This is a genomic window from Paraburkholderia sp. Tr-20389 (genome assembly GCF_017104565.1).
Lineage (GTDB): Bacteria > Pseudomonadota > Gammaproteobacteria > Burkholderiales > Burkholderiaceae > Paraburkholderia.
This window is the reverse complement of sequence record NZ_JAAGPD010000013.1, coordinates 56,498-171,840: the sequence shown is the minus strand read 5'-3', so window position 1 is coordinate 171,840 and position 115,343 is coordinate 56,498. Positions and strand designations below refer to the sequence as shown.

The window sequence follows — 115,343 nt, the reverse complement described above, 5'->3', positions numbered from 1 at the left end:
TGAAGACGCTCCCATCCTAACCCCATCCGATCCATGACGCCCGGTCGAAAATTCTCCACGATCACGTCCGCACTTTTAAGCAAGGCAATCAAGGTATCCATACCCTCTTGGGAGCGCAGGTCGATCTCGATCGACCGCTTATTCCGATTGAACGAAGCGAAGTACCAACTCAATCCGTCGACCTTCACTCCTTGTTCGCGGACAGGGTCACCGGCAGGCGGTTCCACCTTGACGACATCGGCGCCCATATCCGCGAGGAGCATGGTGCAGAAAGGCCCAGAAATGATCCGAGTAAGGTCGATGACGCGTACACCGTCTAGTTGCATGGATATCTCCCTTGTTCTGATAGCTCGCTTGATCGCAATGATGCGATAGATTGTCACGAAGAAGGCATCTACAATTCTCCGGTACGCATCGCAAATTGCGAGGCCTCGATGTAAACTGCGCCCATCCACCATGTTCACGTCACTCTCTATTCCCCGTCATGCGATTGAGCCTTTACTCCCTTCAGGTCTTCTTGTCGGTTATCGATGAAGGAGCAATTTCGAAAGCGGCCGAGAAAGAGCACATCGCTACGTCTGCGTTGAGCAAGCGTATCTCCGAACTGGAGCAAGCTCTTGGAACCCCGCTTCTCCTCCGACAGGCACGCGGCGTCCAACCGACAGTTGCAGGTAGCGTGCTCGCGAAGGGCGCACGTTTGCTTTTACGCAACGCGAACGATCTTGCCGAAGAGATTGAGCATTTCGCCTCAGGTCTGTCTGGACATGTGCGCATCGCCGCAAACCTCTCGTCCATCACACAGTTTCTCCCTCCCGAGTTGGCTCGATTCTCAGAGGCGAATCCGTATGTACAGGTTGACCTGGAAGAACGGGTCAGCAACGAAGTTGTCCGTCTTGTAGCTGGAAACGCAGCCGACATCGGTGTCTACACAACAGCGGACCAGGATGTCGATCTTGAGACATTCCCCTACCGCAAAGACCGGATGGTCCTGGTGGTACCGATTGAGCACACACTCGCGGATCTCGATGAGGTTGCTTTCGCGGATACGCTCGAATACGCACACGTGGGTATGCATCCTGGAAGTGCAGCAAACTTCATGTTGATGCGGCATGCAAGCGACGTCCAGCGGCAAATAAAGTTGCGGTTCCAGGTTACTTCATACGATGCCATGATCGCCATGATTCGAGCCGGCCTCGGAATAGGTCTCATGCCGAATCAGTCCATCGCTTCGTACAAGGCGGACGGCCTGAAAGTGCTCGATTTAACCGATGAATGGGCTTCGCGGCAACTGAAACTCTGCGTTCGTTCGGTTGACGCATTAACCCCCGCGGCTCGTATGCTCTTGGACCAACTGCGCGCCAGCGTCGTGCAGTAGGCTCGGAGTCCGTTTCGCATTAGTGGCGATGGGTCATGAAGCCATCACTTTTCGCCATACCACAATCGCCAAATTGTGCAGGTCAAAGTCTTCTGAACGATTAATCTAGGTTCACTAGAAAATCCACAGGAGACATCCGTGACCGAAAATTCTCTCAGTAGCTACCCAACGCGTGTCCAACTCACCGATGTTGGACTGCGCGACGGCCTGCAGATGGAGTCGGAGTTTGTATCGACCGGAACCAAAATAGAGCTCGCGAATTCGATGATCCGCGCCGGGGTCACCCATCTCGAAATCACGTCCTTCGTGTCGCCGCGGGCGGTCCCCCAACTTAGCGACGCTGCAGAAGTCATCGCGGGAATTGATCGCACAACAGGCGCTTACCTGTCTGCGCTCGCGCCGAACCAGAAGGGCGTTGAACGAGCCTTGTCAGCGCGTGTCGACTCCATTGTGATGTTCGTTTCTGCTTCGGAGAGCCACAACGGCAAGAATTTGAACAGAAGCATCCACCAATCGCTGCAGGACATCAGGGAGGCCGCCCGGTTGGTAAGGAGCACAAGTACCCATCTGCAAGGCGCGATCGCAGTTGCTTTTGGATGCCCGTTCGAGGGGAACGTCCCCCTAAAGACGCTCCTGTCCATCGTCCAAGACTACCTCGACGCCGGCTTCCACGGCATCACACTCGGCGATACTACCGGGATGGCTACACCGCTGAACGTGAAGCAAACCATCGAAGCACTGCGGGACAAGCTCGGGGACATTCCGCTCACCCTACACTTTCACAATACTCGCGGTCTCGCGCTCGCAAATATGTTACAGGCGCTTCAACTGGGAATCCGCTCATTTGAATCGTCGCTCGGAGGAATCGGCGGCTGCCCGTTTGCTCCCGGCGCCACTGGGAATGTGAGTACGGAGGACGCCGCGCACATGCTTCAGCATCTCGGCGTTGAAACCGGAGTTGACCTGCATGAACTGATTCGCGCCGCGCTGCGACTGGAGCAGATTCTGGGTCGACCACTGCCTGGGCAAGTCATGCGCGCGGGAGACCGCCTTAGACGTTACGAATTAAACGCTCAGTGTGCAGCAGTTGGCTGATCACACGTCGCTGGCCGTCGGCTAAATCCCAATCTTAAAGTTGCACCACAACGAAAACTGACGCCTCCGACGATCGTAGACGGGCCGGCCGCGAGATCACAATCGCCCGGATGCCTTTTTTGTCGGCGCGCATCAATCCCTACCGCATATAGTGGAGGAGACATCCAAATGGAAACTATCGAAACATCCGCGATGCGCAAGGTCACGCGTCGCTTTATGCCGCTCCTTTTCATATCGTTCGTCGCGGCGTTCCTTGACCGGGTAAACGTCGGATTTGCCGCCCTAACGATGAACCAGGAGTTGGGGTTATCCTCCTCGGTGTTCGGGCTGGGCGCAGGACTCTTCTTCCTGACGTACTTCATATTCGAAGTTCCGTCGAACCTCGCTCTCGAACGTTTCGGCGCGCGTCGCTGGATAACGAGAATTATGATGACCTGGGGATTGATCGCCGGCGCAATGGCTTTCATTCAAGGCCCAACTAGCTTCTATGTTCTTCGCCTGCTACTTGGCGCCGCGGAGGCCGGCTTCGGCCCCGGCATTATGTTCTTCCTGACACTGTGGTTCCCGGCTGGCTACCGCGCCAGAGCTCTTGGATATTTCTTCGTCGCCATGCCTTTCGCAAGCGTGATCGGGGCACCGATCTCGGGCTTGCTCGTTAGCATCGATGGCTTTATGGGCTTAAAAGGCTGGCAGCTCATGTTCCTCGTCGAAGCCCTGCCAACCATTATTCTCGGAGCGGTCGTTTGGTATCGCCTTACTGACCGACCAGCAGACGCCGACTGGCTGAGCGAACGTGAAAAGCAATGGCTCATGACGACGCTGGCAACAGAAAAACAACAGCACGGCGCGACGAACCCTCGCCATGGGAGCGCATTAGCCAATCCCTACGCATGGGCTCTAGGACTCATCTTTTTTGGGATAGCCGGGCTGAACTATGGGATGAGCTTCTTCCTACCTCAGATCATCCACGCGTTCAACTTCAGCCTGCGAATGACGGGGTTGATTGGAGCTGTTCCTTTCCTGTTCGCATCCGTGTGCATGATTTGGTGGGGAAAGCGTTCTGATGCGCGGGAGGAACGTCTGATGCATACGCTCCTCCCTCAGATTCTCGCCATCTCAGGCCTCGCGATTTCAACCGTCGTCGCGATTCCATTGATGAAACTCGCGTTGATAACAATCGCTTGCGGCGGGATTTTCAGCGCGATCGTGGTCTTCTGGGCATTCGCGACAGGTCACCTGGCCCCGTCGCAGGCTGCGGCCGGCGTCGCCTTGATCAATTGCGTCGGAAATCTGTCTGGTTTCGTGGACCCGCTCCTTATCGGAAAGATTAAGGATCTGACCGGAAGTTATGACGGAGGGCTACAAACGCTCGCCGGCATCGGTGCCGTGGCGGCGTTTGCCCTCGGCGCATTGGCGTATGGCAGCCGCCGGCGCACGCCGTCGTCTCCGGCATACGACTGAAAGAACAACGGAACCCGTCGCTTGAAAATCAGCCGACCAACAGGACACCACTATATGACGAACTTGCCTTTGATTTCACTCGATTCAATTGAGACCATCGGTTCCGGTCTTACCCGCCCCGAGAGTGTGTACTGGCACAACGATCTTCTGTTTTCGAGCGACGCGAAGGGTGCGATTGCTATAACGGATGGCGGTGGCTCCACACGATTCCTTGCCGCGCCGGGAGCTTTGCCGGAGGGCGTGCGTCCCAACGGCATCGCGCGGCGGAGTGACGGCACCTTTGTATTCGCGAATCTTGGTTTTGAGGGTGGCGTCTGGGAAGTCACAGCCGACGGATTGGTGCGTCCCCTAGTAATGCAGATCGACGGTGTACCCTTGCCAAGTACTAATTTCGTTTATGTCGATGCAAAGGACCGAGTTTGGATATGCGTAAGCAGTACAGACCCAAACTGCCACGACCCTGATTTCCATTTCAAGCGCTCGGCTGCAACCGGATTTGTTGCTGTGGTCGATTCCGATGGCGGGAGCCGGATTGTTGCTGACCGTCTCGGCTGGACCAATGAATGTCGAATCGACGCCACCGGAACCAGCTTCTACGTGAACGAAACCATCGGGCGACGCCTGACGACGTTCACCATCAGTGAAAACGGAGAATTGGTTGGACGCGAAACCGTGACTGAATTCGGCGCTGGCACATGGCCTGATGGATTGGCGCTCGACAGGAAAGGCAACATCTGGATAACCTCCCCCATCTCGAACAGAGTTTTGCAGATCCGGCCGCAAGGCGGGGTGCGCCTCATTGTGGAAGACGCGCATCCAGATAGCTTGGCGGAGGCTGAAGCGGCTTTCCAGAAGGACGACTTTCGTCGTTCACACTTTTATAACGCCAAATCCCGACGGCTCCATCACGTCACCAGCATAGCGTTTTCAGCAAATAACAACTGGGCGTTCCTCGGCTCACTTCGGTCTGAGTCGCTTTACAGATTCCCGATCGCAGGACTGATTGCCTAGATCGATGAAGCAACGGAGGAGTAGCCACACTCCTCCGCTGAAACCTTACGCTTTACCCAGAATGTCGATCAATTCCAGAATCGTTGCCTGTTGCGACCCGACCTTGCTTGCATTTTCGAATGTGGATCGCACGCTTTCCGCTGTTTGATGAGACGCCCCGGACTCGCGTGCCATCGTCGTGTAGTAGATCATGTCTTTCAGCGCGTTGCTCAAATAGAACCGAAAACCCGAACTGTCTCGCGACTCAAGATACGGTCGGAACCGGTTCAGAACAACGCTGTCACCACCACCTTTCCCGATCACGTCCAAGAACACGTGGGAGGGTATATCAGCACGTTCGGCGCAGGCCGCCGCCTCTGCAAGAACAGCAGAGAAACCCAGCGAGACGAAGTTGTGAATAAGCTTGAGCCGATGCCCAGCCCCAACTGGCCCTGCGTAAACGATGTTTTCTGCGTAGCACTGCATGAGCGGCTTCACCGACTCGAACAGTTCTAGATCTCCGCCGACCGTAAGGTTAAGACGTCCTTCAGCAGCTTCTTTGGGAGTGCGCGTCATCGGTGCGTCCAGGAATGCCGCGCCTCGCTTCGCAACTTCAACGGCGATTCGCTCCGATGACGAAGGGATAGCAGTTGAGCAATCGATGACCACGCTACCTTTCTTGATACCTTCGAGCAATCCATCTTTCTTGAAAAGAGCGTCTTCGACTTCCGGAGTTCCTGTCACGCAAAGAATGATCACCTCTACTGCCTCCGCCAGCTCCTTTAGGCTGGGTGTGGAAGTCGCGCCGGATTCCAGTAGCCGGTTCAGCGGCTGATTCCCGGGATGCTCGAAGAGAACCATCGGATACCCATGCTTAACGATATTGCTTGCAATACCGTGCCCCATCAGTCCAATACCAACCATCCCAACCTTCTTCATACCCGTCCTCACTTTGCTCGGTGTTTGTGTAGCGTCATAACTGCTGCATTCCGAAGTCCGATCTATTCACGGTCAAACCATACGGTTTGCGCGTTCATGAATTCAAACACGCCGAAATATGACAACTCCCGGCCGTAACCACTCTTTTTTACGCCACCAATTGGTACACGGGGGTCTGATGCCGAGAACCCGTTGATAAATAGTCCGCCGGTTTCAACTCGGCGAGCCAACTCTTTTGCACGGCCTTTGTCTTCTGTCCAGAGCGCGCCGCTTAAACCGAACTCGCTGTCGTTAGCCATTTCGATCGCGTGGTCGACATCTCGACTTACGATGAGAGAAGCTACCGGACCGAAGGTTTCCTGTTCGAACACAGTCATGCCTGGCGTAACATCCGCAAGGATAGTCGGCGCGTAATAGTTTCCCGGACCGTCGATCTTGTTTCCCCCAAAAAGAACGCGCGCGCCCTGCTCGACGCTTGCCTCCACTTGTCGGGCCAATTCATCTCGAAGATCGAAACGCGCCATTGGCCCGAGATAAGTCGCTTCGTCGAGAGGGTCTCCGAGTTTCAGCTGTGAAACAGCTGTAACGAACCGCTCCGTGAATGCCGCCGCGATTGGCTCTTCGAGAATGATGCGCTTTGCAGCAATACAGATCTGCCCGGTGTTTTGAAACCGGCCGATGGTCGCGGCCTTCACCGCCTTATCGAGATCGGCATCGGCCAAGACAATGAACGGGTCAGAACCGCCGAGCTCGAGAACCGACTTTTTCAGCGCGGCGCCTGCTTGTGAGGCAATTGCTGAACCAGCGCGTACGCTTCCAGTAACTGTCACAGCAGCAATACGCGAATCGACGATTGCCTTCGAAACGAGATCGTTTGTAATGTTGACGACCGTGAATGCTCCCTCCGGCAAGCCGGCCTCTTCGAAAAGATGCGCCAGGAGATAGGCGCACCCCATCACGTTCGGAGCATGTTTAAGGACGTACGCGTTACCGCCAACAAGAATTGGAATCGCACCGCGGATTACTTGCCAGAAGGGAAAGTTCCATGGCATCACGGCCAGAATCGCCCCAATCGGAAGATATGAGACGTAGGCCTGGTCGCCGATCTTCGTCTTTTCGTCGTCGACGATATCTTCTCCGTGCTCCGCATACCAGTCACAGAGAACCGCGCATTTTTCCACTTCCGCACGCGCCTGCTTGATGGGCTTCCCCATCTCGATTGCAGCCATCCGTCCTAACCCGTCAATGTCGCGACGAAGTAGTGCCGCGAGTCTTGCCAAAAGCTGCATACGGTCCTGCTTCCGCGTCGCCGCCCACTTTCGGAATCCGACAACGGCCTGAGACAAAACCTTGTCCAGCTCACCCGAATTTTGATACGGATAGCGCTCCACCATTTCGCCGGACGCGGGGTTGATTGATACTGCCGCGTTCGGCGGCAGGGAGGTCGAGGCTGTTGACGAAGTCATGACGCTATATCCTTGATATTACTTGTTGACGAGACGCGCAGGCAATCCAGCGATGATGAGAATTGCCGCTGTACACATGAAAGCGGCAAGCATGTACATTCCGACATCGGTACTATGAGTCATATCTTTCACAAACCCCACCATGTAGGGGCTCACGAAACCGGCCAGGTTGCCGAGCGAATTGATCAACGCTATCCCGCCAGCGGCCGCTGCTCCATCCAAAAAAGCGGTGGGACAACTCCAGAACAACGGGATGGCCGAAAGAATGCCCATCGTCGCCAGTGTCAGCGATGCGATTGCAAGTACGGGGGAACCTCCAAAAACGACGCTTGCGACCAACCCGACAGCTCCGAACAGCGACGGGATAGCGATGTGCCATCTACGTTCTTTCGTCGCGTCCGCGCTACGTCCAACCAGAATCATCGAGATCGTACCGGCGGCATAAGGTATCGCGTAGATCAGACCGACGGTCACAGGCTCTTTGATACCCATCGATTTGATAATCGATGGCATCCAAAAGCTCACTCCGTACAGTCCCATGATCAGGCAGAAGTAGATAGCAGCAAGAAGCCATACCTGTGCGTTTCGGAACGCATGAAACGCTGATATGTGTTGATTCTTTTCGGCTGAGTCGTTGGCGACCTTTTCTTGGAGAAGCAACTTCTGCTCGCTTGTTAGCCACGACGCGTCTGCAATGCGATCCTTTAGAAGCGCAAGGACCAACACACCCATGACAATGGAGGGCAATCCTTCAAGTACGAACAACCACTGCCACCCTGCCAGGCCGCTCACCCCGGACATCGACTGCAGTATCCATCCCGAAAGAGGACCCCCAACGACACCGGCGATCGGGATACCTGTCATGAAGAGTGCAGTCATGCCGCCTCTCCGCTCAGCGGGAAACCAATAGGTGAGGTACAGGATCATGCCCGGGAAGAATCCAGCCTCTGCCACGCCAAGGAAAAGACGCATGACGTAAAACATAGTCGGGGTCTTGACGAACAGCATTGCTGCGGATACGACGCCCCACGTAATCATGATGCGAGCGATCCACTTGCGAGCACCCACGCGATAAAGAATCAGATTGCTCGGAACTTCAAACAGGAAATATCCGAGGAAAAATATGCCCGCGCCAAGTCCGTACACACTTTCACTGAATGAAAGATCGTTAAGCATCTGCAACTTGGCAAAACCAACGTTCACGCGATCGAGATACGAGACCACGTAACAGACAAACAACAGGGGAATAATCCTCCACGCAACCTTGGCGTAAGTAGCAGCCTCCAATTCCGTGTCGGGCATGGCTGCTGGCGCTGCCCTGCGTGCGGCTTCCATCGTGTCTCTCTCCTGCAAATAGGGTTGCAGTGTTCGCGCATCGACTGCGCGCTCATTGTTGTGAGTGTTTTGCATCTGAACCTGACGCGTATCGTCGCTACCCACGGAGAACGGTCTAGGCTGAGGTATCGTTGCAGGCGCATGCGCCTGTTGTCGGCGCGCGACGTCGTGTAAACCGAAATGCCAGATACGAAGGGAGAGATACCGAAACCACTCGCCTTCGTATGGATAAGTTCGCTGCAGGACCGATCACGCGCAGCGATGATGTGATGCTTAATCGCCTTGTGGCCAGATGAAGCGTTCTTCCGTCACCATCACGCCAGTCAACTTCTCGACGAAGTTTGGAATGTCGGCCAGCAGTTCCACGCCTTCGGGGCTAGAAAATGCTGCGTCGTGGGCGTCCTTGCTGTCGAACCACAATTCCGAAAAACCATCGTAAGGTACGGTCGGATTCGCAACGCGATCGATAATGTTGATGGCGTAGCGCTTCAACCCGGGGATGCGTTGACAAAGCACTGCATGAACGCCGCGCCAGTGAGCGGCAAATTGTTCGGGGGAAAGATCTTCGCGCCTCTGCAGGAAACCGATTCGCTTTGCGAATGTCTTGGACATTGAATCTCCGTGTGTTGTGGTCGTCGACTTACCTATGAAGCCGTCCCGTAATTCTAGGTCTCCCTGCACGCGTGCAGTTTTCTAAGAATTCAACCCACCATCGCGAAAATAGAAAGCTGCTGCCGCCTTATGAAGCAAGACTCTTCCTACGAGCGTGTCGTCCATCGCGTCCAGTTCTACGCGCAGGTCTTCGATCCAGTCTTACGGGACACGCGCGACGATGTCCTGAATGTCGTTCGGATCGACCGGTGATTCCAGCGGCGAGCTCGTCTCGTCGTTGCGACCCATAGCCGCTGACGGCGGGGTATCATTGCGGGAATCTGGCAGGTAACCGCGATGTACCTCGAGAACATTCAAGCTATTTCATTTGATTTGGACGACACGCTCTGGCCGTTTTTTCCTGCGGTAGAGCGCGCCGAGGCGCAGCTTTATTCATGGTTGCTGGAGCATGCGCCCAAGACCACAACCGTACTTCCGGGCGCCGAGGTACTACGCACATTTCGTGAAGAGTTTCAGCAGCTTCGTCCCGACTTGAGTTCCGACTATCGTAGCCTACGTCTCGGCTCAATCCGGCTCGCACTACAGCGGGCCGGGGAAAACATGGAACTCGCGGAAGCAGCCTACGAGGTTTTTCATGCTGGTCGACACAAAGTCGACTTTTTTGAAGATGTAGCTCCCGCATTAACGTGGCTAAAATCGCGCTTCCCATTGGTCGCAGTCACAAACGGCACTGCAGACCTTCGACTCACAGGCGGTGAGGAATTTTTCCAAACGACATTAAGTGCCATGACTTTCGGTGCTGCCAAGCCGGACCCCGCCATCTTCATCGAAGCCGCGAGACTTACTAACGTTCGGCCCGCGCAAATGCTCCATGTCGGGGACGATTTCGAGCTTGACGTCGCGGGAGCGCTAGCCGCTGGTATGCGAGCAGCATGGCTCGTCCGACACCGTAACTTTCAAACGAAGACGGTCGGGCAGACCCTACCCGACCGATGCTTCACAATTTCTAGTCTGACAATGTTGTGCCAAGTCTTGGGCGGGCCGACTAATCGCAAGTCGTAACGCACATCCCACGGCGTTCAGTGCAGCTTGAAGAAGCTCACCGTGGAGTGCAATTCCTGTCCTTGCGAGTTCAACGACTCAGATGCGGCAGCAATTTCCTCCACAAGGGTGGCATTTTGTTGCGTCGACTGATCGAACAGTGCGACGGCCTGATTTACCTCATCGATGGCGCGACTCTGTTCACGTGCCGACACTGAAATCCCGGAAGTAATATCGGCGACGTTGGTGATCGCATCCGTCAGCGTTGCAATGGTGCGGCCAGCCACGTTCACTTCTTCCGACCCTGCTTTGACATTATCGACCGACGACTCGAGAAGCGCCTTGATTTCCCTGGCCGCATTTGTAGACCGTTGCGCGAGGTTGCGCACTTCAGAAGCTACCACTGCAAAGCCACGGCCGCTCTCGCCGGCGCGCGCAGATTCGACCGCCGCGTTCAGGGCAAGAATATTGGTCTGGAAGGCAATTCCCTCGATTATGGCGACTATATTGACAATCCGCCCCGACTGTTCGACCGCAACGGCCATGGTCCGCGCAGCGGCCAGCACAGCTTCGTTACCTCGACGTGCTACTTCCACTGCATTCGACACAACCTCGTTTGCGTTCTTCACCTGGTCTGCGGTTTCCCGGATATTGGAGGTCAATTGTTCCATCGCCGCCGCAGTCTGCTCGATTGAAGCTGCCTGCTGTTCGGTCCGTGACGACAGGTCGCTGTTCCCCGCCGAGACCTCTCTCGCTGCGAGCTCGAACTGCCGACTGCTCGCTACTACCTTCTTTAGTACGCCGCTGACCTTCTCCACGAATGCGTTGAACTGGATCGCAAGCTGTCCGACCTCATCGTCACTGACGTGAGGCAGGCGACGGGTCATATCCCCGTCACCAGATGCGATTTCATACATTGACGCCGTTGCCCTTCTCAGCGGCAAAGTCATCCGCCGAGCCATCGTGATAGTGACGACGAGAGCCAAGCCGAGTACAAGGCAACCGATCTCGATCAAAGTAATCGTCAGATGGTTCGCTGCGGCCATCATCTCGGAAGTCGGAATCAGCGCGTAATATTTCCAGCCGTTTCGGGGGGACGTATAGACATAGCAGCGATATGATGTTCCGTTCAAGTCAATCGAGGTCAGCCCTTCGGGCACCGCCGCGAGTTGCTCATAGCCGCCGCCGAGGCTCCTCATCTCCTTGAAGCTATGCGTCTTATCCCGTGGGTCAACGAGAACCTTGCCGCGATCGTCCGCAACCATGAGGTAGCCCGTCTCTCCGAAATGCATCGCACCGGTCACTTTCGCGAACGCGTCCAGAGTAACGTCCCCGGCTATAACGCCAACCACCTCGCCATGAGCGTTCTTGACGACCCGCGCAAAGGAAATGGAAATGCCGCCTTCTGACGCGGCACTGAGGTAAGGTGCCGGCCTCACTACCTTGTCCGGACTATTCATTGCTAGTTCATACCATGGTCGCGCCCGGGGGTCGTAAGGGTTGGCAAAGCTTTCGATCGGCCATTGGACGAAACCGCCCCATTTGGTACCAACGTACAGATAGCGCATATTCGGATGGCTCTCTCCGAATGGCTTCAACAGTCCGAAAATTGACGTTTCAACCCGACCGTGCCCATCGGCTGTCATCTCACCATGCGTCATATAGTCAGTCAGGCTCTGGTCCACCCCTTTTACCTCCGCGGTGCCAGCTAGATAGGTGAGATTTTGTTCGATATCCTGGAATGTCCCATCAAGCGCTTCGTCTGCCTGACTAATGCTTCTATGGCTCGCGCTTTCAAAGGCTTCAACAGCTTGCCGTCGAACGTTCATTGCGCCAACTGTTGTCAATAGAATGACCGTCGTGGCGAGAGCGACACATGATACGGCGCATATCTTGAATGCAATCGAGGAGGGAAACTTCATTTTGAAGTGTCTAGCATTGGTCTTGTTAAAACACGCTGCATACCACGTGTGTCAGCGCTGAGATTTTGCACATAAAGGTTGAGCTTGTTTTTAGACAAAATCCCAGCCTATAAATCTTTTTTACTAAACCTGATCACAATCGGTCGCGACGCTTGCCGGTGAACGACATCCTCGACCCTGCGCACCCAGTCATCGTCCAGATGCGGTCTTCAGGTCGCTGCTTGAAACCAGCCCCCGTCCAGATCAGCATAGATCCATTCTCCTGGGCGCACACTGGCGCCAGGAAGTGCAACTGTTATGTCGCGCTTCCCCCCGGAATCGCGCGCACATCGCCTAGGGTTCGTACCGATCGCCGCGATTCCAACGTCACACCGCAACATCTCCTCGCGATCGCGTACCCCCCCAAATACCAAGATGCCAGCCCATCCGCGAGTAACCGCGATTTCGCTAAGATTTCCGCCGACAAGAGCACAGCGCAAGCTGCCGCCGCCATCAATAACGAGTACACGTCCTCCGCCCTCCGTGTTCAGCACTTCGCGTATCAGTCCGTTTTCCTCAAATACTTTTACTGTCGCGGCGGGTCCGAAGAATCGCTTCGCTCCGCCGTACTGATGAAACATCGTGGTAAGCACGCGCAAACTGCCGCTCTCCAACATCGCCTCATGCAAATCGCACAAGTCTGCGGTATTCACATCCATTACACCTCCAGCCGTACAATGGCTGACTAGTTAGTTAATCGCTGTCTCCAAAACACAGTGCTGCGCATTCAATAAGCAATGGACGAAAACACCTGCGGGTGCGTGTAAGGCCTGACCGCAGTTTGCGGAAGCCGAGGCGTGGAGGATTGCCAGCATGGCATAGCAACAACGGATTACAGACGCGGCGGAACCCGCCGCATATAAGGCGCGCTTTCCGCTCGGCGACGAATCCGGAGCGAGTGAATCAGAGCGGGACGACAGGAACCTTACCGATCTTCGCCTGCCATTCCTTCGGTCCCGTCTGATGAACCGACGTGCCGTTCGAATCGACGGCGACCGTCACGGGCATGTCCTGCACGTCGAATTCATAGATGGCTTCCATGCCGAGGTCTTCGAACGCGAGCACCTTCGCGCTGCGGATCGCCTTCGACACGAGATACGCCGCGCCGCCCACGGCCATCAAATACGCGGCCTTGTGCTTCTTGATTGCCTCGATCGCGACAGGGCCGCGCTCGGCCTTGCCGATCATCGAGATCAGGCCGGTTTGCGCGAGCATCGTTTCCGTGAACTTGTCCATGCGCGTGGCCGTGGTCGGGCCTGCCGGGCCGACGGCTTCGTCACGCACCGGATCGACCGGTCCGACGTAGTAGATCACGCGGTTGGTGAAGTCGACGGGCAGCTTTTCGCCCTTCGCGAGCATGTCGGCGATGCGCTTGTGCGCAGCGTCGCGGCCCGTCAGCATCTTGCCCGACAGCAGCAGCGTCTGGCCCGGCGCCCACGAAGCGACTTCTTCCGGCGTCAGCGTGTTCAGGTCGACGCGCTTGCTCTTTTCGGTGTCCGGCTCCCACTGCACCTTCGGCCATGCGTCGAGCGGCGGCGGCGTGAGCTTCGCGACGCCCGAGCCGTCGAGCGTGAAGTGCGCATGGCGCGTGGCCGCGCAGTTCGGGATGATCGCGATCGGCTTGGACGCGGCGTGCGTCGGCGCGGCCATGATCTTCACGTCGAGCACGGTAGCCAGGCCGCCCAGGCCCTGTGCGCCGATGCCGAGCGCGTTGACCTTCTCGTGCAGTTCGACGCGCAGTTCTTCGATCCAGTCCTGCGGGCCGCGTGCGATCACGTCCTGAATGTCGATCGGGTCCATCAGCGATTCCTTCGCCATGACCATCGCCTTCTCAGCCGTGCCGCCGATGCCGATGCCGAGCATGCCGGGCGGGCACCAGCCCGCGCCCATCGTCGGCACGGTCTTCAGGATCCAGTCGACGATCGAGTCCGACGGGTTCAGCATCGCAAACTTCGACTTGTTCTCCGAGCCGCCGCCCTTGGCCGCGACCTGCACGTCGACGGTGTTACCCGGCACGATTTCGTAGTGGATCACGGCCGGCGTGTTGTCCTTCGTGTTCTTGCGGCCACCTTCAGGCGGGCTCACGATCGACGCGCGCAGCACGTTGTCCGGATTCAGGTAACCGCGGCGCACGCCTTCGTTGATCATGTCGGTGACGCTCATGGTGGCGCCGTCCCAGCGCACGTCCATGCCGACCTTCACGAACACCGTGACGATGCCCGTGTCCTGGCAGATCGGGCGCTTGCCTTCCGCGCACATGCGGCTGTTCGTCAGGATCTGCGCGATCGCGTCCTTCGCGGCCGGGCTCTCTTCGAGTTCATAGGCACGGCCGAGCGCCTCGATGTAGTCGAGCGGATGGTAGTAGCTGATGTACTGCAGCGAGTCCGCAATACTCTGGATCAGGTCTTCCTGTTTGATGACGGTCATGGCTAGTTGCTCGTGTGGTGGCCTCTGTGGATCCCGCCCCCGCGATAGGACGGGGTCGATACACAAACAAGGCACGGTACTACCGGGCGACGTTCGTAGCCTCGCCTGAATCGCTGATTGGTGAGGTTGAAACGCCCTTAGGGGCTATGCTGCGATCGCCGCCATTGATGGTCTACACGTCGCCGGAGGATAGACGCACCAGGAACCATGGCTATGTCGAAAGAAGACAACAGCGAATGCCCCTGTCGACCCTGCGGCTTCGATCCGTACAACGCGCCAAGGCATATCTCGCGACCGGGCTGGCCGTGTGATTTTCAAGATCTCGTTGGTGCCCACCCACGTGTGCGCAAGCGCGCGCAGAGAGTTAGCGTGAAGCTTCATCGTTTCCTCTATTGCTCATTCCCGCTCCCACCGATCAAACATCGCGCGACGTCAGGCAGATTGCAAGCTAGCCCGGGTTTATCCGATACTTCCTCAAGACCGCTCGCTTCAGTGACGCATGAAACCCTGAAGCAATCCCCGGAGAGCCGTATCAGTTTCTGAAAGGGTCAACACCGGATCTTTCCCCTTGCCAGACGCTATGCGCTCGCCTGAGCACCACATCTCACGATCGTCAGGAACATCCAGATGCCAATATCGACTGATCCCTGCGTCGTTGGCAGCCATCGCATCAACCTCGTTACATATAACCGCGATCGCGCGCCCAGCGGGTACCTCGAGATATAACAGCGCCCTCTCCATCAGAGGAAGTTGTGACAAACCCAAGCCAGGTCGATCACAGGGGACTACTACAGAGAATCTTTTCATGAAGTCTCTGGAAAATGCTCGTTCACACGTCATCACGAGATTATGAGAAACCATTCCACTAACCAGGGCCACCTTGATGCCTCTTCGCGCCGCCCGATGAAGTCCAGCTTCAACAGCGTTCCGTATATCGACTAGTCTGGCGATTTCGGGGTCCGCAACGGAGTCAATCAGGACATCGTCCAAACATAAAATGAAGGCCTCTACTGTTATGATGTCGTCTCCTCTTCTGCTAACGCTCCTGTCGCTTGAGTCCGCGTGGGGGGCTTCAGACCACCTGTTTCAACTCAATCAGCAGTTCCTTTGCATTGACGCGGTCGCCCGATTGAACGTGAATTGCCCCGACTTCATACTCGCCATCGGCTGTGATGTTCGTCTCCATCTTCATCGCTTCCATAGCAATCAACAGGCTTCCAGCGGAGATTTTCTGCCCAGGTCGAACCGCCACGGTTACGATCGAACCGGGCATCGGCGCGGCGACATGCAGTGGATTGATCGGGTCCGCAATCGGTCTGGCGACTCGCGCCGCCACAGATTCTGACCTCATGCGGGGCTCGACTAGCGTGGTCCGCGACTGCCCGTTCAACTCAAACTGGACTTTAACCATGCCATCCTCGACATCGGTGTGCTGTCCCTGCAGCAACACCAGCAGTGTCTTGCCTGCGTCGATGTCGATGGCCACTTCTTCCTGCGGCTGCAGCCCATACAGGAAAGCTGAAGTGGGAAGCACGGACGTGTCGCTGTAGGCACGCAGGTGCGCATGGAAGTCGGCTGTCTGCTTCGGGTACATCAGGTAAGAAGCAAGCTGACGGTCATCGAGCGCCTGCTCGCACGCCGCCTCGCCCTGGGCACGCGCCACTTCCAGGTCGACGGGCGGGATCTGATCGCCAGGCCGGTACGGAACTGGCGGCTCGCGCCGTAAGACCTTGCGGGACAGTTCAGCCGGAAAGCCGTCGGGCGGGAAACCGAGCTCCCCCTTGAACAGTGATATGACTGATTCCGGGAAAGTGATTTCCTTGGCGGGATCGCACACATCAGCCGACTTCACGTCATTGGCCACCATCATCAAGGCCATATCGCCCACCACTTTGGAAGTTGGCGTGACCTTGACGATATCGCCAAACATCCGGTTGACGTCCGCGTATGCTTGCGACACCTCTGTCCATCGGTGCTCGATCCCGAGCGAGCGTGCCTGCTCCCTCAGGTTCGTGTACTGGCCCCCTGGCATTTCGTGACGGTACACGTCCGCCGTGCCTGCGCGAATCTCCGATTCGAACGGTGAGTAGTAGCGGCGCACACCTTCCCAGTACATTGACGCCTCGTGCAGGCGCTGAAGACTGAGCCCGGGATCGCGCGCACTACCGGCGAGCGCAGCGGCAATGCTGGATAGATTCGGCTGCGACGTGAGCCCGCTCATCGCGTCGAGCGCGCCATCGACGGCATCACAGCCGGCATTGATCGCAGCCAGGGCCGACGCGGCCGATATGCCACTAGTGTCGTGCGTGTGAAAGTGAACAGGTAAGCCCGTCTCTTCCTTGAGCGCCTTCACGAGTGCCGCCGCAGCGTGCGGACGGCAGATGCCTGCCATGTCCTTGATGCCGAGAATATGCACGCCGGCCCGTTGAAGTTCACGCGCGATCCCGACGTAGTACTTCAGGTCGTACTTCGGGCGGGAAACGTCGAACAAATCGCCTGTATAGCAGATCGCGCCTTCACAAAGTGCCCCGCTGTCGCGCACGGCATCGATTGCCACACGCATGTTGCTGACCCAGTTCAGCGAATCGAATACACGGAACACATCGACGCCTGCACCCGCCGCCTGCCGGACGAAAAAGCGCACAACATTGTCCGCGTAGTTCGTATAGCCCACGGCATTTGAACCACGCAGTAGCATCTGGAACAGGATGTTAGGTACTCGCTCACGCAGTTGCGCAAGGCGCGCCCACGGGTCTTCCTTAAGGAAGCGTAACGCAACGTCGAAAGTCGCACCGCCCCAGCATTCCATCGAAAAGAGTTGCGGCAATTCGCGTGCGTAAAACGGCGCGATTGGCAGCATGTCGGCAGTGCGCATACGCGTGGCGAACAGCGACTGATGCGCATCTCGCATCGTCGTATCGGTCAGTAGGACCCGCTTTTGGTCCAGCATCCATTGCGCGAATTTTTCGGCGCCCAGTTCGCGCAGACGATCACGCGTGCCTGCTTGGATCGGGGATACGGTTTCGGCTTTGGGCAACAAGGGACGCGATAGTGGCAAAGTCGGCAGCGAGCGGCCTGCCATCTCTGGATGTCCATTCACGCACACGTCGCCGAGATAGCGCAGCAGCTTCGTCCCGCGGTCACGCCGCTTCGTGAACGCAAGCAGTTCAGGCGTCAGATCAATGAACCGCGTCGTGACGTCGCCGCACCCAAAGGAGGGGTGATTGATGACGTTTTCAAGGAACTGCAGATTCGATGCAACACCGCGAATACGGAATTCCCGCAGCGCCCGGTCCATGCGGCGGATCGATTCGCCGGCCGTAGGCGCCCATGTAGTCACCTTGACCAGCAGCGAATCGTAGTACGGGGTGATAACCGCACCGCCGTACGCGGTTCCCGCGTCGAGCCGAACGCCGAAACCCGACGCGCTCCGGTACGCGGTCAGTCGACCGTAGTCGGGCAGAAAACCGTTGTCGGGATCTTCGGTCGTGATCCGACATTGCAACGCGTGCCCGTTAAGCGGGATCTGCGCCTGTGGCGGCACGCCCGACATTCGGTCGATGATGCCACCGTCCTGATTTCGTACGTCTTCCGTCAGGCCGATTTTGCCGCCCTCGGTGACGCGAATCTGCGCCTTGACGATGTCGACCCCTGTGATCATCTCGGTGACGGTGTGCTCTACCTGGATGCGTGGATTGACCTCGATGAAGTAGAACTTGCCGGAATCCGCGTCCATCAGGAACTCGACAGTGCCCGCGTGCGTGTAGCCAACCGCGCGCATCAATCGCAACGCGCAATCACAGAGCACGGCGCGGCCGACGTGATCGAGATAAGGCGCTGGAGCGCGTTCCACGACCTTCTGGTTGCGCCGTTGCACCGTACAGTCGCGTTCGTACAGATGCACTAGATTGCCATGCGCATCGCCAAGCACCTGGACCTCGACGTGGCGCGCGTTGCGCACCAGCTTCTCGACATAGACCTCGTCGTTGCCGAACGCAGCAAGCGCTTCCCGCCGGGCAGCGACAAGCGCCGATTCGAGATCCTGTTCGGTTTCCAGCACCCGCATGCCTCTGCCACCACCGCCCCAGCTTGCCTTGAGCATCAACGGATAACCGACGCCCGCAGCGAGACGCTTGCATTCGTTCAGATCGGTCGGCAACGGGTCTGTAGCGGGCATGACGGGCACGCCGGCCGCGATCGCCGCGTTTCGCGCCGCGACCTTGTTGCCGAGCATTCGCATCACTTGCGGCAAAGGCCCGACCCAGCGAATGCCCGCATCAATGACAGCCTGCGCAAAGTCGGGATTCTCCGAGAGGAACCCGTAACCAGGATGAATCGCGTCGACTCTCGCCTGCCGCGCAATTCGCAAGATGTCGTCGATATCAAGATACGCAGCCAGCGGCTTCTTCCCCTCACCCACCAGGTAGCTCTCGTCAGCCTTGAAGCGGTGGAGCGCGAGCCGGTCCTCCTTCGAGTAGATGGCCACCGTTCGGATGTCCATCTCCGAGGCAGCGCGCATCACACGGATTGCAATCTCAGACCGGTTGGCAATTAGCAGGGATTTGACGGGATTGTAGTTCATAGTAGGCGAGGGCTTGCACTTGCGGCATCTGGCAAAACGTTGCGTGGCAGGTAGACCTTCAATCTCGCGGCCGAACTCATGGCAGCTTGAGGGCGATAAAAAAATTAACGTCGGTATAAGCGCATCTGGTCAAAAAAATGATCATCGAGAGGTACGTCTCCATCCCACGTCCTTACTGAGTGGCAGCGGAGGGGAGCCGTGATTAAATCCGTGTTAGGACGCATGGTATGAAATCAGGACCCGATCCGGGCTCGGAACCGTCCATAGCAATCAGATGCGTCACTAGCGAGCTCTCGATGCCGGTGACGTTTCGAAAACCCTCCCCCAACCACAGACGGAGGAACTGATGTCATTTGTTTCGCGCAGTCCAATCGCCACAACGAGCCAACGCCAATCTGAGTCGCGACGATCAAGTCGAGCTCGTTGCATACCATCGCCATTGCACGATTCGCCTTCACCCTTAGCAATACCAGTGCTTCTTCTATACAAGACCTGGATGACCAGCACTCACAAGACCGATCGCTCGTGAGAACGACGTCGAAGCTGTTGATGAAATCTCTATCAAAAGCTATCTCACACGCCACAGCAACGTTGTAATAGATCATCCTGCTGACCAAGCCAAGTTTGATCCCTTTCTTCATTGCATCTGCCAGGGTCGCTTCGATACCACGTCGCACCGCGTTGATTCTAGGAGATGCTGGCTCCGCGACGGAGTCAACCAACAGATCGTCGATAAATACAATCAGAGCGTCCACTGGCGCTAACACAGTACCCTCCCGTCACGCTGGGCGGTCGACGTCGACAGGCAGAACATGGAAATCCATCCAATCCCAAGGCGAAGAATTATGTGTCCATCCCCAGCTTGTTAAGGGTCCGATTGACCGGGCGCGGCAAGCATCGCGAGACATGGTTCGATCTCCCGCTGGGTCGTTCTCGTGGCAATCGCTCCGTGCGATATGTTCGATAGTCGACATAATTCCTTTTCTCCAAATCAATTGCGTCGGACTTCCGGGCGCCGACCACTGCCGAAACCAAGGACAGCACCCAGACGGACCATGTGAAGCAGGGGCTGCGGTTTGACCGCTGCAAAGCGGTGTCAGCCAAATATCTTTGCGGTGTCTGTTCGTGTCGCCTTCGCTTTGCGCAAGCGATACATCACCGCCAGGCCAATGAACCATGCAGGCATTACGCTCAACGCCTGGGCCGTATCCCGCTCGAGCAGCAGCAGGTAGATCATGAAAGCAAAGAACCCTAACGACGCCCAAGCCATCAGCCGCCCGCCAGGCAGCCTGAAAGTTGACTGAAGATGAAGATGCGGGTCACGACTGCGGTAGCGTAAATAAGCAACCAGGATCATTCCCCACACGAATATGTAGAGAATGGCCGACACCGTCGTCAGGATCGTGAACGCTCCCATTACCTCCGGCATGAAATGAAGGACCGACAGGCCTGCCAGCATGCATGCACATGAGAACAGCAGGCCTCGCACAGGTACCGATGAGCGCGAGAGTTTCATGAAATATTGCGAACCCTGCTCGTTAGCCGCCAGTCCGTAGAGCATGCGGCTGGTAGCGAACACACCACTGTTCGCTGCAGACATGGCGGACGAAATCACCACAAGGTTGATGATCCCTGCTGCCGCCGGAAATCCCGCCAGCAGAAACAGCTGCACGAAAGGGCTTTTGTTAGCCGCGATCTCCGCCCATGACGAGACCGAGATAATGCACGCCAGCGACAGCACGTAGAAGAACAAAACCCGGAGAGGCACAGCATTTATTGCTCGCGGCAGCGTGCGAGTCGGGTCGCGCGTTTCCGCGGCCGTCGTCCCGATCAACTCAATGCCTCCGAAGGAGAAAATTGCGATCTGGAAACCAGCGAAGAAACCGGACAATCCGAAGGGAAAGACAACCCCGGGTTCGACGATATGGGTCAGCGAGGCGCGCACGCCGGTTGGTGCGACGTAACCAGTGACAATCATGAAGACACCTGCGACGACTAACGCCGTGATCGCCAGTACCTTTACCAAAGCGAACCAAAATTCGAGTTCGCCGAATAGACGGACTGCGACCAGGTTAAGAACCATCAGTGTCGCAAGCACGACCAACGCAGGGATCCACAGTGGCAAGTCCGGAAACCAGAAACGCAGATAGCCTCCAATTACCGTACAGTCCGCTATTGCGACTACCACCCACGTCATCCAGTAGGACCATCCTATGAAATACCCTGCCCATGGGCCAATGTAATGGCTGCAGAAGTCCGAGAACGACTTGAATTGCAGGTTAGAAAGGAGTATCTCGCCCATCGCCCGCATAGTGAAAAACAGGAAAAAGCCGATGGTCATGTAGGTGAGAAGAATTGAGGTACCCGATACGCTGATGGTCTTCCCTGCCCCCATGAAAAGTCCTGTTCCAATTGCACCGCCTATCGACATCAATTGAATGTGGCGATTTCCGAGGCCTCGGTGCAGGACACCTTGCTCGTCACTCATACGTTGTCTCCAAAACATTGTTCTATGCGCCTCAAGGGCGCTGTGTCGCCGCGCAACGGTTTTTCGAAAGATGAGATGTCTTCGATCAGTCTCTGCGCGGCCCCGACCCGCCGGATGGCGGGCCGTTGCGGTAAGTCCGCGTTCCCGCCTGTTCAGTCAGCGCCAAACCTCAAAGCATCGCTGTGCTGCGCGACGATCTTCTTCGCGCGAAGCAAAACAGGGATATCAATCATCGCGCCGTCGACCGCTGTTGCCGCTCCAGCACTCGCTTCTGCGGCTTCGATCACCCGTTTAGCCCACGAGACTTCCTCATCCGTCACCATAAAGGCTTCCCTAACCGCGCCGATCTGTTTCGGGTGGATGCACAGCTTCGCGCCGAAGCCGAAGCTGCGAGCGCGCTGCGCGTCAGCCTTAATGCGAGCGGAGTCTTCAATCGATGTGCAGACACCGTCCACAGGTGCACCGATCCCCGCTGCTACTGATGAAAGAACAAGCATCGAACGAGTCCAGTCAAGTGGGTCGCGATCGTCCGAAATGCCAAGGTTTAGCATCAGGTCAACCGATCCGAGAATCAGTTTCGCGACATTTGGCGCTGCTGCAATCGACCTGGCCTCCAGCACACCCAACGCCGTCTCGATGAGCGCGAGTACTCGCGCAGATGGCACCTCCCGGGAGACCACTCCGAGTTCGGCTCCCGACTCAACCTTGGGTACCATCACCAATGTCGGCCTGAGCAGATGACAGAGCGCAAGGTCATCCTTCGCGTGCTTCTCGCGAAGACCGTTTATGCGAATGCAGAGCGAAGTCGAGTGTTCGGTTGCGATTTCAAGCAACGACGGCCATGCCTCGAGAATTGCTCCTCTTGCCTCGGCCTTGTTTGCGGGGGCGACGGCATCTTCCAGGTCGATAATCACGACATCAGCTCCCGAGAGTACGGCCTTTGCAAAACGCTCAGGTCGATCGCCGGGTACAAACAGGTAGGTGACGGCGTTGTCAGCTGATTTCATATAGGTGCTCCTAGATGCCGCCCGTCGCTCGCAGGGAGCCGATGTCGGACGGTGTAAAGCCCAGTTCCGTGAGGATGTCGTCGGTATGCTGACCAACGGCCGGTATCGGATCCATTCGTTGGGCGAAGGCCGTACCGCCGGGGGGCACCAAGGCTGGAATATCGCCGACCGGGGATCCTACGACTCGCCAGCGCTCTCGTGCCTTGAGTTGTGGGTGCTCCCACACGCCTCGCATGTCGTTGACGCGGGCATTCGCAATGTCGGCAGCATCAAGCCGGGCAAGCAGTTGGTCGCTGTCCAGACCGGAGAAAGCATGATCGATGATCGCCCGTAGCGCTGCGCGATTTTTGCTGCGATTCGCATTCGTGGAGAAGCGGTCATCGGATACCAGCTCCGGCGATTCAAGGACGATTTGGCAGAACTTCGCCCATTCCCGTTCGTTTTGCAGCCCAAGAATGACAGTTTTGCCGTCATTCGCGACGAACGGGCCGTACGGGAAGATCGTGGCGTGAGACGCACCGGCGCGCGGCGGCGGCGCAGCGCCTTCGAAGGCGTAATACATGGGAAAGCTCATCCATTCGGCCATTGCCTCGAGCATCGATACGTCTATCCGGCACCCTCGAGACGTCCTTCCACGCTGAATCAGTGCGGCAAGAATATTGGAGTATGCATACATGCCTGCCGCAATATCCGCGATCGAGCATCCGGCTTTGACCATCTCCTCACCTGTGCCGCTAACTGACAGGAAGCCAGCTTCCGCCTGGACCAACAAATCGTAGGCCTTCTTTTGCGTATAAGGTCCGTTGTCACCGTAGCCCGAGATGTCGCAGACAATCAGCCCTGGGTAACGCTCCTTCAGAGTCTCATAGTCCAAACCGATTCGCGCCGTTGCACCGGGCGCCAGGTTCTGTACGAAGACGTCCGCCTTGGCGAGAAGCGAATGGAGAACGCCGCTCGCCTGCTCATGCTTCGTGTTCAGCGTGAGACTTTCCTTCGAGCGGTTGGTCCATGCGAAGTGCGACGACATACCGTTTACACGGTCGTCGTATGCGCGAGCGAAGTCGCCAACTACGGGACGCTCAATCTTGATGACTCGCGCACCCAGATCGGCAAGCTGTCGCGTCGCAAATGGTGCTGCGATAGCCTGTTCCAGTGACACAACAGTGATTCCAGAAAGCGGTCCTGTCATTTCGTAACTTCCTTCTACGTAGTACGAATTAACTAATTTGATGGGATATCGAACGAATGAATTTGATCAGATATTGTGGCGGCTCGGCCTACGCCCCGGTGTCCGGGAGTTCGCGATTGGGGGCGGGGCCGGGATGGTGAAGGTCCAATCCGCATGTCATACCGATCCGGAAATTCTACGTCGCGCTCTTTGATCCCGGAATGAGCACTTCGACAAGCGCGCTTCGCAAAATTCGAAGGCTCACAGAAAACGCGAGGAGCTACTGACCGAAGCAGGATACCCCCGTGGTGGGCGCAACCTGCTGGGCAGTCCACTCGTTAGCGAATCGCCTGGGCGATGCGTAGGACCCGATTCATCTCGTTGAAGACGATGTTGAAGCCTTCATCGAATCCCATACCTGGTTTCGCGAGCATCTGCGTGACACCGGTTGCTACACCAATGTTCGTAGTCGCGCGTGCCGACAGATCGGTTTCTGCGCACGTACCACCGAGCACCGGCCCGACACCATGACGGTGACAGTCGAGGATTGCGTCGACAGAGTTATGGAGGGAGCCGAGATCCGGCGTTTTGATCTGCACCATATCGACAGCACCAGCTGCAGCGAAGAGGTGTACGTCTTCGGCCGTGTTGGCCCATTCGTCGGCAATGATTCCGACGTTGCTGCCTCGATTCTTCAGCGTTCGGCGAAGCGCGCCCAGGGCCTCGATTTGCGCGTCCCGTCCGCCGGCATCAAGCGGGTGTTCAATGCGCAATTGGTGGGGGCCTGCTGCGCGTTCGAGCCGATCGATAATGTCGGCAGTTCCCTCAATCGAGCCGCCTGCCGCAGCGCCGATGAGACCGTAGACGTCGATATGGATAACCGGCTGGTAGTCAGCCGACGTTCGAAGTTGAGCAATGCGGCCTCTCAACCAGTCGATGTAGGCTTCGAGCGCCGCACCATCGGGACCGACCAGATCGCTGGTATTGATCAGGCCATGTGGCATCACTGGCACGCTCTTGAGGATCATCTTGTCGACATTCGTATAACGTTCGTCGCCGCACTGGCCGTACACCGGTACCGCAGCAAGCGGCTTGTCGATCTGCCACTCGTCTCTGATGACCTGGGCCATCAGATGATGGCCGGCAACGTGAGCAGCCGCGTCCAGCAATGCTTGAGACACCCCATAAGCCGCAGCGCGTTTCGCTTCAAAGGATCCATCGATGATCTGCTCGGCGAATTCAGCCGTCTTTCGGAACGAACGAATGCTCAGGCCGCTCAGATGTGGGGCCAACTGCTGCTCGATCTGCGTTGCAAGTTCCTTCGCATGAAATCGCGGCTCCCGGCCGCCAACGCCGGTGTATTGGACGCTCGCGCAGTCGCCCTTTGCGATATAGCCATCGCTCAGGACGAGCATGACCGACACCGATTCGGATGGCTCGCGAACAGCCTTGAATCCGGGAGTTTGCGGTGTACCGGCATACGCTGCGCCGTCGCGCTGCGCTCCAGCCTTGATGGCGGCCTGGTCGTCGAAAAAGAAGGAGCCAACGCCGGGACTCGCGATGACTTTCTGGATAGTGATCAAACTGGACATGGTCAATCTTCTCTAGGTCAATGTTGAAGGAACATTTGCCGGAATCAGCCCGCGGACTGGCTGACCAAGCGCAGGTGCATATAGGCCAGCACGCCTTCCGTCCCGCCTTCATAGCCATAACCGCTGTTGCCAAGGCCGCCAAGCGCGACGTCCGGCAGCGAAGGCGCAGTCTGATTGATGCCGATGTTCGACGCGTTCAAGTGACCGACCAGTTCGTCCCGGACACGGAGCGAATCTGTGAAGATATAAGCCGCAAACGAATAGGGGGAAGCGTTCGCGAGCTCGATCGCTTCGTCCACCGTCTCGATTGACTGGATCGTAGCGACCGGGCCGAAGGGTTCTTCCGTGAGGATTTCGGCATCCCGCGAAACCGACGACAGCACAGTTGGCTCGACAAAGAAGCCTGCGCGCTCGAGTTTCTTTCCGCCCGTCTCAACGACAGCGCCTTTGGAAACCGCGTCGTCTACCAGCTGAAGGAAGGAGGCCACACGACCGCCGTGCGCTACCGGCCCAAGCGTTGCACCCTCCTCTTCGCCGTGTCCGAGGCGGTAAGTCTTTGCCTTCTCGACAAGCGCCTTGACCAGTTTGTCATGCACGGAGTGGTGCACGAGATATCGCGTGGGCGCGACACAAGACTGACCCGCCGATCCGAACTTAGCAGGAGCGGTCACCTGAACGACTTTATCAATATCGGCATCGCTCCACACGATGACGGGGGCATGCCCGCCCAGCTCAAAGATGGGGCGGATGAGATTTTGCGCGGCGAGAGCTGCCAACTGCTTTCCAACGTGGGTCGACCCAGTGAAAGATACGGCTTTGACAACGGGGGACGCGAGGAGCTGCTTACTGATTGCTGCCGGGTCGCCGTAGATCAGATTGACAACGCCATCGGGCAGACCGGCGTCGACGAGAGTCTGTACTATCGCCCGCGCACTGTACGGCGTGAACTCGGAAGCTTTAAGCACAACAGTGCAGCCTGCCGCAAGCGCCGCTCCGAGCTTGCGGCCAACCAGTACAGCCGGAAAATTCCACGGCGTAATCGCGACCACAACGCCCAAAGGAGTCGGCAGGGATAAGCGCGTGCTGCCGGCCACGATGCCCTGATGCACCTTCCCACTGATGCGGCTTGCCTCTTCTCCGTTCCACGCCAGCGTCTCGATCGTGCGCCGGAGTTCGCCGATTGCATCCGCTCGCGTCTTGCCGGACTCGAGCAGAAGTCCAGCGGCGACCTCCTCAATGCGGTCCGCCAGCAGCGCCGACGCCTTCTTCAGGATCGCCCCGCGAGCCTGGCCCGTCATTGCGCTCCATGTGGGAAATGCTCGATATGCAGCGTCCAGTGCAGCCTGCACCTGCTCGCTGTCCGCCAACGTCACGACGCCAACGGTTTCTTCGGTGCCTGGGTCGATGTTCGGTTGGGAACCGGACTTCCCTTCAATCCATTTGCCGTCGATGAAGAGATGAGCGTCAAGATTTTCTGCGGCCATTGCCGTCTCCTACGAATAAGATTGAACTGAAGCGACCTAAGCGCGAATACCGCGGATCAGGTCCGCTCCCTTTTCCGCGATCATCAGCGTCGCAGCGTAGGTGTTGCCCGAGGTGATCGCCGGCATGATTGACGCATCGATGACGCGCAGGTTTTCGAGCCCATGTACGCGCAACGAGTCATCGACAACCGACATCGGATCCGACTTCGGGCCCATGCGGGCGGTCCCCACAAGGTGATAGCCCGTCGAGCCGTGGCTCTTGCAAAAATCCAGCATTTTTTCGTCGGTGCTCACATCCATGCCCGGAACGGTCTCTTCTTCGAGATATTTGGCGAGTGTCGACGAATGGAGCAGACCGCGAATGATTTTCATGCCCGCGACCATGACTTCCTGGTCAAGAGAATGCGAAAGGTAGTTTGGCTGGATGATCGGGTCCTCGAACACATCCCGCGAACGGGCGCGTACATATCCGCGGCTCAGCGGCCGATGCTGCCACCATCCACCGGTCACGCCAGGATAGTCGTCCAGCACATAGTGCTTGCCCTCCTTATAACTCCCCGGGACAAAGACGCATTGGAGGTCAGGAGTGTCTACTTCGGGCGATGACTTGCAGAAAAGGTGAGCCTGCGAAGGCGTCAAGGTCAGTACGCTCGGCTTTTTCGCGAGCCAGCGCATGATTTGCCAACCCAGACGAACGCCGCGCGCCATCTCGTTCAGGGTCGTGGTGCCGCGTCGTGCACGCATTACCATCCGTGCCGAATAGTGATCGCCGAGATTTTCGCCGACACCAGGCAGATCATGGACGACCTTGACACCGAGTTCTGACAACAGCCTCGCCGGACCAACACCGGAAAGTTGCAGGAGTCGCGCGGTGTTTGCGGTGCCTGCCGAAATGATCACCTCACGGCGGGCCTTCACAACAGTCTCCTCGCCACCTTGCCGTCGAACGAATCCAATGCCTATTGCGCGCTTGCCCTCAAACAGAATGCGCTGTGCTCGCACGCCCGAATGCAATGCGACATTGCCACGCTTGAGAGCCGGCGCCAAGAAAGCAACGGCAGCGCTTACACGGTATCCATTCTCGATCGTGCGTTGGAAATAGCCCACGCCCTCTTGATCGCCCGAATTGTAATCAGGGTTGCGCTTGTGTCCGGCCGCAACGGCAGCTTCGATGAACGTCTCGGAAATAGGATGAAACCAGTCCATCGGCGTGACAGGAATAGGCCCCGAATGACCGCGAACGCCGCTTTCTGCGCACGTCCCGGTGTAACGCTCCGACCGGTTGAAATACCGCAGAACGTCCTTGTATCCCCATCCTCGATTTCCGAGCGACTCCCAGCTATCGAAGTCCCCGGGCTGCCCCCGCACAATCATCATGCCATTGATGGAGCTTGAACCGCCGATCACTCGTCCTTGAGTTGTGGAAATTTTGCGTCCACCGCTGCCATCCGACGGCTCAGTCTTGAATTGCCACGTGATCTCGGGTTGGGTTAGCGTCTTGACGAAACCGGAAGGGATGCGGACGTACGGACGCAGATCGCTCCGTCCGGCCTCCAGCACGCAGACCGTAACCTTTGGATCCTCAGACAGCCGGGCCGCCAGGATAGACCCGGCAGACCCGCCGCCGACGATCACGTAGTCGTAGGTTTGGGCGTTGGTATTGATCGCGTTCACAGTCTCTCCTTTCGGTTCCATCTTTTCTCTCGCATTCGGCGCCGCGTCGCGCCGTCAAGCACATACCCTTTTCATTGGACGGTTTTCACCTTCCCGCCACGAAATAGTACGCACGAGGCAACTGTTAAAAAAGAGATTTATATTTACCAATAGATGCAAACTTTGCATCTAAGCGACGGGTAAATAGAAACCCTATGGTCCACGGGGAACCGGCCGCGTGTCACTGCCCCGACGCGCGGTGTAGAGCTTCACAAGGCAGGAGATGGCGCCTGGCGGAAGGCTGTGCCACAATTCAATTTAATCGAACCGTAGATGCAAAAAATTCATCTAAATCGTTATGTCGCTTAATGCCTACGAGGTTTTTGTCGCGATCGTCGAGCGCGGCAGTTTCGCTGCGGCCGCGCATCAACTCAACCTGTCGCCTTCGGCAGTGAGTCACGCGTTGAGTGGATTCGAGCAGGAACTAGGCTTCACACTTTTTACGCGGAATCGAAGCGGTGTCCGACTCACGGCAGGGGGTGAGGCATTGTTGCCAACAGTCCGTGAGGTGCTTCAAAGCAACGAGAAGCTGGGCCAGCAAGCCTCAAAGCTGCTTGGACTGGAGGCGGGCACGGTCCGGATTGGTGCATTCAGCAGCGTCAGCGTTGCCTGGTTGCCAAAGATTATCCGGGGGTTCGCGGAACAATATCCCAAGATCGAGGTGGTCATCGAACAGGGCGGGTACGACGATGTCGCCGAATGGATCATCAAGAGCCAGGTCGATCTGGGTTTTATCACCTTACCCGCCGCGCCGGGGCTTGATGTAACGCCCCTTTACGTCGATCCGTTGGTGTGTATCGCTCCACCTGGCTTCAAGTCCAAGAGCAAGGCATACATGACCGTCGATGAACTGGCAGATCACAATATCGTTCTGCAGGGGACCGGCTATGGCAAGGAAACAGAACAGCTACTGGCGTCCCACCGCATCTCCGTCAAGTCGAGCGCGCGGGCAATAGACGATGCCGCAATAATCGCAATCGTTGAAAGCGGGCTGGGCATCAGCGTCATGCCTCAACTCGCGCTTCTCAACTACAGAAGCGCCGTACAGGTGTTTCCTTTCTATCCGGCGGAGAGTCGGGCTATCGTACTTGCGTCGCTGAGCCAGGAAGGCCTGGCCCCGGCTGCAAAGGCGATGCACGCGCATATCGTCACGTCGGTTGAGAAATGGGCCAAAAGCCGGGACACAAGCATCTAACCTGCGTGGATCAACCCATCTTGGTGGCATTGAACCAGCGCTTCGGGGTCTCACCGGTGATCTGACGGAACACCTTGGTGAAATGGCTCTGGCTTGAAAATCCGCAAGCGGTTGCGATTTCAGAAAGCGGCATTTCGTCTGCCCTGAGCAGTTGAATCGCCCTTTCTGTGCGCTGACCCATCAGCCACCGATGAGGTGTCTCGCCGACCTCCTCACTGAAGGCTCGAGCGAAGTGTCGCACGCTAAGGCCTGCCACTTCTGCCAGTGCGACAATATCGATCTCTTCGTGCAGATTTGATTCGACATACTCGAAGATCCGTTTCAGCCGCCAGTTCGGAAGCGAAACGTATTTCATTGGCCGGTCGCGAGAGCCTGCCAGTTGCAGAAGGTGAGCAACCAGCGTCGTCAACGCTCCATCGACGAGCAGACGGTCGGTAATATGGCCTCTGGCAGTTCCGTCCCATAACCGCATCATGAGATGAGGCAGAAAGGAATCTTCCCATGTTGATTCGGCCAGAGGGAGGAATGCCTCTGTCAGCCTGTCAGGGGCGGCAGGCCCAAGGATGCGGCGAACGGTCGGTGAAGGAATTGTCAGGAGAAGCAGACGGCGCGTTCCCGTGACCTTCCAGCGACTCGTGTTGTCGGCCGGCAAAACGAGCATACGTCCCGGCGCTGCCGCGTCACTATGCCATCCGTTTCCCATATCCCACGCCCACGTGTTGTCTGGCGAAGCCGACAAAGGAAGCGCAACCACCGTTTCGGGAACACTGGGATCGACAAATTCATGATCACCCTGCTCCACAGTGATCATGTGAAAATTCAAACGCCCCGGGGAATCCCGATGCTCTTGCGGAAATATGGAGTACGGCGACTTGCGGTAGAAGTCCGCATATCGCACCCAGTCGTCAACTTGCCTCATCATGCTGTTCCTAAGCGGCACTCGAAATGAAGTACCCCAGTAGATCCCATCACAGTCATCCACGTGTGTCAAGCGTCCGAAGTCATCTAAAGAGAAGCGGATTGGAGCGCCTTCGCTCACTCGCCCAAGTTAAGTAGATCGGTAAAAAGGACTGAAAGGTAGATGCTTTCATTTGCCTTCACCCAACAATTGGGGAAATAAGTGTCTTCCCTAGGCTCATTTTGTTCCTAAAAGGACGTCGATAACACGCATCTGCCACGCCGAAACGCATTTTCAGAAAATGCGTTTTGTCACATTGACGCTATTTGCCGCCATCGACTAAGTTCGATTCCAACGATAGACACGGCAATACAAATTCTAACGCCGTAAGAAAGAACGACCCGACTGCCACACGCAACTCGGCTCGCCAAAGACACGTCGCGACGTGCTGCGCTCAACTTATCAAGTTGGACGGGTTCCTCGACAGGGAGCTTTTGAGGAGCGACCACGTTACACAGTCTCACAGTTCGACAAAATCGGGCTCACACAATCATCTATCAGTATTCCTACTTATTAAACCTTAAAACATCGCCACCGATCGTCATTCGATAGTCACAGTTATGGAGAAAAAAATGGGATTCACCTCTGCCACCGAAATTCTTGCATCGCTCGGGGCCAACCCCTTCTGGACCCTCCATGAAATCCTGAGGCGAGGTAAATGGATAGATTTGAGTCACACCGCTGACGAATCGTCTCCGCTCTGGTCTGGATTCACGAAAATGAGCCGGACGGCCCTGTTCAACCTCGACGAGCACGGCTTCCAGGCGCACGTGTTTACCCATGTCGGGCAATGGGGGACTCACGTTGACCCTCCGTCGCACTTTCACGGCGGACTGCGGACTCTTGACCAGTTGACGGTTGAAGAGCAACTCCTTCCGCTCGTAGTCATCGATGTGCATGAAAAGGTCCTGGCTAACCCCGATTACACAGTCTCGATGGATGACGTCAGGGATTGGGAGCTTCGGAACGGCGCTATTCCTCGTGGCGCATTTGTCGCGCTTCGTACCGACTGGTCGAAACGCTGGCCAGATCACGCCAGCATGCTTAACCGCGATGCCGAAGGTATCTCGCACACGCCCGGCTGGAGCAGCGAGGTCATTGACTACCTGTTCGACGCCCGTGACGCAGCGGCATGCGGTCACGAGACACTCGACACCGATCCGGGCTCCGCAACATCGCGCTCCGACTTCTCGCTCGAAGGTCTGGTGCTTTCCAAAGACCGATACCAGATCGAGTTGCTTGCGAACCTCAGCGAGGTGCCGGAAGCGGGAGCGCTCGCCGTGGTGGCATTCCCTAAGGTCGGAGGCGCCACAGGTTTTCCCGCTCGAGTTTTTGCTATCGCACCGGTCTAAGCGCCGCCTGGACCATTGCTATCTGAATCACCTTCCTTGAAGGAACGCGTCATGTCTACTGATTCTTTCGGCTACAAGCAGGAACTTCAGCGAAGCCTTACCTTCGCGGATCTTGTCATCTACGGGATCGTCTTCATGATCCCGATTGCTCCGTTTGCGATCTATGGCTACGTCTCCGATGCGTCGGGCGGGATGGTCCCGCTTGCATACATCATCGGGATGGTCGCCATGTTCTTCACAGCACTGAGTTACAAGGTCCTTTCTGAGGATTTCCCGATTGCCGGTTCGGCCTACGCCTATGCTCAGCGTGGTATCGGCGAAACAGCTGGTTTTATCGCGGGATGGATGCTCATCCTCGACTACCTCCTGATTCCGGCTCTCACCTATGTCGTCGCGGCAGCTGCCCTTTCGCAGATGTTCGAGATGATTCCCCGATGGGTGTGGATCGTTGTGTTCCTGGGGATTGGCACAATCACGAACTACTTCGGCGTTCAAGCCACCGCCGCAGTCAACAAGTTCTTCATGTATGCGCAGATGATTGTGCTGGTCATCTTCTCCTTCGTCGGCCTCTGGGCACTCTATCACGGCGTCGGAGCTGGACATCTCACGCTTAAGCCGCTGTTTCAGCCCGAGGTGTTCAAAAGCGAACTCGTTTTTTCGGCCGTCTCGGTTTGTGCACTTTCGTTTCTCGGCTTTGACGCAATCTCCACGCTTGCCGAAGAGGTAAAGGGTGACAGCAAAAAAACAGTTGGTAACGCCACTATTGCAGCACTTTTACTGGCCGGCGCGCTTTTCGTATTGCAAACATGGATTGCCGGCGACCTCGCAAACGGCATGAAGTTCAAGTCGGCTGATACGGCGTTCTATGAGATCGCAGAACTGGCTGGCGGAAAGCCGCTCGCGATGCTGACGTCCCTGGCCACCGCCATCACGTTCGGTCTCTCGTGCTCAATCGTCTCCCAAGCTGCAATCGCCCGCCTCCTGTATTCGATGGCTCGTGACCGCAAGATGCCCGCAATCCTCGCGTCCATCCATCCGAAGCATAAGACGCCGAATGTCGCGCTGATCCTGATCGCTGTTATCTCGATGGCAATCTCGCTCGGGTTTCTTGATCACCTCGACACGCTGACGAACTTCGTGAACTTCGGCGCGCTGACTGGCTTCATGATCCTGCACATTACTGTGGTGGTCCACTACGTTGGCCGCAAACACTCCCGCTCCCTCTTCAAACATCTGGTTTCCCCTGTAGTTGGCTTCTGCATCCTCGGCTATGTCCTCTATTCGATGGGCGCAGCCACCTGGGAGCTGGGTGTGAGTTGGTTCGGTGTAGGTGTTGTGTATTACTTCGTTCTTACCCGTGTTCTGCGCCGCGACATCCGTCTCGAAGTGTAGAGCTTCAAGGCGGATCGGTCCGGGCGCGCACACCAATCTTTCTGGCGCGCCCGGTCTAGTAATAAAAACTTCAATAAACAAGATATATTTAAAAGCATCTGGAGATTTGCCAAGTGAAAAAGTTCGTTTTCCAGTCGTCAGCTCTTTGTCTGGCAGCACTCGGTTCCCCCGCGCATGCACAAAACAACGTGACGCTCTACGGCATCATCGACACGGGGATCGCATACGTACATAACTCTGGTGGAAATAGCACGCAGATCACGACGATGTCTGGCAGTCTCGCCGGCTCCCGCTGGGGTCTCAAGGGCAACGAGGATCTCGGGGGCGGCCTGAAAGCGATTTTTCAGCTCGAGAACGGGTTTGATCCGACCAACGGTACTCTCGGTCAGAACAACCGCATGTTCGGGCGTCAGGCCTACGTCGGCCTCACTGACGAGAAGCTTGGTACCTTGACGCTCGGGCGTCAGTACGATCCGATCGTCGACCAGGTTCAACCGTTGACGGGTGACAACTACTTTGGCGCGATCTTCGCGCCTCCCGGCGACTTCGATAACTACGATAACAGCATTCGAATCAACAATTCGGTGAAGTGGGTGAGCCCGTCCTGGGGCGGTGTTACCGTTGAAGCCCTCTACTCTTTCGGCGGTGTCGCGGGATCTGTCGGCTCGGGACAGACTTACAGTGCTTCGGCAGGGTACAACAACGGGACACTGGGCATCGCTGCAGGTTACATGCACATCGACTACGGTAACGCTCGTCTGGTCACGACGCGCCCGGCCAGTTCCGCCGATTCCCTCTTCAACAGCGCCGTCAACAGCGCTTATGCATCTGCACGAAGCGTGAACAGCACGCGGGTTGGCGGCCAGTATGTACTGGGGAGCGTGACGCTCGGTGCGGCCTACAGTTTTACCGAATACAACCCTGACGCTTCGTCGACGTTCACGTCCTCCGAAAAGTACCAGAATGCATCCGCATTTGGCATCTGGCAGGTCGCTCCGAATTTCTCGCTCGGCGCAGGATATAACTACACGAAGACGAGCGGCGATTCGTCTGCCAAGTACCACATGTTCAGCCTCGGTGCAGACTACAACCTGAGCAAGCGCACCGACGTGTACGCGATCGCTGGCTATACGCATGCCTCCGGGCAGAACGGTGCAGGCGAGGCCCAGGCGGTTGTCGGTTCCTATGACATCGACGCCGGAAAATCGTCGCAAGTCATCACTGTCGTAGGGTTGCGCCACAGCTTCTGATTTTCTCTGCGCAGTACCGTTGGATCTCCTACGCCTTAGCTTTAGCATGCCTGCGAGTGGCGTTTCGCACACGTTGCGGTCGACAACGGCCGTACGTGTGCATTTTTTTACCGCGAGAGGAAGAAACCCAACTTCATTCTGTCGCCTTCGTCCCTAAGTTCCTGGCTTTGCGGTATCAATCGTTGTGCAGATCCATTAGGCAGGGTCAGGTTGTTCGAAGTCGTGGTTGGTTAACACAATCGAAGCGTTGGGCAGCAACGGAAGAACGATGCGTTTCAGGTCAACCCATCTATTTTGGCGACGTCGACTTCTCCATTTTCGAAACACCGCACGGCTCGCTGAACTTACAATCCTCCGATGTTCATCTAGTTCGTTAAAACTTCATGGCTTACCTGCAGGGCGATGCGCGCTCCCTTATAACGGTACCTCATCTGGCCGCCATGCGTCGGCGTGGTGAAAGAATCACGATGCTGACGTGCTATGACGCGACATTTGCCTCCCTCCTCGATCGTGCCGGGGTCGACATCGCCTTTATAGGTGACTCACTCGGTAACGTGCTGCAGGGGCATTCAAACACACTGCCCGTAGATATCAATGACATTGCTTATCACACTGCCTGTGTCGCGCGGGGTACTCGCCGCTGCATGATCGTCGCCGATATTCCTTTCGGCTGCCTGGACTCTCCAGAAAAGACCTATGGACACGCGGTTCAGTTGATAAGGTCCGGGGCACATATGGTCAAACTGGAAGGCGGAGCTTTCCTGTCCAGTACCATTCGCTTCCTCGTGGAACGCTCGATTCCAGTCTGCGCCCATATAGGACTTACGCCACAGTCGATTCACGCGCTGGGTGGTTTTACCGTGCAAGGCAAGACGGATGTGGCTGCTGCTTGCCTCATCAAGGACGCACAGGCTGTGGAAGCGGCCGGTGCACAGCTGCTTGTCTTAGAAGCGGTGCCATCTGGTGTCGCCGCGACCATCACTGATCAAATCCAAATTCCCACCATCGGCATCGGCGCCGGTCTAGGATGCTCAGGGCAAGTGCTTGTGCTTCATGACATGCTGGGCATATCACCGGGGAAGACACCGCGTTTCGTCAAGAATTTCATGAATGGTCAACAAAGTATCGAGAGCGCAATTCAATCCTTCGTTCGAGATGTAAGGGAGGGCATTTTCCCGGGCGAAGAACACTGCTATCGATAGACGAAACCACCGTGCAGTTCGGCCCCGGTCTTTGAATTGAGGGGCCGCCAATTTCAGCGGCATGCCCGGATCAAGTCGATGACGCTGCCGTCGCGGTACTCGACTACTCCTACGACTTTCTCTCCTTGCATGCGCGATGCTGGCTCGCCTGCCAGCGCACGGGCAGTGCGACGCATCTCATCAATCTGCATCAGCTCGATCCCCGCGGCTTCGAATCGGTCGATTAGATCCGTTCGTCGCGGGTTAACGGAGATACCAACCTCTGTCACGATCGCGTCGATTGTCTCGCCAGGCGTCGTCAAGCAGTCGACCTTTTCAACAATCTTGGCGCCGGCCCGAGAAGACAGTCGCGTCGTGACGATCGCGAGCTTCGCACCCGCGGCCGTATCGGCATGCCCGCCAGAACCGCCGAGGATCATTCCGGAGGAGCCGGTTGTAACATTCACATTGAAATCAACATCTACCTCTGACGCCCCAAGAATCATGACATCAAGCTGATTCGCAACCGCACCACGGCTATGAGGATTCGCATACATCGACGCTGACATCGCCTGGTGTCTGACATCACATCGGTAAGATTCCACCGCGCGAAGGTCGAAACACTGGACATCAAAAATTGACCGGAATAGCCCCGATTCCAGCATCTCCACTAGCGCGCCTGTCACGCCGCCCGCCGCAAAACTTCCCTGGACCTGGTTGCGTTGCATCAGCCCCTTCACATATTCGGCTACGGCTATCGATACACCACCCGCTCCGGTTTGAAATGAGAACCCGTGTTTGAGTAGTCCCGAAGCTTCGATAAGCCGCGCGGCCGATTGCGCGATCTGAAGTCCGACTGGCTCGGTCGTGGGCTTTGTGGTTCCCGAAAGAATGCCTGCCGGATCGCCAATGGAATCAACCACAACGACAAAATCCACCTGATCCTGGAAAATATCAACCGGACATAACGGATAGGGCTGAAGGTAATCTGTTATCGCGACGACGCGGTCAGCATACTGTGCATCGACCATTGCATATCCCAGTGGACCGCAGGCAGCCGGACCGTCAACACCATTCAGATTGCCATAGGAATCCGCTGCCGGCGCACCGATGAACGCCACGTCAATGTGCAGTTCGCAAGACTCTATAGCCCGAGCTCTGCCACCGTGCGTCTGAAACACCACTGGAACCGACAAAAGCCCGGACGACACGGCGTCCGCGACAGGACCCGACATGTACGCGGTGAAGATCCGCGATACAACCCCGTTGCGAATATGCTCGACCAACGGCGCATGCACACCAAATATCGAACTGGCAGCGATCGTCAGACCTTTGAGTCCTTTACTCGCGGCGACTGCGAGAACCATGTTGAGCACCTGGTCACCGTTTCGCAGATGGTGATGGAAGGAGATGGTGTCACCGCTCTTCAGTTCACAAGCGTCAATTGCGGCCGAAATATCCCCAAGTCGCTTTGATTGGCCGGGCCCTACGGGATGGACCACCCTCGTCCCCCGCGTGGCGAATGTGCGCGTACTGGCTAGGCCCGCATAGGGGCTCGCCGTCCCGTAGCCGGGAATTGAGTCGGGAATCTCTCGTCCGTTAGCTGTCTTCATGATTCTCATGGTTCTGCGGACACGCCACCACGGCGCACCCTGCTCTTTGGCTGCGGACGGATCTGTAGGGTAACTCGCCATGCAGACGCTGGAGAGTGCCAAATGATGATGACCTGCCCATGGATCCATCAGCGCACGAAACATGCAACCTTCGCTTTCGAGATTACCGTGCGACCGACCACGCTGCCCATTCTTCAATTCTATGCGAGCGCCGACCTTCCCGGAATTGGAACGTCGACAACGAAGCTTCGCAAACTTCGAAGGCGAACCGCAGTGCGCAATTGAAAAGGCTCCGGTGTGCCTCGTAGCACCCGCACGTTTTATCTCAGGACGGACACGTATTGTCTAAAACAGCCGTCATTCCGCTCATTCCAGTAGCGAGCGATGTTCGTCGATTTATGGATCGGCAATCATGCAACTCAGCGATGTCGGAGTTGGCGTGACGCTCACGTCTGTCAGGGCATCGCTGTACAAACGCAGGTATCCGGGCAAGCTCTTGAGCAACCGGGTGACAGTTAAACACTGGAGGAGATGTAGGATGAAGGCAAGTATTCTGACCACCACGTCGCTCTCGGTCGCGGCAATTGCAGCCTTTATGCAAGGCGCGTACGCCGACGAGACGGTGACAATCGGACATGTCGCCCCACTGACCGGTGCGATCGCCCATTTGGGTAAAGACAACGAAAACGGCGCCCGTCTCGCTGTGGAAGAAATCAATGCCAAAGGGCTTGTTATTGGCGGCCAGAAGGTGAGTTTGCGACTCGACGCCCAAGACGACGCGGCAGATCCGAAAACCGCCACCCAGGTCGCACAAAAGCTCGTCGACGACAAAGTCGTTGCAGTCGTGGGACATCTGAATTCGGGAACCTCCATCCCAGCTTCCCGAATTTACAGCGAAGCGGGTATCACCCAGATTTCGCCTTCATCTACCAATCCGGTGCTTACGCAGCAGGGCTTCAAGACGACCTTCCGCGTGGTCGCGACTGACGCACAGCAGGGCCCTGCGCTGGCAACTTACGCGGTTAAGCACCTAAACATCAAATCCGTAGCGATCGTCGATGACTCAACCGCATACGGCCAAGGCCTCGCAAACGAGTTCGAGAAAACGATCAAAAGCCTCGGCGTAAATGTTACGTCTCGGAATGCCACCAACGATAAGGCCGTCGATTTCCGCGCGATCCTGACGAAAATCAAGGGTGAGAATCCGGACGCAATCATGTACAGCGGCGAGGATGCGACGGGCGGACCGTTCAGCAAGCAGGCTACGCAACTCGGGCTGCGTGCGAAAATCCTCGCTGGCGATGGCGTTTGCTCGGACAAACTACCTGATCTCGCAGGTGCCGGTGCAGAACGTGTTGTCTGCTCACAGCCGGGAACCGCACCGGAAAAGATGCCAGGCGGGAGCGCCTTCAAGGTGAAGTATCAAAAGCGCTACGGCCAGGGCATGGAAATCTACGCACCCTTTACTTACGACGCAGTGTATATCGTCGTCGATGCTATGCGTCGTGCGAACTCGACCGACGCGTCGAAGATTCTTGCGGCGATGCCCACCACGGACTTTCCTGGCGTAACCGGGGAAACGACCTTCGACTCAAAGGGCGACCTCAAGCACGGCGTGATCTCGATGTACAGCTACAAGAACGGCAAAAAGACTTTTATTGATGAAGTAAAGATGTAACTCCTCACCAGCGACCCGGGAGGTTTTCCTGGGTCGTCTTTTTTCCAGAGGCGACCGCCATAGGTTGCCAGACTTTAAGCTAGCGCTGCGAGCCTCACGATGTCTATCCCCCACCTCCATGTCGAGCCGCTCACTCCTGAATCCTTCGCTCCATATGGATGGGTGTTGGGAAAGCGCTCTTCGACTCCCTGTGAAGAGCCTCATTTCGAGAGCCAAGAGTTGTCAATATGGCGTGAGCATCTTTTTGATGCCGGCATTGTGAACGATACTGAGGTGCTGTGGGTTTCCTTCGGAGACAGCAGCGACGTGGTTAGTGCCCTGGAGGCCCGGCGGCTAACGCAACAGGTAATAGTTCCGTTGACCGGACCGCTAATCTTGATTCTGGCCGCACCCCAGGCAACCAGAGTTCCAGATATGGATTCGCTTAGGGCTTTTGAAATTCCCATCGGCATGGGGACCTGCATCCGCCCATGGTGCTGGCACGCAACCCGAACATTTTCTGGTGAAGCGACTGCTCTCATGCTGTCCAGACGTTCGACTTCGTTTGATCTGATCGTTCACCTACACACCGGTGCACCCTTGAGCGAAAGCACCCGGATACCCATCGGCCCGCACAGACTCGTTGCATCACGTCGAACAAATTCGTTCGCTAACGCCATTGACTTCACCAGCGTAGACGATGAATCGACGCCGCTCCTCAGACGCTCCGGTCCACCTTCCCTTTCGTCCTAAGTTGCACCGTGGGTGTGACACTCGGGCCACAGCTTGTCGCGGGCGCATCGCGGACGTGCAGGTCGAGATGCATTGGTGTACGCGTATGTCTACTCCTGCCTTGCTGGCGCATCCGTTGAGCCGGTCGCATCGGCGAGAAGATGGTCTACAAGACGCTGGACCGCTAGAGAAAGTGGTTCGTCTCTGACGCATAGATACATCTGGCGCACCGCCCACTCGTCCGCAAGAGGGATCAAGTTCAGATCCAGCCCTTGCCCGAAAGTTTGTGCTGCCACCTTTGGGAGGATGCCACTGCCCATGCCCGCCTCTATCATCCTGCAGATCGCCTCAAAGCTTTTCACCTGCACTCGAAGACGTAGGGTCTTCCCCGCAATCGTCGCTGCTTCCTCTAAAAGCTTCAACATGGCAGTGTTGCTTTCCAGCACGACCAGGTCGTCGTCCAAGAGATCGACGAGTCGCAAATGACTCCCCGCTGGCCTATAGGCGCGGGGAAGAACCGCCACAAGTTCGTCTACTTTGTATGGATAACACTTCAATCCATCAACGGCATGTCGCCCCGGAAACGCTATACCAACATCGGTACTTTTGTCGAGCAAATCGCGGATGATTTCAATGCTCAGTCGCTCATGCACTTCGACCTTGATATCGGGGCAAACCTTTGAAAAGGCTGCCAGCCCATATGGAAGATATTGACTGAGCGCTGAGGTATTAGCGTGCAACCTGACAACTCCACGCAGGCCTTTCGCGTAGTCCGACATGTCTGTCTGAAGCCTGTCGACCTCCCGCAACATCAGCCTTGCATGCAACGCAAGAGCCTCCCCCGCTGGCGTGGGCTCTGTTCCTCTCGACGTGCGCAGCAGCAATTTGACGCTGAACTGCTGCTCCAGAAGAGCGATGCGTCGGCTTGCTGCGGACAACGCGATATGTGATTGATCTGCAGCCTTCGATAGGCTTCCGCTTTCAACGGTCCGAAGAAACAAAGATAGCGATACCAGATCCGGTAACATAGATTTTGCATTCCTTACGCCCCGGCCCGGTCGCTCATCGCATTCGGCGCAGCGGGAGATAAAACTCACAGGTATGGCGTTCCGACAGATTTGGGGAACTTCGTCACAAACCACCTTGCGCGTTCATAAGCCGGTGCCGACGCGGTTTCGTGAACTGCTTTCACATGGCACACGAATTGTAGCTTGTCCAGAAATGAAGGGTAGAAATCGACAACTATGCACCCCTCGATTCACACTCGCGAAATGGCGGAGGATTTTTAGCGAAGCGGGCGCGACGCATCAGGACGATTGCGCGCACCGCGCCAATTCCGCGTCCGCTTCGCTAGCAATTCTTCGAGCTAATCCACTCCGCGGGCATCAGCAGCTATGTGCATTGAATCAGGGCGATGACGGCGAGATCCCGGGTTGAGATGATGGGGAATTTGTGGACGATCTCCCGTCACTGCGTCATTTGGTTGCGGGGACGGGTGTGTGACGCTGATGGGCAGCACCTGTGTGATATGACGTTGCCGTGGTGCGACCAGAGCGCGGTCGCCGGCCGGGAGATGGAACGACGACCGGGTGCGGAGCGCGACCGTATACTGGAATCTCAATGCAGTTTTGGCAGTCGCCAGCGCTGAAGGACATGCGTAGCACTTCAATCATGGGCAGTTGCAAGGCGCGGATCTCGTCGGCTCCAAGTTCTGCCGGCGAGCGGTCAAACTGTTTGGCAAAGGCGCTTACCCAGTGGCGATAGGCGCATTGAGTGTTGGCCGAGAGATTGCGAACTCGCACATCCTCGACCATCCGCTGGCGTAGGATTGTCACGGTAGGACGCAATTCGGGATGAACAGACGGTGCACTTGTCTAAGCGAAATCTGTTGGCGTGCAATTGCCAAAACGCAACGGATCGGCGTGCGACGACGTGAACCCATACAGTTCCGGCGAAACAGGGCCCTCTTCCCACGTCGAAGGACCATCGGCCCATACCAGCAAACTCGCGCCGTAGCGGGATGTATAGGTGATATGTGCGTCCGGTTCGAGAACGATGAAGTCCCCCGTCTTTGCAACCGACGTCGCACCGCGCGACCCAAATGACACGTCCCCCGCGAGCACGTATATATCGACGAGCGCACTGAGCAGATGGGCGGGCACGGTAGTTCCCGGCAAGAGCATCAACTGCGTCATGCGCCGGTTGACGAGCGTATGCGCGTAGTCGTACACGAGCCGACGTGTCAGGCCGGCGATCCGCGTCGCGCTGACCTGAACGGTATCGAGCGTGATGCTCAGGTCGGGAAGATGTTCGGGAAACTCGTTGTCGAAGTCCGTGTGCCGGTTTCCCGCGTGCAACGTGTGCGTGACGTCGGCAGCATACGCAACGGGCCCTTCCATACGCCCGACAGTGAGCGTAGCCGAATAGGCAATCGCGTCGTGCGTTGATCCCGCGAAATTGACGCCGAGCTGACCCGCGACAGTCGTGCCCTGAAAGTCGGTCAGCGAGCCGGACAGAAAGTAGCTGAACGCCGTGCCGAGATGCTGATGCACTCCCGTGCGGCTCAATGTATCGAACGACATGTAACCGAACGAATGTCCCGTTCGATCGTCGCGCCGCACGATTTTTTGCGCGAGACCGCCTTTGCCTACGCTTTGCCACGGCGTTTCCGATACGTCGAACACGTACACGCCCGTCTCGCGTAACGCGCAGTTCAAAGAAGGCTGGCCTGGTGCATTCATCGCTGTCTCCGTATCTGCTTCGAGATGTAAGGGCAAAGAAGTAAGGTTGTTTATATTATCATTTGATATCATATTGGACGAATGACGCACGCCAGTCAATCGATATTTCTTTTGTCTTCTCGCCCCCGCATAATCACGCCACGCCGAACCGCTCTTATCGCCATGCAATTCAACAATCTTCCTGCCTATCAGATTCGCCGTGTCGCCGAGTCGATTCTCGACATGGCCGAAGATCTTTTCGCGCGCCACCTGGAAATTCGCGTGCTGGACTGGCGAGTGCTCGTTAAGCTGGCTGACAGGCCCGGCAGCATTCCGACGGAGATCGGACGGGACATGCTGATGACACCCGTGCAGACGGGACGCAGCCTGCTCAAGCTGCGTGAGTTCGGGCTGGTGGCGGCCGTACCCGATCCTGAGGACGGCCGCGCCACGCGCTACACGATGACGCAGGCCGGCCGGACCGCGTATGAAGCCGGCATGAAGATCGTGCTCGCGGTGCAGGACTTCGCGCTACGAGACCTGAGCGCCGTGGAGAGAGTCGCGCTCGACGGCCTGCTCGGCAGGCTGATGCACAACACGAGTTACACGGATGCCGACATCGGGCAATTGTCGGCGAGGCTGTTCGGCGGAAAGCGGAACTCCGCGTAGAAAGCGTGCATGGCCACTCGGCACGCCGTCATGCTTCATTGACGCGCCCGCCGGTATGCCTCGTACGATGAACCGGTAACCAGCGACAGCCCGCCGTCGATATCCAGCGTAGTCCCCGTGATCATTCTCGCCGCGGGACTGCCGAGGAAGAGAATCGCTTGCGCAACGTCGTCGGGATCGAGCCAGTCGCCGAGCGGCACCATCGCGGCGACCGTTTTGCGGTCCTCTTCCGAAGTCGCATTTTTCGTCATCGCCGTCAGCACCGGGCCTGGACATACTGCGTTCACGCGGATTCCGTCACCGGCGAGCTCGAACGCTGCATGGCGCGTCAGCCCCAGAATGCCCGCCTTCGCGGCCGTGTACGCCACACCGCCCGTGTACGACACGCGCTTCGATGCAAGCGATGCCACGTTGACGACCGCGCGCCCGTTACCCACCTTCAGCAAGGGCACCATCTGCTTCAGGCAGTAAAAGCTTCCCGATAAATTCACCGACAACACGCGCTCCCATTCATCGGTGGTGGTCGTCTCGAACAGGCCGCGTGACACGATGCCCGCGCTGTTGACGAGCAGATCGACGGCTGGTGTGATGCGCGCGATCGCTTCCACCGCGGCTCTGACGGATGCTTCGTCGGCGATATCGACGGGCACGCGCTCAAGCGTGACGCCGTCTGCTGTGAATTGTGCGTGCAGGCGCTCGAGCGCGTCGGCATCGCGATCGAGCGCCATGATGCGCGCGCCGCGCCGCGCGGCGGCGATCGCCGTTGCATGGCCGATGCCGCTCGCCGCCCCCGTTACCGCCACCGTCATTCCGTTGAAATCCATGTCGTCTCCTGTGTTTCGCTCCGCACTTTGCGCCGCGGGTTAGGGATAGTCCTGGCGCGATGGGCCAGGACAGCATCAGGTCACGCGTATATATTATCACTTGATAACAAATATCTCACGCGGCAACGCATGACAATGGAGACACCCATGAGCGATGCTCTTCAGACTTCTTCGCGCGCGTCCGTCTCGCACGCGATTGACGCCAAGACGTTTTGGCGCCTGATCCCTATCATCGTGGCGAGCCTGATCGTCAATCAGCTCGACAAGGTGAACGTCGCATTTGCGAAACTGCAGATGGCACCCGATATAGGTCTGTCGAATACGGCCTACGGCCTCGGTGCGGGCGTGTTCTTTATCGGCTACTGCCTGTTCGAGGTGCCGAGCAACATGCTGCTGCACCGGATCGGCGCCCGCACGTGGATCACCCGCATCCTTGTCACGTGGGGCGTGCTGTCCGCGTGCACGATGTTCGTGACGGGGCCGACTTCGTTTTGCGTACTGCGCTTCTTCCTAGGCATCGCTGAAGCGGGATTCGCGCCGGGCATCATGCTGTATGTGAGCCAGTGGTTTCCGGCGCGAACGCGCGGCCGGATCATCGCGATCTTCATGACTGCGCTGCCGATTTCAGGCATGATCGGCAGCCCACTTTCCGCATGGCTGATGACGTCGGCGCCCAACGCGATGGGCCTGCGCGGATGGCAATGGATGTTCGTGTGCGAAGGGCTGCCTGCCGTGCTGTGCGGCGTCGCATTCTGGTTTCTCGTGCCGAACACCATCGACGAAGCAACGTGGCTCACGCACGCCGAGAAAGCGGCACTGAAAGCGGAGGTCGACAGTCACACGCATCACACCGGAAGCTTTGCGAGCGGCCTGAGCGATCTGCGTGTCTGGTTGCTGTGCGTCGTCTATTTTTCGTTCGTCGCCGCGCTGTATGGCGTCAGCTTCTGGCTGCCGACGCTGATCAAGGCGCTAGGCTATTCGGGCATCCGCGAAATCGGCTCGATGACCGCGTTGCCTTATGCGGCGGCCGTGGTGACGATGCTCGTCCTTGCGTGGAGTTCCGACCGCACGGGCGAGCGGCGCAAGCATCTCGCGTTTGCCGCGCTGTTAGGAGCGGCGAGTCTCGTGTTGAGCGTACTGGCGCGCGGCAACGCGACGTGGTCGTTCATCGCGCTGATCGTCGCGATGGCGGGCATCGTTACCACGATCCCGCTGTTCTGGAACCTGCCGACGGCGTTCCTCAAGGGCGCGGGCGCAGCGACGGGCTTCGCGCTGATCACATCGATCGGCAACCTGTCCGGCTTCGTCGCGCCTTTTCTGGTCGGCATGGTGACCGACGCGACGGGCAGCACGGCGCTCGCCATGTATGCGCTCGCCGGCGTGGCCGTGTTCGGCGCCGTGCTCGTCTTTATCGTTCCGGGTGCGCTCGTCGAGCGCAATCGATCCATTCACTTCGAGACCGCAAAATGAATTCGCCGCAGACCCATGTCGCGACGCGCGTCGCGCTGATCACGGGCGGCGCAAACGGAATCGGCGCGGCGATTGCGAGCCGTCTGTCCGAAGAAGGTGTCACCGTCGCGATCGCGGATATCGATCTCGATGCAGCGCAGACGCTGGCGCACGACATAGTGAGCCAAGGCGGCCAGGCGCTCGCGGTGCAGATGGATGTTTCGGACCCGACATCGATAGACCATGCATTCAATACCACCGTGCGCCGCCATGGACGCTGCGACATTCTCGTCAATAACGCGGGCATTGCCAGCGTGGCGTCGTTTATCGATTGTCCGCTTGACGTTTGGGAGCGCGTGCAGAAGGTCAACGTTACGGGCCCTCTGTTGTGCAGCCAGCATGCGGCGAGATTAATGGCGCGGCATCGCTGGGGGCGCATCGTCAACATCGGGTCGATCAGCGGCGTGAGGGCGGGCGTCGGCCGCACGGCGTATGGAACGTCTAAGGCCGCGCTAATCGGTCTGACACGCCAGATGGCGATCGAACTGGCTCATGACGGGATCACTGTCAACTGCGTCGCCCCGGGTCCCATCGATACACCGCTGACGCGCGCGCATCATTCCGCCGGAACGCGCAAATCGTATCGACGAACCGTGCCGATGCAGCGCTATGGACAGCCCTCCGAAATCGCGACCGCCGTGGCGTTCCTCTGCTCACACGGCGCCTCTTACGTGACCGGGCAAACGATCGCCGTTGATGGGGGCTTTCTCGCGGCTGGCCTTCTTGATGCGTAAGCGAAGACATCGATCAGTCGCGATGATCGCGCAATCATCGCGTCCAGAAGCGCGGGATGTGCAATCCGTGGCTGTTGGTATTGGAGGAAGCCGTTAGAAAGGCTGGGAAGCGGCCACGTGAAAGCGTATCGTCTCGCTAACTTCGAGACGAGGAGCCGCCATGCGATGCACGATCGTTCTTGACTTCGATAATGGTGATGGGCGTGTGGTGAAGCGGGTGGAGGTCATGCGGTTTCACAGGGCCGTCGAGGAACAGACACCCGGGGACGTGGGGCTATCACTCGCAGAAGGGAAAGGAATTGACCGACCCTCTCATCATCCATTTTGAATGATGTGTTGCATGCGGGGTGCGTTGGGAGAATCAATGGACTATGCGCCTTGTCCGCTTGCGCAATACACGCACTTGGGGGCACATGATCGCGGTTCTTGTTGTTCCGATCCAGTAACTGGCCGCACACGTAACAGAATGGCAGCCTATTGACGATCTGCAAAGCCTTTTGGCCGATCAAGGATGGCATGTCGTGCTCGCTCCCGGTTCATGATGGCTTTTTCCGTAGGCGCTGTGTCGCTTTGCTTATCGGTTCGGTGCGACAATCCCAGAAAGTCAACGGGGCTTCACGGCCCCGTTGACGTTTACATGCTGACTTCCCGGGCGCAGCACTCGTACTCGCGAACCCGACTTCGCTGCAGGTGCCGTTGCTGGCGTTCTGCGTCGCGCCGTTGCCCCCTATTTAGCGACAGCCGTCGCCGTTCGCCCAAGCCCCACAGGACGGTTGACGTTTCGCCCGTCCGCTTGAATACGGTGATCACGGTTCTAGCAGATCTCCGTTTTTGATGACTTTGAAGTTGCGCGGGTTGACCAAGCGGGCAGCCCGCGCCATAACTCGAACATCGCCATGACACTGCACCAAGTGCTTTTCACCGTGAGCAAGGACAGCTTGCTGATAATCGGTCTTGTCGAGTTCGACTGATACGTTTTTCGGCTGTCCATTAACCGTAGCCGCGATTGTGATCGTTCCAGTTTCGTCCGCCAAGGGACGGTCGAGTTTTTCAACGGATCCGGTGATTGTCCTGTCGTACAGCGTGTAATCTTCACGTTTGTAGTAAACCGCGGCCTCCGCAACGCGCTCCACCTTGTCGCGATCGAACACGAACTTGACCGGGGGGCTAGGTTCCTGGCCACTGCTCGCTGGCGTGATTGTCACCTCGAAGCCACGCTTTTGATCGATGCCGCTCAAACCGACAAGCGCATCGCACAAGTTGGCACTTGCTCCGTTGTTCACGGCTTCGTCGAGCATGGTTTGGCTGCCGCCGATCGCGATTGCCCCGATTGCATCATCGAGAGCACGCAACCCCGACGACAACGTTGCTGTTACGAGGTGAGTCGTTGGTACCGACGGCAAGCCCAGTTGCGCAGTTTGCTGGACCGGCACGGGCGCGATGATGTTTACGACATAGCTGCCGACCTCCGTTTGTCCCAAGCGCAACGACCGCAAGTATTCGTTCATCTCCTCCGATTTGCGGCCGGTAAACTGACGACGCTTTGAGGTGGTCGCGAGCGCGGCGGCCTCCATCAGGTCACGCGCCCGCTGGTTCAGCAACACGCCATCGTCCAGCGGGATCGTTCCGCCTTCGACGTCGAAATGAATAACGCGGAGCCGAATGCGGTCTGAAAAGTAACCCGAGACATCACGAACGATGTCGAGCACCGGGCGCGCTTCAAAGTCGGCTATCGCCGATACGGCGTCAACCAGTCGACGTCCGAAATCCTTCGCCCGCTGTTGAAGCGATGGCAACAGGACCTCGGCATCTTCCTGCTGTGGTTCGGGTCGATGCCACACCGACGCCAACGCCCCCAGGTCCGCATCCTTTCGCCAGCCCCGTAGCGCTAGGTAGGCGGCGAGTTGATCGGGCGTCACATCGGCTAGGATTTTGACCAGTTCGTCGCGGCTCATGACACGCTCCCTGGATTACTCGCAAGGGTCATCAAATGCGTCAGTGCTGAGGTGGTCAGTCGCTGGTTGAGGGGCACCTCGACCGTCACCGATGTACCGTTGGTCGTCTCAGGCAGGTCCCGCAATGACACATAGAAGCATGCGTTGTGCATGCTCATGTGATCTTCATGATGCTGCACCCAGTGCTGCGGCTCATCGGACACAAGGAGCACCGCCAGGTAACGCGGGCAGATGACATCGGTTCCACGCAGGTCATCGTAGTTTTTGCGAGTAAGAGGAAAGCGGATGACCTCACCACTTACTAGGTCGCGTGATGTGCACTTCAGCTGGAATTGCACTTTAGGATTGCGGACCGCCCCCTTAAATCCGCGCCCGGTGAGTTCAAGGTCAACGCTATCGTCGTCCACGTCGAGTTCCGACGGGTTGAACCCGGCCTGCGCAGCGATGGCGCGCACATACGCTTTGTTGAACTGCTCTTTTTGTTTCCCGGCGTCCATCGACCTCGATCCCCTTTCCGGCGTTTTGCGCGCGATTGCGCGGCCTCGCCTGTGACGTTTTCGACATTGTAACGGTCAGCGACCAAGCGACGCTTGCGCCATGCCGCTCGATCATCGTCGATGTGCAGACGCGCGGCCCTCGAGCGCGCGAATGAATCGGATCGAGGCCCCGACGTAACTGAAAATCAGCAGCGCTTCGCTGTGGTTCAGGATCGGGTTGTCGTGCGCGAGGCTCTTGTTGTTGCGCACATCGTTGAACGCCTCTAGGACGGAAATGCTGCTGCGCAGGATACGGTCGGTCATGCCCGACTCAATCAGGCCGACGGCCCGCACCGCTTTGACATACTCGCCCATAAGGCTGTGCAATGGCTTGTCCCTGTTGACCTCGACGCCGCGGCGCTCGCAGTGCGTCCGCAAAAACTTCATGGCGAACACGTGGAGGCGATCCAGGGCCGTCGCAGGCTCGTTTTGTTCGATTGCCGTGCGAATATGCTTCGCCGCTGCCTCAAAATCGAGGTCGTTGACGCTCGCCGTAAAGGCATCGACCTCGGGCAACTGGCTCGACGCGCTTTGATGCAGTCGGTCAATGATCCTCTGTACATCCGCAAGCAGCGCTGGATCGGCCGCGTCAGCCGGCAAACAGTTGCATTCCAGTGCGTACTCGATCATCGCGCTCAGTGTCTTTGCAACGACGTGATCAGGCTCAATCTTCCAAAAACCGCGTAGCCTGTTTGCTTTCGAGTTCGAACTTGCGTCCGTCGTGTACTTGCTGTCTTCGATGTCGAGACCAGTGTGTTCCTCAAAAAATGTCGAGAAGGTGCGGCCTTTAAAGTCGAGAACATAGCCGCTACTCATGCCGAGGAGACGTTCAAGTTTCCGCTTTTCGATCGACGAGAGCGTTGCCATAGGATGTGTTTTATGTCGTGGCTGGTCGACGACGATTGTAACGGGCAGCGGCGGATCGGTTTCTAACCGACGGGAGCATCTGGGGCCGGCCTCATGGGTGGGATGGGGATGAACGCCTGGCGGTCGTCGGACACGACACGATCGTAGCGTTGGACGAACGTGCGCATCTTCTCGGGCTGATCGTTGTACGACGTGACCCAGCGCGTGATCGCCGCGGCCACGGCCTCGATCAAACCATACGTGTTGATGTACTTCACCATGGGGTCGTCACTGGGCGGATACGCCTGGACGCCGACGTAGGGCGTCAGCCGAGCGACTTTCCCGGCGGAGACCTTTCGTGATTCCAAGTTCGACATATGCAGCAGACTGTTGCGGAACTCCCATAACTCTTCTGACGTCGCACCGGCCGTGGTCGGGCCGGAGAACGTGCGCAACCAGTCGATGAACACTGGCGTCTCGCGCGGTGGCCGGTCGCCGAACTCGACGTATGCGATCGTGTCCAGAAACGACATCAACAGTTTGAGGCACGAGATGAAGTGCCGATTGTTGAACAGCAGACGTATCGCTTTGAAATAGTCATCGTGGATCAGGCCTGGCATGTCGAACGTTCCGGCCTCTTCGTTGATGTACTTGAATAGGTAGTCTTCCATCTTGCCGGGCTCTCCCACACCGTCGGGCAGTTTCGACGTGTCCAGCGGTCCCAATGGCACCGACACGTCGACGGTAAGCACGCCGTCGACGATGGGCGTGACGCAAAACAAGGGGGTGGCGCCCGCGCCGACCTCGCGGAACAAAGGCTCGAACAGGTGGGGTGTGTCGCCTAGACGTTCCATCGCAAAGTATTGTTCTCGCGGCATCGGCCGGGCCAGCGGTACGCGTCGCGCCGACGAGAAGTCACGAGTGGCGCGCTCTCGTAAAAACGCCATTTTCTTCTTGTCGCTGCCCTGTCGAACGTATTGCTTGATCCCCACGGCCCGCAGTTCGCCGGCATCGAAAAATGTGAACACGTTGAAGATCGCCTCGTGCTTCTTCATTGCCCCGCCTTTGCTGTAGTCGTTGTCTTGTCGATGGTACACGGCCACGGCGCCGCCGGTGATCACGCCGAAGCCGATGTCTGAGACTGTCGCAACTGACTATCAACTGTTTATCGACCGCGTAGGCCCGTCGCCACTTTTTGGAGCGAGGCGGACCGACTGGCCGATACGGCCAAACGACATCGTCACACGCTTTCGGTGGCGGACTGCATACGGCGCAACGACGAGTTCGGCTACATGCCCGGCGGGAGAAAACGAGCAGTACCAGTGGTAGTAACAACGTGCGGACTCGGCGCGCGCCGATAGACACAACTTTCCTTGAAATTTCGACACAACTTCAGTTGTGTGAGCCGCTAACGCAGTAACGCTCGCGCAAGCAAATTTGTTACTAGCGTTGTGCGACGCACCATTTCGCGCGTCGCGCCTCATAGAAAGGGGCCACCGCGCATTCAACGTCAACTAATTCTGTTACCACTGCGCAGTTGAGTTGCAACTGATTTTGTAACGCAATGCGCGGGTGTCGCTGCATGGGCCGACGTGACACCTCGCACCGTATGGTCGGACAGTGCATGGCTGGCGCGCGTAGTGCCACGCGGCGTGCAATTCATTGCCCCCGTGACGGCCAGCTGGCTCGGTTCATCACACGCCAGCAAAGGTCTGCGTCGCGCCAGATACCTGACGCGGCTGCAGACCCGGTTTGAATCAATGTGGAATGCAGCTCGAGGCGCCTGCCTGACGTGGTCGGAGATGGGCGGCTGGCAAGTCGTTGACGCGCTTACCCCTGCGAATCGGGATGTGCGCCACCGGCGCCTGTTGGGACTGACCGGTGGGCGGCCGTGGTGCTGGCTCTATCAAGGCGTCGATGGTCAGTTTGTTGCCCGCTGGGAAAACGCCCGCCTGCAGGTCTGCGCCGCGACGCCGGCTGCCGCAATCGCGGGGCTGCGTCGCTGCGCGACGACATGCCCGCACATCGATGGTCACGCGCTGCCCTACCCTGCCTTGGCGCCGGTGGTCACACCCGGCCCGATGTCCACGACCGTCGCTGCCGACTATCGGCTGTTCATCGACTGCGTGAAGGCCCGTCGCGGATTCTGGAGCGAAGCCGGGAAACTGGCCAGAACGGCCGACGGGTATCGTCACGCGCTCGCGGTGGCGGACCAGACACGGCGCAGTCACGGGACAGACTAAACAGGGCGATCACGTTGATCGGCTGCCCGCACGGGGCGGTAGTAACAAAATTAGTTGAAAACTAGTAACAAAATCAGTTGTGTGAGCGGCAGTAACTTGTTAGCTAAAAAAATGTCCCGAAATGAAGGGTACAATAGCCACAACTATTGTACCCTTCACTTTTTCTGTCAAAGTGGGTATCTTTTGGGTCGTATCGGTGCGAAGGGCCGCCACATAAGGCTCACCGCCACCAAGCAACGCGGCTCGCCCGATAAAAGCGCTTGCCGGGCACCGACCGCGCGGCGACCAGCACGTAACAAATCACACGGGTTCCGTAACCGACCAATGCCCATCCGCAAAACGATCACCGGCGACGTCGAGGACGTTGTGTTTCGCGAGGCGCCCGTCGCGTCCGGCCGGTCGTCAGGCCCTGCCCTGGGCCAGCCGCGGCGCGCGCCGCGAAGCGCTGGAGCCCGTGCGAAAGCCCGGCTGCGAAACGCGGATCGCGCGCACGCCGACGGGCGCAGGATCGGGCTGCAGCACGTCGCGTTCGTCCGCGGCTATCTCGAAGGGCTGGACCTCGCGGAGCTGGGCGCGCGCTATCTCGGATTCGGGCGCGACGCCCGCAAGGCAATGGACACGCGCAACTGGCTGGTGGCGGCCTTCGTTGCTGCCGCACGCAAACGCCAGGATTTCGCCACCGCGCGGCTGCTCGCGATCCGCCCGTCGTCCCTGTCAAACGCGGCCGGACTGGCACCGCTCGGCCCTTCCGCGCCGTCACTGGAAGACTTCGCCGCGACCCACGATCCCGACGGCTTCTATACGGAAAAGGAACTGCTCGATCTCTTCGCCGCGCACCACGCGGCCCGGCTGCCCGGCCAGCACCCGGAAGCCGCCGCGACGCTGCGCCGGCAGCGGCGCAACGCGCGGCTGCGCGTCCGGCAGATGACGGCCCTCGACGCCCTGGCGCGCCTCGTGGCCGAAGATCCGCGACCCGACCATCATGTGCTGGGCTGGTTCGACACCGCCGTGGCGCTGCGCCTGGCGGACGTTGGCCTCACGACGCTCGGCAGGCTGGTAGAGACGATCAATGCGGTCGGCTATCGCTGGTACCGGCACGTGCCGCGCCTTGGCGAGACCGGCGCGCGCCGCATCGTGACGTGGCTGGCGCACTACCGTGACGTCGACGGCCTGCGGGTCGGGGCGACCGCCCTGGCCCACCCTGCGGCACGCAACCTGCCCGTGCCGCAGCTCCGGCGCGACCCCGTAACCGGCATCGTGCCGCTGGAGTACTTCCTGATCCCGGCGGATCTGGATGGTTCACATGGCGCGAACCGCAACCGGCTCAAGAACAACAGCCGCGCGCTGGACGACCGGCAGGCGATCGATTTCTGGCTGGCGGATTACGAAAACCCGAACACGCGGCTTCGGTATCGCGCCGAAGCCGAACGCCTACTGCTATGGGCGATCTTTGCGAAGGGCAAACCCCTGTCGAGCCTCGACATCGACGACGCGCGCGACTACATCAATGGCTTTCTCGTCGATCCGCAGCCCGCTGCGCAGTGGGTCAACGGGACACCCGTTCCACGGTCCGATCCCGCCTGGAAGCCGTTTCGCGGCCCCCTGACCGTGAAAAGCCGCCAGGACGCGCTGGGCGCGCTCAAGAAGTTTTTCGGCGATCTCGTCAATGCGCAGTACCTCGACCACAACGCGTTCTTCAAGACCAAGGTGTTCATCGGCCACCAGACCGATGAAGCGGGAAACCAGCGGCGGGTCGCCGCAAAGCCGCGCGTCCAGATCGAGCACAGCCTGACACGGGAAGCGTGGGCCTTCGCGATGGGTGTTCTCAATGCCCTGCCCGACTCGGCCTCTGCCGCCCGCATGCGGTTTGTGCTCGCTTTCATGTACAGCACCGGCCTGCGCCGCGCCGAGCTGTGTGGCGCCTTTACCGACGACATCAGCCTGCGCTACGCCGGTGCCGAACTGGGCTCGATAGCCCTGCTGCGAGTCGTCGGCAAAGGGGCGAAGGAGCGCTTCATTCCGCTCGTGCCGCAAGTACTCCGGGCGCTCGGCGACTATCTGGAATCACGCGGCTTTCCTCGCGATCCCCTCGCCTGCCCGACCGGCACACCACTGATTCCAGCGCTTCCCGACAAGCAGGACATCGGCCGCGTGCGACGGGAGGCTGCCGGGCGTGGCGTCGACGTACAGGCGGCGCTGGCCGGCCTCGCGCGGCAGGCCCGGCCCGTTCACTACGCCAAACTGTATGCCGCAATCAGGCGCTTCTTCGAAAAAGCGAATGCTGAGGCCCTGCGCCAGAACTCGCCTCATGCGAAGGCCTTCGCGGCAGCCAGTCCACACTGGCTACGGCATACGTTCCTGTCGCACGCGGTCGCCAATGGAATGAGTCTTGAGAGTGCGCGGAATTTTGCGGGGCACGATTCGCTCGATACCACTTCGATCTATGCGACGGCAGAATTGGCCCGTCAGTATCGGGAGGCCGAATCCTTTCTCAGGAATGCGACTTACGGAGACTGACTCCCCTCTCCTAAAGGCCAAATGACGCGCGTGAGCGCGCCCATCCGTGCATCTGACTCAAATTCAGTATATAGGCTTATCGGGGTTTAACTACGCCTCCAGCATTTAGAATCGCAGCCATCATGGCAAGCCTGATTTCGACATTGTCGTCAACGGGTCCGAGGTTGTAGGTCAAAATCAAGTTTCCACCGGACCTATCCAGCTTCACAGAAGCCGTGTTGCGAGCCAGTCCAACCAGGTGGCCAACCAGTTCATCCTGAGAAAGCCGGGGGATTACGCTCGCTGCCTCTATGGCGAGAGCTCTCATCTTTTTCATTCCCCGAACCTTGGCCAAGCCAACGAGTCGATCTCCCATCTCGGCACTGATTCCCGGGAAGAGGTCCAGCAGTTCCCCAGGGAGAGAAGCGATCGCTTTTGCCCTTGCGATCGTCTCTCTGTGCACTCCGAGATGCGATGCAGCCCCTGTCATAGAGACCCATCTGCCATTCGCGATCCCTTCCCTGTATGTATCGGCCAGCAGCAGGGGTAAATACTGCTGCTTCGGGCCCACAAGGCCACGCTTCCCGCAGACATGCGCGGACAACTGAGCGCGCGACTTGCCCAGCGGGTCCAATGTTCTCGCGCGTTCAACTAGGGAAGAGACACCATGCGCCTTTGCGGCTTTCAACAGTTCCCGCGCGGTTTTGTTGACGATTCCCACTTCGCTGAAAATTGCGAGGATCTCTGTAGGGAGTTCGGATACCGCGACCGCTTCACGAATCCTGGCGAATCCCACCTTTACCTTCAGTTTCTCGGACAGCACCACTGCCGCTTGCCTGTAGGAAGACCAGTGAATACCGTTGCCGGCGTGGTAGAGCGCGGCCAACCGAAGAGGGTCTGCCGCCGCATGAGTAAGTTCTGTTTGCATATCGATGTGCGCGAGTGCGACGACGAAGTATCTAACAAGGTCAATCGATGCAATCGCCAAAAGGGCCACTAAACATGGGCTGTTTCCGGGCATTTGAAGCCGTCGATTCATTAGATACTACCGGCCGACTCAGTCAAGGTCGCTGAGACTTCCATCACCACCAACGCTTCAACTGTGCGCAACGAGATTTCAACGCGCCTCGAGAATCGCGATCATTACGGACGTAGAGAGCATACGTGCGACTTCTTCTCGTCATCGGTTGGCGCGTCGCACCTCTTTGGCCCGAGTAGGGGCCAAGCCAATTTCTTACGCGTTTGCTTGGCCCGTATTTGGGACATCGTTGGCACAAGCTTGAACCTCTAACAATTTCGGGCCAAACACGGGCCAAACGTGGGCCAAAGAGGCCTCCAGCATCTATAAGGCGCCGAGCGCTGAGCGGGCATGCGTCGATCACTCGCTCGGTCGTGAGTGTCGGTATTACTGACACTCATTTGCGAGCCATGGAGTGCGCAGACACAAAGCGTGTCAGTAATACTGACACCCGGCAGACTCACGTCCCGCTCGAAGCTGCAGGCCGAAGTGTCGGTACTACTGACACCGCGCGTCGCTGTCCATCTGAAGCAGCGTTGACGAACTAATGCCTCGTCATGTTTCTCAGAGCGTCGATCTCCGAAGCGCTCGTTCTTCATGCTTCACAGCGCCGACCGCCTTTGACATAAGGCATAAAAAAAGCCCGCAGTCGCGGGCTTCCCTCAGATGGCTGCATTACTGCTGCGCGCTTGGTTCTTCCCGGTACAGCTCGCTGATCAGTTGCCGGATACGAGTCTCTTGAGCCTCGCTGAGCGACCCAGTCTTGATCTTGACGGTGAAGGAGTTGACGTCCTTCGTAATGCTTCCAGCCTGTTCCTTGCCCGAAAAGAACTTCGCGATACTCCGCTCTCGCGCCTCTGCTCGTGAACCCTGACGTGTAGTCTGCGCTACGATTGCCGCAGCATATCGACCCTGGAGAATTTCTCCTTTAACGACATCCGGCCACAAATCCTTCGCCGCAGCCAAGCCGGCAGCACCATGTTTTTTTATAGCGGACACAATTTCTTCTGCGGCGTTGCACCCAAGCAATGCCGGTTGCAAGTCCAAATGTTCCTTGATGAAATCAGGGAGCTTGTCGAACGCCAAAAATTGATACAGCCCGGCGCGCGACATACCGAGAGACTCAGCAAGTCGCTTTCGATTCGGGAACTCTGCTTCCGCCCGACGCAGCGAAATCGCAACTTCATAGTCGGTCAGGTTGGCGCGCCCGATGTTCTCGACCAACGCGAGAACTACCATGTCCTCATCGGAGCATTCGACTATTACCGCCTTAATCTGCTCCATGCCCAAGATCTTGTGCGCACGCAATCGCCGCTCACCAGCGATCAACTGGTAGCCAGACTCGACGCGACGCACCGCCACCGGCTGAACTAATCCCTTTTCGCGAATTGACTCGGCAAGGTCCGAAAGCTCGGCCTCGACAAAAATCCGCCGAGGTTGCCATGGGTTCGGCACCACCTCCGCAACTGGAATCGTTGCCTGACCGCCACTCGCTTCCAACTCTTGAATTTTGAGTTGTGCGGCCGCCAACGCTCCCGCCATTCCAGGTCCCGTCTTCGGCTTCTCAACCACGGGCTTGGTCGTTTCCATCTCCTCGTCAGAGATTGAGGACGTCTTCCGGAGGTTGGCAGTTTGCTGAGCCATACGATCACGAATGCTGCTCATTGCGCGAGACTCCATTCATCGACGTACATGTTGTCAATCCACCTGCAGTATTCGACCAGCGGTTGGCGTACACGCTGCACCGTCTTTGAAACCCCATCGGATTTGCTGAGGTCAAACACTGTCGAGAGCGCTAGCGCTCCGTTGCTCATCACCGAACTCGCGGGAATCTCGGTCGTAGTCAGCCAGTCTTCGTAGGCGCGTTGCGTCCAGGAACGAACAATGGGTGCAGATGAGGTCGGGCTTGTATCCACCTTCGACAGAATGACGGAGATAAAATCGTAGACCTTGTCTGACTCCTTCTCCATGAAGTTCCCGGCAATATCCGAAAACAGCCCCCAGAACGACACCGAGCTGATGAAGTCAAGGCTCTCCGGCACCAAGGGCATCACCATCGAATCAGCTGCCATCAACGCGTTTAATGTCAGATAGGAGAGGGAGGGCGCAGTGTCCAAGATGATGTAGTCGTATTTCTTGCGCAGCGGCTCCAAGCCTTTCCGCAGGATTGCCCAAAACTGATAGCTCGGGCGAGTCTTAAGCATCGAGGGGATGAAGAACTCAGCACTGAACAGCGATGGATGCGCTGGAATCACATCCAAGCCGTCCCAATAAGTTTCCTTGATCGCATATTCCAGACCTCCTTCCATCTCTTCGTTGTAGATAAAAGGAAGCACAGTCGAATCCTCGTCGACCTCGTTCTCAGCATAAAGTCCGCAGAGTTCGGACAGTGAGGCCTGCGGGTCCAGGTCAACCACGAGCACTTTCCGCCCACGCAACGACAATCCCTGAGAAATGCACATGGTCGTCGTAGTCTTTGTCGACCCGCCCTTGAAGTTTGCAACTAGAACAATCTTGCCGTCGGCCTCGCGACCAGTCACGAGCGGCGATTGATAGATTTCCGACAATTGTTGTACGTAGGTGCGTGCCTCGGCCAAGCTGAACAGGCGGCTACGGCCCGTGCCGTGCGCAACGCCCGGCGGCAATGTGCTACCTTCTCGCGTTGCTTGGTAGTGGAGTTTGGTTCGGTCCAACCCGCACAAGTCTGCTACTTCGGCGGTCGTAAAGTTCGGTGGCGCCTTTCGCGGCCTTGGCGTGAGGATCTGCTCGCGCAGTTCGGCTGTCAGTCCGTCCAGCTTTTTCGCAAATCTAGCGATTTTCGCAAGAGGAACCTTGCGTGTGATAGCGGGGAATTCGGCCTTAGGCATCATTTTTACACTTTTACCGGAAATCAGGACAAAGCGTAGAATACTCGAAAACTTCGACAAAATCGCTTTCACATTAGCTGGTTTCTGAAATTTCCCGCCTAAACCGCTGAAATGCAACATAAAAACGTCAACGACCAGACGGGTCGGCCCCATTAGCTGCCATCTCGAAGCAAGCTATCAAGTGCGCTTCATGGTGAGAGGAATTGTTGAAATACCTGGAAGCGATGGCAAAAGGAGGGGGGCGGAATCGGGCAGCTGACGTGCCTACCGGTTTTCTCAACAATTCTACTCACCAACGCATTGCCGCCTCGCCGCCCGTCTCCTGCCTCAAGCGAACTGTATCCACGTTAGTAGTCGGCAGCTCCGCTTCTCACAAGCCCAGAAACGAGTGGCGGGCGTGGACTGCGGAGAACGCCGCGGCTACCCACAAAATTACTCACCATCATCCCCGCCCAACGTTTTATCCACAGGCGCCATCGACTAAGAGCACCGTTCAGGCGCCCTCGCGCGGATCGAGCCGAAAAATCGAGCACCCAAACTACGGCCACGCACAAAATCACTCACCATCGTTTCAACAATACTACTCACCCACTGACGGTCATTTTCCGCGGAGTCCTTTGCCAGATAACGGTCTCCGTGAGCGGCAACAAACTTCAACAAAAATGCTCACCATCTCTCCATGCGTACAAAATCACTCACCAGACACGGGTAAACTTCTCACCGTCAAAAAGGATTTCCACTCACCTTCGGCCAACAAAAGCTCTCACCTCAAGCACAAAAGTGCTCACCTACGCGACGCTAAGCGATTGTTTTTACGAAGCTTGTTGATTCTCTGTAGTTCGTCTGTTGGTTTTCGTTTTCAAAAGAATTAAAAAACAAACAACCGCGCCCATCATTCGTCCAACGCAGAAAGTAAGCGAATCTGTTGAGCACGCACGCGCGAATGCTCCATGCTCAGCTGTGATGGGCTCGATTTCATGGTGAGTCTTTTTGTTTTGACATCTCACCTACACGTGTTAGATTCTCCAGCGACCGGTAACTAGGGACGCGATCCCCGATGGCAAACAACATCACGACACGCGCAACCTCGCGCCAGCTGTCGTTTGAGCTGTTCGAGGAGATGCTCGCCACAGATACCCCAATCAACGAATCGACGAAGGAAATTGGGTATCAACGTAACAATGTCTTCATCGACATCACCGATGTGGGCATTACAGCCAGGCGATTCCTGGACGCGGCGCATTTCATCGTGGCGCAGGAACCAACCACCCCGAAGGTTTACGACGTTGAGCTGAGTTACTTCCGATGGCTCATGCGTTATGACAGTTACAACTATAAGCACCTGCGAACGGTGGTATCTGAGGCCCAGAAGGCTTTGATTCAGGTTTCGTCATCGCCCACGGGTAGCACGTCCGGGGAGGATGAAAAGTGGGTGTCCGTGCAGCTCATCGGTATCGTCGGTATCGACAAAGGGCGGATCACGTTTGCTGTACCGGAGCCGCTCATTCCGCACATCAAGGATCCAGTGAAGTCGCACTGGCTGAGCCTGCGAATCACGTCCGCCTTCACGCTCACGTATGCTAGAGCTATCTACGACCACGTCATCGGTTACGTAGCAGAAGGCGTAACCGAATGGTTCGAAGTCGATGTGGTACGTGGTTGGCCCGGGAAAGCAGCGTCGCCCGCAACCGAATTCAAGTATTTCAAACGCGACAACCTCGACAAGGCGGTTAAGCAGATTAACGCAGTCTCCGACATTGAGTTGAGCTACGAGACTCGCACCGTAAACCCGAAGTCGAAGAAGATTGACCGGATTCGTTTCAGGTTGACGCGCAAAGAAACTGCTGGTGCCATTCGAGCGAGCCTCCTTGGCGCGCAAGAGATCTACACGACGCTGAAGAACGAATTCGGCTTCACTGAAAAGCAGTTCAACACCATCTCGCAAAACCGCGCTGTTTGGTCGGATGAACGCATTCTCCAGGCGATCGAATACACGCGCACCAAGGTCGACTCTGGTCAAATCAAAAAGAGTCCGGGCGCCTACCTGTTAAAGGCTATCACTGATGGCTACAAGCTATCGGACGCTGACCGCAAAATGCTAACGGTCCAGCAACAGCAGCAGGAACGGGGGAGGGCTGAGTCCGGCGCTAGGCAACTGGCTACGGCAGCGGTCGCCGCAAGCACCGCAGCGGCAGAGGAGCGCAGCAAAACTAGGACGGTCGAGAATGCCGACCTTGGGCGTGAGGCATACCACATGGCGGACAGTAGGGCGCAAAAGGACTTCATGCGTGCATTTATCGCCTCTGCGGCTGGTAAGCTGGCCATCAAGCGGGTAAAGCTTAACCCTGCGACGATCCAAGAGTCGGAAGTGCTGGCGCATAAGGATCTATCCTTTGCGCTCTACTCCTTCGTGTTCCTGCGCACGAAAGCGAAAGTCGCCCCCTCGACTTAAAGCGACACGCGAACACTCGGCTTCACACCTCGTAGACCCGCACGAGAATCTCCGAATAGATCGTCGCTTAATCCAGACCGTTTCACCACCAGGCGACAGCTGCGGCCGCTGAAGTGCCACGCGGACCGGCTGATGGGCAGCGAGCACATCAAACACGCCGTTCGCAGGCGTCCATGCGTGACGGTCTCAACTGTGAGTCGCGACTGGGACCTCGTCGGTAGAAGCGATAGGAGCGCTCGGGGAGCGTACGAATATCGCACAATTACGAGACAAGCCCCCGCGAACTTGTGAGATTAAGCGCGTTGTCTTTTTACGTGTAATGGCTTGTCCGAACTGCGGGTCCTTCTAAGTGTATGAATTTAAATAAGTTCGCGTGCGACGAAACTGTAGCCATTCCTGCGCGTTCCGCTCTATTGTGGCTACAGCAATACGACGAGATTGCACATATTCCTTGGACGATGGGGTGTAAAAGAGCTACGAAACAAGCTCTCATTCCCCGGGAGCAGTCTTAACACGTAATAAAAACATCCGCCGCAACAGCGGGTAATGCATGAGGGCCGGAAGCATAAAGGCGCTTAATTCTCTGCGCCATTCGCCTCAAATTGAGCATTAGAAGTTGTTTCAATGGTAGCCATTAATCAAAGGTTGCCATGCGTACTTTCAGGAACAAGCGTCAGGCCGCGCTCTCCACGGCCCCCGGCTCTTTCGCCGAGGAAGATCCCGCACAGGTGATCTTCGAGACCAGCACCAAGCTGAAGGTTGAGGCCAATCGCTGGATGCTTTTCGCCTTCGCAGCTATGGCGGTTGCCGGGGGCGCGGTGTGGACACGCCAGCCTCCGCCGTCGGTCACGAAAGTAGTTGGGGTGTCCGCCGACGTGAGCGGTCATCCGGTCGTGACGGAGCTCGTCGCATACAAGCCGGACTCGCAGGCGATCCGCACAAGCATGAACGACATGGCTGTGCGCTGGTTCACGATCGAGCCGGTCCTTACCGACAGTCTCAACACGTCCCGTATGTCAGCCAACATCAACTCGGTGAAGGCGCAGATGATCGGTGCGGCGACGGACCAGTTTAAAGGCTGGCTGCGGGACGACGCGCCTTTCCAGCAGATCACGGCCTACCCGAAACTGATTCGTGAAGTGAACGTGCGGAACATTGCACTGCTTGAGGATCAGACGGTTCTCGTTGAATTCACAACCACGACCTCCCAGGCCGGCGCGACGGGCAAGCCCGACGTGAAGTCCTACGCGTTGACGCTGCGCTATCAGATCGTTGCGCCCACAGCGGACGCGGCGCTCTCTAAAAATCCTTTCGGCATCTACATCCCGTTTTTCCGTCTTGAGCGGACGGGCGGAGCTTGAGCCTCATGATCACGAAACCTCTACGACCTGCGATTGGCATCGCCCTTACGCTTGCCGCGATCGCTTTACCGATGGTGGCCGCACAGGCCAAACGCCCTGCAGATGCAGGGGCGATCAACACCGCGATGATCGCGAGTGATCCGATGAGCCCGGTGAACCCATTCAACAGTGGCGCGGACCCACTCACGATGCCTGGCGATGCCCGCATTGGCGTGTTCTCGTACAGCCGGGACCAGATATTTCGTGTCCTTACTGCGCCACTGAAGTTGACGACGATCGAGCTCGAACCGGGTGAGAAGCTGATTGCGGACCCAGCAATGGGCGACAGCATCCAGTGGGAAATTGATGACGACAAGATGAACCATGTGTTCATCAAGCCGCATAAGCCCGATCTCGTGAACACGCTGCACCTGACGACGAACCGGCGCGAGTACGACTTCACGCTGATTGCGTCGCCGGCTGGCGGGCTCTTTTACCAGACCGTGCGATTCCAGTATCCGCGGGCGCCAATGACGCGAGCTGCCGCTCGCGACGACTCGGTTGGCGCTGGCGCAGTTGGGGGTGAGCGCGCGACCGACTCAGGCAATATCAGCGTGTCCCCCGACAAGCTGAACTGGGATTACTCGGTTGACGGAAGCGCCGAGTTTAAGCCTGAAGTGGTTTTCGATGACGGTCACTCGATCTGGATGCGGATGCCGATCAAGGCGCAGACGTGGCCGGTTCCTATGTACAAGGACCACGGAGATCGGGTAGTGGGTAACTTCATCCGGCGCGGCGATTTTCTAGTGTTCCAGCGCCTTGCCGACGAGATCGTGCTCGTGTCAGGAAAGGATGAAGTGACGGTTACGCGTGGCCGGCGCCGCGTCTTTGGAGTGTTCTGATCGTGGCGAAGAAGAGCGACCAGAACGCGCCGACGCCCGAACAGGCGGCGCTCGTCAAAGGCAAGACGCCCCGCAACGCGATCCTGAGCATAGGTCTGGTGGCAGGAATCATCATTGGCGTATTGGGCTTCTTCTACGAACTGAAGGCGAGCAATCAGGCGCAGGAAGAAGCCCGCCTGAAGAAGGCAAGTGCGCTCAAGAGCAGCACCGAAGTTCCAGCGGGGAAGGGCGGCTCGGACATTGATCAGATGATCCGCCAGCAACAGGAAGCCGCTGCGTCAGAAGCGGCGGCCGCGCGCGCTGCGTCCGATGCTGCTGCTATCCAGAAGCCATCTGCAAAACCGATGCTGACGGGTAACGACTTCCAGAGGGAAGTGGCTCACGACGGCGGCGATACCCGCGCTCTCGCAGAAAGTAACAAGCAGGACGCGATCTACACGTCGTCGATCTTCAAGACGACGGGCTCGGGTCGCAACTCTACTCAGCAGGCCGTCACTACGCCGGCTGGCGTCCCGTCGCTCGATGACTTTCGTGCTGCGCGCGCTTCTGCTACTGCGAATGCGCAAAATCCGGCCGATGCCATGGCACTCGCGCTCAGCAAACAGGGCCAAGCGCCCGAAGATCGTGATCGCGCTTTCCTCAAGGAAGCGGCGGGGCAGGGCGGAATCGAGCAGACGACGTTCAATGGCCAGTCGCGCGGTTGCACGTTGACCCCGCCGCACAACATCCACGTAAAGACGATAGAAGGCTTGAATTCAGACAAGCCGGGTCGCTCCGCGCTCATGGTCGACGAAGATGTCTACGACAGTATCCGAGGTGACTGCCTGATGATCCCGAAAGGATCGTTCATCAACGGCGCGTACAGCGCAGACATCAAGGTTGGTCAGGAACGTCTCCTCGTTGCATCGACCAGCCTACGTTTGCCAAACGGCAAGAGCGTCCCGATGAATGGCATGCAGGGCGCTGATCAGAACGGCTATGCCGGATTCTCGGGCGACGTGAATAACCATTTTCTGGCGATCTTCGGCGCGGGCTTCATTACAGCTGTCCTGCTGAAAAGCTTCGACAACGGAGCGACTACCTCGACGACGGCAAGCCCGATCGGCATAACGACAACCGGAAGCACTGCAGGGCAGGTGGCTGCGACGACTGCGCAAGCCGTGCTTCAACGTAACCAGAACATTCCGCCGACGATCACTGTCCCGCCCGGCCAGAAGTTCCTCGTGCAGGTGACGCAGGACATCGTCATGGAGCCGTACCATGACTAACCGTTTCGCCGCTGCGCTCGTGCTCGCTCTCGCGTGTGCCTCGTCGCGCGCAGCGGTGATCGAGACAGTCATCAGCCCCAACAGCTTCGTCGTTGAAGATGGTGGTCAGCGCACGATGCTCGCGTTTACAGGTACACCCGTATACGCCTGTGGGCTGCAGCGCTTCCTTGCATGGGCGAAGCCTTTGATCGGCCAGCGTGTCGAGCCGACGAATAACGGCGTCGCGTCGGTCGTGGTCGATGGCGCAACCGAGAGCCTTCAAAGCTTGCTCGTCAGGAGTGGCTGGTTGCAACCGGCTGTTCTGGACGATCAGGCGCAAGCTGCACTCACCGAGCGGCGCGGTGGCTGGGCTTGTGCGTCTGCCCAGGCACCTTTCGATGTGTTGCGTGCGACCGTCGACGCAAAGATCCTTGCGGGCATCGCGCTTAATGAGTCGGCCTACAACGGTCACGCATGGCCCTGGACGCTGAATGTTGCCGGGCGCGGCTTTTTTTTCCGTACGCGCGAGGACACGTACAAGGCGATCCGCTTCCTGATATCGGACGGCCGCTGCGACTTCGACATTGGCCTCATGCAGGTGAACTGGTGCTATCACCGGCAGCGATTCGCATCGCCATGGGACGCGCTCGCACCTGCCACGAACGTTCGCGTCGCCGAAGACATTCTCAACGAGAACTATCGCAAGACTAACTCCGCTGTGAAAGCAGTTGCGTACTACCACAGCGCCAATCCTCAGCCAGGCCGCGAATACCTCGCGCGCTTCATCCGGCATCTCTCCCAAATCGATCGGGGCTTATGAAGCACACGCTAACCCTCTTTGCGCTGACGGTGTTCTCGCTGTCCGCGTCGGCTGCGAGCACCGATCCGCTCGACTTCGACTATCAGATCAACGGCAACCTAGCCGAACGCCCTGCGCTCGTATTCAACGATGGGACTGACACCTTTGTGCAGCCGCGCGCTGGCCAGCTGCTCAAGGTCGATGGCGGGCATCCTGAAGGTCCTTATATCGTTGTGCCAGGTACGCCCGATGTAGTGAGCTATTCGGTCGGTGGCGCCAGCGCTAGGGCGCGCTGGAAGAAGGCGAACAGCTTCGCGTCGGATCGCGGCAACGGCAGCGGCGACATGCCTGCTGGATTTGCCGGATTCTCGAACCGCCTCGCGATCGTCGGAACCCGTTCGCGCCTTGAGAGCACCCGATCGATGAGCGCGACGCTGCCGCTCGCGCAACTGGTTAAGGCGCTTGTTCCGCAGGGCTGGACGGGTTCGGCCCAGAAGGATGTCGATCTGACCACTGCGCAAAGTTACGCGACTCGCGATGGCGAGAACTGGATGCAATCGCTGGATCGGCTTCTCGGCGCGGATGACCTGTACGCGGATGTAGATTTCAACGCGCACCACGTCACACTGCGGCGGGCCGGGGCCAAATCCATGGCGGTGAACTATCTTGCGAGCGCGGCACCTGCTGTCGCGTCCGCGCCGCCGTCGGCGACTCCGGCAGAACCGATTGCGGCCCCTGAAAAGTCGCCCCAGAGTGATGGCCTCGCTGGGTCCTTTGGCGCGGTCGCAATCCGCGACGGTGACGATACCCATATCCAGATCCGTTTCGCCCAAAGGCCTGCAAAAGAACTCGTCTTTCGGGACATGGAGGGGCACTCCCTCAAGCCAAAATGGGATGAATCGAGCAATGTCGTGACGCTGAACCGCACTGACCGCTTTGTCGTGTCGAACGGTACCGACAGCGTCGAGGTGGCCCGGGTCGCAGGTCTTGTCTATTCGTTCGACGCGAAGAACAGCGCGGGACTCGAAGCGGTGTTCGACAAGGACGGTTCGACGTACTTCAAGTTCGCCGACACCATTGGCAACGTGAAGGTCTCTGACGCCCGACATCTTGGGTCGGGCGAACAGAAGGGGCGGTACTACAAGTTCAACGGTACAGCAGATCAGTTCATCGTGAATGCTGACGGCAACGTGGTGAATGTGACGCGCAGTCACGACGTGAAGTTCTTCGACCGCCCTGCTTCCGTCAAGCCTGCGACGGCGCAAGCAGCAACGGCGGCGGTGGAGAAATCGTGAAAAGGCTGATCCGTGTCGTAGTTGGCGTCGTTGCGTCGTTGTGTCTGTCGATCGCACAGGCGGATTGTCTCGATGATGCTGCCGCGTTTCAGCACATCAACAGCCAGCTCGTTCACGCGATAGCACAGAACGAGTCCAGTATGCGGGCGAATGCCGTTCACGTGAACTCCGATGGCTCCGAGGACATCGGCTTGATGCAGGTGAACTCCGGCGAACTTCCCGGTCTCGCCCGTTACGGAATACGCCGCGAACACCTGTTCGATGCATGTGTGAACGCCTATGTAGGAACGTGGATTCTCGCGAGAAAGATCAGGCGGTATGGCCCAACCTGGAAAGCAGTCGGTGCCTACAACGCGTCGACGCCGTGGAAGCAACTGAATTACGCCAACGCTATTAATCGCCGCCTGCAGCGGCAGGGGCAATAAAAATGAACGTAACCATCGAACGCAACGACAGCGTGCGCGTCCTCACACGTGTGCTCGCAGCTTTGACGCTCGCCGCAGTGCCCCTCTGGACTTATGCGGCCATCGACCCGGATCAGTCGCGTGTCGCCCCGCCGGCGGGCGATGGCTGGCAGATGCTATCTGCGCCCGCCGCCGTCCCTAAAGCGACATTGGGTTCGGTAAGTCCATCAACTCCAGCGGCGTCAGTCAGCGGGAAGCCCTCAATGGCTCCGACTGTTGCTTCGATGCCTTCCGTTGCAGCCGTACCCACAACGCTAGTTGCATCGACAGCCGTCACCCCAGTAATTCTTCCGGGCGCAACGGGTCCGGCACCCGGTGGTGTCCTGACTCTCGCTATCACTCCGCAGGACATCAATCTGCGCAATGCGCTGGATCGCTGGTTACAGCAACAGGGCTGGCAACTCGCATGGAAGATCGACGACGACCTACCGCTCGAATTCAACGCGACTTTTAGCGGCGATTTCGATTCCGTGCTCACGCAGGTTATGAAAGCCACCAATCACATGCGCACACCGACCCGAGTTTGCGAGCACACCAACAACGTAATTCGCGTGGTCGCCCGCGCGGCCAACTGCCAGGATTGAACCGATGCGAGCAAACCGATTTAAGGCTGCTGTTTCCCTTTTCGTCGCGTCCACGCTTACCGGTTGCGTGGTTTCGCAATCCGACGTGAACAACGCGTATGACTCGGCAACACACGACGCAACGCACGCAATGGCGGGCATGGGTGAGTCGATGCCCCTCGTCGAACACGTACCGACCGCCTTTCTCGGCGACCGGCCTGTCCCGGTCGCATACGAAGCGACTCTGCCAGCAGTGTTCCGCGAGAAGTCCGTCACCCTACCGGCGAATCTGCCACTGTCGAAGATCGCAACAATGCTTTCTGATGCGGCAGGCTACCCCGTGCACTTGAGCCCGGACGTCTTCATTCCGCGCGATGCCTTGATCGAAACTACCTCGGGCAGTGCAAACGGTGGCAATGGAGCTGCAAGGCTTTCGGTCCCGGGACTCGGACAGGCTGCTACGAACGTAGACCCCATCTACAGGCAGCCCGGCAACGCGAAGCTTGGCCAATACCTGCACAGCGTGACTGAGGACCTCGGTCTGGCGTGGAGTTTTGACGGCGCGACGATCAATATCTCACGCTTCGTGACCCGTACATTTCAGATCGCAGCTATTCCCGGCACCGTTAACGTCAAATCATCGATGTCGAAGGGGACCGATACGTCTACGGGTTCGCAGTCGACCGCGAACGGTACAACTAGTGCTAACACCGGTTCATTCTCCGCGGTTACGTCGACTGGCCGCGACGGCAAATTTGATCAGATCGACCTGATCACAAAGGAGCTGGAAAGCCTGAAATCGCCGCTCGGCAAGATCACGGTTAATCCGCAAAGCCGGCTGGTTATGGTGCGAGACACGAAGGAAGCGGTTGATCGCATGAGCGAAGTGCTCACGCGTGAGAACGCGATATCGACGCGTCAGGTGTCTGTGCGTGTTCGTACGCTTCAAATCGCGCTAAACAATGGTTCGCAGGCGGGCGCAAGTGCCGACATCATCTTCAACAAGATCTCTAATGGTCTCCTGCAGTACTCGATCAGTGTCGTGTCGCCCACATCGCTTGCAACCTCGGCGGGTTCGGTTGGATTGTCGATCCTGAAGCCAAATGCGCCGCTCACTGGCACGAACGCGGTGATCAACGCGCTCAACACATATGGCAAGACGATCTCGGACAACACCCAGACGAAGATGACCCTCAATGGACTCCCGATGTCGATCGGTTCATTCGAGACCAAGGGCTATCTGGCAGCAACTACCCCAGCGACGGGATCGCTCAGCGGCGGTGCGGGTCTTCCGGGTCTTACACCTGGATCGGTCACCGTCGGTGACTTCGTGAACATCCTGCCGTCCGTGAATGATCACAACCAGATCATTCTGTCCTACTGGAGCGACAGTTCGAAACTGAACGGACCATTTACGACGATTGGAACGGGCTCCGGTGCATCGGCACAACAGATCCAGTTGCCCGACATCGTGGGCAGCAAAGATGACCAGACAATCGCGTTGTCTGATGGCCAAACGGTCGTCATGTATGGCGCGGTGACCAACAACTACGATGCGGCCAGCAACAACGGTATCCTGGGTTTCAGCGGAGCATGGAACAAGGCCAAGACGTTCCAGGTGATCATGCTGACCGCGAACGTCGTGCCGTCGATGTGAGTGGCGCAATGCATTTCGAAAACATTCCGACCGGAAAGAAGGCGCGGCTCGTCTTCGGCCTCGAATGGCGCGCATATGCAACGAAGGGCGGGGCTGGCGAACGCCGACGCTATGCGAAGGAACTCGACGCGACGCATTTCGTCGAGATCAAGGGAAAGGAAGAAACGGTAGCTGGCTTCTGCGCGCCGGAAGCGGCTGATCGCAAGGGTGTGAAGCTCTATTCCGCTGCAGCGCGCATTGCCGATCTCGAGCGCGTGCGGACTAAACCAGCGGTTTTAGTGCTGATCCAGGACGCACAGCGTGTTCATGCGATCCTCGTTGTACGGGGGGCAGTCCGGACAGATGAAACCATCCCGCTCAATGCGCTACGCGCGCGTCGCAATGCGCTTGAGGATGAATGTGAGCGCGATCGCGTCGAGCTGGTGACAATCGGCTACGGTGCGGATCTTGTCGATCTCGATGAGCCATTTGCCGCGGCCGAATTGCTGCGAAGCAAGAGCGTCGGCCTCATCAAAAAGCTGCCCGTGAAGTTGCCAAAGGCGGTTCCGCTGGCAATTATCGCGGTCGCGCTGATCTACGGGGGAAGCGAAGCGATCAGCTATATCAGTCCGCCGCCGCCGCCGGCCGCTCCACCGCCGACCTACATGCAGGAATATCAGAACGCGGTCGCGCGCATGTTCGCTGGCTCCGTGCCGCTTGCATCTCAACTTGCCCCCGCTCTACTGGACACATTTGGCCGTCAGGAAACGAACATGGACGGATGGCAGTTCGAGAAGGCATCGTGCGGCGTCGCTGGTTCGTGCGCAATCACTTTCAAGCGCGAAGGGGGCACGTTCAAGGAATTCGACGCTCGCGCATCGGCGGAAATGCGCCCCGTCGTATTCGATGCTGACGGTCTGCATCTGAAAATCAAAGGACCAGCCGTTCCTCAAACGCAGAGAGTTTCTCTCGCGCAGGCGCGGCAGTGGCCTACCGCGCAAGTGCTCATCAAACAGCTGCAGACTGATCCGCAGCGTCTTTCGACCAAGCCCGACCTGCTGACGAGTCATGGGTATGTCGTGACACTGAGGCCACCACAACGCCTTCTCGCACGTCAGCCGAACGTGGGGGACGTGGCCGGGCCCATCGTCCTTGTAGGTGAGTGGACGATTGATGGCTATATGTGGCAAGGCCGGCTGCTCGGCAACCTGCCGGAAAACATGTCTCTCGACGCGCTTGAGCTCGAATTGAAAGAAGACGGCACTGGCGTTCACTTCACGGCGAAGGGTAAATACTATGTACTCCAATAACACAGCCCGCATCGTGGCGGCATCGCTTTTTGCACTCTGTGTCGCAAGCACCGCGCATGCCGATGAGAAGCACTTGACGCTGGGCGACATTGACGGTTTGGCACGTCAAAATCTTGTCAACTCGATGCGCAAGACGGACGGGGCACAGGCACCCGCCCAGGGAGTGAGTCTAAATGGATCGCTGGCGACACCATTGGCGAATCCTGTAGCCGCCCCAGTGGTGATTCCGAAAGCATCCAAGCCATCAAGCCCACCTGCACCGCGCGCTGCGCCTGTCACTTTCGTTGGGGCATACAGTGATATGACCGGGGCGCACGTCCTTTACGACTACCAGGGTGGCGTCTACTCCGCTGCGCGCGGAGAAAGGCTGATCAACGGCTGGGTCGTTACGCGCGTCGACGGCTACCACATCTCCGTTTCCGAAGGAAAGCGGACATGGACAGAAGTCATATCCACAACGTCGGCGTCGCTGCCGATGTTAGACGTCCCGGCTGTGCGGGCCATTACCGACCTCGGCGGGCCGCTCCCTGTGGTTACGAGCGTGGGTTCGTTCGGTTCGAACGGGAGATAAGACGATGAGTCTCTTTTCAGGTATCGAGACGGACGAGGATCAGGCAAGCGGTGGCTTTCTGAAGCGGTTACGCGGCATAAGGCCGACAGCATTTGTGGCGACGGGTCAGGGCGCGACTCGCGCCGCGAAGGAACCGCCCTTTAGCGAGCCGACGAAGGCGATCAATCCAACGGTGTCATTTCTCGGTCGCAAGCTGTCCGGTGACGACATCACGGATGTGGAGGAATTCAAGGAATCAGATGGCAAGGTTACCGAGGTGCGTATTGCCGCTGCGGCTCCTGAGGCTCCTGCGTTGCTAGAGGAGCACGTCGCAATGCCATCAGTCCGCGAGCCCGCTGTGGCTCCTGCAGACAATTTGACCGCGACACTGGGCAACGCGTATGCAGAGGGCGAAAAGGCCCTGCGCGAGCTGGACGAGATGATCGCAGCGCAGTCAAACCCTGTGGAGCTGCGTGCCACGGTTGCGACGGTCGCTGAGGCTGCTCTTCCTGCCGATGCCGCTGAACCGGTGGCGGTATCCATTGAAACCACCCAATCGTTCTCGCACGCAGCACCAGCAGCATCAGCAGCATCAGCACGAGCATCGGCGCAGTCTTCCGCTCGCGTGCCTATCTCCGCAACAGCGCATCCTCAGGAAAGACCGAATCACGTGTCGACGACACGGGACCACGAAGAGGACGATGACCAGGAGAATGAGTCCATCAGCACGATGAGCGGCAGACCTGCGCTCGTGTCGGCGGAAGCACTGCCGGACTTCAAGCGCGTCATCACGGGCATCGAAGCCGATTCGACGCTGCGCATATCGGCGGCAGTGCGCAAGGAATTCGTCGCAGTCGAAATACAACCGGGCATTGCCATCGTTGCGGCGACGGCACGCTTCAGTGAGCGCGCGCAGTTCGCAACGTTCCTTAAGGACCTCGCTGCCCACGATCTTCTCGTGCAGGAAGAGATGATCGCGACCGAGCAGGTTATCGCGGCGATCTATGAAGGAAAGCAGGGAAATCGGGATGCGCTTGTCAGTGGCGAGCGTGAAGCATCGCGGGCAATCGGCAACTTCCGGGACATCATCGAGGCGGCCCATGCGTACGGCGCGAGCGATGTGCATATTGAGCCGCGCGACTTTCTGGCGGAAGTCGAGGTGCGCTTCCGGGTGAATGGCGACCTCTACACATACCGACGCCTGCCGAAGAACATCGTGCGTCGGGCGCTCTCCGCAGCGTATTCGGATCTGGTCCAGAAGAATACAAACTCGGGCAACTCCTTTCAGCCGAGCGCGCCGCAATCGGCAATGATCCCGCTGGTTCTAGGGCGGGATACCGTAAATCTGCGATGGCAATCCGCATCGATGGTTGGAGGCTATGACGTCGGGCTGCGTCTGCTCGACGGCAACTTCAAGAACTACTCGGTGCTCATGCCCGAGCAGATGGGGCTGTCGTCAAGCCAACTTGCCTTGATCGACACGCTCAACTATGTCAGTGGCGGTATTACGGTTCTGACGGGGGAAACTGGTTCGGGGAAGACGACGCTGCTGCGCGCGTTGAGTTACATGCTGCCGGATCGCGAGCTCAAAAAGCAGTTCGCTGTCAGCGAGCCGTCGGAATATCCATTGCCGTGGCTGTCGGAAATATCGATCATCCGACGCCCGGACGAGTCCGACGAGGAAGCGAACCGAAAATACGCGGAGGTCATCCGCACGCTCATGCGTATGGACCCGGACGACGTCACGATCTCGGAAGTTCGCGATCGCGTCGTGATGGGGCTCGTGTCGGAACTGGCGTTGACAGGCCATCCAGTGCGCTTCTCGTTACACGCAGGCGACATTATTTCGGCCGTCATGCGTATGGCGGGCGGCCGACTTCAACTTCCGATCGACGAACTGGCGGCGGAGGGGTTTATCAATGCCGTGGGCAACCAGAAGCTGGTGCCGACCCTGTGCCCAAATTGCAAGCTATCTGCGGAAAAGGTGATGCCTACCGCTGACCTCGAGTTGCTACGCTCGAAGTTCGGCCTTGATACTTCGAAGATGGCTTGCCGCAATCATGGTGGTTGCGACCAATGCCGTCTCGACGGACTTTTCTCACGCGACGGCAAGGTCGCCGGCGGCACTAAGCGGCCGACGCTCGTGGCCGAACTCTACCGACCGACGCCGGAATTTCGCGAGCGGATTGCGGCGCGCGACTGGAGCGGCGCGCGCACTGTATGGCGTGGGGAACGTACAACCGGGTTCGATAACGAGGATATGACCGGAAAGACGCTATATGAACACGCTCTTTTCAAGGCTTCGCGCGGCGAAATCGACCCACAATTCATCAACCGTTCCATGCAGTCCTTCGCGCAATACCGCGTGATGCCGGGTGCAGACGGGAAACTACAACAAGGTTGATATCCGTCATGCTCAGTTCGTTGATCGCCATGCTTCCCGAAGCAGCGCAGATGCGTATTGCCCGTTGGAGGTTTCAGGGTGTGCGTGAGACCTTCTACAAGGAAACACGGCTTGATATTGAGAAGAAGGGGCTACGGGACGTCGAAACTCTGCGCGAACGTCTCGAGACCTACGAGAACCGTAACCGGAAACGCGACCGCATCGAGTGGAAGGTCTTTGCGCAAGTTCGCGAGCGTCTCGTAAAGGGTGATTCGTTTTCCGCCGCTATCAAGCCGTTTATCCCCGGCGACGAGTACACGCTTTTCGATATCGCGGACGAGTCGACTCAGAAAGACGCGGTGGCCAGAGGGTTCGAGCTTGCGGAGATGGCAGCGTTCGCCAAGCGCACGCTGTCATCGCAAACCGCATTGCAGGTCGCCTACCCGACATTTCTGCTGGTCTATCTCTACGGCTTCTGCATGATGTTTGGTGGAGTGATCTATCCGCAGATTGTCGAGATCAAGCCGTTGGACCAATGGCCTGACGCGGGCCGTCTGCTGTTTCATATCGACACCTTCGCTTACGAGTACTGGTGGATATCTGCCTCGCTGGTGATCGCGACGATCGCGCTGTACTTCCACACATTGAAACGCTGGATAGGTCCGCTGCGTAACCGCTTTGACAGGTTTCCGCTCATGTGGCGAAACCGTCGCGACATGCGAGCAGCGCTCCTGATCGTTTCGCTGGCTGGCTTGTTCGATTCAAACCTGACGCTGCGAGCTGCGATAAACCGGGTAGCGCAATCGTCTGACCCCTGGATGCGCTGGCATCTGACAACGATGAGCAAGCGCCTAACGCAACGTCCCGATCAGCCGATGCGCGCCCTCGACACGGGCATCTTTTCGGAAATGATCGTCGACACGATTACTGATGCTGCGGGCCGGGATCAGTTTGAAGCGGCGATTAAGTCGCTTGGTCGCGATTCGCTTGCTCGCGTGGTGGAGGCAGTGAAGCGAAATGCACGGCTAACGCACTACGTGCTGCTCGGCTTCGCGGTCATTCTCTTTCTAACCATCGGTGTCGGTTCGTACGTGGTCACCGGGGCAGTGAACATGAGCGGCGGCATTCCCGTCGCAGGGTCGCAATAAGCGGTCGATCGTAGACTTTTTTCCACGCTTTCACGCGTGAATCTTGGGAGATTTTATGCAACAGAAAAAGATTGACGGCGTCCGTCGTTTGCGTCTGATCCAGATGGGCCGTCGCAGAAAGCAGTCGGGCGAACTATCGCTGATCGAGGCCGGTGCATACATGGCGGGCGCAGCGCTACTCGCGATGGCGGTGATCAAGGGCGGGGCTTACGTCTACACCCTGATTAAGTCGCAAGAGTTCACGAGTGAAGCGCAAATGTTCCATACGGGCATGCTGAAAGCCACGCTGAACGACGCCGACTTTTCCACAGAGTCACTAACTACGCTTGCCACGAACCGGGCGTTCGACGCGGCAGGCGCGCGTCTGGCATCGGACAAGTCATCGTTGAAGGGCATCTTTAACCAGCCCGTGACGATCTCGGTCGGTACGCTGAGCACGGCCAACGACTCGCTCATCATGTCGTATCAGGTCCCCGCAGCGGTATGTTCCATGAGCGTGGCCGCTTTGACTAACACCTATTCGCAGGTGGCAGCGAACGGCACGACTCTCGCCGGTCCGACGACGACCTTCAACAGCGCCACCGCGGGCACGGCTTGCGCTGCGGGTGGTGCATACGCGACGCTCCAGCTTTACACGTCGCGCACGTGATCCGGGGCAGTCATGGGAAGCTTGCTGGAGATGATGTTCGTCCTGCTCGGTTCAGCCATTCTGACGGTGCAGGCGATCAAGGCAGATGTCGCGAATACGCGTGCGACGATGCTGTCGCTCGAAGGTCAGAATCAGGCAACACTGGTGATGGCTTTCGACGCTTGGATCTCTGACAACTTTGGAACGGTCCTCTCGCAGTACACCGCATCGGGTAACGTTTCAACATTGACGCCCCCAACCATTGCGCAACTTGTCACGGCCGGTAACCTTAAGCAGGCGCACAAGGCAGGACCGTTTTGGGGCGGTTCATATGCAACGACCATGACCATGGTGCCCGCCGGATGTACGCAGGCCGCTGGGAACTGTAGTGTCGCTTTCACGATGTACCCCACGAACCCGCTGCTGAAGGGAGGCAAGCCTGACGTAGCCGGTGCCGCTCAAGTGGCGGAGGCGGGCTCAAAGCTGGCAGGGACGAGCCAGTTCGGTTACTCAAATTCCCAGAATCCCAGTGTGATTGGCGGCATCAATGGATCGTTCACTGCTCCGAATCCGCTGGGCGCGAAGGCGGCGACTGTCTTTGCGACGAACGGTCCTGGCACCGACGGTGGTTCGGTATACATCCGGCGCGACGGGAGTCTGACGTGGACGGGCGACCAGAATGTCAATGGGGTGAGTCTTCACAATGTCCAGAGCATCGACGCGACGGGAACAATTGCAGCACCGACACTGGCTGCATCGAACGTCGCGGTGAGCACTGCTATTCGCACGCCGTCGACACTCTACGTTCAAAACGCCGCTGGCTCGGCACCGGGGCCGCTGGATGCCGGCGCGGCGGCGGTACACGGGAATGCGACGGTCGACGGACTCGTGAAGGTCGGCAACCTCGCGGTGCCGGGGACCGCGTGCTCTGGCACCGCTATGTCGGCCAACAGCGATGGATCAGGGCAATTGCTGCAATGCCTGTATGGGACGTGGTTGCCGATTGGAGGACGAATTTTGCGCATGGCGTATTGGCAGGTCGTACATGGCACTGTTGTTCCTGCACCGACGTGTCCGAACGGCGGACTCCCGCAGATAGAACTAACGCCGCAAAACTTTTCCGTCGATCCGACAACGGGCGTGAACTTCGGACCGGTAGCCGGCACGGGTCCGTGGACGATCCTCATTTACGACGGTGCTGGTGCGCCGATTCCGGGCGCGAGGGGCGTCGTATCGACCTATTGCGCGTACTAAATCCCCAAAAACAGAAGGGTAATGAGATGAAACGCTGGAAGAATATTTTGGGTATGTTGTTGATGGGAACCCTGCTGGTCGTGGGGAAGAGCGCGACGGCCACGCCCGTACTGTGTGCGCCAGGCTATCAGGATTCGACGTGCGGCGCACCTGTTAGCCACGCAGCCATTCCACAGACTCAGTGTTCGGCGGGTGCTGGTTGGACAACGCTTTCTCCCGCCGTGTGGCAAGGTGCACAGTGGTCTGCCCCGCAATGTAACTACGCGCCCCCGCCATCGTGTCCGGCTGGCTATACCCAAGCCTCGTCGCCGTGGTGGACTGGCTCATCATGGGTACCTCCGACGTGCAATCCGCCTGCTCCTCCGCCATCGGATGACGCTGATCCTATTGGCTTCTGCACGCCCCTATTGGCACCTCCTGGCTCGGGCTATGCGATGACGGGTCGGCAATTGCCGATGGGCGGGTGGCCGGGGGTGGTCTCAGGAACTCAAAATAACCCGTATGAAGGCCAGCTCATCTACGCGTGGTATATGACGGGGCCAACATATTCGCTGCCATGCTTCGACACCAATGAATACGTCGGCGCGTGTTATTTCAGCAGCGCGGATCACCACTTCCTGGGCGCAGGGGTCGGACACATTACGGCTACGGGCGGAGCGTGTAACCACTAAGCGACTCAGCGTGATAAAAAAAAACGCCGTCCGGTGAGAGCTGGACGGCGTTTTGTATTGCAAGTTTATAAGGCTACAGTTAGCTCGCGCCAGTCGTGAAGTTCCACGTCTTGCTCACCGCCTTGCCGTCACGTGCGCCAGAAAACGAGACCGTATAGGTCGTATTCGCTGTGAGCGGAGCGAGAGGCAGCAGGATCGCGACGCCCGGATAAAACTTGTTGTTCACGTCGGCCGTTGCACCCGTCGAACCTGCCAGTGCGGCGCTCGGAACGATGATACGCGCTGGCACTTGCGTACCATTTGCTGCCGTCAGCGTGAAGCTGCTGACCGTCAGCACGTCGCCGGGTGACGCAGCGTTGACGCGAACCATGACCGGACGGCCGGGGTTTGCGAGATCCGGAGCCGGGTTCGTTGTTTCAGGCGTCATCGCGAGTTCAACGCCCGTGTCATTCGTCAACGGCGAGACGGCCATAGCGTCCGTTGGCATTTGCTGGCCACCATAGATGTAGACGGCGTTAGCCTGCGGCGCGCCGACCACATTCGTCACTTCACCGAAATCCAGCGAGCAGGTGTAGTCGACATATGTGCCCGAGTTCTGCGTGAAGCCGATACCAATCTTTTCTACGCTACTCGTCAGATCCTGAAGGTGATACACCGTGTCGAGTAGACGGCTCAGGCAGTTCTTCGCATACGAAGCTGCGTCCGCTTGCGGGATGCCGCCGGCGACATCCTCGCCGATCCATTCAGTAACCGGTGCGCCAGCCTTCTGAGCGCGACTCAACGGCGTATCACCATAATAGTTAGGCAGCGACGACAGTTCATTGTGCGACAGGCTCGTGATAGCACCCGTTCCGATGTTCGTGTTCAGGTACAGCGCGTGGGCTTGAGCCGCCGTGTCGAGCGTTGTGTCCTGGGCCAAGAGGCCGACACCCATCGAACCGCGGTACGCGTTCAGCTGCGAAAACGCTTGCGCCTGCATCGTTCCGCCTGTGTAGGTCGCAGGAGCGACGCTGGTTTGAAGATTGCCGCCGGTGCTGGCCGGAGGTGTGACCGGCGCAGTGGTGGTTGTCGGGCTTCCGCCGCCGCCACCACCGCACGCCGAGAGGGCGAGTGCAGCGGCAAAGGAAAGAGCGGTCAGTACATAAGGCTTCTTTTTCATCTTCTAATCCCTCGGAGTGGTGGTTGGCTGTGCCCTTTGCACAACCGTACTTTCATCTTATCGAGCGCATTTCGAAGTCAAGGCAGACACGATTGACTTGCGCTCAGTTATGGTTTTCGGTCCGCGACGCATTGTAATGGCGGGTAAGAATCTGTCTGAACGCTTCGTTGTTAGCGCGCAACCGTTTGCTGGCGTCCGCGTGCGCTTCCTTTGCGGCCCTTGATGCGTAATGCAACAAAAATCCCAAGAAGCACAACGCCCGCTGCGACTGGCTGCGATTCCCCGATTGCTGGTAGCAACAGCGATCCGCCCCAAAGCATTATGAGAAAGGGCACCAGACGCTTGAATGCCTTGCTTTCAACCACGACGGCGAGATAGCTACCCTTACGGCGGTACGTTGCTGCGTATTGTTCGTTGGATCGCTCGAGATCGAAGCTTCCTGCGTCCTGAGCGGCCGAACGACCGGCACGGTAGTGGCGTTCGTATCGCTTGAAACGGAAGTCGCCGCGGCCTCGTAGCCAGGCCGCGACGCTATCGCTGAAGAGATAGGCGAAGTCTTGCATTTCAGTGCATGACGTCGGAGAAAAATTCGACCCCTCCGACGGCGTCAGCGATGCGTTCGCCGTCTGCTTCGGAGTGGAACGATCCCGTTTCTGGGTCACGCCAGCCGAACTGTGCGCGCCCGTCGCGAGAAAAGACTACCCAACCAGCTTCTACAGGAAATGTCCCGTGCATGTTCGTCTCCTTATCTCCTTCGGTCAGATGGACGCTCTGCGCTTGCTCGCCTGGGCCTTCGTCGAAAGCAAATAATTGCAGCCAGGGCAGGAAAAGTCTTTCGCCAGTTCGATCTTTCCTTCACTGTTCGAAAGCACGTAGTCCGTTGAGCAACCACGGCACGCGGCGATCGTCAGGCGCGAGTCCATTGCCATCGAGCGGGTCAAATGGTTAGCGCGATCGGCAGTGATCATCAGATTCTTGCCGAACATCTTCGCCATGATGTCGTTCGCTGAGATCAACGATTGCGGGATGTTGCCGCCTGCGGCTAGGCCGTTTCGATACAGCCAGACGTAGACAGTCGCCTGGAGCCGACGCACTGCGCTATCGACGTACCAGGGCAGAGAATTAGCTCTGCATCCGCAAGGCGAGCTCACACCGTGAATGTCTTTGTAGGTCGTCCGCGCCTTGTTCGGGTTCAGATTGAACAGGTCGATCGCGGTCGACGCCCGGCATCCCTGCGCCATCATCAGACGCGCGTAGATTTCCTTGTCTTCACGCTCGAGGCGCAGATCCGTCCAGATGTGCTTATAGGGAAGGGAGTCGGTGCGAACTGGCGACGTGCGCATGAGGTAATGGGCAACCGTTTCTTCTGTCACCCATCCAGCTGCATATTCCATCCAGAAATTCGGATCTTCGAAGCGCCATCGAAACAGCGGGAAGCGGATGGAGCCGATAGCTTTCTCGAGACGGGCCATCGGCAACTGCCTGAGGTAGTTTGCAAGTTCAATCGAGACCCCAAGCAACGGCACCGCGAGCAAGTTCATGTGCAACACATCCTTGATGAGTTGCACATATGCCTGGTTGTAGTGGTAAATATCCCGGCTTGTGATCTGATCGAGGCGTGGCATGGCCTCCGTCAACGCTTCGACTTTCTGCGATGACATCACGCCGTCGACGAAGGATTCCCAGTCGCGCGGATCGTCGAGAACTGGCGCGAGCGCCATGAACGGCATATTCATGAGCGTCGCCTTCGCACCGATGTACTTCTCGAACGTTTCCATGTCGGGCAGTGACAGGGCGAATACGTTCTCCATTTGACGGTGTGCAGCGAGCGCGCGGCGCATGAAGTCGGTCAGGCCAAAATTGGCGCGCTGAAGTTTTTCGGCCAGCCACGCCGAAAGCAGGAGGTTGGTCGGCTCGCTGTGGCCGCGGAATTCTTTTTGCATGATTCTGTCTTTTTCTTGTTCACTCATGAGCGACGGAGCGTCGCTCACCCCGAGCACAGTCTGATTTAGTGAGCCTAGCGGTTCAGCGCGGCGTCGACTTCCGAAAGCGTCTTGCGCATCGCTGCGCCGAGCGCTTCCAGTGTCGGGTTGTACTGTTCGGGATTGCTGGACGCCTGTACTGCCAGCTGGACGGTAGCCATCTTCCCGGAGACTTCTCCCCAAGCGTTCGTGAGATCGTCGAGTGCGTTCTTCACTGATGCGGCTGCCTGTCGTTCCGACTGCTGCGCGGCGACGTTGGCGCGGAGACTCTCGATCTCCTTTGATAGGTCATCCTTTTGCGCTTCAAGTTTTTGCAGTTCGCCCATCGCATCCGCACAGGCATCTGAGAGGTTCTTGTAAGCATCAGGCAGCTTTTCGACCGGAACTTCCACGCGTTCCGTTTTGGGTTTCGCCGCACGCATCGCCGTCAGCTCGGCGGTCGCCTCACCAAGCGCCTTGCTTTTGGCCGCAAGCTCCTGTTCCAGAGCGGGATACCCGGCTGACCGTTGGGCAAGCAGTTCCTGCAAATTCGCAATGCTGCTGTCCTGATCGGCGAGACTACGCTGATGTCCCGCCAGCTGCTCTATCAGATGGCGGTTTTCGCGTACGCTGACATCCAGTTGAAGCTTATTGTCTGCCAGTAGGCCTTCGAGGTTTTCCAGCTGCTTGTCGCGGTCAATGATTGCTTCATCCTTGGACTGAAGCTCTTTGAGCATCGTCGCAACGTCTGCGCGGCCGATCTTCGGATCCGCGTTCTTCTTTTCCTTGATGAGCTCGATCTGCTCGTCAGTCACATCCGGAGTGGCCAGCAGATTGAGTTCGCCGAAGCTGAAAATCTTCACGGCCTCAGCATCGTCGGCAAATCTCTGATGGCAGCGCATGTAGTTGTAGGCGCTTGGCCGAGTGATATTCAGAGCCAGGTGGAAAAAATCCAAACAGAGCGACGCCCCTTTTCTTCGTGCATTCGTCGAGTCACCGACCTTGCCTGTGTGGTGGCTGATCGCGGACTTCATCATTTGCGAAAGGTGTCCGCCCAGGATGACCAGTTCGGCGACGACTTTCGACCGCGATTCCGAAACGGACATCATGTGCTCGACGAGCTTCGCAATGAACTCCGCCGATTCGGGGCCCGCTCCAAAAACCTTTTGTGCGGCGCTCGCGATGTTGTTGCGCGTGACGGCGTTCGGATCCTGCAAGCTGAACACAAGCTCGTCCAAGGGATCAAATTTCGTAACGTCATGCACGGCAGCTACGACAGGCGGCCGGCCTGCGAGCTTGATTTCCGTGCTGGATGTCTTGCTTGTTTGCATTGTTCTCTCCAACAGTTGAATACACGACCACCCCGGTCGTACAAAAACAGCCCTTTACTGCCAAGGGTGACCAGCTTGGGCGTTTGCGTCTTGCGGCTCTCGAGCGGCGTCGGGATGCAACGAGGACTCCCTGGCTCTTTCTTCCTCGGCGGTGCCCTCGTCGCGAGGTCGTTCGTTACATGTGTAACGAAGGTTAAGCTGATAGAAGCCTGTCGTTTTCTGGAAAGAGATGCTTTTCGACCCCTCTTTCGCATTTAGATGCACGGGAACGCACGCGGGCGCTATCGTTTAACGGATACATTTCTGAAACATTTAGTGACAATTTTTGAAATTATCGTCGACGAAAAATGTGACAAAGGTCGCATTTAAGTGCTCACGATTGCCTTGTGTTTGAGCAGATCGCTCTCGCTTGTTCGCACGAGCAGGTTCACAGCGGTCAGCGCTTTCTGAACGTCGAGGGGACGCAGTCCGGCATATGCGTCGCGTTTTGAGCGCAACCATTGCGGAAGGTCGGCCAAGGTCAGTAGATCGGAATGCAGTGCTGCATCGAGTGTTGCCGAAGGTGAGGTGAAGAGGCCTGCACCCGTCACCGGCCAGACGGGCGGCAGGTTCAAGCGGAAGAAATCGATCTTCGTCCGGTTCTGGGCAATGGGGGAACGGCGATCTTCTGCGCGTAGATCCGACGCAACACGTGTGAGCATGCCATGCGCGGTCGACGGAGCGATCCGCCCTGACCAGTTCTTCGTCTCGAATACGAAGATTCCGAATGGAGTGACGGCGAGATGATCGATCTCAGCGGTCGGAAAGGCTGTGCGTGGCGCATGCTCGATAACCAGCGGTGCACCCAGCAGGACGTAATCCGAACCGCAGAGCCATTCCAGCGTCTCTTTCAATTTTGCGTGCGCTGCTGCCTCGCCCTGTGCGCCCAGCGCTTCCGCCCGGCTCAAAGGCTTCAGCCCTTGCCAGGCGACCTTGGTGCGTTTCTTGAAGCGGCGGACTAACTGGTAGGCGCCTATCGCAAGTGCTATCTCGAGGACCATCGTGGTGCCTTCATCGGTGTTGAACTGGAAACCAGCTTTACACGTCGGCTGTGAAGTCAAGGCGCGAGAAATCGCGAATTGGGATCGGGGGCGAAAGAACGTACGTTTTTCGCAGCTTTCCCGCACACGCTAAATGCGCGGAGCCGTAAATTTCAATTAACCACCGCGTTTCCTACGCATCGAAAACAGGCTCTGCCAGCCGCGCTTGCAGCCCTGCCTCTCAAGTTCTCTCCCTTCGTTGATTGCTGTTTTCGCCACGGCTCCGCTAAGCCGTGACGAAAGCGTCTCTCCGCGCATCAGCTTTCCCTGCTCACCCGAGCATCGAAACCCCTCCAGCGCTGACCAGCCTGGACATCCCCTAGTGCGTTAATTTTTCTGGAGAGAAAAATGCCGAATCAGTTTGTTGCGAAAGCGACGCGCACGCCGCTGTCGTTCCTTCTTGTCTGTATCGGGTTGTATTTCGCGGCCCATTCGTTTTTTGCGGCTCTGTTCGTTGGCTACCTGGTGTTCATGTGGATCAAGAAATCGATCCGCGATGCGCATCGAGCAGATGTTGAGGCTAGCGATGCCAAGGCACCCTCGGCGGCCGCTACGCCCCAAGCAAAACCTGACGAAAACGTGACCGCTACGGTTACGCCTATCAAACGACAGTACGCAAAGTCGCCTGTCGTTGCTCCTCTTAAAACGGGCACTGACGACAAGTCTGCTGGCCTGTAATGCATGGACGCCCATTTGGGCGTCCATTCACCTTTACCCCAACGGGAACCCAACCCGTTGCGGGGTCATGGGTTCCCGTTCAACGGAGAAATCCCATGGAAAACGAAATTGCGGCATGGCAACTCGACATGTTCGGCGGAGCATCGCCGATCGTCGCGCCTCCACCGGCAAAGGTCGATCCGCTTCCCGATCCGCAGTTCTGGAGCGAGGGCGTGCGAGAGAAGATGGTCGACGCACTGATCAGTCTCGCGACCGACAGTCGTCGGGGTGACAACATGCCCGAATCGCTGATGGATTGCTGCACGCTGTTCAGCGAGCGAATTAGAAACAGAAAGAAGCTGGAGATGGAAGACTATCGTGCGACGCTCGGTTGGGTGATGGAATTCTGGGACGGTGCATTGCCGTACCGGTATGTCTGCCTCATCAATGGCGTTGACCCGGAGATCCTCCAGGACGTCATCATGAGCAATCCGCTGCTCAAGCGGGACATGGAAGACGTCCGTCATAGCTGCTTCGGCAGCCTGCTGTAGGGGGATGTGATGACTACATCTTCCTTCGGCCGGATGTTCGATGGTCTGTTTGGAGGCGCTGCGCAGCCATCGCGCTCGGCAGCCCCTTCAGCCCCTTCGCAGCCGCCTCCCGTTGAAGTGGGGCGCGGTGCGGATAACGAGCGTCACGTTGTGATCGCTGGGCAGGCCCGGCTTTTTCGCGATGAGGGCGACGTCATTGTCCAGTTCCACCCGACATTCGACTACGAGCTGCGCGAGACATCAGTCGGTATGAAGCTGATACCGGCGCTGGAACCGCACTGGGCCGTTCTGCGTGAGCACCAATGCTCGATGCTGGAAGCGATTACAGAAGCAATCCGGTCAGCGCGGGCAGACGTGACAGATGTCCCGATTGCCGACGTCCCGGGAGCGAGCACTTCACAGCATGCCCATCCGGGTTCGCGCGGGCGCGCTGAAGCGAATGTCCAACCTGTCCCGTTAGTGATCGACAATGCGCCGGCACTGGAGCCACCCGTAAAGGCGCAACAAGCCCATCGATCCGAGCGCCCGCACTACGGCAAGGTGAGAGAGTGGGGCGAGAAGGAGTTTCCGGATGGAAAACGCCCGGGAAAGACATATGTCTCCTTCTGCCTGACGCTTGAGCAACGCGGCGAGCAGCACGTTCTGCAGGGCGAGGGACTGCGTGAAGCCATCGCCGAAGCGCGCTGCCATATTGGCGATCGTGTCGAGGTCCGGCGCCTTGGAAAAACCAAGGTTCCAGCCGTCGGCAACGATGGTCGGCCCAAGCTCGATGCGTCGGGAGCACAGATTCTCTGGGACAAGTGGCTGTGGTCCGTCACGAAAAAGTGATCGACTACTGGCACCGATCCCGAAGATTCTCACCATCGATCCCGTAATAACTCACCTTCGTTGCTTCGACCGTACCCCGCGTGGGAGGCCAAAGCGACGAGGGCGAGATCTTCGTCGCGCTGCAGTCAGCGACCAATCCTTCCGTCAGACCATCCTTGCTGAAAAAAGCCGTTCGATCCGGTGCGCAATCGCGTTCCCGGACGGCTTTTTTGAGCAACGGTTTTCCGCCTTTTCAAAGGCATCGACCTCAACCACACCACACGACTGGAGTGACAAATGAATGTTAAGAACGTCAAGCTGTCCCCGGAACAGTGGGTTGCGTTGCTCCAGAAGTATGGAGTGCCCGCAAGTTCACTGACCGGGAAGGGCTCGCCGTGTCCGATTTGCGGCGGCAACGACCGCTTCACCTATGACAACCAGCACCAACGCGGCGACTGGGTTTGCCGGAAATGCAATGACGGCGGCTTCAAGGCTGGCGACGGCTTCGAGTTGATCTGCAAAACGGCGGGCATCTCGTTTCGCGAGTTGATGCTCGAGTTCGACGGCGGCCTTCCGGCTACCGCACGAAACCATGCCGTCAGGACTCGAGCCCCCGCCCCAGGCCGAAAGGCTGACCCGGCGTGGGCACAAAAGCGGCTTGATTCGATGTGGGGAAAAGCGATTTCCAATGGTCGCGACGATCTCATTTCGCGCTACCTGCGTTCGCGCGTTCCCGGTCTGGCCGTGGCGCCGTCGTCAGCGTTGCGGCTTGGAATGCTCGAGTATCGGCATGAGAAGAAGGTGATCGGCGACTGGCCCGGGATTCTTGCCCGGTTCGTATTGCCGGACGGTCGACTCGGCACGCTGCATCGAACTTTCCTCGATCGGTCGAAGGCCGCGAAGGCGACGATCATCACTAACGATGGTGAAGTCCTGCCATCCAAGATGAACGACGTGACCGTGAACAAGCTCAACGGCGGCGCAGTCCGGCTGATGGAAGCTGTGAACGGTGAAATCGGAGTAGGTGAGGGCCTGGAGACAGTGCTCGCGGCGCACATGATGTTTGGCGTGCCAGTCTGGTACTGCCTGAACAGAAACCTTCTTTCGGATTTCGTTGTGCCGGAAGGCCTCGGTATCCGCGCTGTACATATTTTCGCGGACTTCGATGTGGTCGATCCCAAGACGCGCAAATCGCCCGGGATGGATTCGGCGCTGATTCTCGCGAAGCGGCTTCGAGCGGAAGGGTACACGGTGATCATTCATCGGCCCAAAGTACGAGGGACCGATTTCGCAGACGAGTGGTTGGCGTCCTGCACCGCGCCACGCGCTCTCGTCGTTCCTCCGGGAGCGGGCAGGGAGCGTCAGGCGCTGCATGTTTGATTGAAAGCGGGCATCCCCGCTGAAGTGTTGTTTCTTAAACCGCCCGGTGGGGATTCGTCCCCATCGGGGCCGCAATCCGTCGGGCCTTTTCAATGGAGAAAAGCATGTTCACGATGATTGTTGGCCGGTTTGAGATCGTTGCAACGTCGGGCGTCAAAAACGGCTCAGTACGCGTCGGTAAGTCGGAAGCGATAGCCTACGATGTGATCGACCGTCACCAGCAAGGCAACATCAAGCCTGAGAAGGTCGGCCTCGATCTTGATGATGCATGGTTCTACTGCATTCGCCATCAGGCGCGCGCGCAAGGTGTTTCGTTATTGCATTAACCAACCCCATAAAGAAAAAACCCGGCTTGCCGGGTTTTTTTTCGTCCGCAGGAAAGGGCGGGCAGGTACACCACTAATCGATGGCTTTGTAGCGGAGGACAGCCCTCACCACGAAAAAGAGGAAAAGCAGGATGGGGCGCATTAGACCCATTGCCCAGATGCCACCAAGGCCGCTCAACAAAAAGAGGCCAACCGTGAAATCACACTTAGGGAGCAACACGTCGACGAACATGATCGCAAACAGGGCGACCGCGATGACCACTCGACGGCCGGCAGGCGAGAGGTTCATAAACTTTTCAAACATCATCGCCTCCTTTGCGAAACCATACCTTGAGCACACCGCGGAAATGATAAGCAGACTCCAACGCAGCGAGCGCCACTGCGGCGAGAAGCCAGAAGCGCGCGGCACGCGTCCAATCGGACTGCGCGAGTGCATTGAAAAGTTCCACAGTGTGACTCCGTTAGGTTGAGGCTCTAGCAGCGATGTGCTGATAAGCCGATGACCTATATTCGCAAATACTACGCGAAGTCAAGATCGCCGGCCGTGATCAGAATTGCGCGAACTGGTCTGCAATCGCGTCCGTGTCAAACCGTCTCCCGTTTCCTGCGCCGCTCGCATCGCTAGAAGGCGTGGTTGCCGTTTCACGCGTGGCGATCGGATTGGGATGGGATCGGAGATCCGGCTTGCTCGCGGTCGCGGTCTGCATGTCACGGCCGCCGGGATGAGATACCAGCCCCGGTATCGCCACGGGCGGCGTTTCGACCGCCGGTATGGATTCCCCCGTCGAATGGCTGCGATCACGCCTGAGAGCGGCCCTTGCAAGCGCTCTGAGCGCGCCAGCACGCACGCGCGGATTGTCGTACCGCATGATGTAGGCATACAGATCAGGGTCGGTCGCCTCGTTGAGCGTCACCTTGACCAGTGTGACCTCATTCATGCGGCGACTCCCATCGTCTTGCGCTCACGTGCGAGCGTCGATTCACCGACGATCAGGAAGCCTTTAGCGTTCGCGAAGCAGGGCGCATCGAGGACGTCGAGCTGAACGCGCGGGAAGGCAGCGCGGATCGCGGGTTCGTACAGCCCAGCACCTCCGCCGGTGAGCACGATAGAGCGCAGGTCGGCCGTGCGACCAACCCTGTTCTGCATTTCCTTGACCGTGGAATTGACGACTGCCTGTGACTGTTCGAGAAAGGGATCGAGGTCGATATCCTTGCCATAGAACAGCATGGGTTTCTTCTCGCGCAGGCACTTGTCGATGCGTTCGATATCGTCGACCGGTTCACCTTCCTGCTTCGCAATCAAGGAAGCGATGCTCTTGTAGACATGCGATGCGCCGCCCGGTGCGCCGCCACTGCGGCGATCGTTCATAGTGAAGCCATGCGCAACGACCCAGTCAGTCGTGAAATAGCCGACGTCGATAACGAGATGGGCATTCTCGCGATCGAACCGGCTGCCGCCGTATTCAGAGAATGACACCAGGGAGCCGAGCGGCTGAGGGACGACTTTGACCGAGCCTACCTTGACTGGGCCGTGGCCGAAGTTCAGGGTGCCGGTGAACGCGTCGCGCAGATGCGCAGAATACTTCGTGATGCTATGGACGGGCAGCCCGAGCACCATGCGCTCGACTTCCGTCACCCCTGCAAAATAGAGTGAGCCACCGAGAAGTGCCGCATAGTTTGGCGTGAGGCAGAAGTCTTCCGACAAGGTGCGCCCTGCGTTGCCATATGCCGAAGACAGTTCAACACCGGGCCCGATCTCGTACGTTGCGCCGTCGACCTCGATGGGCGCGACCTTGCGTGCATGCAGCACGCCTTGGCCGAAGCCCGACACTGCGTCGCTTACAGCAATAGGCGCCAGAGACGGGAACATCTGGGTCGCAATGTCAGAACCCATGCGGAATGCGCTTTTGGTGTTTCCATATCCGACGTCGACTGCAAAAACTGATACTTTCATTTGCTCTCTCCAGAGTTGTTAGATCAAGTCACGTTGCTTGGGCCAAGCTTGGGCCATGTTTGGACCGAAGTTGAACAAGGGCGAAGGCGAACGCGCAATTGAGTCCAAGCTTGGCCCGAGCCACTTACAACGCTTAGCCAGATAGCTGCCTTGGAGTTCCGGTTGGCCCGTACTCGGACCAATCTTGCGCCAAAGCTCTTTGTGACGTTCCAACTCTAGCGACTTGGGAATGAAGTCAAGGAATCAAAGCTCGCAACATTTACGCAGCTTTCGCAGCACCGCGTGCCAAACGACCCCGTTAATCTCTACGTTACCCACCGCGCGAACTGCGCATCGACCTTGAGTTTCATCATTGAAGGGAATCGCTATGCCTGGCGAAATCCCCTTCTGTCACAGGCCGCAATCTGAAGCGGCCTTTTTCTGAATCAAATCAAAAGCAATCCGGCCCAATTTGAGGACACCGGACACGCGATATCCATTGGGTTAGCGGGCGATTTTGCCCGAATTTGCAATTTGAGCGGAGGTTCAAGCGGACAGTCGGACAGTCTGGACGCTGGAACGAACCGCGCTCAAAGAGCATGGACGCACCCTTTCAGCACACGAAGCTGGGACTCGTTACATGAAGCCCGACCTACTACTGCGGCGGATGAACGGACTTGGGGGTGGGGGTATGTGCACGCCAGTTAAGGCGAGCATGTCCCTGTACGGAAGACGAACGGTAGGCGCAGCCGGAGACAAAAATGCGCAAAAGGAATTACCGGGGCAGGATGGCCACAGCGGCGCGGGTTGAGAGACGGGCGCCCACGGCACGCGAAAGCGCGTCGGAGGCCGGCACGGTAGCCGTAGCTGCGGCATAGCCGGGTTCGCGGAGCGAAGACGCTTCGGGCCCGACCAGCGGGAAGCGGCGGATGCAATCAACGACGATGGACTCTGCAAAGGCAGATCCGGTTCGCGGATGCGCAACGCGGCACTTCTGGTGGCAGGGATCACGCGCAAGCGCGGTGTCTGGCAGCAGGCAGCAGACGGACAGTCGATGCACGTTTCTTCCACGTGCGGGGCTGATCGAATGGAATCGCTAAAGGACAGGAAGGCAGGGCCCGGCGGGGTTACGCAACGCGCGGTGCGCCACGCTGGCTCGGGGGATAGGCTCCCTGGGTTCTGGACGCTGCGATACGAAAAATTGCGGAGTAAAGGGGCGGGCGTATCGCCTCTTAGAAGCATCCGCGTTTGCACTGATTATAGGGAGACCGACGATGGCAGCAATATTGAATGTACGCGCAGTGCTGCGCGACTACCGTTTGCCTGCGGATTTCAAGGCCTCACTGGAAGAGCTGTTCCTGACCAATGTAGACCGCGTCCATAGCCGTACCAGAATCAGCGCCAAGCCGTTGTCGATCAAGACGCAGACCTACCGAACGCAGCAGATTTGCCGGTCGTTCGAGGAACTGCGGCAGAACGGGTATGCGCTTCAATCGCCGTATGCGCTCAAGCAGAAGCATGTTCAGGCTCTGGTTAATCTGTGGATCAAAGCGGGCCTGAGCGGCGGCTCGATTGAGAACAAGCTCACCTATCTGCGGGCGCTTGCCGAATGGATGAAAAAGCCGAATCTTGTCGGCACACTTGCCGATTACACGGATCGGGAGTCGAATGGTCTCGTGCGGTCGTATGTGGCGCTCGAGGACAAGTCATGGGACGGGAACGGCATTGACGCCGCTGCAAAGATCGAAGAGATCGCCACGACTGATCGATACGTCGCGATCCAGCTCAAGCTTCAGGCAGCATTCGGCTTGCGGGTCGAAGAGAGTTTTCTCCTAAGGCCGGCTGAGGCGGTACGCGACGATGGCATGCTTGGTGTCACGCGTGGCACCAAGGGCGGCCGCGATCGCGTTGTGCCGATTGAATTCAAGCTGGCCGTCCTCGAAGAAGCAGCGCACCTTGCCAACCCGTATACCGGATCGATGATCCCGCACGGCGTGACGAAACAGCAGTGGAAGAACCGCTACTACCACGTCCTCGAAAAACACGGCGTGACCAATTCCGGGATCGGCGTCACCAGCCACGGTTTGCGCCATCAATTCCTGCAACAGATGTATGAACGGCTGGCGGGTGTACCGGCCCCGATCAAGCAATCGGCGGGACGAGTCGATCGCGAGGCGCACGCGGAAGCAATGCAGCGTGTGGTCGAGGCTGCTGGCCATAGTCGCAGGACAAAGGCGAACGCTTATCTCTCAACGCATAACGCGCTCGGTGCAACGAAGACCCGAAAGATGACGAGGGAGCTGGCCGAGCAAGCTGTTGACGAAGCCAAGGGGATAAAGAGTCAGGCAGCCGCGGCGCTGGGTATCTCGCGACAGGCGCTGTATCGGCTCTTGGAGAGAGTGTGACGCACGGGACGAATACGTCGCTCAGAGTCACTGGGGCAGGTCAAACTGTAGCCACAAAAGTCGCGACGCGCAGGAATGGCTACAATGATGGGTAAGAAGAAACGTTGAAAATTCAACGGATTAGAAATTCTCCACTGGCAAAGTGCCCATTACACGTAGTGGGCACTTTGGCGATTTTCAGCGAAACATCCAGTCGAGCGCCGGGCTGGTCAACGCGTGATAGGTAAAGATGATGCCGAGTGCGAATACCGTCGCGATCTCGGGCATGAGCTCCGTGCGGTGACGAAAGGCAGCGCGGATATAGTCGATCGGTGACATGCGGTTTCTCCAGTGGCTTAGGCTGGCCTCACCAACCGGAGAGACCTAAATCCAGTATGGCGCCGCCTGCGTGAAGTCAAGTCACCAACGATTGCGATCAGGCAGATCATCTACGGCCAGGGAAACGCGGGTCTCAAACGGGCATTCCTCGTCGCCGTCGGTTGCGGGAATCCGCGGGAACTGCACCGATGCCACACCATCGATGTAGACGAAGCGGGCTAGCTGCTGGAGTGTGCGGTAGCGTGCGGCGTCCATCAGCACCGGTTCTATTGGCCAGAAGTCGCGGGCGGTGATTTTCCCGTCGATGACCTTTTGCGCGAGCGCAGCGAAAATCGGACCGCGCGTTTCCCAGTGCTCGTTGGTTCGGGCGAGCAGATCAAGGATGTAAGGCACGTCGACGGGCGAAATCTCCTTGCGGACGAGGTCCAGCAAATCGCCTTCTGTGGCTTTCGGTCGGTTCAGGCGCTCATTCCAGACCTTGCCCGCCTTCTCCAGCGCGGCGTGCTTGTCGTCGCCGATGGGAAACCAAGGTGTCTGCATCCCACAGTCTTCACAGCAGATGCAGCAGACGGTCTCGGTTGGTCGATCCGAAGGGGGGCGCGGCTCGAAGTCGTCCATGATCAGCGCACGGCCGGCGTTGCTGCCGACCTGAGACCAGTCAGTCAACGGTCTGGATCGCTGGTTGATTACGCGTTGGGACCATCCGAAAGCCCAGTTGCCGCCGCAATGGGCGCAGGGGAAGAGTTCGTCAGTCATTGCGTTTTTTCGGTCAAGAGCTGTAACGCTATTTTAAATTGGTGCGTCTTGTCTGCTCGTGATAATCGCACAAAACGGCAAGAAATCGGTCATCGACACGCTCAAATCAAACGGGGCGGGTTTCTACGACCTTGTTATAGCTCTCGTGACTGAGTAATTCGAGCGGAGCAAGCGTGTCCGCATCAAACATCAGACGATACGACCGCCCGACAGGAACCGATACCAGCTGCCCTTTCGAGGACTTGATCGGCTTCCCTTTGAGCGCGAAGGGATGCGTACCGTCTCGCACCTGTAGGAGCAGGCCGCGTGCCTCTCTCTGCACGGCAACCAGATGATCGACGCAGGAAAGGTCGATTGGGTCCATGCTGGCAGCGCGGGTCTTTTCGGATCGTTTGCTTTCGCGCGCGGCACGTGCATTTTCTTTGGTTTTCGTGAGCATGGCACAGGCGTGGCAATACTTGCCCTTGCCGGTGTGGCCGCAGTCGAAAGTGCGCTTCATGAGGAAATGCTCCAGTGATAGACAGTAGAGTCCTATTCGATCACGGTAGCCGGGCGCGTCAAGGCGCGTCTGGTGCAGTTTTTCGGCCTCTTTCGGTTTCTACGTGCTGGTCGAGATCGCGAGACAGATCGAGAATGCGTGCGTCTGCTCTCGAAACGCGGTCCTCCAACCGATCGATCTCGGCCACTGCGAGAGCGTACTGGTCAGCGAGCATCCTGAGCGCCCAGAACGGCGTGAGCGACGCGCCGCAGTCGCGGCAGGTCACAATGCCTCCGCGCGTATCCAGTTTGATGTGGTGGTGCGAGCATTCGCCTGGACGATGCTTGCGATCGTCGGTAGTGACGCGTGCACGCGGAAAAGGGATAACGGAACTCGTGTTGTCGCCCATCAGGTGTTGCCATTCAAGATTGCAGCGCGATGCGGTCTTGTTCCGTCACAGCGATTCACTCGCTGCTACTGCCTCGTTCAATTTCGCACACTGCTCGTCGATTGAGCCATCGGCAACTGTGCTGACGCTAACGCCCATTTCTGCGAGAACGGCGCGAACAGTGCGAATCGTCAGGTTATTTCGCGTCGCGCCGGGCAGGGCCGCTTGCTCATTTTCGATCTGTCGGATGCGCGCGTCGGTAATGTTCATGATCGTTATCTCTTTGGGACGGGCGGTCGCGGTGCTCACCTAAGCAGCAACGGTAGCATCAGGCGCGAACAGGATTTTCGAGATGGATTCGTCGCGCCGGTAGTGATATTCGATGGTGTCGAGATACTGACGGAACGCGGTCGTGTCGGTCGGGCTGCACGGGACGTTTCCCCTGACAAAGCGGACATCGCAAGGCGCGTGCGCGTGACGGTCGATTGCAGTGAGCGCCGTGACGTCGGGCAACCACCAGCGATTCCAGCGAGTGGTGAAGGCGAGCCAGCCTTGCGTTGTCGCATCGAGTTCATCCCACGAGGCCTGGAAGTCCAGGATCGCGCCGAGCGAACTGAAGAACACCATGCGAATGTTCGTCTCGTCGGCAGCGGCAGCGACGATCTGTTTGCGCCGCTCGTCGACGGGATCGGTCGAGCTTGCCATGCAGAGCGCCGGATAGCTTACGTGCCAGTCTGCGTCGCACGGAATCGCGCGCTGCAGAAAAAAGGAATTGGATGTCACTTGTGATCCTTCAGAAAGTGCTTTCGGTCGCACAAACGTATCCGGCAAAGATGTGATGTCAAGTCGCGGCAGGCAAGACCACTGCAGAGAGGGACGCGGGCGGCACCCATTCGACGCACGGTTCGCCAGCTTGGGCATAGAGCGATTGCTTCTGCACTTTTCGGGCATGGTAGGTGTCGTTCGACTCCATGCCATACACTTCGATTGCCGTCGCCGGCGCCGTATCGATGAGGCGGAAGTCAGGGAGCATGACGTCGCCGTCGGTCAGCCGCATCGGTTTGACGAAGCGGCGGTGCTCTTCAACCAGACGGTTGGCCATCGCGACCTCGTAGCTTGAGTCGCAAGGAATGAACGAACTGTTGCAGAGTTGAAGGGCGAGATCGATCACGCGAAGATTTCCGTCCTTCGTCCGCTCAAGCAACAGCACCGCGACGATCCGGGCCTCGGGTTTGCCGATCATCGGCCACGCGTGCCGGTAGGAGGCGGCGGTCGTCTCGATGAGGTCTTTCGACGCGTAGAACGTCTCGAACGTCTGACGAATCTTCACGACAAAGCCGTACTTCGACTGATCGATCGTCTTAACCTCGGCGATCACGACACCACGCTCAGAGCCAGTTTTCGAAGTCTGGATGCGGCTGAGAAAGGAGTCGAGCTCGGCCTTCAAAGTTGCCTGCTCAGCTTCCTCGTATCGGCGCATCACATGCAGAACGTCCTGAATCGGCTTGCCATTCATCTCTCCTTCGCCGAGCAGCGCCAGTAATTGCGCGTTGCACGTGCCCCAGTTGCGTTGGGGGCCGCCTTTCCACTCGTTGAGGCCAGAGTCCATCCAGATCCGATTGAGAAAACCCAACAGCGGTGCCGAACGACGTGTATTGGAACGGGTGGTTTCGGTGCTGGGCGTACGGGACACCGTAGCGACCGTGCGTACAGATAGCGAAATATCGAGCTTCGCGTTCAGGCCCGCGGGCGTGTTTCGGATCGCATCGTGTGCGCGTCCGGGGGATTCTTCAAGAGGACCTTTTTCTGCAAAGAAAGCGCAGCCGTGACGGTCGTGCAGATGGCCTTCTTCGGGCCAGCGCGCGAGATGAAAGAGCGCGCCGTAGCGACGCACGACAAGGCGCAACGGCTTGCCGGGGATCGACGGGCGGCAACAGCACACCGCATATCCGGGGGTCATTTTCGCCCGTTCTAGCCGCGTGGCGAATCGGGCCGGATTGTCCTGTATCTCTTCGAGAGGAATGGTCAGGCCGTCGAACGCGATGTGTGCCATGTCATTTCCGTTGTGGGGTTGTCCTGCTACCAGGTCCGATCGCCATGCACGACCGCGCGCGTGCCCACGAGCTTGCTTACCTCACGCACGGCTGATGTGAACTGCTCGCGATGCGCATGTGTCGGAAACCGCGCGGTGATGCTTTTCAGGACACCGGGCGCAACGTAGTCTCGTTGCTCAACGTGGCCGTCTCCAATGAGGGCATCGAGCCAGCTGTCGGGCATACCCATCGACGGCTCCGCGCCAGCGCGGGTGCCTTTGGGGTCGAGGGTATGGTCGAAGAATTCCACGTGAATGATCGTCATGACTGCTCGCAGGCGGGTTGTCGCAGGGTATCGGCCATTCGTGGAGCGCGCCCTAACGGCACAATCCGCTCAATCGACGCGGCGTCGTAGACGAGACGCGAGCCACCGATGCCCTGGAATTCGAGAAACGTGATGCCTTCAGCGTCGATTTGCCGGATGAACATGCGTTCAAGTAGCAAGCCAGGAAAGTAGTCGTCGGACAGGGGAAATCCGCGCGTCAGGACGCGATAGAACGTCGACGGCCGCAGGCTGCTGATTTCATCCGGAGCTATCACGGCGCGCTTTGGCGACGATTCGCCCGGTAGGCTTCGTATAGAGAGATTCCACCCAGTGCCGCCGCGAACGCGTTGAAAAGTGTGAGAACCAGCAGAATGGCGGATCTCCTGTCGTTGGTGCGCAACTCCAGCGCGCGTGCCTGTTCGGCCTGCGCCAGGTGCTTGCGCTGCGCTTCCAGTGAATCAGCCAGGGCCTGTTCCGAGCTGACGCCGTGCCGAGCTAGAACGCCGTTGCGCACTGTGTCGGGAATATCCTTCAGGGCATCATGGACGCCGTTGAGTTCCGCGACGATCGCGGTATTGGTGATGACGTCGGCAGCCGCACTCCGCGGCTTCAACTGGAGCCCTGCGAGTCCGATCGAGCCCACCGACGAGGCAACGGCGAGGGCAAGGATGGATAGCGTGGCGCGGTGATTAAATTTCATCGATGGCGGTGTCCGGTGCCGCTTGCGCGGGCGTTATGCGTATTTTCCGGCTGCAACCAGAGGGACGACTGCGCAAAAGACGCAGGAAATCGCTCGCCTTTGCTCGCTGCGCTGGCTCTCGCATTTGGCGAAAAATGAAAGTTGAACGTAATTGCATCTGCTGAAAGACATGCCAAAACCGTGACCATTCTTCTGGATTAGCCATTACGTGTAATAAAAGCTTGGCCGGATGGGGTGTCACTCACGCTCGCCTGAAGGAGTCGGTGGTCGATGCTGACCGATTTGTAGTCACCTCAGATAGGGACGTTGCGCCGTGCCGGTGGAGATGTCTTATCCACAACCTTGTGCACAGAAATTGTGGACAACGCTCACGGGGCGCAAAGAAGAGGCATGTCGAAAACGTCGTCATTCGAGCCCGTTGCCTCGCTGTGAAGCCAGTATCGTTCACGCATCACACGCGCATACGCGCATCGACTGACCGCACTTCGGTGCATTCATACGACGTCCGCACTCGCGGCACGTTCTTCAACCCAGACGGGACCACTCCCGCTCTGGTGCGGTGTCCCCGTCGCATTCCCACAGGGATACCCTATGTACACAGCACTGGTTCGGCAGTTCAAGGATGCACAGAACAAGGCAGCGGCTGCCTATCTCGAAGTCGCCGCGGTGGAAGAGTCGTTGTTTCCGCGCGGCGGCGAACAATACGTCTACCGCGCGACGGAGTCGAGAGCCGACTACAAGACCGAGCGCGAGCTTTCGGACTTCTGCGGCCGACTCGCGCACGTTCTGGTGATCAAGGCGATCGCGCAGTTTTCGCCGCCGGGCGGGCGACTGGAGATCAACGAAGACAAGGAGCTCGAAAACGCTTCGGTGGACATTCGCGGTGCGCTCAGAGCGGGCAAATGTCCTGATTTCGACGCCTTCTGGTCGCACCTCGAACGCACATTCAGCGGTGACGCCGGCAAGCGGATCGGCTTGATTCAGGCCGCGAAGCTGCTGATCGATGGATTCGGGATTCGTCCGAATTCGGAGATCAAGCGGACGACCAGTGCAATCGTGCTCGAAGGCCGGATCTGGAGTGAGGCGTGTTTCCGTTCAAGTCTGCGCAAGGCGACCTATAACAGCCAGTCGACGGTCGCCGGATTGATGCGCGGTCTCGCAGCGTTCGCGTCTCACGCTGGTTTCGATGCCTTGGCCGCCGTGCTGGCGCACGGACGACTCCTCGATTACGAGTATGAGACGCGGGAGAAGGTCTCGTTTCAGGGCCTCGATATCGTGATGTTCAACGAAAAGTGGCAGTTCAAGTTTTCACATCAGGTCGGTGATGCCCTCTCGCTGTTCATCAGCGAGTTCGGCGCCGACTATCTCGCAACGCGCGACCGGTACTGATCCCGTCACGCATTTCTCTTTACGACCCGCTTCGGCGGGTCTTTTCGTTTGAGGATGCAATTCATGCAGAGAGATCTGTTTTCTTTTGAGGAAGACTGGTACGCGCCGCTGCGCGCGATTTTCAGTCTCGGCTCGCAGGCGGCACCTGTTGCGCATCAAGGTGAGCTGGCGGCAGCGCGGCGTCTGCATCTGGGGCAGTTCTTCACCCCGGACGCGATTGCAGCCTTCATGTGGAGCTTTGTGAGCGGCTGGAAGCTGGACCGTCGTGTCCGCATTCTGGATAACTCGGTAGGATCGGGCCGCTTGCTGCAGTTCGCTGATCCCGAGCGGCACGCGGTGTACGGCGTCGACGTACATATCGACGTGATCGCGCAGTGCCAGAAGGTGTTCGAAGACGCGGGGTTCGAGTGTGAATTCAGGCTCGCTGGCATGGAGGACATCCACCCAGTGAGCTTCGATATCGCCATCATCAACCCTCCGTTTTCGATTCACCTCGAGTCACCGCATCTGAAGCCGCTGGAATGCACGACGTGGGGCCGGTATGGCGCCAATACCAGTGCGCTCAGTCATGACTACGCGGTGCATCAGGCGCTCGACGCAGCCAACATCGTGGTCGCGCTTCTACCGCTCACAACGGCGGAGGCGATGATCGCGGGCGAACAGGGTGACAGCTTGCGCAGACGCGCGGCAGGCCTGTTCGAGCTGCCGGCCGATGCATTCAGGTCCGAGGGCGCGAACGTGCGAACCGCCGTGGTGGTGTTCGACCGGTATCGGGATCGTCCGTCTGACTTCGTGCGCGATGTCGTGACTGATCTCGCTGCTCCAGCACCGAATCTCAAGCTGCATTTCGAGGATCGCAGTTTTGGCCAACCACGGCTGCGTTTTCAGAAACTCGATGACAGCGTGCCAGCCATCACGCGCCCGGTCACCGGCGACAAGTCGGTGGTGATCTCGCACGATGGTCGCCGCATCCGGCTCCGCTTTGCTTGTGGCTTCAACGAAGCGATGGTGCTCAACAGCGTCTATGTTGATCGCATCTATTCGCGTGATGGCCACCGGCTGCCGCGCGGCTTTCGATACGCGGGTCAGGGGCTGCTCGATCTCGAGACGTTCCTGATGCAGGACGATCCGCGGGCGGCGCTCGACAGGCTGCTCGATCGCATTCGCAGTGCTGGAGGGGAACCCCAGTTCGGACCGGGTTTTCTGAAACACTTCGAACGCCGCGCAAGAAGAAGCGTACGGCAGGCGACGCCGTTGCGGCATGTAGCGTGGACGACGGGTGCCGGATCATCGGAGCACGTCAGCGGCACGGCGCGCGAGACTCACAAGGTCGATGCGTCGCTCTGGGCGAGTCCATTGGTGAAGGCTGGAGACACCATCAGCTTCGACCGCGAGGATGACGGCCGGTACCGCTATGTGCTCAAGGGCGCGTCGTACTACCTGTCCGTCGACGAGCTGAACGCGCGGTTTGCGATCGACAACGTTTCGGAAGGCTGGGAAGTTGTGCACGAAGGGCTGTCGGTGCGTTTTCCGGAACAGGCCGCGGCGTTGCGTTCGATGGTCAAATCGCTGGGTATTGATCAGTGGCTGGACTGGGAATTCCAGACAGAAGATCTGATCGAAACCTTGCTGAAGCCGTCGGGTTGCGTGATTGCGTGGGAGCAGGGTTGTGGCAAGTCGCGCCTCGCGATCGCGCTGATCCTCCTCTCAGGGGTGATGCAAGGTCTCATCGTTGTTGAGTCCCGTCTGATCGACGAGATGATGACAGAGATCGCGACGCTCCCGATCAGCATGGATGACGTGAAAGTCATCACCTGCGCAGCTGATCTGAACGATCTGAGACGGTTCAACCTGATCTCGTACGAGCGGTTACGCATGCCTGTCGACAAGGCTGTATCGACGCGTGTCACGTACGCTCATCGGCTGAGACGAAGGATAGGGCTGCTGGTAGCCGATGAAGGCGAGCGGTTGGCCAATCCAACGAGCGATCAGAGCCGCGCGCTCTGGCAGCTTTCCGCGCGACGCCGCTACGTGCTGACGGGCAGTCCGATTCCAAACTATCCGCGCGACGCTTTCGGTCTCATCGCGTTTTCAGGTGGTGATGGAACGGCGGCCCAGCCGTATGGATACCGGCGCGGCTATCTGGAGGAGAACTGGATCAACACCGTCGAGTATGCGATGCGCGGTGTCGACCGGTTCCGCGATGACTTCGTCGTGCTGGAGTGGGTGACGTGGCAATTTGCGGAGAGCCTGCAGGAAGGGGCGAAGCGCGAGGTGCCAAAGATCGGCAATCTGCATGGCTACCGCGCGATGCTGGCGCCGCATATCAAGCGCCGGCTCGTCGCCGAACCGGAGGTCGCGAAGTACATCAGGATCGATCCACCGGAGTTCGAGGTGGAAACGGTCGACTGGGATCGTGGTCATCTGGCTTCGTATCTGCGTGCGGCTGACGAGTTTGCTGACTGGTATCGATCGTCGCGAGACGACAGGAAAGCGTGCAATCTCGTCACAATCCTCGCACGCATTCGCGCGGTGCATTTCGCTGCCAACTATCCGCAGTACGGGATGGAAGGTGTCGAGCGCATCGGTGGCCTCTCGAGCAAGCAGCGCGCAGTCATTTCGCGCATGCGTGAAATCGCTGCTGAAGGCAAGCAGGCGATCGTGTTCGCAGAGAACCCGGGCGTGCTGGATCTGCTTGCGCGGGAGCTTGCGTCGCACGGCGTGCAGTCAGTGCCTTTCCACGGCGAAATCCCGATCAAGCGCCGCGTGGCCGACAAGGACAAGCGGTTTCTGACGGGGCTGGCGACGGGGCTGCTGGCAACCAAGGCGTCGGGCCGCGCGGGCTACAACCTGCCGAATGCCGACTACATCCTCTTCTATGACCGGTCGTGGACGTGGCGCATCGAGTATCAGGCGATGCGGCGCGCGCTGCGCTGGAACCGGAAGGGAACGTTGAAGGTGCTGTATTTCCATCTCCCGGGCAGCATCGACGAGTATCAGGACCAGATGGTCGCGCACAAGCGCGACGCCACACAGGCTGGTCTGGACTGGGCGACGCCGGAGCTTGAGGACGAGACGTTCCTGCATATGGATTCGTTGCTGGACCGTTTTGTTGATGATCTCGCATTGCTCTCTGACCGCACGGGCAGCGACATGCGCAAACTTCTGAAGGAGGCGGCATGAAGGAATCGAAAGTGTCTGTTCTTGTGGGCGAGGGTGTGGTGACGGTCAAGCGGGAAGGATCGAACCGCGCCGTGCTGGCCAACATTCTCGGCACGGTCGAGGTGGACGGCGTCGAGGTGTTGTGTCTCGATCGGCTCGTGCATTCGGCCCACGAACAGCAGTTCGGCGAATGGGCGCTTTCAGGGGCTGTAACGACCCTGCTTTCGCGCCCGCGAAAAGAGCAGGCAGCCGCGACTTCGCATTGAGTGGAACCGGCGTCCGTCAGGACGCGCGCACAGTACTTTTGAACAAACCCGGCTTCGCGCCGGGTTTTTTTACGCGTGATCCCGATGCGAACATGCCCGGAGGAAGCCCGGCGTTTCTTTACGTTGGCCACTCCGACTTTTCCAAAGCGAATCCCGCATTCGTCAATAGGCTAGGCACGCCCTGGTCGCCGACCAAATGCAGCGCTCCTATTACGACGAGCGTCGGCTTGCCTCGTCGGGCCATGGAAGCAATCTTCGGCGCCCAATCACGGTTTCGCTGACAAATCAGCGAATTAAACGTGGCGGGCCAGCGTTCGAGGCGCTCCCTCACATACTCGTCAAGAAAGTTCAGATCGTCATTCTTCCAAGCAACGATGAGGGACACGAGTTCGGCAAGTCCGGCGTCATCTTTTTTCGCGAAATCCTCCAGAATGGAGACCTGCTCATGCATCGGGCCGTCGAAGATCCTTCGAAACTGGTATTCCGGCGTCTCCAAATACTCCCGCTTTTTGCCCAGCTGAAGTGCCAATTCCCATAAAGGCCGATCAACTCCGTGTTGCTCGACAAACCCCATCCGATTGGCCTGTGTAAAATTTAGTACCGCCGCTGCGACGCTTGGTTTTCGTCGAATGAGGTCCTCACCGTGTAGTCCAAGCCGAGCCCAATGTTGCGCTGTGATTTCATAGACCGGCGCTGGAACGAGATCACCAAGTCTTTGGCCATCCGGGAGATCGAGGAACGCAGGCGCGACCGCTGCTGCCCTTTCTAGGTCTGCTTCAAAAACAATCGTCTCGGAACGATCAAACGCAGCTTTGATTACCTTTGACGTATCGACAACATCGAAGTCCCCCAAATGCACCGAGCCCAAAATGAAAGTTTCACTGCCGTGGATCTTCCAGAGCATATCCTCGCCTTACTTATGGTTGGTTCCGGCGACGGTACGTCACCGCCCCGGGAAGCAGGTCTAGAATAAACCAACGGATTCCCGCTGATCGTTCCAGCTCGAAATATCACCCCATTTTCTTCAAGAGACACAGCGTTTACGCGAGCTTTGTGAGCCGTGACCGCATAGAGCGGCGGTATTGTTCCGTCATCACCTGCGTCGCTGACGCATCGACTTAACCGGTTCTGGCCGGTCCATGTTGTTCAACCCTTCGGGAACCTCTCCCGACAGGGCGGGTTCCCTCTCTGGAGACCCACAATGCAACAACAACCTACCCTCGCTCTCAAGCAGATCACCGTCACCGTCAATCCGCGCAAGTATTTCGATCCGGCGCAGATGGAGGAACTGACGGCTTCGGTCCGCGAAAAAGGTGTGATCCAGCCGGTTATCGTTCGGACGCTCGCTGACGGCGGTTTCGCCTTGGTCGCTGGCGGCCGCAGATACAAGGCAGCCATGGCGGCGCACGGCGAGGATTACGAGATCCCTGTTGTCGTGAGGGAGATCGATGAGGTCGAGGCCAAACAGCTTGCCATCATCGAAAACATCCAGCGCGCCGACATGTCGCCTGCAGAAGAAGCGATCGCAGCAGCCGAGCAGGTCGGGCTGTGCAAAGGCGATCGCGACGAGGTCGCGCGCATCTTCGGGTGGACGCGTACCACGCTCGACAAGCGACTCGCGCTCATGAACTGCAGCACGGACGTGCTGGAGGCGCTCACCACGCGGACGATCCTTCTAGGTCACGCGGAGCTGCTCGCCGCGCTTCCCAAGGAAACGCAGGACAAGCTGCTGCCTGTCATCGTCAAGGAAGGCAAACCGGTCGCCGAAGTGAAGAAGACCATCGAACAGGTTGCCTGTTCGTTGGCGGCAGCGATCTTCGACAAGACCGATTGCGCTGGATGTCAGCACAACTCGTCCAATCAGGGCGAGATGTTCGGCGAGTCCATCAGTACGGGCAACTGTACGAACCGGACCTGTTTCAACGAGAAGACCGAGAAACAGCTTGACGCTGTGGCTACAGGCCTTCGCGATGACTATCCGGTCGTGCGCATCGTGCGCGCTGGCGACAACCACACCCGCATCCAGCTTGCTGTTGAGGGGCCGAAGGGTGTGGGCGAAGAGCAGGCCAAGGCTTGTCACGCGTGCCAGAACTACGGCGCGGCGGTGAGCGGTCTGCCCGATTCGATCGGCAAGGTCTACAAGGGCCAGTGCTTCGACACCGTCTGCAACATGAAGATGGTGGCAAAGCAACTGCAAGCCGCGAAGGCCGCGGCGGCACCGAAGATCGATGCGAAGGCGGATGCGAAAGCGGGCGCGACGGCGAAGGCACCGGCGAAGGCTGGCTCCGCCAAACCGTCGACGACCAGCAATCCGCCGGCGACGGTCGTTGCCGAGTCGGACCGGATCAAGACTTATCGCGTGGCATTGTGGCGTAAAGTCCTGCGCCGCGAGGTCGGTTCGAGTCCGGCGCTTGCGCAGCGATATCTGCTGGCGATGGCGCTGGCCGGTCACTCACGCTGCGTGGATGACTTATCGCTGAAGGGCATCTGGGAAAAGCTGACGGACGAAAAGATCACCACGAACGATGTCGCAAAGACAGCGGAAGCGGTTGTGAGCGCGGATGACGAGAAGGTTGCGCATGCCCTGACGGGCATCGCCGTCTCCGCGATTCAAGGTCTGGATGTCCATCAGCTGACCGGTCTGTGCCGCCATCATCGTCTCGATCTCACCCGGCACTGGAAGCTCTGCAAGGAGTTTCTGGAACTGATCACGAAGTCGGAAATGATGGTGGTGGCCGACGAACTGGGCATCCGCGCCGCACTGGGCGACGAGTTCAAGAAGGTGTTTGGCAAATCTAAGGCGGAAGTCATCGAGGCGCTGCTCGCCGTGAAGGACTTCGATTACACCGGCAAGATCCCGAAGATTTTGAAGTTCTAACCGCGCATCGTGCGCATCGACTGAAGCGGACCTGTTCCGCTTCTTCCTTTATCTGGACTGCCCTCGGGCGGTCCTTTTTTATTTCTGGGGTAACTATGTTTGTTGAACTGCAACCGCTGTTGAAGGCGTGCTCAACGCTGAAGCTGTCGATCAAGATGAAGGGCGATCAGATGGTGGTTTTCGTCATGCCGGAAGGTGAGACGAAGGAAACCGCCCTACGTCAGCCCCTCGTCATGACGGCGAGCGCTGAGGAACTTGACGCTGGCTTTGCCGAGCATCTGGCGGCGTATAGCGGCGCGCATGCGTCTCTGGCCGAACAGGTTGCGGCAACCACGGCGATTCTCGGTGAAGCCCAGAAAGCGCAGGTCACGAAAGCGACCAAGGCGCTGGCGGGCAAGGGTGCGAGAGCATCGGCACCAGGGAAGTCGTCGGCGGGTTCAGGCGATGTGGACGGCGACGATGATGGTGAATCGTCGTCCGACGAACCGGAAGGCTCGAACGATGAGGTAGCGGGTGGAGCTCCGGCACCGTCTGCTGCGCCGGCTGAGAACGGTACCGACCTTTCGACCCTTTTCTGAGGAGCCGCCATGTCGATTACCGTCAACCAGCTTGCTCGCGAGTTCTCCTACAACGGCGTCGCATTGCCGGACCCCGGCCCGACGTTCTCGCCCGAAGAAGTTCGCGATCTCTACTCGGCGCAGTATCCCGAGCTGACGACCGCGTCCGTCGACGGGCCGGATATGTCGCGCGATATCGCAACCTATAAGTTCGTCCGCGCGGCTGGCGCCAAGGGCGCGTATGCGTAAGCAGACGCTGCTCAAGGCTCTTGCCGACCCGGTCAACGGGTTCAATCAGGAACCGCCCGAGAGGGCGGTTTTTTTATTCGACGATGAGGCTTCCCAATGCTGTTCGATCCTTCATTCGCTGATCGACACGTCGTTGCGGACGCGGCCGCGTCCTGGCAACCGGCATGCACTGCCGCTGCCCGACATCGATCTTCCCCTTGTGTTCTGACGCTGCCGGACATCTCTGCGGAGATCCCGGCAGAAGCAACACTTCGCTGGCGCTCGGACGCGTCGCTTGATGCGGTCGTGCTCGCGCAGTTTCGTCACGGTCCTCTGCACGCATCTGATGTGACCGATCCGGCAAGCCCGATCGACGCGTTCCAACAGGCATTTTTCGCTTGGGCGAGAAGGCAGTTGTCAGGACCGACGAAGATGATCTCGTTCGGACTGGACCTTTTCGACACGAACGCTGTGAACGATGTCATCCAGCACCAGTACGACCGGGAGGAGTTCAAACCCGACTCGCCGCTACATCTGGGCGTGAAACTGACCGACGAGTGGATGCACGAGATAGGTGTGCTCGCTCAACCGCTCAGGGAAGCGCATCCGCTCCTGCTCTACACGCTGTTCAACCTCGTTGACCGTGTGTCGGGCAAGACGGTGCTTTTCCGTACGCCGGGGTGGTTCCTCTGTGAAGCGGCCTGCATGCACTGGGCAGGCGATGAGAGCGCGTCCGACGAGGATGCGCTCGAGTGGCTTCTGGAGATGTACGGCGACGAGGAGCAGTCGCGTCGCTATCTGCCCTCTGTCCTCAGGCCGGAGCTGTGTCCAGATGAGGTTCGCGTCCCAACGAAAATCGGGGGGAGGCGAGCCCGTCTGACGGCACTGTCCGAACGCGAGCTGCTGGAGTTGCACGCCGTCTCGACGGGCATGGTTGCGAACGTCTGCAGGGAGCTTGTTGCCCTGCATCGTCTGCTGCGGCGCGCAGGCAAGCATGAGCTTTTCATGGCTGGCTACGACGCAAGGCCGATTTATTCGGGTTGCACGCTGGTTCTTGAACACACAGAGCGAACCGGTGAAATGCTCGACGACCACATCAACAACGAGTACCAGGCTGGTGAGGCGTCGGAGTACAGCCGGTTCATTTCCTTTTCCAAAACACGTCAGGGCATCCGCGAGCAGTACGCGCAGTGGCGCCTTGCCTTACGCATGCTTCATCACCTCGATCGCCTTCTGGCTGTGGTGAGCACATAGGAGCTTTCTCATGAAAAACGTTTCGATTGGCCAGACAGGTCACGATGTGGAGCTGTCGTCAGCACTGTTGCTCTATACGGCTGCTGGCAGCGGTGTTCAATACGCGACGGTTCACCCCATTACGGCAGAGCGTGCAACCGGGCGGCCCGTTATCGGCGCCGGGCGACCGCTGAACCGTCGACTTCTCGTCGAGACGCTGGTGAAGCTTGACCGGAACGCCTCGCCCAAAGCGGATTTCCTTCCGTCGACGGTGCTGGGCGTCACGTCCGCCGCGGTCACATGGTGGTGCCCGCCGGCCGCGAGACGCGTGTTCTTCAATTGTAGGGAGATAGGGGAGCGCAGCGCGATCGTCCATCATCCGGGGCTGGTTTTTCAGGCGAGCGCTGAAGGATTCCGCGTCTTCGCTGTAAAGGGCGATTCACGGCCCGAACCTTCGACGCCGCTATTCGAACCGCCGTACTTCAACACGTGGAACGAAGGGCAGATCTGCATCGGTACGGCCAGGGTCCCGGGCCGTATCGAGGTATCTGCGATCGCTGGCTGGGAGGAGGGCTTCTTCAACTCGGCTTTCACCCATCCGAATCACGGTGGCAAGCGTGTCGAATACAAGAACGGCTTCTACGCGTTCTGGACCGACATGCTCGACGGCAAGTTTGCGTCGTTTCCGCTTGATGTTCTGGTGCCGATGAAGGGTGTGACGGCAGGCAAGCTGGTAGCAGGAAAGAGCGGGGTGAAAGCATGAATCCGCTCGATCAGGTCCTCCAGCGCTCGTTTCCATCTGTGATGGTGCCAACGCGCGAAGCGGTCGCGCCGATGTCTGCGTCGGGCGAACGGTTGCTGGTTGCGTCGAACGGCGTGTTCCTCGAAATCAACCGACCGTGGATTCGTCTCGTCCGATTGCTCGGTGAATTCGGCTGGCGATCGCCTATACCTTACGGTGAGGCGAAAGTGGAAACGGAGGTTCGTTGTGGTTCCGTGCCTGCTGAGCTGGTAGCCGGATTCGCGCGCTTGGCGCGCGAGGCCCTGCCCAATGAAGTGGGTGCGTGGATTACGTGGAATGCATCTTCGGGCGTGTTCCGCCTGGTGCCGCTTCCTTCGTTGTCTCACAGCCCCGACCACCTGAAGTACGAGCGTCCGCAGCTGGAAGCGGATGAATGGATGGTGGTGGACTGTCACTCGCACGGTCGTAGCAAGGCGCTTTTCTCGTCAACCGATGACCGCGACGATCAGCACGACGTGAAGCTTGCGCTCGTGCTTGGTCATTGCCATAGCGTGCCTTCTGTGGCGCTGCGGCTGTGTGTCAAGGGTCGGTTCGAGGTCCAGCGCGAAGTGCCTTCCCGCTGGCTTGCGGCGCTGTCTGCGGAGGTCGTATGAGCCGACAGACATTGCATGCAACACCTGCGCACATGCTGAGCGGACCGTGGAGAGTTGTCGTGGTCGGTGCCGGCGGCACGGGTAGCGCCTTGCTGCCTTCGCTCGCGCGGCTGCATCACGCGATGGTCGAGCTCGGTCATCCCGGCGGAATCGAATGCGTGGTGTACGACGACGACACGGTTTCCGAGTTCAACGTTGGCAGGCAAGGCTTCTATCCAAACGACGTCGGCCAGTACAAGGCGACGTTGCTGGTAAATCGCCTGAACCTGCTGATGGGAACGAACTGGGTTGCCGAGCCGCGGCGCGTCGATTCGCGTACCAACCTGCACGCGGACATCGTGATTGGCTGCGTTGATTCGCGGCGTGCCCGTCACGCCATCGTGCAGGCCGCGAAGCGTGGCAACTGTCTTTACTACCTCGACTGCGGCAACGAGACGGATCGTGGCCAGGTGATTCTCGGCGAGTTCGGCAAGGCGCGACACGACAGGCTGCCCCATGTGGGCGACCTGTTTCCCGACCTGCTGAATCCGAAGAATGACAAGGGCGACGATACGCCGTCCTGTTCGATGGCGGACGCGCTGCGCAAGCAGTCGCTCGTCATTAACCAGGCAATCTCGGTGCAGGCATTCAACCTGTTGTGGTCACTGTTTCGCAACGGTGGCCTCAATTTCTCGGCTGTTTTCGTGAACCTCGCAACGGGGCGAACGAACCCGGTTCCGATTGACCCAGCGGCGTGGGCGCGCTTCGGCTATGACGCGCCAAAGCCGCCCATGAAAAAGACCAGAAGGCCTGCAAAGGCCAGGGTCTCAGCCTGACGCACGCTCCGTTTAAGAGTGCGGCGCTATACCGGATGTCCCCGCTTCGGTGGGGCATCTCCCTCATCTCTCTACAAAGGTGTCCTATGACCCAACAAAAGCCGTCGACTCCGGTCGGCAAACTGTTCATGCGCTGTGCCGCTTGGGTGGCCGTCGGAGCTACGGTCTCCTATGCGGCGAATCACAGGTCGATTCCGGTGCTGTCGCCGCTCGCACAGTGGTTCCTGCGTCACCGCGAGTTCGCCAGCCAGCACATCGGGTTCTGGATGGCCGCGGCGCTCGTGGTGACTGCGCTTCTGTTCGCGGCGTCCATCGCGACGGAAAAGCGGCGTGACGCGTTGCTGGATGTGCTCTCGGCGCAAGGCCAACGACTCAGTTGGTGGCTGCTTGGAAAGGCTGCGACCGCTGTCTGTTTCCTGAGTGGTGCACTTGCCGGATTCGGTGGTAACGGATGGATTGCCGGTCTGCTCATGCTGGTGGTGTACGGCGGCGTAATCGTCGCGGTGCATGGACTGGTGGTTTCGGCACAGACGCCTGCGCGTTCGCGGTCTTAGTCAGGACCGCCTTTTCATTGCCGCCTTTGTGGCGGCCTCGTCTTTTCTTCCCTCAGCGGGCGCAGCCCGTTGGGGGCTGCTCCGCATTTCATATCGGAGCTTCAGATGGGTTCAACCGTATTGACGGGCAAGCAGGCAGCCGCATTTCAGACGGCCGACGGCGAGTGGATGTTCGCGCTGTTCGAGCGGACGTACGAAAAAAACTGCCATCCGCACGACGATCGCTGGTCGGCGATCGCATTCGGTCGCTATCGCGATGTGATGCGACGGGTGTTCCGACACGCGACCTCCTGCGAGGGTGGCATGTTGCAAAGCCGCGCTGGCAACATCCGGCCCGAAAACTACATCGGAACGTGGCGCTCCGTGCTGGCCAGACCATTCCGTCTTCCGGACCGGACGATCCGCCTGGACGTGTCAAAGTCCCACCGCGCGTCGCTTCCGGAAGGCTCGCTCGACGATGTGCGCAAAAGCCTCGTCGCGGCCGGTCTCGGTGATCGTGTCGAGGAGATCGTGAGTGGGAAAGCCGGAGTGTCGCTGTTCGCTGACGCTGCGCTTCTGGAAGTGATCTACGGCGAGAACGGGCCGCTAAGCGTCTGGCGTGTGCTCGAAGTGAATGACTGCTCAAGCGTCGCTGTCGATGATGACGTGAAACTACCGAGCCGCTCACCGTCTGTAATGGATCGCATGCCCGCGGTGAGGTGCTACAAGATCGACGACGAGCACAGGCTTGTCTCCCTCGATGGGCAGGCTTGGGAAAACGCTGGCTGGCAGTATTCGGCGATCGGTAGCTTCATCACTGACGTTGCGTATCCGCTTGAGATGGAAGCGCCCGGATTCGCGAAGGCGGCGATTCCGGTGTATCGGGAGCTGATGGTGAACGCTGGGCCTTTGCCAGCGGAGACAGTTGTCGATGTCACCCGCATGCCAGCAGGGCTCGAAGAGTATTGCGGCCGTGTTGCTGACGAACTCGCCGGCTATCTCGGCATCGCAGACGACAACGGACGCGCGCCTGAGCGGTTCACTTTTCGGTTTGGCGAGGTGCCGGCCGAGCCGCGCGGTTCCGCGATGTACAAGCTGTGCGGACTGCGGAGCCAGCAGGTGACGTGGACGGTTCCCCAAGACGCACCGTCGACGACGGCGGTCCGCGAGACGTCCTGCACTGACCTGGCCCAGTTGATTCTCGAACTGGTCTAACTTCTGTCGAACAGCGCCGCACCCGAAAGGGGCGGCGTTTTTTTTTGCTTACCAGTATCGCCGGCGCCGGTGGCGCACATAAAGCGCCAGGACGATCAACGCGACGAGGATGACTTCGATGCCCCATTTCAGCCACACGCTATTGATGAACGGATCGTCCATCGGACGAAAGTAGGTGTCCGTGTCCCGCCCGCCGTTGGCGATGCTGTCGAGAACGGGCCAAAGCGCTGGCCACGCGATCGCGGCAAAGCCTGCGAGAAGCGCAGGTCCAAAGTCCTCGAGAAAGCGCCACGCAGCAACCGCGATGACCGCAGCGAAGATGATCGGGACGGCCGCAGTGCACACCGATGAAAAGCTGGCGCCGATTGCGCGCGAGAGTGCGAGCAAAACTGCGAGAGCGGCCAATACGACAAAGCCGATGACGGCTGTTGTTCCATCGTTTCGATTACTCATGAAGCTATTCCTCGTGGGGTTGTGGAAGAAGTGGGTTAGAAGCGGCCAGCCAGCACCGCTCGGGTTTTAGAATGCGAATTCGGCCTGATGCGGTGCAACTGGGACGAGTGCGGGGCTGTCCAGCGTTGCGTCCGAAACCGGGCGTGCGGCGAGAAGGGCGTCGTAGCGCGCGAGCACAGAAGCGGCCGTCGTGTGATCGACGTCGATGCCCAGCAGCTTCGCAACGCGCGAACGAACGCTCGCGATTAGCGCGGCTTCTTCCAGAGTGGGCCGCGTGGTCGGCCAGCCGGCCGTGTAAAGCAGATGTGCGGGTATCTCGGCTTCGATTGCCTGACGCTCGGCGGCCGCGAGCTTGGCGCGCTCGACGTCAGCTTTCAACGAAGGGGAAAGAAGGTCTGGTGCGACGTCAGCGAGCCAGCGTTGTCCCTGAAATGCGAAGGTCGAAGCAGCCTCCATCGCAACCATTTCCCGGTACAGGTCGTGGTTGTCTGCGCAACCAGCAGCGGCGCGCAGGTCGTCGAGCGAACTCATGATGCAGAATGCGCACGAGACGCGCGACGCGCCATATCGCGTGTAGGCCTCGTGCAGGGCCAGTCCTGCATCCGCGATCTCCGCAAAGACATCCTCCACCGGCCATTCGATGATGGCGTTCCACGTCACGCCACGATGATTGCGGCGGGTCAGCGCGGCGAGGGGCGCTGCGACCGGCATCTTGCTGCGTGCCGAACTTTCCTGACGGCGAACGCCCGTCACGTTCACGATGTCGTGCTGCGGGTAGCGTTTCTTCAGCGCGCTCGTGATCACCGCCGTCTTCAATTCGGACGTGCAGAACCGCATGGACGGGGTGCTCCATGGCAGGATCAGTCGAACGCACGACAGTTCTCTGTAACGCGTGACGTTGTTCTCCCATCGCTTTTGCCACCGCGCGAGCATGTCGCCGGCTTGACGGCGTACTGTCAGCAGTTCCCAACCGAGATGGGCGGCGAGCCGTTCGCACGTGGGCGCGCTGTCTTTCCATTCGACGCGACCCAGATCGGCGTGGACTAGCACGCGTGGCCCGGTATGACCAATCAGGTCGAGGTGACGTGCGACAGCGAGTGCACAGGCCACACTGTCCTTTCCGCCACTGACGCCGATCGCTACGACCGCGTTAGCATCAAGAAGAGCATCCACGTCAGGGGTGCTGGTCACGAAGCGGTGGACGCGGGCGACGTTGTGTTCGATGCGCTGGCGAAGTGCCGAGAGGTCAATAATCTGAAGGGACATGGCGTGCAGAAGTGAAGGTGATGATTCATCTTCGCAGCTACAGCCGAAAGTCAAGGCGCGTACGGCCGGGAGTCAATGGACATCAAATCAGTCGCCATTGCGCGCTAGTTGAGGGATCGAGTACTCATAGAATGGAGTCTCTCTCAGGTTCGTAACGACCACCCCTCGAGCACTTACGAACTTTTTCGCGCCAGCCTTCGGGCTGGCATTTTTTTGTCCGTTGGAAAGACTCCGCGAACGAAAGCCAGGTCGAAAACGGGATGATTCCGCGGCAGCGCCGCATATCAGGGCCGTTAGACTCGATTCATTCCCTGCGCTACTGCGCATCGACCTCCAGACGACCTCTCCAGGTCCGTCGATTTTTTCTCTCCACCCCATTCACTCGTTGGATGGTTTATCGAAAGGGCTGACGTTCGCGTCGGCCCTTTTCTTTTACCGATGGGTTTTCCCATCGCGCTTTCTCTCGACGACGGACTTCGCGTTCGTCACATTTCATGTACCCATCTGGGAGCCACCTCCCTCTGGGACCGGCTCCCTTTTCAAGGAGCCGCACCATGCTGCAGAAAGCTATTGTTTCGGAAGAGCTGGCCCGCCGTTTGGCACTTTCCGCAGATCCGGCGAGGATCTCTGAGAAGTGGGGCTTTCGCGAAAAGCAGCGTGTTTCCGCGCAGGCTGTCGCAACGCTCCCGATCAGACAATTCGACGCCACCATTCTGTATTTGTGGAGTGATGGAACGGCCACTGTGAAGTTCGACTTCGGCATTCCGTTCGACGCCGAGCGCGAGCTCGTCAAGAGCGGTCGAGTCGATCTGCATTACCTCACGCGTCTGCCGTCGTAATCCCTGTCTGCGTGCTTCAGGTGCCTGTCACCTGAAGCCCATCCAATCCCGTTGGGAGCCATCCCAACGGGACCCGGCTCCCGTTTCGCTGGAGTCTTGCAATGTCAAACCGCTTCAACGTCGTAGCCGCTCTCATGGGTGCGCTCGCTGCAATTGGCTGCGCACTGGTCATCTATGGCTGCCTGCTCGAACAGCAGTTTCAACTGGATCTGCTGCAGACATCCGGTACTGCCGGCCTCAATGCGTATCTCGCAAAGGTCGCGTCTCACCAGCTGTCGTTTGCTTCGTTCATGGTCGAGTCCCTCAGTGGGGACGGCTATGCGCGAAGCGCGTTCGTGCAAGGCGTCGGTTTCTGGTTCGTCTTCGTTCTCACACCGGTCGCGGCGCTCATCAGCGCATGTGCGCTGGCAGTGCCGAACAGGACGAGCTCGCGTCTTCGCCTCGTCGCTGACCACTGAACTACTTTTCTTCCCAGTCAGGGCAACCACCCTGACGGGTCGGTTGCTCATCAATTCGTTGAGGCAACCACCATGTTCAAGCTCATCATCAGCGTCGTTCTTCTGTCACTTCTGACAGCGTGCGCTACCGCGGATTTCGGCTCGCCGAATACGTATCAGCGTTACGACGTGCAGCATCTCGGCCAGATGGAAGAGGCGACGATCCTGCGCGTGCGTCAGATCACGATCGAGTCCAGTTCCGACTCCTCGGGGCTGACATCGATCGTCAGTGCGGCGGCAAGCGCGTTTCTCGGCTCCCAGGTCATCGGGAACGGGAAAGGCCGGTATGTCTCGGGCGCGCTGTCTGGGGCTGCTGCGGGCTTCATCTCGCAACATGTGAGCGTGGCTATGTCCCGTCACAGTGGCGTCGAAGTTTTCCTGCGTCGCGCCAACGGTCAGACCGTTGTCGTCTCGCAGGTTGACGACCAGCGTTTCGTCCCCGGCGAGCACGTTTATCTCGTTTCCAGTGGGTCCGGCTACCGGATTACCCACTGATCTTTTTGCGTGCCCTAACCGGCGCGTTTCCCTTGCGGGGCAGCCCCCGCAAGGGAGCCGCCTCGTCTCATCGAGGCAAATCATGAAGTTCCCGAAACTGTTTTACTCTGACCGCCGCTCGGCGGGTGCGGGCGCGAAAGCGGCGCTCCAGCAGCAGGCAACCCGCGTCCTTCGACGCGTCGCGCAGGATCTGCGTCTGCGTTCCCATGAAATCGTCGTTCAGCCGTCCCGGCGCAATCTGCCGGGTCGCGTGTCACTGCGTACCGATACGCTCTTCGTCGACGTGCTGGATCATCAGTGCCAGCAGCGTGTGGCGTTCAGCTTCCGCACACGTCGCGGTCGAGGTGACATGACCGGCGGCGGCGAGAACTACGTGCCGATTGAGCAGATCGAATCGGCCCGCGGTTACGAGTCCTTTCTCGATGGCCTGCGTCTGGCGGGTGGCATCGACACCTCTTCGAGAGGTCGTCAATGAAACTGGCGAAGGTCAAGGTCGAGTACACGGGCGGCACAACGATCACGGAGCGCGTGACACTTGACCCGGAAACGGGGAAGGTGACGCTGCCTCCGCGTCTGCATGCGATGTTGAGGACGATGGACGAGTCGGAATGCTCACCAGCATTCGGACTGTTTTTTGACGGATTCGTCCTGCCCGTTCAGGTTGCCGGCGACGGCTCCTACACTGTGGACTTACCATCTGAGCCGCAACCGGGCTTCCGGCGCGTCTTCAATGCCATCACGTTTCCGACGAAAGATCAGCGACAGCAGAATGCGCGTTATCTGCATACGCTCTCTGCCGCGTCACTGGGCGGGTTCGTGGGCTTCGTGCACGCAGCGACGACGCCCGATCTGCCGACAATTGCAGGAGCCGCGAGTCTCTTCGTAGTTGGGGTAGTATTGTGGTACGTCGGGTTTCTTGCAATGAAAGGAGATTGAAATGACTGCAAGTATCATCACGCTCGTGTTGGGCTTGTCCATTGCAGCCTTCTTTCTCTGGACAAACAACAACGGTGTCAAGCGCGATCGTGAGCGCGAATGGGGCAAACATGATTAACGACGCGGCCTAGGGCCACGTCCAAAGAGTAAAGCCGCACCTTAGGTGCGGTTTTTTTTCGTCTATCGGACATTCTGACGCGCCTTCGGGCGCGTTTGTATTTGGAGATTCAACATGCAACAGGTTTCCCTGAATCTGGCCACGGCTAGCGCTGTTCCTGCCGCTGCGGGCGTCGCGATGAGTCCTGCGCCTGCTCGCGAGCGACTCGACACTGCTGGAAAGACGGTCGGCGATGTCCTTAAAGCATTGTGCAAGGCGTTGTACGGGACCGAGCTTGAACCTGAATGGCTTGCGCCGGCGAACACGCTGGACGACGCCGACGAGGAAACGAGCGGCGCGCGTCTGGCGAGACTTTGGCCTGACGACAGCGTATGGAACCGGCTCGCCGTCTCCGTCGATATCGGGCGATCGGAAGGCTGGATCGTTAACGTCGACTGGATATCTCGAACCGAGACGGCGCACTCGCACCGGCGCGGTTATGCGGTGATGCCGATGCTACGCGCAAAGGTCTTCAGGTCCGACCATGCGTGGGATCTCGCGCGCTTCATCGCCCACACGCTCGACGTCGCTTAACACTTCCATTTTTCGCGCCGCTTGGCGCTCATCCCTATGCGGGCATTCGGCCCGACAGGGAACGATTGCCCGCAGGTCTTTCCCGGAGCAATCAACGATGTATCACCTTTCCTTTGCTGATCAGAAGCTCTTCCTCGGTACGCTGCTCGAAGTGCTGGCAGTTTTCAAAACCGATTCCCGCCTTTCTTCCGTTGAATCCTCAGACATAGTGCTCCTGCACGGTGGCCAACCCGTCGACGTCACCCGCTACAACGGCAGCCTGACTGTCCGGCGTCCCGGCACGGCGCGCGACGTGTTCCTGTCCATGGTCGATGAGATCGATGGCGCTTACTTCCGGCCGAACGGCGTGATGCAGGCGGCATGGCAGATCCGTCGATCGCACTGGAAGCTGCTCTACGACGCGTTCGACCTCACGTCGAGTCCGCGCCTCATCTTCTCGTCGGACCAGATCGACGCAGCTTCGGACGGGCGAGGGAATCTCGGCCTGCATGACCTGCTTCAGGCCGAATGCGAGCGCCGGTTCGGCTTTCGCTACGCCGGTCCGGAATATGGCCGCGCGCGCGACCGCAACGGACGGCACGAAGTGCACGTTGCGTACGCGCTCGCTGAGGGCTTTCCCGTCCCCGAAGCGGTGCTCGCTGAATACCGCGAGTTGCCGGAGAAGCTTTCGACCGACATGGCGTGGGGCCAGGTGCTGCTGTCCGTACCGGAACTGCGCGGTGCGATGTCTACTGACAAGGTGCGCGTTCTCGCGAGCATCATGTCGCGAGAAAAGGGAGGCAT

General features: G+C 58.4%; 105 protein-coding genes and 1 pseudogene (2 of these 106 running past the window's edge). 57 read left to right on the top strand and 49 right to left on the bottom strand.

Translation table 11 applies throughout. From position 1 onward, the window contains the following. Nucleotides 1–458, bottom strand: partial view of a CoA transferase gene (locus G3N95_RS15555; RefSeq protein ID WP_241018567.1) — the 5' end (the start) only. It extends 844 nt beyond the left edge of the window; the window shows 458 of its 1,302 coding nt (coding positions 1–458); the start codon lies at nucleotides 456–458; the stop codon falls past the left edge of the window. A 26-nt stretch (nucleotides 459–484) separates the two neighbouring features. Here G3N95_RS15555 and G3N95_RS15550 point away from each other — a divergent pair, with 26 nt between their 5' ends. From G3N95_RS15550 to G3N95_RS15535, 4 genes are all read left to right on the top strand, one after another. After that, nucleotides 485–1,375, top strand: a complete 891-nt coding sequence (locus tag G3N95_RS15550) for a LysR family transcriptional regulator (protein ID WP_205970968.1) — start codon at nucleotides 485–487, stop codon at nucleotides 1,373–1,375. Between the two features lie 138 nt (nucleotides 1,376–1,513). Further along, nucleotides 1,514–2,470 (top strand): hydroxymethylglutaryl-CoA lyase, encoded by a 957-nt coding sequence (locus tag G3N95_RS15545; RefSeq protein WP_205970967.1) that lies wholly within the window; start codon nucleotides 1,514–1,516, stop codon nucleotides 2,468–2,470. Between the two features lie 168 nt (nucleotides 2,471–2,638). Continuing rightward, nucleotides 2,639–3,931, top strand: a complete 1,293-nt coding sequence (locus G3N95_RS15540; protein ID WP_205970966.1) for an MFS transporter — start codon at nucleotides 2,639–2,641, stop codon at nucleotides 3,929–3,931. Between the two features lie 54 nt (nucleotides 3,932–3,985). After that, nucleotides 3,986–4,942, top strand: a complete 957-nt coding sequence (locus G3N95_RS15535; protein ID WP_205970965.1) for an SMP-30/gluconolactonase/LRE family protein — start codon at nucleotides 3,986–3,988, stop codon at nucleotides 4,940–4,942. Nucleotides 4,943–4,987: 45 nt separating this feature from the next. On the opposite strand, the gene G3N95_RS15530 is transcribed toward G3N95_RS15535, so the two are convergent. The 4 genes from G3N95_RS15530 to G3N95_RS15515 form a co-directional block, all read right to left on the bottom strand. Further along, the gene (locus G3N95_RS15530) at nucleotides 4,988–5,860 is read right to left on the bottom strand and encodes an NAD(P)-dependent oxidoreductase (RefSeq protein WP_205970964.1); all 873 of its coding nucleotides are present in this window, start codon (nucleotides 5,858–5,860) and stop codon (nucleotides 4,988–4,990) included. A 62-nt stretch (nucleotides 5,861–5,922) separates the two neighbouring features. Further along, nucleotides 5,923–7,326, bottom strand: a complete 1,404-nt coding sequence (locus tag G3N95_RS15525; RefSeq protein WP_205970963.1) for an aldehyde dehydrogenase family protein — start codon at nucleotides 7,324–7,326, stop codon at nucleotides 5,923–5,925. An 18-nt stretch (nucleotides 7,327–7,344) separates the two neighbouring features. Beyond that, on the bottom strand, nucleotides 7,345–8,661 hold the full coding sequence (locus tag G3N95_RS15520) for an MFS transporter (protein ID WP_205970962.1): 1,317 nt from the start codon (nucleotides 8,659–8,661) through the stop codon (nucleotides 7,345–7,347). Between the two features lie 273 nt (nucleotides 8,662–8,934). Continuing rightward, complete coding sequence (locus G3N95_RS15515) at nucleotides 8,935–9,273, bottom strand: EthD family reductase (RefSeq protein ID WP_205970961.1); 339 nt, start codon at nucleotides 9,271–9,273, stop codon at nucleotides 8,935–8,937. 336 nt (nucleotides 9,274–9,609) lie between these two features. Here G3N95_RS15515 and G3N95_RS15510 point away from each other — a divergent pair, with 336 nt between their 5' ends. Beyond that, complete coding sequence (locus G3N95_RS15510) at nucleotides 9,610–10,335, top strand: HAD-IA family hydrolase (RefSeq protein WP_205970960.1); 726 nt, start codon at nucleotides 9,610–9,612, stop codon at nucleotides 10,333–10,335. Nucleotides 10,336–10,352: 17 nt separating this feature from the next. Here the strand turns inward: G3N95_RS15510 and G3N95_RS15505 are convergent, their stop codons facing one another. From G3N95_RS15505 to G3N95_RS15460, 10 genes are all read right to left on the bottom strand, one after another. Beyond that, the gene (locus tag G3N95_RS15505) at nucleotides 10,353–12,236 is read right to left on the bottom strand and encodes a methyl-accepting chemotaxis protein (protein WP_205970959.1); all 1,884 of its coding nucleotides are present in this window, start codon (nucleotides 12,234–12,236) and stop codon (nucleotides 10,353–10,355) included. 209 nt (nucleotides 12,237–12,445) lie between these two features. Beyond that, complete coding sequence (rraA, locus tag G3N95_RS15500) at nucleotides 12,446–12,934, bottom strand: ribonuclease E activity regulator RraA (RefSeq protein WP_205970958.1); 489 nt, start codon at nucleotides 12,932–12,934, stop codon at nucleotides 12,446–12,448. 244 nt (nucleotides 12,935–13,178) lie between these two features. Beyond that, nucleotides 13,179–14,702, bottom strand: a complete 1,524-nt coding sequence (locus G3N95_RS15495) for a fumarate hydratase (RefSeq protein ID WP_205970957.1) — start codon at nucleotides 14,700–14,702, stop codon at nucleotides 13,179–13,181. 1,072 nt (nucleotides 14,703–15,774) lie between these two features. Continuing rightward, nucleotides 15,775–19,284 carry a pyruvate carboxylase gene (locus G3N95_RS15490; RefSeq protein ID WP_205970956.1) on the bottom strand — a complete coding sequence of 1,170 codons (3,510 nt, stop codon included), beginning with the start codon at nucleotides 19,282–19,284 and terminating at the stop codon, nucleotides 15,775–15,777. 1,096 nt (nucleotides 19,285–20,380) lie between these two features. Further along, the gene (locus tag G3N95_RS15485; RefSeq protein WP_241018553.1) at nucleotides 20,381–21,772 is read right to left on the bottom strand and encodes an amino acid permease; all 1,392 of its coding nucleotides are present in this window, start codon (nucleotides 21,770–21,772) and stop codon (nucleotides 20,381–20,383) included. 152 nt (nucleotides 21,773–21,924) lie between these two features. Continuing rightward, on the bottom strand, nucleotides 21,925–22,779 hold the full coding sequence (locus G3N95_RS15480; RefSeq protein WP_205970954.1) for a CoA ester lyase: 855 nt from the start codon (nucleotides 22,777–22,779) through the stop codon (nucleotides 21,925–21,927). 10 nt (nucleotides 22,780–22,789) lie between these two features. Then, a complete protein-coding gene (locus G3N95_RS15475) occupies nucleotides 22,790–23,968 on the bottom strand; it encodes a CaiB/BaiF CoA-transferase family protein (RefSeq protein WP_205970953.1) in 1,179 nt (392 codons plus the stop codon). A 317-nt stretch (nucleotides 23,969–24,285) separates the two neighbouring features. Then, nucleotides 24,286–25,539, bottom strand: coding sequence for a methylaspartate ammonia-lyase (locus G3N95_RS15470; RefSeq protein WP_205970952.1), 1,254 nt, complete (start codon nucleotides 25,537–25,539; stop codon nucleotides 24,286–24,288). Nucleotides 25,540–25,583: 44 nt separating this feature from the next. Beyond that, nucleotides 25,584–27,023, bottom strand: a complete 1,440-nt coding sequence (locus G3N95_RS15465) for an aldehyde dehydrogenase family protein (protein ID WP_205970951.1) — start codon at nucleotides 27,021–27,023, stop codon at nucleotides 25,584–25,586. Nucleotides 27,024–27,059: 36 nt separating this feature from the next. Then, on the bottom strand, nucleotides 27,060–28,697 hold the full coding sequence (locus G3N95_RS15460; protein ID WP_346778376.1) for a GMC family oxidoreductase N-terminal domain-containing protein: 1,638 nt from the start codon (nucleotides 28,695–28,697) through the stop codon (nucleotides 27,060–27,062). A 337-nt stretch (nucleotides 28,698–29,034) separates the two neighbouring features. On the opposite strand from G3N95_RS15460, the gene G3N95_RS15455 reads away from it, so the two are divergent. Continuing rightward, entirely contained in the window at nucleotides 29,035–29,931 is an 897-nt protein-coding gene (locus tag G3N95_RS15455) for a LysR family transcriptional regulator (protein ID WP_205970949.1), read from the top strand. Between the two features lie 10 nt (nucleotides 29,932–29,941). On the opposite strand, the gene G3N95_RS15450 is transcribed toward G3N95_RS15455, so the two are convergent. Beyond that, a complete protein-coding gene (locus tag G3N95_RS15450; protein WP_205970948.1) occupies nucleotides 29,942–30,853 on the bottom strand; it encodes an AraC family transcriptional regulator in 912 nt (303 codons plus the stop codon). A 608-nt stretch (nucleotides 30,854–31,461) separates the two neighbouring features. Here G3N95_RS15450 and G3N95_RS15445 point away from each other — a divergent pair. From G3N95_RS15445 to panB, 4 genes are all read left to right on the top strand, one after another. Continuing rightward, on the top strand, nucleotides 31,462–32,241 hold the full coding sequence (locus tag G3N95_RS15445; protein ID WP_205970947.1) for a cyclase family protein: 780 nt from the start codon (nucleotides 31,462–31,464) through the stop codon (nucleotides 32,239–32,241). A 51-nt stretch (nucleotides 32,242–32,292) separates the two neighbouring features. Beyond that, nucleotides 32,293–33,633: an APC family permease gene (locus G3N95_RS15440; protein ID WP_205970946.1), complete on the top strand. Its 1,341-nt coding sequence runs from the start codon at nucleotides 32,293–32,295 to the stop codon at nucleotides 33,631–33,633. A gap of 113 nt (nucleotides 33,634–33,746) precedes the next feature. Beyond that, nucleotides 33,747–34,883: a porin gene (locus G3N95_RS15435; RefSeq protein WP_205970945.1), complete on the top strand. Its 1,137-nt coding sequence runs from the start codon at nucleotides 33,747–33,749 to the stop codon at nucleotides 34,881–34,883. A 383-nt stretch (nucleotides 34,884–35,266) separates the two neighbouring features. Then, entirely contained in the window at nucleotides 35,267–36,085 is an 819-nt protein-coding gene (gene panB, locus G3N95_RS15430) for a 3-methyl-2-oxobutanoate hydroxymethyltransferase (RefSeq protein ID WP_205970944.1), read from the top strand. A gap of 53 nt (nucleotides 36,086–36,138) precedes the next feature. On the opposite strand, the gene citF is transcribed toward panB, so the two are convergent. Beyond that, nucleotides 36,139–37,677 carry a citrate lyase subunit alpha gene (citF, locus tag G3N95_RS15425; protein WP_205970999.1) on the bottom strand — a complete coding sequence of 513 codons (1,539 nt, stop codon included), beginning with the start codon at nucleotides 37,675–37,677 and terminating at the stop codon, nucleotides 36,139–36,141. A gap of 610 nt (nucleotides 37,678–38,287) precedes the next feature. On the opposite strand from citF, the pseudogene G3N95_RS15420 reads away from it, so the two are divergent. Next, nucleotides 38,288–39,355 (top strand): annotated as a pseudogene (locus tag G3N95_RS15420) (branched-chain amino acid ABC transporter substrate-binding protein); the annotation flags it as partial. A 99-nt stretch (nucleotides 39,356–39,454) separates the two neighbouring features. After that, on the top strand, nucleotides 39,455–40,087 hold the full coding sequence (locus G3N95_RS41015) for an ureidoglycolate lyase (protein WP_346778375.1): 633 nt from the start codon (nucleotides 39,455–39,457) through the stop codon (nucleotides 40,085–40,087). 89 nt (nucleotides 40,088–40,176) lie between these two features. Here G3N95_RS41015 and G3N95_RS15415 read toward each other — a convergent pair whose 3' ends face one another. Both G3N95_RS15415 and G3N95_RS15405 read right to left on the bottom strand, forming a co-directional pair. Next, nucleotides 40,177–41,094, bottom strand: a complete 918-nt coding sequence (locus tag G3N95_RS15415; protein ID WP_205970942.1) for a LysR family transcriptional regulator — start codon at nucleotides 41,092–41,094, stop codon at nucleotides 40,177–40,179. Between the two features lie 846 nt (nucleotides 41,095–41,940). Continuing rightward, nucleotides 41,941–42,807: a hypothetical protein gene (locus G3N95_RS15405; protein ID WP_205970940.1), complete on the bottom strand. Its 867-nt coding sequence runs from the start codon at nucleotides 42,805–42,807 to the stop codon at nucleotides 41,941–41,943. A gap of 162 nt (nucleotides 42,808–42,969) precedes the next feature. On the opposite strand from G3N95_RS15405, the gene G3N95_RS15400 reads away from it, so the two are divergent. Then, nucleotides 42,970–43,455 (top strand): MarR family winged helix-turn-helix transcriptional regulator, encoded by a 486-nt coding sequence (locus G3N95_RS15400; protein ID WP_205970939.1) that lies wholly within the window; start codon nucleotides 42,970–42,972, stop codon nucleotides 43,453–43,455. A gap of 35 nt (nucleotides 43,456–43,490) precedes the next feature. Here G3N95_RS15400 and G3N95_RS15395 read toward each other — a convergent pair whose 3' ends face one another. Then, entirely contained in the window at nucleotides 43,491–44,279 is a 789-nt protein-coding gene (locus tag G3N95_RS15395) for an SDR family NAD(P)-dependent oxidoreductase (RefSeq protein WP_205970938.1), read from the bottom strand. A gap of 147 nt (nucleotides 44,280–44,426) precedes the next feature. On the opposite strand from G3N95_RS15395, the gene G3N95_RS15390 reads away from it, so the two are divergent. Further along, complete coding sequence (locus G3N95_RS15390; RefSeq protein ID WP_205970937.1) at nucleotides 44,427–45,749, top strand: MFS transporter; 1,323 nt, start codon at nucleotides 44,427–44,429, stop codon at nucleotides 45,747–45,749. Continuing rightward, nucleotides 45,746–46,522 carry an SDR family NAD(P)-dependent oxidoreductase gene (locus tag G3N95_RS15385; protein ID WP_205970936.1) on the top strand — a complete coding sequence of 259 codons (777 nt, stop codon included), beginning with the start codon at nucleotides 45,746–45,748 and terminating at the stop codon, nucleotides 46,520–46,522. The genes G3N95_RS15390 and G3N95_RS15385 overlap by 4 nt, the downstream gene beginning before the upstream one ends. 806 nt (nucleotides 46,523–47,328) lie before the next feature. Here G3N95_RS15385 and G3N95_RS15380 read toward each other — a convergent pair. From G3N95_RS15380 to G3N95_RS15365, 4 genes are all read right to left on the bottom strand, one after another. Further along, on the bottom strand, nucleotides 47,329–48,477 hold the full coding sequence (locus tag G3N95_RS15380) for a hypothetical protein (RefSeq protein ID WP_205970935.1): 1,149 nt from the start codon (nucleotides 48,475–48,477) through the stop codon (nucleotides 47,329–47,331). After that, the gene (locus tag G3N95_RS15375) at nucleotides 48,474–48,974 is read right to left on the bottom strand and encodes a DUF4365 domain-containing protein (protein ID WP_205970934.1); all 501 of its coding nucleotides are present in this window, start codon (nucleotides 48,972–48,974) and stop codon (nucleotides 48,474–48,476) included. Before G3N95_RS15375 ends, G3N95_RS15380 begins: the two co-directional genes overlap by 4 nt. Before the next feature lie 111 nt (nucleotides 48,975–49,085). After that, nucleotides 49,086–49,880, bottom strand: coding sequence for an abortive infection family protein (locus tag G3N95_RS15370; protein WP_205970933.1), 795 nt, complete (start codon nucleotides 49,878–49,880; stop codon nucleotides 49,086–49,088). A 62-nt stretch (nucleotides 49,881–49,942) separates the two neighbouring features. Then, on the bottom strand, nucleotides 49,943–50,914 hold the full coding sequence (locus G3N95_RS15365; protein WP_205970932.1) for a hypothetical protein: 972 nt from the start codon (nucleotides 50,912–50,914) through the stop codon (nucleotides 49,943–49,945). Nucleotides 50,915–51,661: 747 nt separating this feature from the next. On the opposite strand from G3N95_RS15365, the gene G3N95_RS15360 reads away from it, so the two are divergent. Together G3N95_RS15360 and G3N95_RS15355 are read left to right on the top strand one after the other, a co-directional pair. Then, the gene (locus tag G3N95_RS15360) at nucleotides 51,662–52,102 is read left to right on the top strand and encodes a hypothetical protein (protein ID WP_205970931.1); all 441 of its coding nucleotides are present in this window, start codon (nucleotides 51,662–51,664) and stop codon (nucleotides 52,100–52,102) included. Between the two features lie 324 nt (nucleotides 52,103–52,426). Further along, a complete protein-coding gene (locus G3N95_RS15355) occupies nucleotides 52,427–54,619 on the top strand; it encodes a phage integrase family protein (RefSeq protein ID WP_205970930.1) in 2,193 nt (730 codons plus the stop codon). Between the two features lie 76 nt (nucleotides 54,620–54,695). On the opposite strand, the gene G3N95_RS15350 is transcribed toward G3N95_RS15355, so the two are convergent. From G3N95_RS15350 to G3N95_RS15340, 3 genes are all read right to left on the bottom strand, one after another. After that, nucleotides 54,696–55,619 carry a hypothetical protein gene (locus G3N95_RS15350; RefSeq protein WP_205970929.1) on the bottom strand — a complete coding sequence of 308 codons (924 nt, stop codon included), beginning with the start codon at nucleotides 55,617–55,619 and terminating at the stop codon, nucleotides 54,696–54,698. 672 nt (nucleotides 55,620–56,291) lie between these two features. After that, nucleotides 56,292–57,281, bottom strand: a complete 990-nt coding sequence (locus G3N95_RS15345; protein ID WP_205970928.1) for a ParB/RepB/Spo0J family partition protein — start codon at nucleotides 57,279–57,281, stop codon at nucleotides 56,292–56,294. Next, nucleotides 57,278–58,483 carry an AAA family ATPase gene (locus tag G3N95_RS15340; RefSeq protein ID WP_205970998.1) on the bottom strand — a complete coding sequence of 402 codons (1,206 nt, stop codon included), beginning with the start codon at nucleotides 58,481–58,483 and terminating at the stop codon, nucleotides 57,278–57,280. Before G3N95_RS15340 ends, G3N95_RS15345 begins: the two co-directional genes overlap by 4 nt. A gap of 1,057 nt (nucleotides 58,484–59,540) precedes the next feature. Here G3N95_RS15340 and G3N95_RS15335 point away from each other — a divergent pair. The 15 genes from G3N95_RS15335 to G3N95_RS15265 all read left to right on the top strand — a co-directional run bounded on the left by G3N95_RS15335 (nucleotide 59,541) and on the right by G3N95_RS15265 (nucleotide 76,454). Beyond that, nucleotides 59,541–60,935 carry a replication initiation protein gene (locus G3N95_RS15335; protein WP_205970927.1) on the top strand — a complete coding sequence of 465 codons (1,395 nt, stop codon included), beginning with the start codon at nucleotides 59,541–59,543 and terminating at the stop codon, nucleotides 60,933–60,935. 650 nt (nucleotides 60,936–61,585) lie between these two features. Beyond that, nucleotides 61,586–62,296 (top strand): type IV secretion system protein, encoded by a 711-nt coding sequence (locus G3N95_RS15330; RefSeq protein ID WP_205970926.1) that lies wholly within the window; start codon nucleotides 61,586–61,588, stop codon nucleotides 62,294–62,296. Nucleotides 62,297–62,301: 5 nt separating this feature from the next. Next, nucleotides 62,302–63,177 (top strand): TrbG/VirB9 family P-type conjugative transfer protein, encoded by an 876-nt coding sequence (locus G3N95_RS15325; RefSeq protein WP_205970925.1) that lies wholly within the window; start codon nucleotides 62,302–62,304, stop codon nucleotides 63,175–63,177. Between the two features lie 2 nt (nucleotides 63,178–63,179). Further along, nucleotides 63,180–64,445 (top strand): TrbI/VirB10 family protein, encoded by a 1,266-nt coding sequence (locus G3N95_RS41010; RefSeq protein ID WP_205970924.1) that lies wholly within the window; start codon nucleotides 63,180–63,182, stop codon nucleotides 64,443–64,445. Then, entirely contained in the window at nucleotides 64,438–65,244 is an 807-nt protein-coding gene (locus tag G3N95_RS15315) for a transglycosylase SLT domain-containing protein (RefSeq protein WP_205970923.1), read from the top strand. The genes G3N95_RS41010 and G3N95_RS15315 overlap by 8 nt, the downstream gene beginning before the upstream one ends. Then, nucleotides 65,241–66,518: a TrbG/VirB9 family P-type conjugative transfer protein gene (locus tag G3N95_RS15310; RefSeq protein ID WP_205970922.1), complete on the top strand. Its 1,278-nt coding sequence runs from the start codon at nucleotides 65,241–65,243 to the stop codon at nucleotides 66,516–66,518. Before G3N95_RS15315 ends, G3N95_RS15310 begins: the two co-directional genes overlap by 4 nt. Beyond that, nucleotides 66,515–66,943, top strand: a complete 429-nt coding sequence (locus G3N95_RS15305) for a lytic transglycosylase domain-containing protein (RefSeq protein WP_205970921.1) — start codon at nucleotides 66,515–66,517, stop codon at nucleotides 66,941–66,943. Before G3N95_RS15310 ends, G3N95_RS15305 begins: the two co-directional genes overlap by 4 nt. A gap of 2 nt (nucleotides 66,944–66,945) precedes the next feature. Then, complete coding sequence (locus G3N95_RS15300; RefSeq protein ID WP_205970920.1) at nucleotides 66,946–67,566, top strand: toxin co-regulated pilus biosynthesis Q family protein; 621 nt, start codon at nucleotides 66,946–66,948, stop codon at nucleotides 67,564–67,566. A gap of 4 nt (nucleotides 67,567–67,570) precedes the next feature. Then, nucleotides 67,571–69,202, top strand: a complete 1,632-nt coding sequence (locus G3N95_RS15295; protein WP_205970919.1) for a type II secretory pathway protein — start codon at nucleotides 67,571–67,573, stop codon at nucleotides 69,200–69,202. Beyond that, a complete protein-coding gene (locus G3N95_RS15290) occupies nucleotides 69,139–70,491 on the top strand; it encodes a hypothetical protein (protein ID WP_241018552.1) in 1,353 nt (450 codons plus the stop codon). The genes G3N95_RS15295 and G3N95_RS15290 overlap by 64 nt, the downstream gene beginning before the upstream one ends. Further along, a complete protein-coding gene (locus G3N95_RS15285; protein WP_205970918.1) occupies nucleotides 70,478–71,062 on the top strand; it encodes a hypothetical protein in 585 nt (194 codons plus the stop codon). The genes G3N95_RS15290 and G3N95_RS15285 overlap by 14 nt, the downstream gene beginning before the upstream one ends. A 4-nt stretch (nucleotides 71,063–71,066) precedes the next feature. After that, nucleotides 71,067–73,445, top strand: coding sequence for an ATPase, T2SS/T4P/T4SS family (locus G3N95_RS15280; RefSeq protein ID WP_205970917.1), 2,379 nt, complete (start codon nucleotides 71,067–71,069; stop codon nucleotides 73,443–73,445). Nucleotides 73,446–73,453: 8 nt separating this feature from the next. Further along, on the top strand, nucleotides 73,454–74,572 hold the full coding sequence (locus tag G3N95_RS15275; RefSeq protein WP_205970916.1) for a type II secretion system protein: 1,119 nt from the start codon (nucleotides 73,454–73,456) through the stop codon (nucleotides 74,570–74,572). Between the two features lie 55 nt (nucleotides 74,573–74,627). Then, nucleotides 74,628–75,221: a type 4 pilus major pilin gene (locus G3N95_RS15270; protein WP_205970915.1), complete on the top strand. Its 594-nt coding sequence runs from the start codon at nucleotides 74,628–74,630 to the stop codon at nucleotides 75,219–75,221. A 12-nt stretch (nucleotides 75,222–75,233) separates the two neighbouring features. Next, on the top strand, nucleotides 75,234–76,454 hold the full coding sequence (locus G3N95_RS15265) for a hypothetical protein (protein WP_205970914.1): 1,221 nt from the start codon (nucleotides 75,234–75,236) through the stop codon (nucleotides 76,452–76,454). A gap of 750 nt (nucleotides 76,455–77,204) precedes the next feature. On the opposite strand, the gene G3N95_RS15260 is transcribed toward G3N95_RS15265, so the two are convergent. The 6 genes from G3N95_RS15260 to G3N95_RS15235 form a co-directional block, all read right to left on the bottom strand. After that, on the bottom strand, nucleotides 77,205–78,284 hold the full coding sequence (locus G3N95_RS15260) for a CAP domain-containing protein (protein WP_205970913.1): 1,080 nt from the start codon (nucleotides 78,282–78,284) through the stop codon (nucleotides 77,205–77,207). A 170-nt stretch (nucleotides 78,285–78,454) separates the two neighbouring features. Further along, nucleotides 78,455–78,847 (bottom strand): hypothetical protein, encoded by a 393-nt coding sequence (locus G3N95_RS15255; protein ID WP_205970912.1) that lies wholly within the window; start codon nucleotides 78,845–78,847, stop codon nucleotides 78,455–78,457. A 1-nt stretch (nucleotide 78,848) separates the two neighbouring features. Next, nucleotides 78,849–79,019, bottom strand: a complete 171-nt coding sequence (locus tag G3N95_RS15250) for a hypothetical protein (RefSeq protein WP_205970911.1) — start codon at nucleotides 79,017–79,019, stop codon at nucleotides 78,849–78,851. 23 nt (nucleotides 79,020–79,042) lie between these two features. Beyond that, a complete protein-coding gene (locus G3N95_RS15245) occupies nucleotides 79,043–80,254 on the bottom strand; it encodes a FlhC family transcriptional regulator (protein WP_241018550.1) in 1,212 nt (403 codons plus the stop codon). A gap of 47 nt (nucleotides 80,255–80,301) precedes the next feature. Then, complete coding sequence (locus G3N95_RS15240; RefSeq protein ID WP_205970910.1) at nucleotides 80,302–81,576, bottom strand: hypothetical protein; 1,275 nt, start codon at nucleotides 81,574–81,576, stop codon at nucleotides 80,302–80,304. Between the two features lie 365 nt (nucleotides 81,577–81,941). Next, complete coding sequence (locus G3N95_RS15235) at nucleotides 81,942–82,676, bottom strand: nuclease-related domain-containing protein (protein ID WP_241018548.1); 735 nt, start codon at nucleotides 82,674–82,676, stop codon at nucleotides 81,942–81,944. 327 nt (nucleotides 82,677–83,003) lie between these two features. Here G3N95_RS15235 and G3N95_RS15230 point away from each other — a divergent pair, with 327 nt between their 5' ends. The 5 genes from G3N95_RS15230 (at nucleotide 83,004) to G3N95_RS15210 (ending at nucleotide 86,376) form a co-directional block, all read left to right on the top strand. Then, complete coding sequence (locus tag G3N95_RS15230) at nucleotides 83,004–83,333, top strand: hypothetical protein (RefSeq protein WP_205970909.1); 330 nt, start codon at nucleotides 83,004–83,006, stop codon at nucleotides 83,331–83,333. A gap of 95 nt (nucleotides 83,334–83,428) precedes the next feature. Continuing rightward, nucleotides 83,429–83,863 carry a hypothetical protein gene (locus tag G3N95_RS15225; RefSeq protein WP_205970908.1) on the top strand — a complete coding sequence of 145 codons (435 nt, stop codon included), beginning with the start codon at nucleotides 83,429–83,431 and terminating at the stop codon, nucleotides 83,861–83,863. Nucleotides 83,864–83,872: 9 nt separating this feature from the next. After that, nucleotides 83,873–84,691, top strand: a complete 819-nt coding sequence (locus tag G3N95_RS15220) for a hypothetical protein (RefSeq protein WP_205970907.1) — start codon at nucleotides 83,873–83,875, stop codon at nucleotides 84,689–84,691. Nucleotides 84,692–84,967: 276 nt separating this feature from the next. Further along, nucleotides 84,968–86,050 carry a primase-helicase zinc-binding domain-containing protein gene (locus tag G3N95_RS15215; RefSeq protein ID WP_205970906.1) on the top strand — a complete coding sequence of 361 codons (1,083 nt, stop codon included), beginning with the start codon at nucleotides 84,968–84,970 and terminating at the stop codon, nucleotides 86,048–86,050. Nucleotides 86,051–86,154: 104 nt separating this feature from the next. Next, nucleotides 86,155–86,376, top strand: coding sequence for a hypothetical protein (locus G3N95_RS15210; RefSeq protein WP_205970905.1), 222 nt, complete (start codon nucleotides 86,155–86,157; stop codon nucleotides 86,374–86,376). Nucleotides 86,377–86,449: 73 nt separating this feature from the next. On the opposite strand, the gene G3N95_RS15205 is transcribed toward G3N95_RS15210, so the two are convergent. From G3N95_RS15205 to G3N95_RS15195, 3 genes are all read right to left on the bottom strand, one after another. Continuing rightward, nucleotides 86,450–86,812 (bottom strand): hypothetical protein, encoded by a 363-nt coding sequence (locus G3N95_RS15205; RefSeq protein ID WP_205970904.1) that lies wholly within the window; start codon nucleotides 86,810–86,812, stop codon nucleotides 86,450–86,452. A 112-nt stretch (nucleotides 86,813–86,924) separates the two neighbouring features. After that, nucleotides 86,925–87,314 (bottom strand): hypothetical protein, encoded by a 390-nt coding sequence (locus tag G3N95_RS15200; protein WP_205970903.1) that lies wholly within the window; start codon nucleotides 87,312–87,314, stop codon nucleotides 86,925–86,927. Next, nucleotides 87,311–88,330 carry a PRTRC system protein D gene (locus G3N95_RS15195; protein WP_205970902.1) on the bottom strand — a complete coding sequence of 340 codons (1,020 nt, stop codon included), beginning with the start codon at nucleotides 88,328–88,330 and terminating at the stop codon, nucleotides 87,311–87,313. The genes G3N95_RS15200 and G3N95_RS15195 overlap by 4 nt, the downstream gene beginning before the upstream one ends. A 1,253-nt stretch (nucleotides 88,331–89,583) precedes the next feature. Between G3N95_RS15195 and G3N95_RS15190 the strand changes: the two genes are divergently transcribed. After that, entirely contained in the window at nucleotides 89,584–90,714 is a 1,131-nt protein-coding gene (locus tag G3N95_RS15190; RefSeq protein ID WP_205970901.1) for an integrase domain-containing protein, read from the top strand. 177 nt (nucleotides 90,715–90,891) lie between these two features. Here G3N95_RS15190 and G3N95_RS15185 read toward each other — a convergent pair whose 3' ends face one another. From G3N95_RS15185 to G3N95_RS15140, 10 genes are all read right to left on the bottom strand, one after another. Continuing rightward, nucleotides 90,892–91,032 (bottom strand): hypothetical protein, encoded by a 141-nt coding sequence (locus G3N95_RS15185; protein ID WP_165904502.1) that lies wholly within the window; start codon nucleotides 91,030–91,032, stop codon nucleotides 90,892–90,894. 81 nt (nucleotides 91,033–91,113) lie between these two features. Then, complete coding sequence (locus G3N95_RS15180; RefSeq protein ID WP_205970900.1) at nucleotides 91,114–91,788, bottom strand: Lar family restriction alleviation protein; 675 nt, start codon at nucleotides 91,786–91,788, stop codon at nucleotides 91,114–91,116. A 106-nt stretch (nucleotides 91,789–91,894) separates the two neighbouring features. Further along, the gene (locus G3N95_RS15175) at nucleotides 91,895–92,287 is read right to left on the bottom strand and encodes a hypothetical protein (protein ID WP_205970899.1); all 393 of its coding nucleotides are present in this window, start codon (nucleotides 92,285–92,287) and stop codon (nucleotides 91,895–91,897) included. Nucleotides 92,288–92,345: 58 nt separating this feature from the next. Beyond that, the gene (locus G3N95_RS15170) at nucleotides 92,346–92,675 is read right to left on the bottom strand and encodes a hypothetical protein (RefSeq protein ID WP_205970898.1); all 330 of its coding nucleotides are present in this window, start codon (nucleotides 92,673–92,675) and stop codon (nucleotides 92,346–92,348) included. Nucleotides 92,676–92,720: 45 nt separating this feature from the next. Beyond that, nucleotides 92,721–92,924, bottom strand: coding sequence for a hypothetical protein (locus tag G3N95_RS15165; protein ID WP_205970897.1), 204 nt, complete (start codon nucleotides 92,922–92,924; stop codon nucleotides 92,721–92,723). A 39-nt stretch (nucleotides 92,925–92,963) separates the two neighbouring features. After that, the gene (locus G3N95_RS15160) at nucleotides 92,964–93,437 is read right to left on the bottom strand and encodes a hypothetical protein (protein ID WP_346778374.1); all 474 of its coding nucleotides are present in this window, start codon (nucleotides 93,435–93,437) and stop codon (nucleotides 92,964–92,966) included. A gap of 58 nt (nucleotides 93,438–93,495) precedes the next feature. Further along, nucleotides 93,496–94,707: a DUF1173 family protein gene (locus G3N95_RS15155; protein ID WP_205970896.1), complete on the bottom strand. Its 1,212-nt coding sequence runs from the start codon at nucleotides 94,705–94,707 to the stop codon at nucleotides 93,496–93,498. Nucleotides 94,708–94,733: 26 nt separating this feature from the next. Next, complete coding sequence (locus G3N95_RS15150) at nucleotides 94,734–95,012, bottom strand: hypothetical protein (RefSeq protein ID WP_205970895.1); 279 nt, start codon at nucleotides 95,010–95,012, stop codon at nucleotides 94,734–94,736. Further along, complete coding sequence (locus tag G3N95_RS15145) at nucleotides 95,009–95,287, bottom strand: hypothetical protein (RefSeq protein ID WP_205970894.1); 279 nt, start codon at nucleotides 95,285–95,287, stop codon at nucleotides 95,009–95,011. Before G3N95_RS15145 ends, G3N95_RS15150 begins: the two co-directional genes overlap by 4 nt. Next, nucleotides 95,284–95,712 carry a hypothetical protein gene (locus G3N95_RS15140; RefSeq protein ID WP_205970893.1) on the bottom strand — a complete coding sequence of 143 codons (429 nt, stop codon included), beginning with the start codon at nucleotides 95,710–95,712 and terminating at the stop codon, nucleotides 95,284–95,286. Before G3N95_RS15140 ends, G3N95_RS15145 begins: the two co-directional genes overlap by 4 nt. 591 nt (nucleotides 95,713–96,303) lie before the next feature. On the opposite strand from G3N95_RS15140, the gene G3N95_RS15135 reads away from it, so the two are divergent. The 3 genes from G3N95_RS15135 (at nucleotide 96,304) to G3N95_RS15125 (ending at nucleotide 100,529) form a co-directional block, all read left to right on the top strand. Next, the gene (locus G3N95_RS15135) at nucleotides 96,304–97,101 is read left to right on the top strand and encodes a hypothetical protein (protein WP_205970892.1); all 798 of its coding nucleotides are present in this window, start codon (nucleotides 96,304–96,306) and stop codon (nucleotides 97,099–97,101) included. 63 nt (nucleotides 97,102–97,164) lie between these two features. Continuing rightward, the gene (locus G3N95_RS15130; protein WP_205970891.1) at nucleotides 97,165–100,284 is read left to right on the top strand and encodes an SNF2-related protein; all 3,120 of its coding nucleotides are present in this window, start codon (nucleotides 97,165–97,167) and stop codon (nucleotides 100,282–100,284) included. Beyond that, complete coding sequence (locus G3N95_RS15125) at nucleotides 100,281–100,529, top strand: hypothetical protein (RefSeq protein ID WP_205970890.1); 249 nt, start codon at nucleotides 100,281–100,283, stop codon at nucleotides 100,527–100,529. Before G3N95_RS15130 ends, G3N95_RS15125 begins: the two co-directional genes overlap by 4 nt. Nucleotides 100,530–100,647: 118 nt before the next feature. Here G3N95_RS15125 and G3N95_RS15120 read toward each other — a convergent pair whose 3' ends face one another. Continuing rightward, nucleotides 100,648–101,433, bottom strand: a complete 786-nt coding sequence (locus G3N95_RS15120; protein WP_205970889.1) for a TraB/GumN family protein — start codon at nucleotides 101,431–101,433, stop codon at nucleotides 100,648–100,650. Between the two features lie 297 nt (nucleotides 101,434–101,730). Between G3N95_RS15120 and G3N95_RS15115 the strand changes: the two genes are divergently transcribed. The 9 genes from G3N95_RS15115 (at nucleotide 101,731) to G3N95_RS15075 (ending at nucleotide 109,383) form a co-directional block, all read left to right on the top strand. Next, nucleotides 101,731–103,407 (top strand): PRTRC system ParB family protein, encoded by a 1,677-nt coding sequence (locus G3N95_RS15115; RefSeq protein ID WP_205970888.1) that lies wholly within the window; start codon nucleotides 101,731–101,733, stop codon nucleotides 103,405–103,407. A 95-nt stretch (nucleotides 103,408–103,502) separates the two neighbouring features. After that, a complete protein-coding gene (locus G3N95_RS15110) occupies nucleotides 103,503–103,985 on the top strand; it encodes a PRTRC system protein E (protein ID WP_205970887.1) in 483 nt (160 codons plus the stop codon). Between the two features lie 9 nt (nucleotides 103,986–103,994). After that, on the top strand, nucleotides 103,995–104,213 hold the full coding sequence (locus tag G3N95_RS15105) for a PRTRC system protein C (RefSeq protein WP_201657671.1): 219 nt from the start codon (nucleotides 103,995–103,997) through the stop codon (nucleotides 104,211–104,213). A 96-nt stretch (nucleotides 104,214–104,309) separates the two neighbouring features. Continuing rightward, entirely contained in the window at nucleotides 104,310–105,446 is a 1,137-nt protein-coding gene (locus G3N95_RS15100) for a PRTRC system protein F (RefSeq protein ID WP_205970886.1), read from the top strand. Between the two features lie 10 nt (nucleotides 105,447–105,456). Then, entirely contained in the window at nucleotides 105,457–106,188 is a 732-nt protein-coding gene (locus tag G3N95_RS15095) for a PRTRC system protein B (RefSeq protein ID WP_205970885.1), read from the top strand. Then, a complete protein-coding gene (locus tag G3N95_RS15090) occupies nucleotides 106,185–106,820 on the top strand; it encodes a PRTRC system protein A (RefSeq protein WP_205970884.1) in 636 nt (211 codons plus the stop codon). The genes G3N95_RS15095 and G3N95_RS15090 overlap by 4 nt, the downstream gene beginning before the upstream one ends. Next, entirely contained in the window at nucleotides 106,817–107,635 is an 819-nt protein-coding gene (locus G3N95_RS15085) for a PRTRC system ThiF family protein (RefSeq protein WP_205970883.1), read from the top strand. Before G3N95_RS15090 ends, G3N95_RS15085 begins: the two co-directional genes overlap by 4 nt. An 86-nt stretch (nucleotides 107,636–107,721) precedes the next feature. Continuing rightward, on the top strand, nucleotides 107,722–108,189 hold the full coding sequence (locus G3N95_RS15080; protein ID WP_205970882.1) for a hypothetical protein: 468 nt from the start codon (nucleotides 107,722–107,724) through the stop codon (nucleotides 108,187–108,189). 105 nt (nucleotides 108,190–108,294) lie between these two features. Beyond that, nucleotides 108,295–109,383: a hypothetical protein gene (locus G3N95_RS15075; protein ID WP_205970881.1), complete on the top strand. Its 1,089-nt coding sequence runs from the start codon at nucleotides 108,295–108,297 to the stop codon at nucleotides 109,381–109,383. Between the two features lie 48 nt (nucleotides 109,384–109,431). On the opposite strand, the gene G3N95_RS15070 is transcribed toward G3N95_RS15075, so the two are convergent. Together G3N95_RS15070 and G3N95_RS15065 are read right to left on the bottom strand one after the other, a co-directional pair. Then, the gene (locus G3N95_RS15070; protein ID WP_205970880.1) at nucleotides 109,432–109,836 is read right to left on the bottom strand and encodes a hypothetical protein; all 405 of its coding nucleotides are present in this window, start codon (nucleotides 109,834–109,836) and stop codon (nucleotides 109,432–109,434) included. 66 nt (nucleotides 109,837–109,902) lie between these two features. Next, complete coding sequence (locus G3N95_RS15065) at nucleotides 109,903–111,102, bottom strand: phosphoadenosine phosphosulfate reductase family protein (RefSeq protein ID WP_205970879.1); 1,200 nt, start codon at nucleotides 111,100–111,102, stop codon at nucleotides 109,903–109,905. 554 nt (nucleotides 111,103–111,656) lie between these two features. Between G3N95_RS15065 and G3N95_RS15060 the strand changes: the two genes are divergently transcribed. The 7 genes from G3N95_RS15060 to G3N95_RS15030 all read left to right on the top strand — a co-directional run. After that, a complete protein-coding gene (locus G3N95_RS15060) occupies nucleotides 111,657–111,941 on the top strand; it encodes a hypothetical protein (protein WP_205970878.1) in 285 nt (94 codons plus the stop codon). A 101-nt stretch (nucleotides 111,942–112,042) separates the two neighbouring features. Next, a complete protein-coding gene (locus G3N95_RS15055; RefSeq protein WP_205970877.1) occupies nucleotides 112,043–112,399 on the top strand; it encodes a hypothetical protein in 357 nt (118 codons plus the stop codon). Between the two features lie 72 nt (nucleotides 112,400–112,471). Continuing rightward, on the top strand, nucleotides 112,472–112,933 hold the full coding sequence (locus tag G3N95_RS15050; protein ID WP_205970876.1) for a hypothetical protein: 462 nt from the start codon (nucleotides 112,472–112,474) through the stop codon (nucleotides 112,931–112,933). 82 nt (nucleotides 112,934–113,015) lie between these two features. Continuing rightward, nucleotides 113,016–113,408: a hypothetical protein gene (locus G3N95_RS15045; RefSeq protein ID WP_205970875.1), complete on the top strand. Its 393-nt coding sequence runs from the start codon at nucleotides 113,016–113,018 to the stop codon at nucleotides 113,406–113,408. Continuing rightward, the gene (locus G3N95_RS15040; RefSeq protein ID WP_205970874.1) at nucleotides 113,405–113,869 is read left to right on the top strand and encodes a hypothetical protein; all 465 of its coding nucleotides are present in this window, start codon (nucleotides 113,405–113,407) and stop codon (nucleotides 113,867–113,869) included. Before G3N95_RS15045 ends, G3N95_RS15040 begins: the two co-directional genes overlap by 4 nt. Nucleotides 113,870–114,101: 232 nt before the next feature. Beyond that, a complete protein-coding gene (locus G3N95_RS15035) occupies nucleotides 114,102–114,560 on the top strand; it encodes a hypothetical protein (protein WP_205970873.1) in 459 nt (152 codons plus the stop codon). Between the two features lie 97 nt (nucleotides 114,561–114,657). Beyond that, nucleotides 114,658–115,343, top strand: the 5' portion of a protein-coding gene (locus G3N95_RS15030) for a hypothetical protein (protein ID WP_205970872.1). Its footprint extends 646 nt past the window's final position; only the first 686 of its 1,332 coding nucleotides appear in the window; its start codon is at nucleotides 114,658–114,660; its stop codon lies beyond the right edge, outside the window.

Bases quoted from the DNA above. Each gene is read 5' to 3' on its own strand.
- G3N95_RS15475 (WP_205970953.1), bottom strand. From the start codon at position 23,968: ATGACAGGACCGCTTTCTGGAATCACTGTTGTGTCACTGGAACAGGCT.
- G3N95_RS15045 (WP_205970875.1), top strand. From the start codon at position 113,016: ATGAAGTTCCCGAAACTGTTTTACTCTGACCGCCGCTCGGCGGGTGCG.
- G3N95_RS15330 (WP_205970926.1), top strand. From the start codon at position 61,586: ATGCGTACTTTCAGGAACAAGCGTCAGGCCGCGCTCTCCACGGCCCCC.
- G3N95_RS15340 (WP_205970998.1), bottom strand. From the start codon at position 58,483: ATGCCTAAGGCCGAATTCCCCGCTATCACACGCAAGGTTCCTCTTGCG.
- G3N95_RS15300 (WP_205970920.1), top strand. From the start codon at position 66,946: ATGAACGTAACCATCGAACGCAACGACAGCGTGCGCGTCCTCACACGT.
- G3N95_RS15510 (WP_205970960.1), top strand. From the start codon at position 9,610: ATGTACCTCGAGAACATTCAAGCTATTTCATTTGATTTGGACGACACG.
- G3N95_RS15115 (WP_205970888.1), top strand. From the start codon at position 101,731: ATGCAACAACAACCTACCCTCGCTCTCAAGCAGATCACCGTCACCGTC.
- G3N95_RS15365 (WP_205970932.1), bottom strand. From the start codon at position 50,914: ATGAAGAAGCACGAGGCGATCTTCAACGTGTTCACATTTTTCGATGCC.
- G3N95_RS15220 (WP_205970907.1), top strand. From the start codon at position 83,873: ATGACTACATCTTCCTTCGGCCGGATGTTCGATGGTCTGTTTGGAGGC.
- G3N95_RS15105 (WP_201657671.1), top strand. From the start codon at position 103,995: ATGTCGATTACCGTCAACCAGCTTGCTCGCGAGTTCTCCTACAACGGC.
- G3N95_RS15520 (WP_205970962.1), bottom strand. From the start codon at position 8,661: ATGGAAGCCGCACGCAGGGCAGCGCCAGCAGCCATGCCCGACACGGAA.
- G3N95_RS15265 (WP_205970914.1), top strand. From the start codon at position 75,234: ATGGGAAGCTTGCTGGAGATGATGTTCGTCCTGCTCGGTTCAGCCATT.
- G3N95_RS15355 (WP_205970930.1), top strand. From the start codon at position 52,427: ATGCCCATCCGCAAAACGATCACCGGCGACGTCGAGGACGTTGTGTTT.
- G3N95_RS15195 (WP_205970902.1), bottom strand. From the start codon at position 88,330: ATGAAAGTATCAGTTTTTGCAGTCGACGTCGGATATGGAAACACCAAA.
- G3N95_RS15440 (WP_205970946.1), top strand. From the start codon at position 32,293: ATGTCTACTGATTCTTTCGGCTACAAGCAGGAACTTCAGCGAAGCCTT.
- G3N95_RS15130 (WP_205970891.1), top strand. From the start codon at position 97,165: ATGCAGAGAGATCTGTTTTCTTTTGAGGAAGACTGGTACGCGCCGCTG.
- G3N95_RS15125 (WP_205970890.1), top strand. From the start codon at position 100,281: ATGAAGGAATCGAAAGTGTCTGTTCTTGTGGGCGAGGGTGTGGTGACG.
- G3N95_RS15285 (WP_205970918.1), top strand. From the start codon at position 70,478: ATGTACTCCAATAACACAGCCCGCATCGTGGCGGCATCGCTTTTTGCA.
- G3N95_RS15175 (WP_205970899.1), bottom strand. From the start codon at position 92,287: ATGAAGCGCACTTTCGACTGCGGCCACACCGGCAAGGGCAAGTATTGC.
- G3N95_RS15060 (WP_205970878.1), top strand. From the start codon at position 111,657: ATGCTGCAGAAAGCTATTGTTTCGGAAGAGCTGGCCCGCCGTTTGGCA.
- G3N95_RS15525 (WP_205970963.1), bottom strand. From the start codon at position 7,326: ATGACTTCGTCAACAGCCTCGACCTCCCTGCCGCCGAACGCGGCAGTA.
- G3N95_RS15490 (WP_205970956.1), bottom strand. From the start codon at position 19,284: ATGAACTACAATCCCGTCAAATCCCTGCTAATTGCCAACCGGTCTGAG.
- G3N95_RS15505 (WP_205970959.1), bottom strand. From the start codon at position 12,236: ATGAAGTTTCCCTCCTCGATTGCATTCAAGATATGCGCCGTATCATGT.
- G3N95_RS15150 (WP_205970895.1), bottom strand. From the start codon at position 95,012: ATGACGATCATTCACGTGGAATTCTTCGACCATACCCTCGACCCCAAA.
- G3N95_RS15530 (WP_205970964.1), bottom strand. From the start codon at position 5,860: ATGAAGAAGGTTGGGATGGTTGGTATTGGACTGATGGGGCACGGTATT.
- G3N95_RS15380 (WP_205970935.1), bottom strand. From the start codon at position 48,477: ATGAGCCGCGACGAACTGGTCAAAATCCTAGCCGATGTGACGCCCGAT.
- G3N95_RS15140 (WP_205970893.1), bottom strand. From the start codon at position 95,712: ATGAAATTTAATCACCGCGCCACGCTATCCATCCTTGCCCTCGCCGTT.
- G3N95_RS15085 (WP_205970883.1), top strand. From the start codon at position 106,817: ATGAGCCGACAGACATTGCATGCAACACCTGCGCACATGCTGAGCGGA.
- G3N95_RS15215 (WP_205970906.1), top strand. From the start codon at position 84,968: ATGAATGTTAAGAACGTCAAGCTGTCCCCGGAACAGTGGGTTGCGTTG.
- G3N95_RS15230 (WP_205970909.1), top strand. From the start codon at position 83,004: ATGCCGAATCAGTTTGTTGCGAAAGCGACGCGCACGCCGCTGTCGTTC.
- G3N95_RS15075 (WP_205970881.1), top strand. From the start codon at position 108,295: ATGGGTTCAACCGTATTGACGGGCAAGCAGGCAGCCGCATTTCAGACG.
- G3N95_RS15090 (WP_205970884.1), top strand. From the start codon at position 106,185: ATGAATCCGCTCGATCAGGTCCTCCAGCGCTCGTTTCCATCTGTGATG.
- G3N95_RS15080 (WP_205970882.1), top strand. From the start codon at position 107,722: ATGACCCAACAAAAGCCGTCGACTCCGGTCGGCAAACTGTTCATGCGC.
- G3N95_RS15370 (WP_205970933.1), bottom strand. From the start codon at position 49,880: ATGGCAACGCTCTCGTCGATCGAAAAGCGGAAACTTGAACGTCTCCTC.
- G3N95_RS15035 (WP_205970873.1), top strand. From the start codon at position 114,102: ATGCAACAGGTTTCCCTGAATCTGGCCACGGCTAGCGCTGTTCCTGCC.
- G3N95_RS15275 (WP_205970916.1), top strand. From the start codon at position 73,454: ATGCTCAGTTCGTTGATCGCCATGCTTCCCGAAGCAGCGCAGATGCGT.
- G3N95_RS15200 (WP_205970903.1), bottom strand. From the start codon at position 87,314: ATGAATGAGGTCACACTGGTCAAGGTGACGCTCAACGAGGCGACCGAC.
- G3N95_RS15350 (WP_205970929.1), bottom strand. From the start codon at position 55,619: ATGCCCGGAAACAGCCCATGTTTAGTGGCCCTTTTGGCGATTGCATCG.
- G3N95_RS15470 (WP_205970952.1), bottom strand. From the start codon at position 25,539: ATGTCCAGTTTGATCACTATCCAGAAAGTCATCGCGAGTCCCGGCGTT.
- G3N95_RS15455 (WP_205970949.1), top strand. From the start codon at position 29,035: ATGTCGCTTAATGCCTACGAGGTTTTTGTCGCGATCGTCGAGCGCGGC.
- citF (WP_205970999.1), bottom strand. From the start codon at position 37,677: ATGAAGACAGCTAACGGACGAGAGATTCCCGACTCAATTCCCGGCTAC.
- G3N95_RS15485 (WP_241018553.1), bottom strand. From the start codon at position 21,772: ATGAGTGACGAGCAAGGTGTCCTGCACCGAGGCCTCGGAAATCGCCAC.
- G3N95_RS15360 (WP_205970931.1), top strand. From the start codon at position 51,662: ATGGGCGGCTGGCAAGTCGTTGACGCGCTTACCCCTGCGAATCGGGAT.
- G3N95_RS41015 (WP_346778375.1), top strand. From the start codon at position 39,455: ATGTCTATCCCCCACCTCCATGTCGAGCCGCTCACTCCTGAATCCTTC.
- panB (WP_205970944.1), top strand. From the start codon at position 35,267: ATGGCTTACCTGCAGGGCGATGCGCGCTCCCTTATAACGGTACCTCAT.
- G3N95_RS15480 (WP_205970954.1), bottom strand. From the start codon at position 22,779: ATGAAATCAGCTGACAACGCCGTCACCTACCTGTTTGTACCCGGCGAT.
- G3N95_RS15450 (WP_205970948.1), bottom strand. From the start codon at position 30,853: ATGATGAGGCAAGTTGACGACTGGGTGCGATATGCGGACTTCTACCGC.
- G3N95_RS15495 (WP_205970957.1), bottom strand. From the start codon at position 14,702: ATGACCGTCATCAAACAGGAAGACCTGATCCAGAGTATTGCGGACTCG.
- G3N95_RS15280 (WP_205970917.1), top strand. From the start codon at position 71,067: ATGAGTCTCTTTTCAGGTATCGAGACGGACGAGGATCAGGCAAGCGGT.
- G3N95_RS15325 (WP_205970925.1), top strand. From the start codon at position 62,302: ATGATCACGAAACCTCTACGACCTGCGATTGGCATCGCCCTTACGCTT.
- G3N95_RS15345 (WP_205970928.1), bottom strand. From the start codon at position 57,281: ATGAGCAGCATTCGTGATCGTATGGCTCAGCAAACTGCCAACCTCCGG.
- G3N95_RS15535 (WP_205970965.1), top strand. From the start codon at position 3,986: ATGACGAACTTGCCTTTGATTTCACTCGATTCAATTGAGACCATCGGT.
- G3N95_RS15415 (WP_205970942.1), bottom strand. From the start codon at position 41,094: ATGTTACCGGATCTGGTATCGCTATCTTTGTTTCTTCGGACCGTTGAA.
- G3N95_RS15225 (WP_205970908.1), top strand. From the start codon at position 83,429: ATGGAAAACGAAATTGCGGCATGGCAACTCGACATGTTCGGCGGAGCA.
- G3N95_RS15310 (WP_205970922.1), top strand. From the start codon at position 65,241: ATGAAGCACACGCTAACCCTCTTTGCGCTGACGGTGTTCTCGCTGTCC.
- G3N95_RS15315 (WP_205970923.1), top strand. From the start codon at position 64,438: ATGACTAACCGTTTCGCCGCTGCGCTCGTGCTCGCTCTCGCGTGTGCC.
- G3N95_RS15190 (WP_205970901.1), top strand. From the start codon at position 89,584: ATGGCAGCAATATTGAATGTACGCGCAGTGCTGCGCGACTACCGTTTG.
- G3N95_RS15270 (WP_205970915.1), top strand. From the start codon at position 74,628: ATGCAACAGAAAAAGATTGACGGCGTCCGTCGTTTGCGTCTGATCCAG.
- G3N95_RS15095 (WP_205970885.1), top strand. From the start codon at position 105,457: ATGAAAAACGTTTCGATTGGCCAGACAGGTCACGATGTGGAGCTGTCG.
- G3N95_RS15065 (WP_205970879.1), bottom strand. From the start codon at position 111,102: ATGTCCCTTCAGATTATTGACCTCTCGGCACTTCGCCAGCGCATCGAA.
- G3N95_RS15185 (WP_165904502.1), bottom strand. From the start codon at position 91,032: ATGTCACCGATCGACTATATCCGCGCTGCCTTTCGTCACCGCACGGAG.
- G3N95_RS15070 (WP_205970880.1), bottom strand. From the start codon at position 109,836: ATGAGTAATCGAAACGATGGAACAACAGCCGTCATCGGCTTTGTCGTA.
- G3N95_RS15515 (WP_205970961.1), bottom strand. From the start codon at position 9,273: ATGTCCAAGACATTCGCAAAGCGAATCGGTTTCCTGCAGAGGCGCGAA.
- G3N95_RS15250 (WP_205970911.1), bottom strand. From the start codon at position 79,019: ATGCACGGGACATTTCCTGTAGAAGCTGGTTGGGTAGTCTTTTCTCGC.
- G3N95_RS15170 (WP_205970898.1), bottom strand. From the start codon at position 92,675: ATGGGCGACAACACGAGTTCCGTTATCCCTTTTCCGCGTGCACGCGTC.
- G3N95_RS15465 (WP_205970951.1), bottom strand. From the start codon at position 27,023: ATGGCCGCAGAAAATCTTGACGCTCATCTCTTCATCGACGGCAAATGG.
- G3N95_RS15390 (WP_205970937.1), top strand. From the start codon at position 44,427: ATGAGCGATGCTCTTCAGACTTCTTCGCGCGCGTCCGTCTCGCACGCG.
- G3N95_RS15165 (WP_205970897.1), bottom strand. From the start codon at position 92,924: ATGAACATTACCGACGCGCGCATCCGACAGATCGAAAATGAGCAAGCG.
- G3N95_RS15550 (WP_205970968.1), top strand. From the start codon at position 485: ATGCGATTGAGCCTTTACTCCCTTCAGGTCTTCTTGTCGGTTATCGAT.
- G3N95_RS15245 (WP_241018550.1), bottom strand. From the start codon at position 80,254: ATGAGTGAACAAGAAAAAGACAGAATCATGCAAAAAGAATTCCGCGGC.
- G3N95_RS15335 (WP_205970927.1), top strand. From the start codon at position 59,541: ATGGCAAACAACATCACGACACGCGCAACCTCGCGCCAGCTGTCGTTT.
- G3N95_RS15405 (WP_205970940.1), bottom strand. From the start codon at position 42,807: ATGAATGCACCAGGCCAGCCTTCTTTGAACTGCGCGTTACGCGAGACG.
- G3N95_RS15400 (WP_205970939.1), top strand. From the start codon at position 42,970: ATGCAATTCAACAATCTTCCTGCCTATCAGATTCGCCGTGTCGCCGAG.
- G3N95_RS15255 (WP_205970912.1), bottom strand. From the start codon at position 78,847: ATGCAAGACTTCGCCTATCTCTTCAGCGATAGCGTCGCGGCCTGGCTA.
- G3N95_RS15540 (WP_205970966.1), top strand. From the start codon at position 2,639: ATGGAAACTATCGAAACATCCGCGATGCGCAAGGTCACGCGTCGCTTT.
- G3N95_RS15135 (WP_205970892.1), top strand. From the start codon at position 96,304: ATGTACACAGCACTGGTTCGGCAGTTCAAGGATGCACAGAACAAGGCA.
- G3N95_RS15260 (WP_205970913.1), bottom strand. From the start codon at position 78,284: ATGAAAAAGAAGCCTTATGTACTGACCGCTCTTTCCTTTGCCGCTGCA.
- rraA (WP_205970958.1), bottom strand. From the start codon at position 12,934: ATGGATGTGAATACCGCAGACTTGTGCGATTTGCATGAGGCGATGTTG.
- G3N95_RS15375 (WP_205970934.1), bottom strand. From the start codon at position 48,974: ATGGACGCCGGGAAACAAAAAGAGCAGTTCAACAAAGCGTATGTGCGC.
- G3N95_RS15120 (WP_205970889.1), bottom strand. From the start codon at position 101,433: ATGCTCTGGAAGATCCACGGCAGTGAAACTTTCATTTTGGGCTCGGTG.
- G3N95_RS15210 (WP_205970905.1), top strand. From the start codon at position 86,155: ATGTTCACGATGATTGTTGGCCGGTTTGAGATCGTTGCAACGTCGGGC.
- G3N95_RS15100 (WP_205970886.1), top strand. From the start codon at position 104,310: ATGCTGTTCGATCCTTCATTCGCTGATCGACACGTCGTTGCGGACGCG.
- G3N95_RS15395 (WP_205970938.1), bottom strand. From the start codon at position 44,279: ATGGATTTCAACGGAATGACGGTGGCGGTAACGGGGGCGGCGAGCGGC.
- G3N95_RS15205 (WP_205970904.1), bottom strand. From the start codon at position 86,812: ATGCACTCGCGCAGTCCGATTGGACGCGTGCCGCGCGCTTCTGGCTTC.
- G3N95_RS15040 (WP_205970874.1), top strand. From the start codon at position 113,405: ATGAAACTGGCGAAGGTCAAGGTCGAGTACACGGGCGGCACAACGATC.
- G3N95_RS15385 (WP_205970936.1), top strand. From the start codon at position 45,746: ATGAATTCGCCGCAGACCCATGTCGCGACGCGCGTCGCGCTGATCACG.
- G3N95_RS15295 (WP_205970919.1), top strand. From the start codon at position 67,571: ATGCGAGCAAACCGATTTAAGGCTGCTGTTTCCCTTTTCGTCGCGTCC.
- G3N95_RS15240 (WP_205970910.1), bottom strand. From the start codon at position 81,576: ATGCAAACAAGCAAGACATCCAGCACGGAAATCAAGCTCGCAGGCCGG.
- G3N95_RS15155 (WP_205970896.1), bottom strand. From the start codon at position 94,707: ATGGCACACATCGCGTTCGACGGCCTGACCATTCCTCTCGAAGAGATA.
- G3N95_RS15050 (WP_205970876.1), top strand. From the start codon at position 112,472: ATGTTCAAGCTCATCATCAGCGTCGTTCTTCTGTCACTTCTGACAGCG.
- G3N95_RS15180 (WP_205970900.1), bottom strand. From the start codon at position 91,788: ATGACTGACGAACTCTTCCCCTGCGCCCATTGCGGCGGCAACTGGGCT.
- G3N95_RS15110 (WP_205970887.1), top strand. From the start codon at position 103,503: ATGTTTGTTGAACTGCAACCGCTGTTGAAGGCGTGCTCAACGCTGAAG.
- G3N95_RS15290 (WP_241018552.1), top strand. From the start codon at position 69,139: ATGGAACAAGGCCAAGACGTTCCAGGTGATCATGCTGACCGCGAACGT.
- G3N95_RS15055 (WP_205970877.1), top strand. From the start codon at position 112,043: ATGTCAAACCGCTTCAACGTCGTAGCCGCTCTCATGGGTGCGCTCGCT.
- G3N95_RS15445 (WP_205970947.1), top strand. From the start codon at position 31,462: ATGGGATTCACCTCTGCCACCGAAATTCTTGCATCGCTCGGGGCCAAC.